Annotated in this window: 118 protein-coding genes, 5 tRNA genes, 2 pseudogenes and 1 CRISPR repeat array (2 of these 126 running past the window's edge); of the genes and pseudogenes, 72 read left to right on the top strand and 53 right to left on the bottom strand. The window is 45.4% G+C overall.

Features of this window, described 5'->3' with window-relative positions; all coding sequences use genetic code 11:
* The 5 genes in view from ACLGLO_RS07745 to ACLGLO_RS07725 are tightly spaced (at most 10 nt apart) and all read left to right on the top strand, a layout consistent with a single transcriptional unit that may run on beyond the window.
* Positions 1–196 carry the 3' portion of an ABC transporter permease gene (locus ACLGLO_RS07745; protein WP_492128313.1) on the top strand. 914 nt of this gene lie to the left of the window's left edge, so only the last 196 of its 1,110 coding nucleotides appear in the window; the start codon falls outside the window, past its left edge; it ends in the stop codon at positions 194–196.
* Between the two features lie 10 nt (positions 197–206).
* Entirely contained in the window at positions 207–1,535 is a 1,329-nt protein-coding gene (locus ACLGLO_RS07740; protein WP_492128312.1) for an ABC transporter permease, read from the top strand.
* Positions 1,528–1,677 carry a hypothetical protein gene (locus tag ACLGLO_RS07735; protein ID WP_492128311.1) on the top strand — a complete coding sequence of 50 codons (150 nt, stop codon included), beginning with the start codon at positions 1,528–1,530 and terminating at the stop codon, positions 1,675–1,677. Before ACLGLO_RS07740 ends, ACLGLO_RS07735 begins: the two co-directional genes overlap by 8 nt.
* A gap of 2 nt (positions 1,678–1,679) precedes the next feature.
* Positions 1,680–2,669: an ABC transporter ATP-binding protein gene (locus ACLGLO_RS07730; RefSeq protein ID WP_492129175.1), complete on the top strand. Its 990-nt coding sequence runs from the start codon at positions 1,680–1,682 to the stop codon at positions 2,667–2,669.
* Positions 2,669–3,826, top strand: a complete 1,158-nt coding sequence (locus tag ACLGLO_RS07725) for an ABC transporter ATP-binding protein (RefSeq protein ID WP_492128310.1) — start codon at positions 2,669–2,671, stop codon at positions 3,824–3,826. Before ACLGLO_RS07730 ends, ACLGLO_RS07725 begins: the two co-directional genes overlap by 1 nt.
* Before the next feature lie 200 nt (positions 3,827–4,026).
* Here the strand turns inward: ACLGLO_RS07725 and ACLGLO_RS07720 are convergent, their stop codons facing one another.
* Positions 4,027–4,365 carry a hypothetical protein gene (locus ACLGLO_RS07720; RefSeq protein ID WP_492128309.1) on the bottom strand — a complete coding sequence of 113 codons (339 nt, stop codon included), beginning with the start codon at positions 4,363–4,365 and terminating at the stop codon, positions 4,027–4,029.
* Between the two features lie 573 nt (positions 4,366–4,938).
* On the opposite strand from ACLGLO_RS07720, the gene ACLGLO_RS07715 reads away from it, so the two are divergent.
* The 4 genes from ACLGLO_RS07715 to ACLGLO_RS07700 all read left to right on the top strand — a co-directional run bounded on the left by ACLGLO_RS07715 (position 4,939) and on the right by ACLGLO_RS07700 (position 8,506).
* Positions 4,939–6,012 carry a hydroxymethylglutaryl-CoA synthase gene (locus tag ACLGLO_RS07715; RefSeq protein ID WP_492128308.1) on the top strand — a complete coding sequence of 358 codons (1,074 nt, stop codon included), beginning with the start codon at positions 4,939–4,941 and terminating at the stop codon, positions 6,010–6,012.
* A 2-nt stretch (positions 6,013–6,014) separates the two neighbouring features.
* Positions 6,015–7,169, top strand: coding sequence for a thiolase family protein (locus ACLGLO_RS07710; protein WP_492129174.1), 1,155 nt, complete (start codon positions 6,015–6,017; stop codon positions 7,167–7,169).
* A gap of 14 nt (positions 7,170–7,183) precedes the next feature.
* Positions 7,184–7,582: a Zn-ribbon domain-containing OB-fold protein gene (locus ACLGLO_RS07705; protein WP_492128307.1), complete on the top strand. Its 399-nt coding sequence runs from the start codon at positions 7,184–7,186 to the stop codon at positions 7,580–7,582.
* Positions 7,583–7,810: 228 nt separating this feature from the next.
* On the top strand, positions 7,811–8,506 hold the full coding sequence (locus ACLGLO_RS07700; protein WP_492128306.1) for a DedA family protein: 696 nt from the start codon (positions 7,811–7,813) through the stop codon (positions 8,504–8,506).
* A gap of 1 nt (position 8,507) precedes the next feature.
* On the opposite strand, the gene ACLGLO_RS07695 is transcribed toward ACLGLO_RS07700, so the two are convergent.
* Entirely contained in the window at positions 8,508–8,825 is a 318-nt protein-coding gene (locus ACLGLO_RS07695) for a hypothetical protein (protein ID WP_492128305.1), read from the bottom strand.
* A 178-nt stretch (positions 8,826–9,003) separates the two neighbouring features.
* On the opposite strand from ACLGLO_RS07695, the gene hisS reads away from it, so the two are divergent.
* The 7 genes from hisS to ACLGLO_RS07660 all read left to right on the top strand — a co-directional run bounded on the left by hisS (position 9,004) and on the right by ACLGLO_RS07660 (position 14,656).
* Positions 9,004–10,293, top strand: coding sequence for a histidine--tRNA ligase (hisS, locus tag ACLGLO_RS07690; protein WP_492128304.1), 1,290 nt, complete (start codon positions 9,004–9,006; stop codon positions 10,291–10,293).
* Complete coding sequence (locus ACLGLO_RS07685) at positions 10,290–10,568, top strand: FeoA family protein (RefSeq protein WP_492128303.1); 279 nt, start codon at positions 10,290–10,292, stop codon at positions 10,566–10,568. Before hisS ends, ACLGLO_RS07685 begins: the two co-directional genes overlap by 4 nt.
* A 198-nt stretch (positions 10,569–10,766) precedes the next feature.
* Positions 10,767–11,543, top strand: coding sequence for an alanyl-tRNA editing protein (locus tag ACLGLO_RS07680; protein WP_492128302.1), 777 nt, complete (start codon positions 10,767–10,769; stop codon positions 11,541–11,543).
* A gap of 139 nt (positions 11,544–11,682) precedes the next feature.
* Positions 11,683–12,273, top strand: coding sequence for a 2-oxoacid:acceptor oxidoreductase family protein (locus tag ACLGLO_RS07675; protein WP_492128301.1), 591 nt, complete (start codon positions 11,683–11,685; stop codon positions 12,271–12,273).
* The gene (locus ACLGLO_RS07670) at positions 12,263–12,559 is read left to right on the top strand and encodes a 4Fe-4S binding protein (protein WP_492128300.1); all 297 of its coding nucleotides are present in this window, start codon (positions 12,263–12,265) and stop codon (positions 12,557–12,559) included. Before ACLGLO_RS07675 ends, ACLGLO_RS07670 begins: the two co-directional genes overlap by 11 nt.
* Complete coding sequence (locus ACLGLO_RS07665; protein ID WP_492128299.1) at positions 12,556–13,761, top strand: transketolase C-terminal domain-containing protein; 1,206 nt, start codon at positions 12,556–12,558, stop codon at positions 13,759–13,761. The genes ACLGLO_RS07670 and ACLGLO_RS07665 overlap by 4 nt, the downstream gene beginning before the upstream one ends.
* Before the next feature lie 19 nt (positions 13,762–13,780).
* Positions 13,781–14,656: a 3-methyl-2-oxobutanoate dehydrogenase subunit beta gene (locus ACLGLO_RS07660; protein WP_492128298.1), complete on the top strand. Its 876-nt coding sequence runs from the start codon at positions 13,781–13,783 to the stop codon at positions 14,654–14,656.
* A 112-nt stretch (positions 14,657–14,768) separates the two neighbouring features.
* On the opposite strand, the gene pheT is transcribed toward ACLGLO_RS07660, so the two are convergent.
* Together pheT and pheS are read right to left on the bottom strand one after the other, a co-directional pair.
* Positions 14,769–16,433 carry a phenylalanine--tRNA ligase subunit beta gene (pheT, locus tag ACLGLO_RS07655; protein ID WP_492128297.1) on the bottom strand — a complete coding sequence of 555 codons (1,665 nt, stop codon included), beginning with the start codon at positions 16,431–16,433 and terminating at the stop codon, positions 14,769–14,771.
* Positions 16,434–16,446: 13 nt separating this feature from the next.
* Positions 16,447–17,943 (bottom strand): phenylalanine--tRNA ligase subunit alpha, encoded by a 1,497-nt coding sequence (pheS, locus tag ACLGLO_RS07650; protein WP_492128296.1) that lies wholly within the window; start codon positions 17,941–17,943, stop codon positions 16,447–16,449.
* 98 nt (positions 17,944–18,041) lie between these two features.
* Between pheS and ACLGLO_RS07645 the strand changes: the two genes are divergently transcribed.
* Positions 18,042–18,989 carry a Gfo/Idh/MocA family oxidoreductase gene (locus ACLGLO_RS07645; RefSeq protein WP_492128295.1) on the top strand — a complete coding sequence of 316 codons (948 nt, stop codon included), beginning with the start codon at positions 18,042–18,044 and terminating at the stop codon, positions 18,987–18,989.
* 255 nt (positions 18,990–19,244) lie between these two features.
* On the opposite strand, the gene ACLGLO_RS07640 is transcribed toward ACLGLO_RS07645, so the two are convergent.
* On the bottom strand, positions 19,245–19,916 hold the full coding sequence (locus tag ACLGLO_RS07640) for a hypothetical protein (protein WP_492128294.1): 672 nt from the start codon (positions 19,914–19,916) through the stop codon (positions 19,245–19,247).
* Positions 19,917–20,372: 456 nt separating this feature from the next.
* Entirely contained in the window at positions 20,373–21,326 is a 954-nt protein-coding gene (locus tag ACLGLO_RS07635) for an aldo/keto reductase (RefSeq protein ID WP_492128293.1), read from the bottom strand.
* 134 nt (positions 21,327–21,460) lie between these two features.
* Between ACLGLO_RS07635 and ACLGLO_RS07630 the strand changes: the two genes are divergently transcribed.
* On the top strand, positions 21,461–22,846 hold the full coding sequence (locus tag ACLGLO_RS07630) for a bifunctional hydroxymethylpyrimidine kinase/phosphomethylpyrimidine kinase (protein ID WP_492128292.1): 1,386 nt from the start codon (positions 21,461–21,463) through the stop codon (positions 22,844–22,846).
* A 92-nt stretch (positions 22,847–22,938) separates the two neighbouring features.
* The gene (locus tag ACLGLO_RS07625; RefSeq protein WP_492129173.1) at positions 22,939–23,604 is read left to right on the top strand and encodes an MBL fold metallo-hydrolase; all 666 of its coding nucleotides are present in this window, start codon (positions 22,939–22,941) and stop codon (positions 23,602–23,604) included.
* A 15-nt stretch (positions 23,605–23,619) separates the two neighbouring features.
* Here ACLGLO_RS07625 and ccr1 read toward each other — a convergent pair whose 3' ends face one another.
* Positions 23,620–23,808, bottom strand: a complete 189-nt coding sequence (gene ccr1 / locus ACLGLO_RS07620; RefSeq protein ID WP_492128291.1) for an aCcr1 family cell cycle regulator — start codon at positions 23,806–23,808, stop codon at positions 23,620–23,622.
* Positions 23,809–23,958: 150 nt separating this feature from the next.
* Between ccr1 and ACLGLO_RS07615 the strand changes: the two genes are divergently transcribed.
* From ACLGLO_RS07615 to ACLGLO_RS07600, 4 genes are all read left to right on the top strand, one after another.
* Positions 23,959–24,354 (top strand): hypothetical protein, encoded by a 396-nt coding sequence (locus tag ACLGLO_RS07615; RefSeq protein ID WP_492128290.1) that lies wholly within the window; start codon positions 23,959–23,961, stop codon positions 24,352–24,354.
* A 210-nt stretch (positions 24,355–24,564) separates the two neighbouring features.
* A tRNA-Tyr gene (locus ACLGLO_RS07610) sits at positions 24,565–24,664 on the top strand.
* 229 nt (positions 24,665–24,893) lie between these two features.
* Positions 24,894–25,826: an ABC transporter ATP-binding protein gene (locus ACLGLO_RS07605; protein ID WP_492128289.1), complete on the top strand. Its 933-nt coding sequence runs from the start codon at positions 24,894–24,896 to the stop codon at positions 25,824–25,826.
* Positions 25,799–26,560: a hypothetical protein gene (locus ACLGLO_RS07600; RefSeq protein ID WP_492128288.1), complete on the top strand. Its 762-nt coding sequence runs from the start codon at positions 25,799–25,801 to the stop codon at positions 26,558–26,560. Before ACLGLO_RS07605 ends, ACLGLO_RS07600 begins: the two co-directional genes overlap by 28 nt.
* Positions 26,561–26,588: 28 nt before the next feature.
* Here ACLGLO_RS07600 and ACLGLO_RS07595 read toward each other — a convergent pair whose 3' ends face one another.
* From ACLGLO_RS07595 to ACLGLO_RS07580, 4 genes are all read right to left on the bottom strand, one after another.
* Positions 26,589–27,518, bottom strand: a complete 930-nt coding sequence (locus ACLGLO_RS07595; RefSeq protein WP_492128287.1) for a carbohydrate kinase family protein — start codon at positions 27,516–27,518, stop codon at positions 26,589–26,591.
* Positions 27,515–28,342, bottom strand: coding sequence for a BtpA/SgcQ family protein (locus ACLGLO_RS07590; RefSeq protein WP_492128286.1), 828 nt, complete (start codon positions 28,340–28,342; stop codon positions 27,515–27,517). Before ACLGLO_RS07590 ends, ACLGLO_RS07595 begins: the two co-directional genes overlap by 4 nt.
* A 76-nt stretch (positions 28,343–28,418) precedes the next feature.
* Positions 28,419–28,493, bottom strand: a tRNA-Asp gene (locus ACLGLO_RS07585).
* 96 nt (positions 28,494–28,589) lie between these two features.
* Positions 28,590–29,927 carry an APC family permease gene (locus ACLGLO_RS07580; protein ID WP_492128285.1) on the bottom strand — a complete coding sequence of 446 codons (1,338 nt, stop codon included), beginning with the start codon at positions 29,925–29,927 and terminating at the stop codon, positions 28,590–28,592.
* A gap of 153 nt (positions 29,928–30,080) precedes the next feature.
* Here ACLGLO_RS07580 and ACLGLO_RS07575 point away from each other — a divergent pair, with 153 nt between their 5' ends.
* The 5 genes from ACLGLO_RS07575 to ACLGLO_RS07555 all read left to right on the top strand — a co-directional run bounded on the left by ACLGLO_RS07575 (position 30,081) and on the right by ACLGLO_RS07555 (position 34,892).
* The gene (locus ACLGLO_RS07575; RefSeq protein ID WP_492128284.1) at positions 30,081–30,620 is read left to right on the top strand and encodes a cob(I)yrinic acid a,c-diamide adenosyltransferase; all 540 of its coding nucleotides are present in this window, start codon (positions 30,081–30,083) and stop codon (positions 30,618–30,620) included.
* A complete protein-coding gene (locus tag ACLGLO_RS07570; RefSeq protein WP_492128283.1) occupies positions 30,586–31,089 on the top strand; it encodes a GIY-YIG nuclease family protein in 504 nt (167 codons plus the stop codon). Before ACLGLO_RS07575 ends, ACLGLO_RS07570 begins: the two co-directional genes overlap by 35 nt.
* A 91-nt stretch (positions 31,090–31,180) precedes the next feature.
* Positions 31,181–31,963, top strand: coding sequence for a KaiC domain-containing protein (locus ACLGLO_RS07565; protein ID WP_492128282.1), 783 nt, complete (start codon positions 31,181–31,183; stop codon positions 31,961–31,963).
* A gap of 78 nt (positions 31,964–32,041) precedes the next feature.
* The gene (locus tag ACLGLO_RS07560; protein WP_492128281.1) at positions 32,042–34,003 is read left to right on the top strand and encodes an arginine--tRNA ligase; all 1,962 of its coding nucleotides are present in this window, start codon (positions 32,042–32,044) and stop codon (positions 34,001–34,003) included.
* A gap of 61 nt (positions 34,004–34,064) precedes the next feature.
* Positions 34,065–34,892 carry a CBS domain-containing protein gene (locus ACLGLO_RS07555; protein WP_492128280.1) on the top strand — a complete coding sequence of 276 codons (828 nt, stop codon included), beginning with the start codon at positions 34,065–34,067 and terminating at the stop codon, positions 34,890–34,892.
* A 329-nt stretch (positions 34,893–35,221) separates the two neighbouring features.
* Here ACLGLO_RS07555 and ACLGLO_RS07550 read toward each other — a convergent pair whose 3' ends face one another.
* From ACLGLO_RS07550 to ACLGLO_RS07530, 5 genes are all read right to left on the bottom strand, one after another.
* On the bottom strand, positions 35,222–36,412 hold the full coding sequence (locus ACLGLO_RS07550) for an ABC transporter permease (RefSeq protein WP_492128279.1): 1,191 nt from the start codon (positions 36,410–36,412) through the stop codon (positions 35,222–35,224).
* 44 nt (positions 36,413–36,456) lie between these two features.
* Positions 36,457–39,342 (bottom strand): COG1361 S-layer family protein, encoded by a 2,886-nt coding sequence (locus ACLGLO_RS07545; RefSeq protein WP_492128278.1) that lies wholly within the window; start codon positions 39,340–39,342, stop codon positions 36,457–36,459.
* Positions 39,343–39,372: 30 nt separating this feature from the next.
* Positions 39,373–40,143 (bottom strand): ABC transporter ATP-binding protein, encoded by a 771-nt coding sequence (locus ACLGLO_RS07540; protein ID WP_492128277.1) that lies wholly within the window; start codon positions 40,141–40,143, stop codon positions 39,373–39,375.
* Between the two features lie 36 nt (positions 40,144–40,179).
* Positions 40,180–40,518 (bottom strand): methionine--tRNA ligase subunit beta, encoded by a 339-nt coding sequence (gene metG, locus ACLGLO_RS07535; protein WP_492128276.1) that lies wholly within the window; start codon positions 40,516–40,518, stop codon positions 40,180–40,182.
* A gap of 192 nt (positions 40,519–40,710) precedes the next feature.
* Positions 40,711–41,196 (bottom strand): hypothetical protein, encoded by a 486-nt coding sequence (locus ACLGLO_RS07530; protein WP_492128275.1) that lies wholly within the window; start codon positions 41,194–41,196, stop codon positions 40,711–40,713.
* Positions 41,197–41,412: 216 nt separating this feature from the next.
* Between ACLGLO_RS07530 and ACLGLO_RS07525 the strand changes: the two genes are divergently transcribed.
* Positions 41,413–41,775, top strand: coding sequence for a ribbon-helix-helix domain-containing protein (locus ACLGLO_RS07525; protein WP_492128274.1), 363 nt, complete (start codon positions 41,413–41,415; stop codon positions 41,773–41,775).
* Here ACLGLO_RS07525 and hsp20 read toward each other — a convergent pair whose 3' ends face one another.
* The 3 genes from hsp20 to ACLGLO_RS07510 all read right to left on the bottom strand — a co-directional run bounded on the left by hsp20 (position 41,776) and on the right by ACLGLO_RS07510 (position 44,344).
* Positions 41,776–42,300, bottom strand: coding sequence for an archaeal heat shock protein Hsp20 (gene hsp20, locus ACLGLO_RS07520; protein WP_492128273.1), 525 nt, complete (start codon positions 42,298–42,300; stop codon positions 41,776–41,778).
* Positions 42,301–42,491: 191 nt separating this feature from the next.
* Positions 42,492–42,881 carry an Lrs14 family HTH-type transcriptional regulator gene (gene lrs14 / locus ACLGLO_RS07515; protein ID WP_492128272.1) on the bottom strand — a complete coding sequence of 130 codons (390 nt, stop codon included), beginning with the start codon at positions 42,879–42,881 and terminating at the stop codon, positions 42,492–42,494.
* Positions 42,882–42,997: 116 nt separating this feature from the next.
* Complete coding sequence (locus ACLGLO_RS07510; RefSeq protein WP_492128271.1) at positions 42,998–44,344, bottom strand: FAD-dependent oxidoreductase; 1,347 nt, start codon at positions 44,342–44,344, stop codon at positions 42,998–43,000.
* Between the two features lie 197 nt (positions 44,345–44,541).
* Here ACLGLO_RS07510 and ACLGLO_RS07505 point away from each other — a divergent pair, with 197 nt between their 5' ends.
* Positions 44,542–44,721, top strand: coding sequence for a DUF5679 domain-containing protein (locus tag ACLGLO_RS07505; RefSeq protein WP_492128270.1), 180 nt, complete (start codon positions 44,542–44,544; stop codon positions 44,719–44,721).
* An 8-nt stretch (positions 44,722–44,729) separates the two neighbouring features.
* Here ACLGLO_RS07505 and ACLGLO_RS07500 read toward each other — a convergent pair whose 3' ends face one another.
* Positions 44,730–46,082, bottom strand: a complete 1,353-nt coding sequence (locus ACLGLO_RS07500; protein WP_492128269.1) for an MATE family efflux transporter — start codon at positions 46,080–46,082, stop codon at positions 44,730–44,732.
* 95 nt (positions 46,083–46,177) lie between these two features.
* On the opposite strand from ACLGLO_RS07500, the gene ACLGLO_RS07495 reads away from it, so the two are divergent.
* The 5 genes from ACLGLO_RS07495 to ppdK all read left to right on the top strand — a co-directional run bounded on the left by ACLGLO_RS07495 (position 46,178) and on the right by ppdK (position 51,761).
* A complete protein-coding gene (locus ACLGLO_RS07495; RefSeq protein WP_492128268.1) occupies positions 46,178–46,696 on the top strand; it encodes a hypothetical protein in 519 nt (172 codons plus the stop codon).
* 116 nt (positions 46,697–46,812) lie between these two features.
* Positions 46,813–47,427: a DedA family protein gene (locus ACLGLO_RS07490; RefSeq protein WP_492128267.1), complete on the top strand. Its 615-nt coding sequence runs from the start codon at positions 46,813–46,815 to the stop codon at positions 47,425–47,427.
* Positions 47,424–48,428, top strand: a complete 1,005-nt coding sequence (gene twy1, locus ACLGLO_RS07485; RefSeq protein WP_492128266.1) for a 4-demethylwyosine synthase TYW1 — start codon at positions 47,424–47,426, stop codon at positions 48,426–48,428. Before ACLGLO_RS07490 ends, twy1 begins: the two co-directional genes overlap by 4 nt.
* Positions 48,429–48,441: 13 nt before the next feature.
* A complete protein-coding gene (locus ACLGLO_RS07480; RefSeq protein WP_492128265.1) occupies positions 48,442–48,720 on the top strand; it encodes a FeoC-like transcriptional regulator in 279 nt (92 codons plus the stop codon).
* A gap of 284 nt (positions 48,721–49,004) precedes the next feature.
* Positions 49,005–51,761 carry a pyruvate, phosphate dikinase gene (gene ppdK / locus ACLGLO_RS07475; RefSeq protein WP_492128264.1) on the top strand — a complete coding sequence of 919 codons (2,757 nt, stop codon included), beginning with the start codon at positions 49,005–49,007 and terminating at the stop codon, positions 51,759–51,761.
* On the opposite strand, the gene pyk is transcribed toward ppdK, so the two are convergent.
* Together pyk and ACLGLO_RS07465 are read right to left on the bottom strand one after the other, a co-directional pair.
* Positions 51,758–53,122, bottom strand: coding sequence for a pyruvate kinase (gene pyk, locus ACLGLO_RS07470; protein WP_492129172.1), 1,365 nt, complete (start codon positions 53,120–53,122; stop codon positions 51,758–51,760). The genes ppdK and pyk overlap by 4 nt on opposite strands.
* 113 nt (positions 53,123–53,235) lie before the next feature.
* Positions 53,236–54,393, bottom strand: coding sequence for an MFS transporter (locus ACLGLO_RS07465; RefSeq protein WP_492128263.1), 1,158 nt, complete (start codon positions 54,391–54,393; stop codon positions 53,236–53,238).
* Positions 54,394–54,539: 146 nt separating this feature from the next.
* Between ACLGLO_RS07465 and ACLGLO_RS07460 the strand changes: the two genes are divergently transcribed.
* Positions 54,540–55,091 (top strand): HD domain-containing protein, encoded by a 552-nt coding sequence (locus ACLGLO_RS07460; protein ID WP_492128262.1) that lies wholly within the window; start codon positions 54,540–54,542, stop codon positions 55,089–55,091.
* Between the two features lie 98 nt (positions 55,092–55,189).
* On the opposite strand, the gene ACLGLO_RS07455 is transcribed toward ACLGLO_RS07460, so the two are convergent.
* Positions 55,190–55,774, bottom strand: a complete 585-nt coding sequence (locus tag ACLGLO_RS07455) for a LysO family transporter (protein ID WP_492128261.1) — start codon at positions 55,772–55,774, stop codon at positions 55,190–55,192.
* Positions 55,771–56,061, bottom strand: coding sequence for a hypothetical protein (locus ACLGLO_RS07450; protein WP_492128260.1), 291 nt, complete (start codon positions 56,059–56,061; stop codon positions 55,771–55,773). The genes ACLGLO_RS07455 and ACLGLO_RS07450 overlap by 4 nt, the downstream gene beginning before the upstream one ends.
* A gap of 284 nt (positions 56,062–56,345) precedes the next feature.
* Here ACLGLO_RS07450 and ACLGLO_RS07445 point away from each other — a divergent pair, with 284 nt between their 5' ends.
* The 3 genes from ACLGLO_RS07445 to ACLGLO_RS07435 all read left to right on the top strand — a co-directional run bounded on the left by ACLGLO_RS07445 (position 56,346) and on the right by ACLGLO_RS07435 (position 57,736).
* Complete coding sequence (locus ACLGLO_RS07445; RefSeq protein WP_492128259.1) at positions 56,346–56,696, top strand: single- stranded DNA-binding family protein; 351 nt, start codon at positions 56,346–56,348, stop codon at positions 56,694–56,696.
* Positions 56,697–56,840: 144 nt separating this feature from the next.
* Positions 56,841–57,365, top strand: coding sequence for a hypothetical protein (locus tag ACLGLO_RS07440; protein ID WP_492128258.1), 525 nt, complete (start codon positions 56,841–56,843; stop codon positions 57,363–57,365).
* 8 nt (positions 57,366–57,373) lie between these two features.
* Complete coding sequence (locus tag ACLGLO_RS07435; RefSeq protein WP_492128257.1) at positions 57,374–57,736, top strand: C2H2-type zinc finger protein; 363 nt, start codon at positions 57,374–57,376, stop codon at positions 57,734–57,736.
* A 241-nt stretch (positions 57,737–57,977) separates the two neighbouring features.
* Here ACLGLO_RS07435 and ACLGLO_RS07430 read toward each other — a convergent pair whose 3' ends face one another.
* From ACLGLO_RS07430 to ACLGLO_RS07420, 3 genes and pseudogenes are all read right to left on the bottom strand, one after another.
* Positions 57,978–59,276: an RNA-guided endonuclease InsQ/TnpB family protein gene (locus tag ACLGLO_RS07430; protein ID WP_492128256.1), complete on the bottom strand. Its 1,299-nt coding sequence runs from the start codon at positions 59,274–59,276 to the stop codon at positions 57,978–57,980.
* Positions 59,269–59,913, bottom strand: a complete 645-nt coding sequence (locus ACLGLO_RS07425; RefSeq protein WP_492128255.1) for an IS607 family transposase — start codon at positions 59,911–59,913, stop codon at positions 59,269–59,271. Before ACLGLO_RS07425 ends, ACLGLO_RS07430 begins: the two co-directional genes overlap by 8 nt.
* Positions 59,914–59,984: 71 nt before the next feature.
* Positions 59,985–60,068 (bottom strand): annotated as a pseudogene (locus ACLGLO_RS07420) (ATP cone domain-containing protein); the annotation flags it as partial.
* Between the two features lie 164 nt (positions 60,069–60,232).
* Here ACLGLO_RS07420 and cdd point away from each other — a divergent pair.
* Genes cdd through ACLGLO_RS07405 form a run of 3 tightly spaced genes read left to right on the top strand, consistent with a single transcriptional unit; the run spans position 60,233 to position 63,677 of the window.
* Positions 60,233–60,655, top strand: a complete 423-nt coding sequence (gene cdd / locus ACLGLO_RS07415; RefSeq protein ID WP_492128254.1) for a cytidine deaminase — start codon at positions 60,233–60,235, stop codon at positions 60,653–60,655.
* Positions 60,652–61,647, top strand: a complete 996-nt coding sequence (locus ACLGLO_RS07410; RefSeq protein ID WP_492128253.1) for a hypothetical protein — start codon at positions 60,652–60,654, stop codon at positions 61,645–61,647. Before cdd ends, ACLGLO_RS07410 begins: the two co-directional genes overlap by 4 nt.
* Positions 61,644–63,677 (top strand): S16 family serine protease, encoded by a 2,034-nt coding sequence (locus tag ACLGLO_RS07405; protein WP_492128252.1) that lies wholly within the window; start codon positions 61,644–61,646, stop codon positions 63,675–63,677. The genes ACLGLO_RS07410 and ACLGLO_RS07405 overlap by 4 nt, the downstream gene beginning before the upstream one ends.
* Here ACLGLO_RS07405 and ACLGLO_RS07400 read toward each other — a convergent pair.
* On the bottom strand, positions 63,664–64,641 hold the full coding sequence (locus ACLGLO_RS07400; RefSeq protein WP_492128251.1) for a lysylphosphatidylglycerol synthase transmembrane domain-containing protein: 978 nt from the start codon (positions 64,639–64,641) through the stop codon (positions 63,664–63,666). The genes ACLGLO_RS07405 and ACLGLO_RS07400 overlap by 14 nt on opposite strands.
* A 79-nt stretch (positions 64,642–64,720) precedes the next feature.
* Here ACLGLO_RS07400 and map point away from each other — a divergent pair, with 79 nt between their 5' ends.
* The 3 genes from map (at position 64,721) to ACLGLO_RS07385 (ending at position 66,778) form a co-directional block, all read left to right on the top strand.
* Complete coding sequence (map, locus tag ACLGLO_RS07395; RefSeq protein WP_492128250.1) at positions 64,721–65,647, top strand: type II methionyl aminopeptidase; 927 nt, start codon at positions 64,721–64,723, stop codon at positions 65,645–65,647.
* A gap of 191 nt (positions 65,648–65,838) precedes the next feature.
* Complete coding sequence (locus ACLGLO_RS07390; RefSeq protein WP_492128249.1) at positions 65,839–66,111, top strand: hypothetical protein; 273 nt, start codon at positions 65,839–65,841, stop codon at positions 66,109–66,111.
* Positions 66,112–66,124: 13 nt separating this feature from the next.
* Positions 66,125–66,778 carry an HAD family hydrolase gene (locus ACLGLO_RS07385; protein ID WP_492128248.1) on the top strand — a complete coding sequence of 218 codons (654 nt, stop codon included), beginning with the start codon at positions 66,125–66,127 and terminating at the stop codon, positions 66,776–66,778.
* On the opposite strand, the gene ACLGLO_RS07380 is transcribed toward ACLGLO_RS07385, so the two are convergent.
* Positions 66,738–67,034, bottom strand: coding sequence for a hypothetical protein (locus ACLGLO_RS07380; RefSeq protein ID WP_492128247.1), 297 nt, complete (start codon positions 67,032–67,034; stop codon positions 66,738–66,740). The genes ACLGLO_RS07385 and ACLGLO_RS07380 overlap by 41 nt on opposite strands.
* A 74-nt stretch (positions 67,035–67,108) precedes the next feature.
* Here ACLGLO_RS07380 and argF point away from each other — a divergent pair, with 74 nt between their 5' ends.
* From argF to ACLGLO_RS07335, 9 genes are all read left to right on the top strand, one after another.
* Positions 67,109–68,050: an ornithine carbamoyltransferase gene (gene argF / locus ACLGLO_RS07375; protein WP_492128246.1), complete on the top strand. Its 942-nt coding sequence runs from the start codon at positions 67,109–67,111 to the stop codon at positions 68,048–68,050.
* 90 nt (positions 68,051–68,140) lie between these two features.
* Positions 68,141–68,785: a biotin transporter BioY gene (locus ACLGLO_RS07370; protein ID WP_492128245.1), complete on the top strand. Its 645-nt coding sequence runs from the start codon at positions 68,141–68,143 to the stop codon at positions 68,783–68,785.
* A complete protein-coding gene (locus ACLGLO_RS07365; protein ID WP_492128244.1) occupies positions 68,778–70,025 on the top strand; it encodes an ATP-binding cassette domain-containing protein in 1,248 nt (415 codons plus the stop codon). Before ACLGLO_RS07370 ends, ACLGLO_RS07365 begins: the two co-directional genes overlap by 8 nt.
* The gene (locus tag ACLGLO_RS07360; RefSeq protein ID WP_492128243.1) at positions 70,022–70,675 is read left to right on the top strand and encodes a hypothetical protein; all 654 of its coding nucleotides are present in this window, start codon (positions 70,022–70,024) and stop codon (positions 70,673–70,675) included. The genes ACLGLO_RS07365 and ACLGLO_RS07360 overlap by 4 nt, the downstream gene beginning before the upstream one ends.
* Positions 70,665–71,630, top strand: a complete 966-nt coding sequence (locus ACLGLO_RS07355; protein WP_492128242.1) for a biotin--[acetyl-CoA-carboxylase] ligase — start codon at positions 70,665–70,667, stop codon at positions 71,628–71,630. Before ACLGLO_RS07360 ends, ACLGLO_RS07355 begins: the two co-directional genes overlap by 11 nt.
* A gap of 187 nt (positions 71,631–71,817) precedes the next feature.
* Positions 71,818–72,210 carry an adenosylmethionine decarboxylase gene (gene speD, locus ACLGLO_RS07350; protein ID WP_492128241.1) on the top strand — a complete coding sequence of 131 codons (393 nt, stop codon included), beginning with the start codon at positions 71,818–71,820 and terminating at the stop codon, positions 72,208–72,210.
* A 137-nt stretch (positions 72,211–72,347) separates the two neighbouring features.
* Positions 72,348–73,025, top strand: coding sequence for a CDP-alcohol phosphatidyltransferase family protein (locus ACLGLO_RS07345; RefSeq protein ID WP_492128240.1), 678 nt, complete (start codon positions 72,348–72,350; stop codon positions 73,023–73,025).
* Between the two features lie 373 nt (positions 73,026–73,398).
* Positions 73,399–74,346: an eIF2B alpha/beta/delta subunit family protein gene (locus ACLGLO_RS07340; RefSeq protein ID WP_492128239.1), complete on the top strand. Its 948-nt coding sequence runs from the start codon at positions 73,399–73,401 to the stop codon at positions 74,344–74,346.
* 18 nt (positions 74,347–74,364) lie between these two features.
* The gene (locus ACLGLO_RS07335) at positions 74,365–75,318 is read left to right on the top strand and encodes a ribose 1,5-bisphosphate isomerase (RefSeq protein WP_492128238.1); all 954 of its coding nucleotides are present in this window, start codon (positions 74,365–74,367) and stop codon (positions 75,316–75,318) included.
* Positions 75,319–75,626: 308 nt separating this feature from the next.
* Here ACLGLO_RS07335 and ACLGLO_RS07330 read toward each other — a convergent pair whose 3' ends face one another.
* The gene (locus ACLGLO_RS07330; protein WP_492128237.1) at positions 75,627–76,853 is read right to left on the bottom strand and encodes a hypothetical protein; all 1,227 of its coding nucleotides are present in this window, start codon (positions 76,851–76,853) and stop codon (positions 75,627–75,629) included.
* A 713-nt stretch (positions 76,854–77,566) separates the two neighbouring features.
* Between ACLGLO_RS07330 and ACLGLO_RS07325 the strand changes: the two genes are divergently transcribed.
* From ACLGLO_RS07325 to ACLGLO_RS07295, 7 genes are all read left to right on the top strand, one after another.
* Entirely contained in the window at positions 77,567–77,902 is a 336-nt protein-coding gene (locus tag ACLGLO_RS07325; protein WP_492128236.1) for an ATP-binding cassette domain-containing protein, read from the top strand.
* A complete protein-coding gene (locus ACLGLO_RS07320; RefSeq protein WP_492129171.1) occupies positions 77,845–78,354 on the top strand; it encodes an ATP-binding cassette domain-containing protein in 510 nt (169 codons plus the stop codon). Before ACLGLO_RS07325 ends, ACLGLO_RS07320 begins: the two co-directional genes overlap by 58 nt.
* A 2-nt stretch (positions 78,355–78,356) precedes the next feature.
* Entirely contained in the window at positions 78,357–78,746 is a 390-nt protein-coding gene (locus tag ACLGLO_RS07315; protein WP_492128235.1) for a hypothetical protein, read from the top strand.
* Between the two features lie 1,005 nt (positions 78,747–79,751).
* On the top strand, positions 79,752–81,419 hold the full coding sequence (locus tag ACLGLO_RS07310) for a transglutaminase-like domain-containing protein (protein WP_492128234.1): 1,668 nt from the start codon (positions 79,752–79,754) through the stop codon (positions 81,417–81,419).
* A 3-nt stretch (positions 81,420–81,422) separates the two neighbouring features.
* The gene (locus ACLGLO_RS07305) at positions 81,423–82,175 is read left to right on the top strand and encodes a hypothetical protein (protein ID WP_492128233.1); all 753 of its coding nucleotides are present in this window, start codon (positions 81,423–81,425) and stop codon (positions 82,173–82,175) included.
* Between the two features lie 409 nt (positions 82,176–82,584).
* Positions 82,585–84,915 carry an AAA family ATPase gene (locus ACLGLO_RS07300; RefSeq protein WP_492128232.1) on the top strand — a complete coding sequence of 777 codons (2,331 nt, stop codon included), beginning with the start codon at positions 82,585–82,587 and terminating at the stop codon, positions 84,913–84,915.
* 226 nt (positions 84,916–85,141) lie between these two features.
* Positions 85,142–86,395 (top strand): serpin family protein, encoded by a 1,254-nt coding sequence (locus ACLGLO_RS07295; protein WP_492128231.1) that lies wholly within the window; start codon positions 85,142–85,144, stop codon positions 86,393–86,395.
* A 447-nt stretch (positions 86,396–86,842) separates the two neighbouring features.
* Here ACLGLO_RS07295 and ACLGLO_RS07290 read toward each other — a convergent pair.
* Both ACLGLO_RS07290 and ACLGLO_RS07285 read right to left on the bottom strand, forming a co-directional pair.
* Positions 86,843–86,917, bottom strand: a tRNA-Arg gene (locus ACLGLO_RS07290).
* A 122-nt stretch (positions 86,918–87,039) separates the two neighbouring features.
* Positions 87,040–87,348, bottom strand: coding sequence for a hypothetical protein (locus ACLGLO_RS07285; protein ID WP_492128230.1), 309 nt, complete (start codon positions 87,346–87,348; stop codon positions 87,040–87,042).
* A 120-nt stretch (positions 87,349–87,468) separates the two neighbouring features.
* Here ACLGLO_RS07285 and ACLGLO_RS07280 point away from each other — a divergent pair, with 120 nt between their 5' ends.
* Positions 87,469–87,786, top strand: a complete 318-nt coding sequence (locus ACLGLO_RS07280) for an MGMT family protein (RefSeq protein WP_492128229.1) — start codon at positions 87,469–87,471, stop codon at positions 87,784–87,786.
* On the opposite strand, the gene ACLGLO_RS07275 is transcribed toward ACLGLO_RS07280, so the two are convergent.
* Positions 87,783–88,673, bottom strand: coding sequence for a P-loop NTPase (locus tag ACLGLO_RS07275; protein WP_492129170.1), 891 nt, complete (start codon positions 88,671–88,673; stop codon positions 87,783–87,785). The genes ACLGLO_RS07280 and ACLGLO_RS07275 overlap by 4 nt on opposite strands.
* A gap of 95 nt (positions 88,674–88,768) precedes the next feature.
* On the opposite strand from ACLGLO_RS07275, the gene ACLGLO_RS07270 reads away from it, so the two are divergent.
* Positions 88,769–89,569 (top strand): class I SAM-dependent methyltransferase, encoded by an 801-nt coding sequence (locus tag ACLGLO_RS07270; protein WP_492128228.1) that lies wholly within the window; start codon positions 88,769–88,771, stop codon positions 89,567–89,569.
* A 50-nt stretch (positions 89,570–89,619) separates the two neighbouring features.
* Here the strand turns inward: ACLGLO_RS07270 and ACLGLO_RS07265 are convergent, their stop codons facing one another.
* Positions 89,620–90,060 (bottom strand): DUF371 domain-containing protein, encoded by a 441-nt coding sequence (locus ACLGLO_RS07265; protein ID WP_492128227.1) that lies wholly within the window; start codon positions 90,058–90,060, stop codon positions 89,620–89,622.
* Positions 90,061–90,288: 228 nt separating this feature from the next.
* Between ACLGLO_RS07265 and ACLGLO_RS07260 the strand changes: the two genes are divergently transcribed.
* Positions 90,289–90,978: a protein-L-isoaspartate(D-aspartate) O-methyltransferase gene (locus ACLGLO_RS07260; RefSeq protein ID WP_492128226.1), complete on the top strand. Its 690-nt coding sequence runs from the start codon at positions 90,289–90,291 to the stop codon at positions 90,976–90,978.
* Here ACLGLO_RS07260 and fen read toward each other — a convergent pair.
* The 7 genes from fen to ACLGLO_RS07225 form a co-directional block, all read right to left on the bottom strand.
* A complete protein-coding gene (gene fen / locus ACLGLO_RS07255; protein ID WP_492128225.1) occupies positions 90,971–92,014 on the bottom strand; it encodes a flap endonuclease-1 in 1,044 nt (347 codons plus the stop codon). The genes ACLGLO_RS07260 and fen overlap by 8 nt on opposite strands.
* The gene (locus ACLGLO_RS07250) at positions 92,005–92,253 is read right to left on the bottom strand and encodes a hypothetical protein (protein WP_492128224.1); all 249 of its coding nucleotides are present in this window, start codon (positions 92,251–92,253) and stop codon (positions 92,005–92,007) included. Before ACLGLO_RS07250 ends, fen begins: the two co-directional genes overlap by 10 nt.
* A gap of 22 nt (positions 92,254–92,275) precedes the next feature.
* A complete protein-coding gene (locus tag ACLGLO_RS07245) occupies positions 92,276–94,486 on the bottom strand; it encodes a CDC48 family AAA ATPase (RefSeq protein ID WP_492128223.1) in 2,211 nt (736 codons plus the stop codon).
* Positions 94,487–94,591: 105 nt separating this feature from the next.
* A complete protein-coding gene (locus ACLGLO_RS07240) occupies positions 94,592–94,795 on the bottom strand; it encodes a hypothetical protein (RefSeq protein ID WP_492128222.1) in 204 nt (67 codons plus the stop codon).
* A gap of 1 nt (position 94,796) precedes the next feature.
* The gene (locus ACLGLO_RS07235; RefSeq protein ID WP_492128221.1) at positions 94,797–95,999 is read right to left on the bottom strand and encodes a Tm-1-like ATP-binding domain-containing protein; all 1,203 of its coding nucleotides are present in this window, start codon (positions 95,997–95,999) and stop codon (positions 94,797–94,799) included.
* Positions 96,000–96,001: 2 nt separating this feature from the next.
* Positions 96,002–96,868, bottom strand: coding sequence for a phosphoenolpyruvate hydrolase family protein (locus ACLGLO_RS07230; protein WP_492128220.1), 867 nt, complete (start codon positions 96,866–96,868; stop codon positions 96,002–96,004).
* 216 nt (positions 96,869–97,084) lie between these two features.
* Positions 97,085–97,987 (bottom strand): thiamine-phosphate synthase family protein, encoded by a 903-nt coding sequence (locus ACLGLO_RS07225; protein ID WP_492128219.1) that lies wholly within the window; start codon positions 97,985–97,987, stop codon positions 97,085–97,087.
* 133 nt (positions 97,988–98,120) lie between these two features.
* On the opposite strand from ACLGLO_RS07225, the gene ACLGLO_RS07220 reads away from it, so the two are divergent.
* The 3 genes from ACLGLO_RS07220 (at position 98,121) to eno (ending at position 100,314) form a co-directional block, all read left to right on the top strand.
* Positions 98,121–98,196, top strand: a tRNA-Gly gene (locus ACLGLO_RS07220).
* A gap of 219 nt (positions 98,197–98,415) precedes the next feature.
* Positions 98,416–98,961, top strand: a complete 546-nt coding sequence (locus tag ACLGLO_RS07215) for a nitroreductase family protein (protein WP_492128218.1) — start codon at positions 98,416–98,418, stop codon at positions 98,959–98,961.
* 69 nt (positions 98,962–99,030) lie between these two features.
* Positions 99,031–100,314 carry a phosphopyruvate hydratase gene (gene eno / locus ACLGLO_RS07210; RefSeq protein WP_492128217.1) on the top strand — a complete coding sequence of 428 codons (1,284 nt, stop codon included), beginning with the start codon at positions 99,031–99,033 and terminating at the stop codon, positions 100,312–100,314.
* A gap of 74 nt (positions 100,315–100,388) precedes the next feature.
* Here the strand turns inward: eno and ACLGLO_RS07205 are convergent, their stop codons facing one another.
* The 5 genes and pseudogenes from ACLGLO_RS07205 to ACLGLO_RS07185 all read right to left on the bottom strand — a co-directional run bounded on the left by ACLGLO_RS07205 (position 100,389) and on the right by ACLGLO_RS07185 (position 105,254).
* Positions 100,389–101,363, bottom strand: a complete 975-nt coding sequence (locus ACLGLO_RS07205; protein WP_492128216.1) for a hypothetical protein — start codon at positions 101,361–101,363, stop codon at positions 100,389–100,391.
* 89 nt (positions 101,364–101,452) lie between these two features.
* Entirely contained in the window at positions 101,453–102,118 is a 666-nt protein-coding gene (locus tag ACLGLO_RS07200) for a Snf7 family protein (RefSeq protein ID WP_492128215.1), read from the bottom strand.
* 206 nt (positions 102,119–102,324) lie between these two features.
* A pseudogene (locus ACLGLO_RS07195) lies at positions 102,325–103,176 on the bottom strand (2-hydroxyacid dehydrogenase); the annotation flags it as partial.
* 259 nt (positions 103,177–103,435) lie between these two features.
* Positions 103,436–103,558 (bottom strand): hypothetical protein, encoded by a 123-nt coding sequence (locus tag ACLGLO_RS07190; RefSeq protein WP_492128214.1) that lies wholly within the window; start codon positions 103,556–103,558, stop codon positions 103,436–103,438.
* Positions 103,559–103,562: 4 nt separating this feature from the next.
* Positions 103,563–105,254 (bottom strand): cation:proton antiporter, encoded by a 1,692-nt coding sequence (locus ACLGLO_RS07185; RefSeq protein ID WP_492128213.1) that lies wholly within the window; start codon positions 105,252–105,254, stop codon positions 103,563–103,565.
* Between the two features lie 126 nt (positions 105,255–105,380).
* On the opposite strand from ACLGLO_RS07185, the gene ACLGLO_RS07180 reads away from it, so the two are divergent.
* Positions 105,381–105,701 carry a chromatin protein Cren7 gene (locus ACLGLO_RS07180; protein ID WP_492128212.1) on the top strand — a complete coding sequence of 107 codons (321 nt, stop codon included), beginning with the start codon at positions 105,381–105,383 and terminating at the stop codon, positions 105,699–105,701.
* Positions 105,702–105,831: 130 nt separating this feature from the next.
* Positions 105,832–105,918: transfer RNA gene (locus ACLGLO_RS07175), tRNA-Thr, on the top strand.
* A 20-nt stretch (positions 105,919–105,938) separates the two neighbouring features.
* Here the strand turns inward: ACLGLO_RS07175 and ACLGLO_RS07170 are convergent.
* Positions 105,939–106,235 carry a hypothetical protein gene (locus ACLGLO_RS07170; protein ID WP_492128211.1) on the bottom strand — a complete coding sequence of 99 codons (297 nt, stop codon included), beginning with the start codon at positions 106,233–106,235 and terminating at the stop codon, positions 105,939–105,941.
* Between the two features lie 106 nt (positions 106,236–106,341).
* A CRISPR array of direct repeats spans positions 106,342–107,536; the repeat unit is 25 nt; unit sequence CTTTCAATTCATTCTTCATTGATAC.
* A 173-nt stretch (positions 107,537–107,709) separates the two neighbouring features.
* Here ACLGLO_RS07170 and cas2 point away from each other — a divergent pair.
* Positions 107,710–108,003, top strand: a complete 294-nt coding sequence (gene cas2, locus ACLGLO_RS07165) for a CRISPR-associated endonuclease Cas2 (RefSeq protein WP_492128210.1) — start codon at positions 107,710–107,712, stop codon at positions 108,001–108,003.
* Here the strand turns inward: cas2 and cas4 are convergent.
* Positions 107,996–108,598 (bottom strand): CRISPR-associated protein Cas4, encoded by a 603-nt coding sequence (gene cas4 / locus ACLGLO_RS07160; RefSeq protein WP_492128209.1) that lies wholly within the window; start codon positions 108,596–108,598, stop codon positions 107,996–107,998. The two genes, cas2 and cas4, sit on opposite strands and share 8 nt — an antisense overlap.
* Positions 108,599–108,718: 120 nt before the next feature.
* Between cas4 and cas4a the strand changes: the two genes are divergently transcribed.
* Entirely contained in the window at positions 108,719–109,645 is a 927-nt protein-coding gene (gene cas4a, locus ACLGLO_RS07155; RefSeq protein WP_492128208.1) for a type I-A CRISPR-associated protein Cas4/Csa1, read from the top strand.
* 3 nt (positions 109,646–109,648) lie between these two features.
* Positions 109,649–110,674 carry a CRISPR-associated endonuclease Cas1 gene (gene cas1, locus ACLGLO_RS07150; RefSeq protein ID WP_492128207.1) on the top strand — a complete coding sequence of 342 codons (1,026 nt, stop codon included), beginning with the start codon at positions 109,649–109,651 and terminating at the stop codon, positions 110,672–110,674.
* Here cas1 and ACLGLO_RS07145 read toward each other — a convergent pair.
* The 5 genes in view from ACLGLO_RS07145 to cas7a are tightly spaced (at most 14 nt apart) and all read right to left on the bottom strand, a layout consistent with a single transcriptional unit that may run on beyond the window.
* On the bottom strand, positions 110,647–111,441 hold the full coding sequence (locus ACLGLO_RS07145) for a CRISPR-associated endonuclease Cas3'' (protein WP_492128206.1): 795 nt from the start codon (positions 111,439–111,441) through the stop codon (positions 110,647–110,649). The genes cas1 and ACLGLO_RS07145 overlap by 28 nt on opposite strands.
* Positions 111,438–113,078: a CRISPR-associated helicase Cas3' gene (gene cas3 / locus ACLGLO_RS07140; protein WP_492128205.1), complete on the bottom strand. Its 1,641-nt coding sequence runs from the start codon at positions 113,076–113,078 to the stop codon at positions 111,438–111,440. Before cas3 ends, ACLGLO_RS07145 begins: the two co-directional genes overlap by 4 nt.
* Entirely contained in the window at positions 113,018–114,175 is a 1,158-nt protein-coding gene (locus ACLGLO_RS07135; RefSeq protein WP_492128204.1) for a hypothetical protein, read from the bottom strand. Before ACLGLO_RS07135 ends, cas3 begins: the two co-directional genes overlap by 61 nt.
* Positions 114,165–114,980 carry a CRISPR-associated protein Cas5 gene (gene cas5 / locus ACLGLO_RS07130; RefSeq protein ID WP_492128203.1) on the bottom strand — a complete coding sequence of 272 codons (816 nt, stop codon included), beginning with the start codon at positions 114,978–114,980 and terminating at the stop codon, positions 114,165–114,167. The genes ACLGLO_RS07135 and cas5 overlap by 11 nt, the downstream gene beginning before the upstream one ends.
* A 14-nt stretch (positions 114,981–114,994) precedes the next feature.
* Positions 114,995–115,343 carry the final stretch of a type I-A CRISPR-associated protein Cas7/Csa2 gene (gene cas7a, locus ACLGLO_RS07125; RefSeq protein WP_492128202.1) on the bottom strand. Its footprint extends 725 nt past the window's final position, so 349 of the gene's 1,074 nt are visible here — the last part of the coding sequence; its start codon lies off the right edge, out of view; the stop codon is at positions 114,995–114,997.

Below are 115,343 nucleotides of genomic sequence, written 5' to 3'. Positions count from 1 at the left end.
AACCGAAACGGTGTTCGGATGGCCTGGAATGGGGTTGCTGTTCTGGATAGCCATAACCAATAGTGAACCCATGCTGATAGCGGGAAACGTGTACATCACAGTTCTACTCTTCATTTTGGCTGTGATAGTGCTGAACATACTCTATGTATTCCTCGATCCAAGGATAAAGACTTCAGGAGGGCAGCAGGTATTCTGAGGTGGAATGAATGGCAGGCAGGTCTACGCAAAGCGGGATAAGAAGATTCTTCGGGGACTTGAGGAGGACGAAAGTCGGCATAGTAGGCTTCACTCTCTTGTTAATTTTTTTGGGCTTGACTATTCTCTTTCCATATATAGGAAACATGAAGGACATAAACAATTGGAACAATCTTCAGTACTGGCAGGACAATCCGAAGGCTGTCCCCCCCTGCTGGGCTGCTGGAAACGTCTTCAAAACTCAAGAAATCAAAGGAGGAGAATCGACACAAAACTTCCACTTTGCGAGAGGAACAGCGGACAACTTCACATATGAGAGCTTTTCATTCATCTATGAAGTTCAGAGTGCTCCTCCTAAAGAGATCATCCTGCGCTTCATTGGGAACTACTCATCTCCCACATACGTCTACATGGTTTTGAACAGGCCTGACAATACCTCACTTGTGCTGACAGGCCCTCTCTTCAGCGAGGAGACCTCGGTGATGGACATATTCGGGGTTCCCCCGAGCAAATATTCAGGTGAGCTCAGGATCCCGCTGTCAACCTATACGAACAACATGATGACAGTGAACAACTACATAGGGCCATGGCTTCAGGAAAACAACGTTACAGTGCAGCTTCAAGATCTCTACAGACTCCCCAGCGTTGCCTTCAATGTCATGCATGAAGTGCTAACTCCAGATCTCTTGAAGACAACCAATGCTACATATCTCCCAGGCAGATACAACCTAACTGTTACTTTTTACAGCGAGGACAGCAATATGAGCTTTGAGCTAGAAGAATTCATAGCCCTCGGAGGTTGCTATGGAGTCTTCGGAACCGATGCTGCTGGAAGAGATTTGTGGATGGGTCTTCTATATGGAATAAGGTGGGCTCTCATAATAGGGTTCAGCGTCAGCGTCATTTCTGTCCTATTCGGCGGAATCTACGGGGTCATTGGCGGCTACTTTGGAGGAAAAACGGATGAGATATTGCTCAGGACAGCTCAGGTGTTCTACTCGATACCAGTCCTTCCAATACTGATACTATTGGCCATAATATTCCAACCATCCATATGGAATGTGATAAGCATGCTGATAATCTTCGGCTGGCCATCCACAGCTATAGTTACTAGGAGCATGGCTCTTCAAATTAAAGAGGAGACATATGTCGAGGCTGCCAAGGCCTTGGGTGCCGGCTCATCGAGAATTCTCTTCCGATACATCCTGCCGCAGGTTCTTCCATATCTATTCGCAAGCATGGCCCTCAGCGTCCCCGGAGCAATACTAACGGAGGCGAGCCTCAGCTTTTTGGGGGCTGGGAGACCCCAGCATAGTGACATGGGGAAGGATATTGAATGATGCCGAGAAGGGCAGCGCGACAATCAATGGGTATTGGTGGTGGGTATTGCCCCCAGGTCTAATGATCACATTGGTTGGGATGACTTTCATATTCATCGGGCAGGCGCTCGATCTAATACTCAACCCCAAGCTCAGGAGGTGAAGCTGATGACAACAGTCCTCGAAGTATCCAATTTGAGCACTAGCTATATGACATTCCGGGGAGTAGTTAAAGCCGTGGAAAAGGTCAATCTGAAGCTGGAGAAGGAAGAGGTACTGGGTATAGCAGGAGAGAGCGGCTGCGGAAAATCCACACTCGCATGGAGCCTGATGGGGCTCGTCCCCCCACCAGGGAAGATCGTTGAAGGCTCAGTGATTATAGATGGCATCGATATACTGAAGCTTCCAGAAGAGGAGAGGAGGAAAAAGATCCTCTGGGAAAAAATAAGTATGGTTTTTCAGGGGGCAATAAATTCGCTCAACCCAGTCTACACAATCGGCTATCAGCTGGCTGAGCCGCTGATATACCATAGAAACTACACCAAGAAAGAGGCTCTCGAGAGGGTAAGAGAGCTGCTGAAGATGGTAGGCCTGAACCCAGAGCTAGAGAAGAGATATCCTCACGAGCTCAGCGGAGGAATGAAGCAGAGGGCAGTCATCGCCATGGCCCTTGCGTTGGAGCCTACAGTCGTTATAGCAGATGAGCCCACCACTGCGCTCGATGTGGTCATCCAGTCTCAAATTCTCAATCTGATGAAAAAGCTCAAGCAGGAGAAGAAGCTGAGCTTTATACTGATCACGCACGATATGAGCGTAATTGCGGAAATGGCCGACAAGGTTGCCATAATGTATGCCGGAAGAATAGTCGAATATGGCCCCTCAGACATCATATTCAACAGGCCTTATCACCCCTACACAAGGTTGCTTATAAAGAGCATACCCAGACTAAGAGGACCGATAGAGAAGCTCCACTACATTCCAGGAGAGCCGCCAAACCTGATATCTGCGCCTCCAGGGTGCAGGTTCAACCCAAGGTGCCCCGAAGCAGAAGATATCTGCAGAGAAAAGGAGCCAGACCTGATCGAAGTGGAGAAGGGGCACTTCGTGAGGTGTTGGTTGTATGCTAAAAATCATAAATCGAGCGGTGGTGCCTAATGTCTCGCCACGACCCTGAGCTGGATGAAATATTCCAGGCCAACAGAGATCTCCTTCTCATGGTCAACAGCTTGAAGGTCTGGTTTCCGCTGAAGAGGGGAATAGGAGAGATACTGAGGAGGAAGCCTCAAAGATACGTAAAAGCAGTAGACTCTGTGTCATTCTTTGTGCGCGAAGGGGAGACCTTCTGCTTGGCAGGAGAGAGCGGCTGCGGAAAGACTACAACAGGTAAAGCACTGCTCAGGCTGGTTCCAATTACGAGCGGAAACGCTCTATTCAGGTCGAGACCGGAAACGATCGAAGATTTGAAGAAAAATGGCATCGATGTCGATGGTAAGGACTATGTAGATATATTTGCAATCCCTCCTAAAAAAGTGAAGCCTGTCAGGAAAGATATACAAATAATCTACCAAGATCCCTATGGAAGCTTGAATCCGAGATACAGAATAGGAGACATTCTCAAGGAACCCATGATTATTCACAAGGTTGAGCTGAGCGAAGAGGAAAAAATGGAGAGGGTTTATAAAGTTCTGGAGACGGTGAAGCTCAAGCCTCCAGAGGACTTCGTAGACAGATTTCCGCACCAGCTTTCAGGAGGCCAGAGGCAGAGAATAGCAATAGCCAAAGCGCTCATAATGAATCCTAAACTCATAGTCGCTGACGAGCCTGTTTCGATGCTTGATGTCTCGATAAGAGCAGAGATGCTTGAGCTGTTCCTGAATATAAAGAAAGAGAGGAATCTGAGCTACATATTCATAACTCACGATCTTGCTGTGTCCAGATACATCTGCGACAGAATAGCCATAATGTATTTGGGAAGAATTGTCGAGATGGGTGATACGAGGAGAATAATAGAAGATCCTCTGCATCCCTATACAAAGGCACTCGTAGCAGCGATACCTGAACCTGATCCTTCGAACAGATTAAGGTTGAGAAACGTCCCTATAAAGGGAGAAGTGCCGAGCGCGGCAAACATCCCTCCAGGCTGCCGCTTCCATCCAAGGTGTGTTGCCTTCGATGAGAACCTCGATAAGCTTAAAGATAAATGCCCTGTAATGGATCCTCCCTATTTCATCTCTGAAGATGGCAGATATGTGAACTGCTGGTTGTACGAAAAGTGGAAGAAAATAGAAAGAACAAAGGACTTTTTCACCTGAACTTCTTCTTAAAATAAGCCTGCTGGGGTTCATTCTAAAGCTTTTTCAAAACGTCCTTCCCCTTCTTCATTACTCGATTAAACTACTGAAAGCCGTAAAAATTGAAAGAACTGCTTTTGGCTTCTTACTGACCAGATAAAAAATGATATAGCAGTTAATCCGTTGTCTATGTGCTTTCGAACCAAGCTGGAAAAGCGAAACTACGGCAGAAAAAGCTCCTTTTTGCTTATCAGCAGGTTCATCATGTCTTCGAGTTTCTTGAGGGAGGGTTCATGAATTCTGATTTTCCCATCTTTATTAGTCCTTGACGCTGGTACGGCATACAGGCCTTCTATCTCCAAAAAACCTTCCTTCGGTAGCAGTTCCCTGTATAAATAGCTGAGGAACGAAGACTTTTTATTAGAAATGTCATGCTGGAAGCCTGTGCCAACTAAACCTCCGAAAAGCAATCTGTTCATTTCTGAGCGGAGAAACTTCCACGTGAAGCCTTTTTCAGAGGGTTCAATCAAGGCTTCGGCGGCCGTTTCTCCTTCTCTCAAAAAAGCTTCAAGAAATCTTTCGTCGAAACATTTTTTCATTTTGACTTTCATCGGCTCGAAGCTTGGTTTCCAGCTTTCCTCTACAGCCTGAACCAGGAAAATCCTCTCTTCTGGCGGAAGCTGGCATATCAAGCTGTTTTCGATTACATACTTCTTTCTCCTGCCCTTGTCAGAGACGAGAAAAGCTACTATGTTTAGACCAAAGATTTCTTCCATAAGTCATCAAGCCTTATCTTATGGACTACTAAGCACAATACCCTTCTATAAAAACTTCTTCTTACAGTGGAGCATTGTTTTTGTTACTTGAGACAATCGTTTTTAAACATTGCTATAAAAGTTCGGAGTGATATGGCGTAATCGCTCCGGTATAGATAAAAGAACAATCTAAAAAACAGGAAGGAAAGCTTTCTCAAAATCAGAACAGAACTAGAAATGAAATTGATTAATAAAAATTAAACAGTCCTAATTAAGAGGTAAGGTATGGGCTCAGCTCGCATTTCCGATGCAAAAAGTTAAAGTTAAATACGACTTATATCTAAAGCATTTAAGTCAAAAGTTAAAAGAGGAGAAGCCATGTCTGTACGTTTCCCAGAAGAGAAAGCAGGAATAGTTGGATGGGGGAGCTACTTTCCAATTTACAGGCTATCTGTTTCTGAAATTGAGAGGCAGTGGGGCTTTCCTCCAGGCACAGGAAGCGGGCTGGGAATGATTGAAAAAGCCGTTGCATCTTCCGATGAAGATGCTGTAACCATGGGATATGAGGCTTCAAGGAACGCCATCTTGAGGGCGGAAATCGATCCAAAAAAGATAGGCGCCGTCTTTTTCGGTACAGAATCGAAGCCTTATGCTGTGAAGCCAAGCGCAACAATAATTGCCGAAGCTTTTGGAATAACTCCAGCTACTATGGCAAGCGACTTGGAGTTCGCATGCAGAGCTGCCAGTGAAGGAATTATGGCCTCAATTGGTCTTGTTTCTTCCGGAATGCTGGAATATGCTCTCGTTGTTGGGAGCGACACTGCGCAGGCCAATCCGGGGGACGTACTCGAATTCACGGCAAGTAGCGGAGCAACGGCGTTCGTTATAGGGCCGAAGCAAGAGTCTGCTGCCTACTTCGAAGCCTCCTTCTCGTACATTACTGATACACCAGATTTCTGGCGGAGGGGCCTCAGCCCATACCCCTTGCATGGAGAAGCCTTCACAGGAGATCCTGCATATTTCGATCACATAATCAATGCGGTAAAAGGGCTCATGGAAAAAACAGGACTTAGGCCCAGCGACTTCGATTATGCAGTTTTTCACCAGCCGAATGGAAAGTTTCCGCTGAAAGTTGGGGAGAAGCTCGGGATTCCGAAGGAGAAGATTATACCCGGACTGCTAACTCCGTATATAGGAAACACTTACAATGGCTCAGCTATCTCAGGCCTCAGCCACCTGCTTGATACGGTGAAAGTTGGAAGCAGGATTCTGTTGGCTCCATTCGGGAGTGGGGCAGGAAGCGATGCATACAGCATTGTTGTGACCGATAAGGTCGAAAGCAGGAGGAAGCTAGCTCCCACAGCCGCACACTACATTAACAGAAAAGTGAACATCACATATTCGGAATATGCTAAGTTCAGAAGCTTGATCAGAAGAATAGGGGGTAGTTGAAGATGAGAGTCTTCGTTACAGGTTACGGGATGGTGAAGATCTCCAGATGGTTCACTGACTCTCTGGAAGATCTGGCTTTCAGATCTTTCGAAAATATGATTGCCAGACTTGATGAACAGCTTCAGTTTGATGCACTTATAGTTTCCAATTCCTTTGGATGTATGATGCAGACCCAGAACATTCTCTCTGGCGCTATAGCAGAAGATTTGGGAATTTTGGGAAAGCCAGTGCTTTCAGTTGAGAATGGTGGAGCAGGAGGAGCTTCGGCAGTGCTTCTTGCGACGTCTCTAATTAAAGCTGGCATTGCTAATGATGTACTGGTAATAGGCGTCGAGAAGATGACTGATTACACGAGCGCCTTCGTAAATCATGCTCTCTCGACACTGGTAAATTCGGAACATGAAGCGTTTCATGGAGCAACACCTGCCTCCATTTTTGCTCTCATGACTAGAAGCTATCTCAGAAAGTTCGGCTTCAGTGAAGACGCTCTAGATGAGTGGCCTGTGCTCATGCATGAAAATGCTCTCGACGTCCCCCACGCTCAGCTGCGCTTCAGAATTGCGAAAGAGCAAGTAAGAGCTTCCGAGATTGTTTCAGAGCCGCTGAGAGTGTTGCATTCTCCCCCGATCGGAGACGGAGCCGCTGCTCTACTGATTTCCGGAGAAAATTCTAAAATAGAGAAAGATAAGAGGCTGGCTGAAATAAAGGGGGTCTATTTATCCTCGCACCTGATGGAGCTCTCTCTCAGAGAAAATATCGAAGAATTTCCAGCTCTGAGACCAGTCAGAGATATGTTGGAGAAAAGCGCGTCAACTTCAGCAAAGGAGTTGGACATCATCGATGTATCAGACGATTACGTGGTGCCTGCCCCGATTATACTTGAGGAGCTAGGGATTTCAGAGAGGGGCAGAGGATTGAAAGACATACAAGAGGGAAGATTCAGGCCTGGAGATAAACCATCAGTCAATCTTACCGGGGGAACGAAGGCGAGAGGTCATCCGTATGGTGCTACTGGTGTCTATCAAATCGCGGAGCTCGTCTCTCTCCTTTCAGATGGAAAGGTGAAAAATTCACCAATCAGCGGAGAGAGGGGTCTCGCAGTCTCCATGGGGGGAGCAGGAGCGGTTTTTGGAGCTGTTCTGTTGGAAAAGGCATGAGGTGGTGGTGAAAAATGGAGAAGCTATCAATATCAAGATTTTGGAGAATAAGGAAACTGCACTATACATTTTCATACACAAAATGCAAAAAATGCGGGTATGCTTTCTATCCTCCAAAGCATTCTTGTCCGAAATGCGGTTCGAAGCATCTTGAACTCAAGATTCCGCCGAGGGAAGGAGAACTCATAACATGGACAAAGGTCTATGAGGTTCCCTTCTATTTTGACGATGAGAAGCCGATTTATCTTGGTCTTGTGAAGCTGGGCGAAGTGAAAATAATGGCACCAATTGCCGATGTGACAGATGAGAAGCAACTCAAGGAAGGGGCGAGAGTTGAGACAGTGCTCCGCAGAATCAAAGAAGATGGAGAGAGCGGATTGATTTACTACGGTCTCAAGTTCAGATTGCTGTGATTTTCTCTCAAACACAGGGGAATTCTTTTTTGAGGAAGTAGGGATTCGAAAAAATACTTCGCCCTTTTTCCCGGAAGCATTTATGAACAAATGCGAAGTAATCTAAAGAATTGAAACCTCCTTTTTAGGTCAGTCCAAAAGTGTTAGTCAATTCTTTTAAGAGGTCAATTAAATAAGCATATTAAATATGCTCTACCCCCTAATTCGTTAACTGGAGAGGAAGCAGGGTTGTTTGAAAGCATAGCAGCGCTCGTAAATCAGTATGGATTGTGGGGAGTATTCCTAGCCAGCTTCATAGGAAATGCTATACCATATTCTGCTGTTCCCTATGTAGCTTTCATATTGGCTTATTCTGCAACCTCCAGCTTAGAAAGCTACCTAGCAGTCTCCTTAGCAGGCGGCCTCGGCGCTACTTTGGGGAAAATTCTAATATTTTTGGCCTCCCGCATTGGACGAAAGACTCTTTCAGAAGAGACCAAAGAAAACGCTGAATATTTCGTATCTCTCATGAAAAGGAAGTATATGGGATTTCTCATAATCGCTCTTTTTGCTATTACGCCTCTGCCTGATGATGTGATTTATGTACCTCTAGGCATAGCGGGTTACGAGTTTCTGAGCTTCGTTCTGGGCGTCTTCATAGGAAAGTTCTTCCTTGTGCTCCTGGTTTTCATGCTGGGTAAAAGTGCTTATTCTATACTTGAGATCTCGTTCAACTCTCACTACGTATGGCTTGGATTATTTCTGCTTGTTCTTGCGACTTTTTATCTGATTTTAATGGTCTTTTACCTGGATTGGAAAAAGGTCATACTTACCTTGACTGAGAAGGGGCTGAAAGAAGCTCTGCTTCAATTCCTCAAAGAAACATATCTTATATTGACCTTCAGGCATCAGAATTTGAGAAAGAAGCTGTTCAAAAGGAATTAGCTCAAAATTCTCCCTTTTCTATCTTCTCAATTGCTAGTTTTTTAGCTGCTTGGAAGTCAAGTTCGAACTTCGAATCCAGCGGGATCTCATGAAGCAAGGGCTTTATGCTCCCGTCTTCTAGTTCAACTAGAAGCTGAGGGAGTCCTGCCATTCCAAATTCATCTGTAACTCCGTGCTCTATGGCGAAAACGTAGTCCTCGATTTTTACTTCAAGCTCTACCTCCAGCTGGTCTGCAAGCTCCTTAGACATGCTCAACCACTGCTTGTGGTATGGGTGATGCTCGGCTGTTACAAGTATGAGCTTTTTAGGCTTAACCATATTTCATTCACCTGAAACTTTTCAAGCTCTCTATAAAAAACAAGCTATATTAACATATCGATTTGAGCATAAAATAGAGCTAATAGAGCTGCTATTCGGTGCATGCTCATTTACCGCACAGAAGAAATTAAATTAGCAAGTTTGGATCAACCAAAAGTAAAAGCAAAGGGAAAACTCGATGAATAAACTAGAAGTACCGAGGGGTTTCAGGGACTTTCCACCAGAAGTCATGCGGGTCAGACTTGAGGTTATTGATAAGGTGAGAAAGGTCTTCGAGAGAGCAGGTTTTCCACCAATGGATACTCCTTCTTTGGAATATTGGGAAACTCTGGCGGGAAAATACGGTGAAGAGGCCGAAGAGAAGCTGATATGGAGATTCAAGGATCCATTCAGTGAAAAAGAATACGCGCTTCGATATGACTTGACCGTCCCTCTCGCGCGGTACATTTCTCAGCACCCTGAGATTCAGCTGCCCTTCAAAAGGCATCAAATCTCACTGGTTTGGAGGCATGAAGAACCTCAGAGAGGGAGGTATAGAGAATTTCTCCAAGCCGACATAGATACAGTAGGCTCACCGTATATTGAGGCTGACGCCGAAATAATAAATACCATTTCCATGTGCCTTGAAGAGTTAGGTTTGAGCGACTTTATCGTGAGAATCAACCACAGAGGGGTCCTCGGAGATTTCATAGAAAGGATGTATGGTGAAAAAGCTCCATACATTCTCAGGACGATCGATAAGTTGGATAAAATTGGAGAAGATGGCGTGAAGAGAGAGCTCAGGAACTTGGGGTTAACAGAAGAGCAAACAGAAAGGATATCATCCATGTTCGTGAAGTCTAAACTCGAAGATGTTGGAAATCTGCTTGCTGCCTTTGGTAATGAAAGTGCCGACAAGTACGGGGCCATCTTCGAAGAGCTGGGGAAACTACTCTACTACAAAGATAAGGCGATTTTCGATTTCAGCCTGGTCAGGGGGCTGGACTACTATACTGGTATAATCTTTGAAATCGTACTGAAAGAAGGTAGCCCGGGTTCAGTCGCTGGCGGAGGAAGATATGATAATTTGATTGGGAAGTTCAGAGGAGAAACTCTACCATCCACCGGGGGAAGCCTTGGAATAGAGAGAGTCATCGATGTCATGGTGGAGAGAGGGTTAGTCAAGCTTGAATCGTTCATACCTGGCGTTTATGTGATTGTCCTCGAGGAGGAGGCCTTCTCGAAGGGTTGGCAGTTTTTAATGGAGCTAAGAAAGAGAGGGATAACTGCGGAGATGGATTTGATGAGGCGTTCCCCCTCCAAGCAGAAGAAAAGGTTGAACCTCCTCAATTATATGTACGCGGTATATATAGGGAAGAAGGAACTTGAAACAAACAAGATAACGGTTTTTGACAGAGTTAAAGGCATCAGAACGGAGATAGAAGTAGAAAGTTCGATAGAATTCATAAAAGAGGGGCTCAGGAAGTGAAGAAGCTGTCTGAAGCAAGAAGTGGAGAGAGCGTGATAGTCGTAGGCATTGAAGGAGGAGAGGGATTGAAGATAAAGCTGTCCCGCTTAGGTATAATACCAGGCACAGAAGTCCAAGTAAAAAAGAATTCAATTGGTCCGATAATTGTAGAAGTGAGAGGAGTCAATATTGCTATAGGAAGGGGAATGGCTCAGAAAATAATCGTTGAAGATAAAGGTTTATCACATTTGACAGAAAAAGCATCACCATACAGCGATGCATCAGAGCAGGCTTGACTTTGACCTCCTCCCTGCCCTGAAGGGAGAAAGATCCCCTCGAGCTGTTTACTGGTTTGGAGGTGCATATCTTTCCATTTATCTCCGGGCCAGGTCTCCAGCTCATTACCTAGGCTTTTGTCGTTGTAAAAATGAATGCGTTCCAATACTCTTATTTTTCAAAATTTCAGATAGTTTTTCAGTGGTAAGGTTGAAAGGGTGAACAAACAGTTGGTAGACCTCAAGACGCTCTCTGCAAATCTTCCAAAGACGAAAAAGGTCTATTTAACAGACTCCTATGCTAAAGAAATTGATAGCGAAGTGTTATTTGTGAGTTGCGAGAGGAATAGGCGGTGCTATATCGTTCTGAAAGAGACTATTTTTCATCCTCAGGGCGGGGGACAGCCAAGCGATACTGGAACTGTGACAGGAGGATCATTTGATTTTCAAGTGAAGAAGGTTTTGGAGGAAAGCGGCGTAGTCTTTCACTACGGTTCTTTGACCTCAGGGAGCATCGCGGGAATTTCCGGTAAGGTGCACTTAAAGCTGGACTGGGAAAGGAGATATAGGATAATGAAATCGCATACTGCGGGACATATATTGGACTACGCTGTAAATAGATTCATGAAAGCAAATGTGGAAACTGTTTCTGCTAATCATTCGCACGAGACTTCCTATGTCAAGTACAAACTTCCGCCCTCCATCAGCCTCGATTTGGCAGAAATAGAGAAAATATCTAACGAAGTAGTGAAGTCCTGTATACCAGTGAAGGTGCTGAACATAAAGAGAGATGAAATTCAAGGCGTGCTCAGAGGAGCCCCGAACTTTGAGAGGCTCCCGTTACTCGAGGAGTACAGAGTTGTTGAGATTGTGGGAATTAACTCGATCCCCTGCTCAGGGACACATGTTTCAAATACATGTGAGATAGGTTCCATAAAGATTGCTGGCACGAGCTCAGATGAAAGCGGAATTGCTGTCTACTATGATGTTGCTTGAGAATATTTATTTTATAATATTTGCAAAAATATTAAGAAAATTCTTGAACTTTGTATCTCATTAAAAAAAGATCAACAATAAAAATAAATATTTTAATTTTATAACAATGCATAAAAGAAAATAACAAGGTTGAAGAGGGATGCTGGAGCTAATTTTTCATGGCAGAGGCGGCCAGGGAGCAGTAACTTCTTCGGAAATTTTAGCATCTGCGGCGAATAAAGAGGGCTACGAAGCTCAAGCATTCTCATTCTTTGGTGCAGAAAGGAGAGGAGCTCCAGTTTTCGCTTTCTTCAGAATGGACACTAAGAAAATACTGAAGCATGGCATGTTTTTCAAAGCAGACGGCTTAGTAGTCCTGGACAGCAGCCTTTTCTATTTCCCAGATATAAAGAAGGTTGAGCTTAGGGATAACGGCATTATTCTGGTGAACTCGGAGCCTGGAAAGGGAAAGGAGCTCTCTAAAGCTGTTAAAATGGAGGGGAAAGCTAGGCTCTTCACCGTCAACGCTACAAAGATAGCCATAGAGCACAACCTTGTACTTGCAGGCTGGCCCCTGGTGAATACTCCAATATTGGGAGCCCTGATAAAGATAATGGGAAGGCCGTCGCTTGAGTCTCTTGAAAGTGCCGTGAGAGAGAAGTTTTCCGGTCCATTAGCGAACTTGAATGTCCAAGCAGTCAAGGAGGCATTCGACAGCGTTCATGATGAAGGTGAGGTTCATGCCTCTTAGACTTGAAATCATAAGAACGCAGGATATGCTACCTCTCTCCCACCCAGATAAGGGATCTGCCGGAAAAACCGGAAGCTGGAGGATAAAGCGACCGGTTGTGGATAACAGCAAATGCACCAGGTGCTTCCTCTGCGAAATCTACTGTCCAGGAAATGTGATTGAAGTGAGAAAAGATGGAGTGCAGATCGACCTCGACTACTGCAAGGGATGCGGAGTCTGCATGAGGGTCTGCCCGCAGAAAGCGATAGAAATGGTCCCCGAGAATGTGGAGGTGGTCAAAAGATGATTGAAGTTCAGAAAAAAGCAGAAAGGAAAGTCATGACTGGCAACCATGCTGTTGCCTATGCAGCAAAACTCTCCAGGGTAAAGGTCGTATCAGCATATCCTATCACTCCCCAAACTTCAATAGTAGAAAAGCTTTCAGAGTTCATTGAGAGAGGAGAACTAGATGCTCGAATAATCAAGGTGGAATCTGAGCACAGTGCTCTGGCTGCAGTTTATGGTGCCGCGGTTGCAGGGGCCAGAACCTTCACAGCAACATCCAGCCACGGCCTCCTCTACATGCACGAGTGGATCCACTGGTTCAGCAGGTCTAGAATTCCAGCAGTGATGGCTGTTGTTACCAGAACTATTGGGCCTCCATGGAATATATGGCCAGATCACTCCGATTTTATGGACCAGAGAGACACTGGCTGGATCATGTCGTTTGGAATGGATAATCAGGAAGTGCTGGACCTCGTAATTCAAGCATTCAAAATAAGCGAGGATCCCCGAGTTTATCTCCCCGTCATGGTAGGACTCGAGGGCTTCATCCTGGGAGGCACGGCGATGCCTGTAGAGCTGCCTCCAGAAGAAGAAGTTTCATCTTTCCTGGGGGACAGAAGGCAGCCGTACTCAGTAACGGAAGACCGAATTTCCATCGGTAATCTGACCTCGCCTGAGGATACTGAAAGGATGCAGATGGATATGCAGAGGGCCATGTCTAGAGCCAAAGATGTAATAAAAGAAGTAGATGCTGAATATGGCAGGATCTTCGGGAGGAGCTATGGAGGGCTTGTGAGCTGCTACAAATGCGAGAACTCCGATTTCGCTGTTGTAACAATGGGAGCGTGGAGCGGAGATGCTATGGAAGCTGTGGACCTCCTGAGAGATGAGGGCATAAATGCTGGTCTGCTCAGAATAAGATATGTCAGGCCTTTCCCGAAAGAAGAAGTCCGCGAAATGCTCCTGAAAAACAAGCTTGTATTGGTGTTCGACCGGAGCATTAGCTTCGGCAACTTCGGGCCGTTATTCGAAGATGTGGCGGCTTCTTCAATAAATATCAAGAAAAAAGCGGAGCTGGCGAACGTAATAGCAGGCTTAGGAGGGGTGAATGTCACTACAGAGGATTTTGTGAGAGTCGTGAAGAGAAACATAGAGAAGCTAGAGGCTGGGGGAGAGATAGATCCGCTTCAGTGGTACCACATTGGTGAGGTGATGAGCTATTAGTCTTGTGAAGCCGAAAATATTGGGAAACTATAAGGATCATATCTATCCTGGAGATGCTTCATGCCCCGGTTGCCCAATACCGATAGGACTTAAATTGGTGGCGAGCGCTACAGAGGGAAAGGCGATACTGGTTGTTCCTGCATGCTGTACTTCCGTAGTTATGGGCACAGCGCCTAAAACAGCTGTTAATATGCCCGTTGTTCACGTTCCATTTGCTAGTGCTGCAGCTGTCGCAAGCGGCATCAGGGAGTCTCTGCTCATCGAAGGGAAGGATGACATACATGTAATAGCGTGGGCTGGAGACGGAGGGACTGCCGACATAGGGATGGCTTCGCTGAGCGGGGCAGCAGAGAGGAACTCAGATATAATCTACATAATGTACGATAATGAGGCTTACATGAACACAGGTATTCAGAGGAGCAGTTCTACTCCAAGGGGTGCCTGGACAACAACAACTCCGATCAAGGGCAAACTGGAGGAAAAGAAAGATGTTGCGAAGATTATGATCGCACATGAAGTTCCCTATGTGGCTACAGCCAGCATTGCATACCCACATGACTTCCACAACAAGCTTCTGAAAGCCCTGAAGATCAGAGGATTCAGATTTATTCATCTGCACTCACCCTGTCCAGTCGGGTGGAGATTCGATGATTCCCTGACAGTAGATATTGCCAAGGCAGCGGTTGAGACCGGGATGTGGATCCTCTATGAATATAGAAACGGAAAAATCGAAATATCCAATCCCAGCAAATATCTCATCGCGAACAACGCATTCAAGCCCATAGAAGAATACTTGAAGATGCAGGGCAGATTTTCCAACATAACCGATGAAGTGCTGAAAGACCTCTACGATCAGAGAAGCAAAAATATCGAATGGTTGAAAAGGTACATTTGATTTTTTTAAATGAATCAGCTTAGATTTTCACATTGGAAAACTCGCATGTTTATGATTTGTTGCTGCAGAACTCCAAAAGCTCCCAAAAAGCTCTTGAAAAAACAAGAGATCTTCATCTCTGGATGTTCTTGAAGACATTTCTGAGCAGGCCCAGATCAATTTCAGCTACTCCAACCGGATACTTTATCTGCATTTCCGTCAAAATGTGCGGATGAACCTCCCCCACCACTCCTACCGGTATGTCTTCAGCAATTATAGTAGCGGCCCTGCCTTCGATCAGGTAACCAACATTGCTCTTTCTGAACCTAACGTTGATTCCAAAGTGAGAGAGCAGCGAAAAAGCAGGTGCTTGTATTTCTTCAAAGCTCAGCTCATCTTTCATTACAGCCATAGCCAAAGATTTTCCCTGGATTAGCTTGCCATCTCTGAGGTGAGCAAAGTCCCCAATTTCAAAAATCTTGAGAGGTAGCTCAACATGCTGATTCTCTTTCAATATATACAGGAGCGAGGATGATAGGTTTGGCCTTATCCACTGCATTTCTTCCGAAACTGGGTTTCTGATTTTCAAAAGCTCGGCATTTCCTTTGAAGAGCTCCGCATGAGTGCCGAGAGCAATGAAGGAGTGGACTTCCTGAAATCCCAAACCTATCAGTGTCATCCTGAGAACTCTGCTTAGGGAAGTTATTTCGTCTACGGAACCCTCTGTCTTGTAGTTTGGGGGGACTGCCGGGAGGTTTTCATAGCCATATGACATTGCTATATCCTCTACAAGATCAATTGGATGCAATATATCGAGTCTATACTCCGGGACAACGACTTTCAAAGAACCTTCAGGCTGCAATTCCTCAACGCCGAACCGCATTTTCAGAAGATGCTTTATTACCACATCTCTGCTCAGCTCAAATCCCAGCGTTTTTGTAACCAAATCTCTGCTCATGGAGAGGGAGAATCTAGACAGAAGCGGATCGATTCTTAGCAAACTGCCGGGCTGAGAGTATATTTTAACTCTTTCAATCGAACTTCCCTTGTGCTCGTTCATCAAGCTACTTATCAGATCAAGCGTTTTAACAACTGAATTCAGGTCGGTTCCCGTTACATCGATCAATAGATCTTTCGTTGAGGGCTCGAGTCTGGTTATATCCGAATTTATGACAGGCGGAAGGCTTATGATCTCTCCACCTTCAGATAAAATGGCTGGGTGCGCGCCTCCTAAAAGTGAGAGATCACCGTAGCTTTTCCCCTGAGGCGTCTCTCTGAGCACATCTTTTATTTTCATTCTCTTCGGATTGTCTAGAGGGATCATTTCAGTGTCGAGGGGAACCATGCTGTAGATGAGGGAATGCCCCTCTATTTTTTTCAAATCATGGATGCCTATCGCGACTTTCTTTCTTCTTCTCCCAATTGTGATGTGGAGCTTCTCTTGAAACTGGATGAGCTCCTTCAACCCCTCTTCTCCAAGGGAAACATTTCTCACCACACCAACTGCTATAAAGGGTCTGCTTGGAACCTCGGAAACTTTGACGGAGAAAGCGGAGTCCCCAACTTTTGGTTGGAAGAGGCCAATTTCCACTTCGAGAAGTCCCTTTATTGCCCTTGCCAGCCCTTCAGAAGTGAACAGGTCAGGCCTGTCGCTGTTGACCTCAACCTCTATATGGGAATCATCGACAACTTTTGATTCCGATTTTAAATTAAACAATATCGCTTCCAGTCTGCTGGGCTGGATTTTTTCCCCCGTAAGCTCGCCCAACCTTTCAATGTTTATATAGACTACCGGCACGGCTTATCACCCCTCACATCAGCTTCAAGGCTTTTCTTGCGAGAGCTTCTCTGAGAAAGGTCACATCCCTTGAGTAAAGCTTCCTTATGTCATCTACATCCAGCAGGGCCATCGCCAATCTATCCAGCCCCATCCCCCAAGCACCGACAGGAACCTTTGTTCCAGTGATCTCGAGAACTTCGGGTCTGAACAATCCAGCACCGAAAACTTCAACCCATCCTAGATTCCCTATTTTGACGTATCCCTCTACGCTTGGTTCGGTGAAGGGAAAGTACGCCGGCTTGAACTTCACCTCTCTCAAACCCATCATCTCGAAAAACTCCACAATAGCCCCGAGGAGAGACGAGAAGCTCATCTCTTCCCCGCCGATGATGGCATCGAGCTGATAAAACTCCGGCAGGTGTCTTGAATCGATGAGATCCGGTCTGAAGACTTTCCCTATGGAGAAGTACTTGAAAGGTGGCTTGGGATTTGTAGCCAGGATTCTGGCGGAAACAGCTGTCATCTGCGTCCTGAGGATAGCCCTTCTAGCGTTCTCTATTTTCCAGCTACCCCCCCACCCTCTGCTTCCTGAGCTTCCACCCTTCTCATGAACTTCTCTTACTCTTCTTATGAGCACTTCATCAGCTTCCAACGACTCGAACTCATGATGCAACCAGAACGTATCGTGGATCTCTCTTGAAGGGTGATCTTGAGCTTGGAACAATACATCAAAATTCCAAAATTCGCTTTCCACTATTGGTCCGCTTGCTTCTCTGAAGCCCAGGAATTTCAGAATGTCCTTTATCTTCTCTATGAAGAGAATGTAGAAGTGAGGAGCGCCGGGGAAGACTCTTGCGGGAAGGGCTTCAACATTATACTCCCTGAAGATCATGTTTCTCCATTTACCTGAAGTGAGATCGCGAGAGGTCAGTTTAACAATGAAATCTCCGGTTTCTTCAAGCGCTTTCTTCGCTACTGGCATCTCCGCCTTGACTTTCTTTATCTTATCTATCTCTTTCTTCACCAGGCCTCTTCGAATCAGAACTTCAATCCTCTTTTCCGCTTCTTCTGATAGCGGCTCTCCCCTGTAAATAGCATCGAGCGCTCTTTTATCTTCCGAAAGCTCGTTTAATCTTTCCTTGTTTAGAAGCACCACATTATCTCTGATATCAACTATTCCTCTCTTCTTCGCTGCCCCCAAGGCTATTTGAAGCTCCTTTTTACCAATCCTCTCCTCGATGGCTGATATTGGAAGAGGACCGTGAGTCAACAGCAGAGAGACAAGTTTTTCTTCCGGCAAACCTTCCATTAGAGATTTCTTCCCTTCTTCGGTCAGCTTGTATTCGATCTTGTAGCTAACTTCTTCTCTTACCATTCCCTTTGACTTCAGGAGCTCAATCAGAGCATTAACAGTGCTCTCAGGGATGCCCGATAATTTAGACAATTCCGCTGTTTCGATCTCTCCTGGAATATTGACCAGCACTGAAAGGAGCTTCTTCTCGCTCTCGCTGAGCACTATCCTCTCCATGGGAAACAGCCTTCTCTTTTTTTTAACCGAAACTCAATATCATACTGCTGATTAAAAATATTAACTGAAGGCGATTTAGAACGAGAGAGGTGCTTCCTTTGAAGCTCGGAATTATTGGAGCTGGCTACATGGGACAGGCGCATGCGAGAGTTCTCAGCGAAATAGGACCAAAGTACGGCCACACACTCTCCTTCGTAGTCGAACCAGACGAGCAGAGAGGAAAGGCTGTTGCTTCAAAATACGGGATCAAATGGTATAGATCCTTGGATGAACTGCTGAAGAGCGAAAATGAGAAATTCATCCCGTTTATATCTTCTCCAACTTCCACACATCTTGAAATCCTCGAGAAGCTCCTGGATGCTGGACTTGATTACATGTTTATAGAAAAGCCCCTCGGGGATGATGTTAAAAGGGCTGAAGCAATTGCATCACGCTATCCGAGGAGCCTTTTGGAAAAAATCATGATTGGCCACATAGAAAGATTCAATCCAGCTTATCTTGAGCTGAAAGAGGTTCTATCTGAAGGGATCTTGGGAAGCCTGATAACGGTGAACTCCAGGAGAGTTGGCCCGTTCACAGTCAGGATCGTCGATGTAGGAGTGGTTCTCGATCTAGCCATTCACGACATCGACCTATCTCTGGATTTGGCAGGTGGCAGAGCTCCAGAAAAGATCCTGTCGTTCGTTTACTATCGATACTCTGATAAGCATGAAGATTCATGCTATATCTTATTTGACTACGGTAGCCACATACACACAATCGAAGCCAACAGAGTCACACCATATAAGGAGAGGAAGGCAATTATAACTGGGACCAACGGGGTTGCTCAGCTGGATTTCATGCAACAGACCCTTGAGATTTATACAGGAAAGTGGAAGATGGAAAGGATGATACAGAAGAAGGAACCATTGATGGTCGAAGATGAGGAATTCCTCAAAGCAGTTAGCGCTCAGACTAAAGCGCCGGTTTCATTTCTCGAAGGACTGCGCAACCTGAGGATAGCATTTGAAATTTTAGAAAAGAAAAAGAGAAATGGTTCGAATTGAAAAATCTTTAGCATCTATAGCTTCAATCCTCACATCAAAAGCTGACCTCCTTCTCATTCTGAAGGGAACCTTTGCCCTTCAGGGTGTGGAAGAGGTCAGTTAAGGAGCTCTCCAGTAAAAAATTTTTAACTTCAATGAATAAAATGATATTGCCCCGTCGGTCTCACGTCCGCAGAGATGCCAGAGGCAGATGAAAATGAAGCAGGAACGGTAAGACGGGGTAAAGCTTCTTTCAAAGAACCATTTTGAAAATACTCATCTTTTAAAAGTTGATGATTTTAGATTGACCTCCTTGATGAAATCAGCAAAGTTGAGAAAAACGTTGCGGATAATCAATTCATGTCTATCGTAATCTATCAGCCCCTCATCACCTTTCAATTCGATGCCCCCGACTTTCATGAGGAATTTTCCCATGATATAGTAAAAACTTCTGGAGTGAGCGAACTTTGCAAGTTTAAGCTGTCTGCGCAACTCCCTCGAGACTTCTTCAGTATTTTTCCTCAGCTGAATTATTGCTTCTTGGCACTCTCTTCCCCCGATCGATGCAGCGCTCTTAGCTATGGGATAGATCCCTCCCCCCGTTAGGGGCTTTTGAAGACCAAACGAATCTCCAATGAAGGTTATTGAAGCTATCCTCTGCCTTGCTGCTGGCGGGCCAAGTCCGATCCATCCGCCATATTTTTCTTCGATCCGAACGTATCTTATTCCGTGGATTCTCATTACAGCTTCAAGAGACTTTTCTGCAAATTTTGGCTTCTCAGTCCCCACTCCCACGAGGACCTTTTCATCTGAAAGAGGGAAGAGCCAGTAAAAGAAACCGGGGGCAATATTAGGTTCAAATCCGACCGTAATGCTCCCAAGGCCGTTTTTCGCTCTTATTACCATATTCAGTCCAAAAATCTTTTTGCTTCTCTTCAGCTCGCTCAAAAGCTTCCCAGAAATGCTCATGCGGACTCCTTCAGCTACCAATATATGATCGAATGTCTTGGAGCTTTCGCCTGCTTTTATTACCCTATTGCCAGATAAAACAGCTCTTTTCCCCAGGTTTATTTTTCCTCCTTTTTCCAGAACAGCTTCTGCAATGCTTCTTTCTAGGCAAGCTCTATCTAAGTGAGCTATTCTGTATTTAGGCCTGAAAAGAATGCTTCCTTTTCCTGGGAAGACGAACTCAATTTCATTGAAAAAAGCATCAGCGCATTTTTTCCCCTCGAACCCCAGCATTTTCAGAGTGCTCTCTGAAACCAGCCCGGTGCAGTGCTTAGGATATCCTATACTGCTGTGCTCTTCAAAGACTTCAGCTTCGCATCCAGAGTTCAATAGCTTTAAAGTGGTGAAGAGGCCGGCTAAACCTCCCCCAATGGTGGCTATTTTTAACGACATTTTTCATAAGGCCTTTAAGCTTCTGTATATAACTACTCTTCGGGACAGCTCATCCAATTCCTTCCAGTCATCGAAATTCAGCCTCCACCCAGAGGCCCCCACGTTCTCTGAAACTTGCTCTGCCGATTTTGCTCCAGGGATCACTATCACATTATCGTAAGAAGAAAGCAGCCAATTCAATGACACCTGACTTGGAGTCTTCGAGTATTTTGCCCCGATCTCCTTGAGCTTCTCCAGAACTGGATAGATTTCTCTGAAGTTCTGCTGCAGGAACACAGGTTCGGCAGACCTAACATCGTTGAACTTCGGCAAGTTATCGGGAGTGTACTTTCCCGTCAGCGCTCCCTTTGCCAGCGGGCTCCACGCAATAAGCGTCATGCCGTAGGCCAGGGTGTATGGAATTATTTCCTTCTCCGCTTCTCTCTCTATCAGATTATATCTCACTTGCTCGCTGACTATCTCCTCTCTGGAAAGGCATTCGTTGGCTTCATCTAGCAGTGATGGTGGAAAATTGCTGACCCCTATGTAATCGATCAGACCCATAGAAACCAGCTTTTCCAAGGCTCTCATATATTCGCATGTAGGAATGTTGTTCCAGACTGGAGGCCAGTGAACCTGCATCAAATCGATGTGATCCCTTCTGAGCCTTCTTAAGCTACCTGTTGTAGCCTTTATGACGTCATGCTCTGCCAGCAGTTCTCCCGGTATTTTAGTTGCGATGAAGACCTCGTCTCTCAGGTTCAGTTCGGTTAGGGCTCTTCCGATGAACTCCTCACTCTTCCCCCAACCATAGGCTATTGCTGTATCAATGAAGTTGACACCATTTGTCACAGCAGCTTCAATTATTTTCTTGGCCACCTCATATTCCAGAATTCCCCATGATTCACTGAACTGCCAAGCTCCTAAACCGACCTCGCTTATTTTTTCATCTGTTATACCAAGTGTACGGTAATTCAAATCCATCATCTCTGAATATGAAAGAAGCCTTCCCTTTCTTATTTTTTTCCTTCGCGACTTTCTGTGCTACGCTTTCCCTGTGTATGCGAAACCTTTTTATCAATATGATTAAAAATTAGTAATAGGTGGAGATAATGGTCTGGAGCAATAGCAAACATCCGCCCAGGGCTCTCACAATTGCGGGTAGCGATTCAGGAGGAGGCGCAGGGATACAGGCCGACCTCAAGACTTTTCTTGCTCACGGCGTGCATGGTATGAGCGCTATAACTAGCATTACAGCCCAAAATACTGCGGAAGTCCGAGGAATTTTCGACATTCCTCCGGAGATGGTTATAAGGCAGATTGAGGCAGTTGCTGAAGATATTGGAGTAGACGCTGCTAAAACCGGCATGCTCAGCAGCAAAGAAATAATTGAGGCGGTCAGTTCGACATTGAAGAAGTACGACTTTCCTCTGGTTGTCGACCCGGTAATGGTGGCAAAGAGCGGAGCCAGACTTCTCAGGGAAGATGCTGTGGAAGCTCTCAAGAAAAGCCTGCTCCCCAGAGCTGATGTTGTCACACCGAATAGAATGGAGGCAGAAGTTCTGGCTGAAATGGAAATAAGAAGCTTTGATGATGCTGAGAAAGCTGCACGGGTTATAAAGAAGGAGTTTTCTCCGAAGGCCGTTGTAATAAAAGGAGGCCATTTGGATTTTGGCAGGGCTGTGGATCTCGCTCTCATTGGTGATGAGTTCCATCAGCTTCCAGGTGAGTGGGTGGAGCAAGGATGCACTCATGGCACTGGTTGCTCTTTCAGCGCAGCCATAGCCGCCAATTTAGCTTGGGGTTACGATATACTGACATCAATAAGGACAGCGAAGGAATTCATAACATTCTCCATACTGAACGGGCTGAGAGTAGGGAGAGGGCACTGTCCAACAAATCCAGCTTCTTGGGTAGAAATCCCCGCAGAAAAATACCGCATACTTTCGGAACTGAGCGAAGCGGCGAAATTGCTCACAGAGAATAGCAATGAAGGTCTGATAGAGCTTTACCCAGAAGTTGGCATAAACCTGGTAAAAAGCCTCCCAGCCTGGTACGCCAGGACGCCTCAAGACGTAGCAGGGTTCCCGGGAAGAATTGTGCTTGCCGGGGGAAAATTGGTGGCTCCATTTCCGCCATCATTTGGTGCCTCTAAACATATGGCAAAGGCAGTCCTCACAATCATGAAATTCGATTCAAGCAAGAGGGCAGGAATGAACATATTGTACATCGACGGTTTGGAGAAGTTGGCCGAAAAATTGGGGCTGAAGACTTCCTATTTTGACAGAAAAGAGGAGCCGCCAGAAATTAAAATGATGGAAGGCGGCACGACTCCCTGGGGAATAGAATCTGCCGTCAGAAGAGCTGGTGGCATCATTCCAGATATCATAATAGATAAGGGGGAGTTTGGCAAAGAGCCTCTGGCCTTTGTATTTGGAACATCTCCAATTGAAGTTGTAAATAAAGTGATAGAAATTTCAAAGCTGATTATCAAATGAGGTAGAACATCTTTTTTCCAAGATAGAGAGATAAGTTTTTTACAATTGTCTGAAAATTAAAAAGTAGGTGCAGAGACTTGAGTTGCCTTAAAATATTCTATCATGGTCATGCAGCCTTCGAGATTAGAACAGATAAGAACTCAATAATAATCGACCCCCATGACGGATACAGCATAGGGCTTAAGCCCATCAATGCCAAAGGCGACCTGATTCTCATTACACATGAGCACTTCGATCACAATGCCAAGGAGCAGGTTAGCAAGGAGGGATCAGTTGTTATTAGCATGTTTGAAGGGGAGAGGGAGATTCTCTTAAATGGAGAGAAAATCCTTGTTAGAGGGAAAAAGCAACCGCATGATCCCGAAGGAGGTAAGAAGAGAGGCTACGTCTCCACTTACTTGATTGAAGTAGAAGGTTATAAGCTGCTGCATGTAGGGGATCTAGGTGTCAAGCCCAAAGAAGACTATTACTCTTGGCTGGGAAGCGACAGAATCGATGTCCTTTTCATACCCGTGGGTGGATATTTCACTGTAGGTCCATCTGAAGCTTGGGAAATAGGTAGGAGAATAAACCCAAGATACTTGGTTCCCATGCATTACTGGAGGAAGGGAATGAATCTCCCCATATCTCCGTTGAGCGATTTCCTGAAGTTCGCCAAAGCCGAAATACTCAGGACAGAGGAACCGTTCAGTCTGTGTGATAAGGGAAAACCGGAGGAGCCGATGAAGGTGCTTCTATTCAAAGATGCTGAAATTTGAATAACCTATAATTTTTTATTCGTTGTCTTTGATTATCCTGATCCTCGGCTTCTTCGTCATGGCTTCCTTCTCCATTTTATTCACATAGAGAATTATAGCCTTCCTAATGATATCGCTCCTGTTTGTACCCGTCTCTTGGGCCAGCAGGTCTATTCTCTCCAAAAGCTCTTCATCGATTTTAAACGTGATTATTTTTAGCGTCATCAGTTGGTCCCTTCATTTAAATCTATTATCTGTTTTTTGATTATTAGCATCTCGGTCGTGGTATTACCATCTTATACTTACAACAAAAAGACTATAAGAGTATCTATTATATATTCATATTTCAGTATTTTTCTTGAAGGGAAAAGACTAATGCCTACAGTACATCTTTCTCTGCCAGATAAGCTCTACGACGAACTGAAAGAAGCAGCTGAGATTTACGGAATTCAGGTTACCGACTTGATTAAAATCTTGATCAAAAATGGAGTTAAAATGGCGAAATCAGGTTCGATTTCATCGGGTGCCGTGGAAACCGAAAAATTCAATGAACTCAATGAAAGGCTGTCCAAGATTGAAAAAGCTATCGAGGACATGAAAAAGCACTATGAACGTCAGGGCAGAATTCATGCCTCCATGATCAAAGCGCTGGAGGAAAGAACGGTTAACTTAGAACTGTCTCTGGAAGAATTGGAGGAAAAGATAGATAGGGAGAAACAGGTAATTAATCCGCAATTAATTGACAATTGGTCTTCTTCCAAGCGAAAGTGATACCTGCGTCTATTTCCCATACACTTTTAGCTGAGTTGTTGGGCTCAAAAGCCCTAAAATTGGTTTGAGCCATCGAAAGGATAAACACATTATTTCTCTATCTCATAGTGATTTTAAACAAATTCGCGAAAAGGTCTTTTAGCAAAGCGAAAAGCAAAAAAGGTCTTTTAATTAAGAAATAATTGTACCGCAAGCCTTGTGTTGAGGCTTCCCCCCGTAGCTCAGCGGTAGAGCGGCCGGCTGTAGTGAGACGGCCCCCCATGGCCTCGCCGATACCGGCAGGTCCCGGGTTCGATGCCCGGCGGGGGGACTTTTTACTGCTTAATCGCCACTATTGGAAAGAAGGTCATTTTTGATGTCTGCTCCGAAGGATGAGACGTTTTCCAACTTCTTGCATTTGTGAGAAAAATTCAGTATCTGAATATTCAGAAATTCCCATCTTCATCTCCTCTCGGAGCATGCTTTCGATATTAGCTAATCAATATTAAGCTTTCTTCTCGAAACAATTTTTGGCTTAGCTTCAAATGAGGTGACATTTTTTGGATAAAAAAGCGATATCTGCCGAATCTCTGTGGAAGATCTACAACAACGGCAGCCAGGTTGCAGCTCTTAAGGACTTTTCAGTGGAAATAGAAAGGAATAAAATAACCACTCTTCTAGGAAGAAATGGTGCCGGAAAAACCACGTTCTTAAGAATTGCAGCAACGCAGCTCCTTCCAACTAAGGGAAAAATAGAAGTGTTGGGGTACGATGCTGTCAGCCAACCTTATGAAGTGCGGGAGAGAATAGCAGTCATACCCCAGGATGCTAAACCGCTTCTTTTTCCTTCTCCAATCGAATATGTAACTTCCGTTCTCGCTATGCGTGGATACTCGTTCAGCGAAGCTAGAAGGCTATCCAAAGAGGTTCTCGAAGAGCTGGACTTTACCGAGGAGCAGATGAATCGGGCCTCTTGGGACCTCAGCGGCGGTTACCAAAGAAGGTTGCTTCTAGCTGTAGTATTGGCAACTGATGCTGAGCTGATTCTGCTCGATGAACCAACAATCGGCCTGGATCCCATTGCTAGGAGGGACCTCTGGGGCAAAATCTCCTTGTTGAAAAAGAAGGATAAGACCATACTTTTGACAACCCATTACATGGACGAAGCAGAAAAGCTGAGCGACAAGGTAATAATCATCCATAATGGGCAGAAAATAGTTGAGGGAGAACCAAAAAAGCTCATCGAAGATTTCAAATGGAAGAGAAAGATCGAGGTCCTAGATGAATGCTGCATGGATTTAATGACCAAATACGGAGATGTCCACGGAAGCATTCCTCCCTACATCATATATTTGAACGATGACTTTGAAAAAGCAGTGAGCGAACTAAACTCGAAGGGTTGCAGAGCAGTTGCGAGCATTACTAACCTGGAAGACGTGTTCTTGAAATCGGTTGGTGAGGAAAAATGGAAGTTAATTGGAGAAGAATATTAGCGCAGATAAGGGCCGCATATGCTCTCGGATGGCTAAACGGAGTTGTGGCAGCCAGAAGAAATCCGCTGTGGTTGATAAGCAATCTCGTTCCTCCAACTTCGTTTCTGATACTCATGAGGCTCTATGCAAGACCTGACATGCTGCTGTTTGCTTTGGTTGGAGGACTGGTAATGACCATTGCTTCAAACGCCATCGGGCTGATGGGAGACACAGTATTTTACAAAAGAGAGGTGAAATTCCAGGATATGATGGTAGCAAGCCCGATGAGACCTGTTTCCTATATGTTCGGACTTATGCTGAGCGGACTGTTCTTCTCAATACCTGGAATAGGGATCTTCATAGTTCTCATGGTATATTACAAAATACTGAATCTTGGCAATCTGCTGATATACCTCTTTGCATCACTGCTTTCCCTACTATCTCTTTCTGGCCTGTCGTTCTCACTTGCGACGTTTGTTAAGGAGCCAAGGTTTGTCTGGCCTCTGTCAGGGATCCTTTCATTTGCTATATCTGTTATACCTCCGGTCTATTATCCATCAACAATTTTGCCGCACTGGGTAGCGGGCATATCAATGTTTATTCCTACGAGCACAGCGGCAGCGCTGTTCCACTACCATTCCGGCCTGATAGATTTGCTTCCTCTCCCAGAAGCGGTTCTTTGGGCAATTCTTATCATCGAGACAATTGCGTTCTTGGAGATATCGATGTACAGAAGCAGGTGGAGAGAGCCGTAAAGAAAGACCGCTGATTTCTGCACCAAATTTAATAATAATGAACTTCTTTTCCGACTTCATTCCAAACTTTTTCGAATTCTGATATGCTTGGCATGCTGCTTCCCCCTTTTTTTCCTATTTTTATTGAAGCGTAGACGGAAGCCTTGGCCAGAGATTTTGCGATGTCTTTGCTCTCAAGATAGCTTACAAGAAATGATGCAGCGAAAGCATCTCCGGCTCCAAGCGAATCTACCAGTGGAAAGTATTTCGCAACTTCAACTTCTGAAACCTTCTTCCCTCTATGAAAAGCTGCGGCCCCCCTCTTTTTCTTGAGGATTATCACCCCTGCAGAGCTTTCACTCAATCTCTCCGCCGTATCTTCCGGGTTGCCGCCACCTCCAAGCTTCTTCGCCTCTCTCTCGCTGAGGAATGCAAGGTCAACCAATTTCAATATTTCCAGTATTTGAGCTGAATCTTCTCCTGCCGTGATCCTCCCAACGTCCCACGAATAGCTTTTTGCACATCCTTCTTCCGCTAAAGCTCTGAGAGATTTCCCAGCAGCTTTGGGAGTCAATGAAGTAATGTGAATATGCTCAGCCCGCCTCAATTTCTCCAGCCTCGCTTCATCAAGGTTCAGTGGTTCAGCGACATTCAGTCTGCTTATTAAGCTGACTTCGCCGGACTTGCTTCTGATGACGATGCAATATCCTGAATGTCCATCTACTATCTTCAATCCGTCTGTGCTCAGCCCATTTCTTCTGACAAAATTGAGAAGGAAGGATCCCCTCTTATCGCGGCCAACGTTGGCAACTAGCAGCGGTTCATGGTTCAGCCTCTTTATCCCTACTGCTGTATTGAGAGCAGAGCCGCCTGGAAAGCGGTAGCTGCTTATGATCCTCGACTCATCGTCAGCAGCCGGCAATCTCTCAACAACATATTCGTAATCAACGAGCGCATGGCCTATAACTCCTATTTTCATTTCTTTGAACCTCTGACCGCTCTCATGAACTCTTCGGCTCTCCTCATTTCGACCGGGTTTCCGGCTCTGCCGTCTCTCTTCAGATAGGAGCCAACTATTATGCCATCCGCATTCTCCAGCAGGTCATTAACGTTCTGGGGAGTAGTCCCGCTTCCAACATATACGGGGACGCTAGAGAATTTCTTAATGAGAATCAGCAAATCCTTCTCTGGAGGCTCACCAGTTCTCGGACCTGTTACAATTACAGCATCAGCTCCTCCTCTCTCTACTGTATCGAGAATCACATCCTTCACGACTTCTTCGAGATCGATTTTTCTGTCGATTCCTTGATACCTCAATGCCAGGTAATACATGCTCCCGGCATGCTTCACAAGGACGTCAGCCATGACCTTTACTGCTGGATAGTTGCTTCTCAGATCCCTGAGCCTAGCAGCTTCTGGTTCTATGATTCCACTATCAGAGATTATCGTTTCACTGAGCGCATTTACTCTTATGAAGCTTGCTCCTCCTGCTACGGCTATGGAATATGCTTCGAAGCCGGAATTTCTCAGCAAATTTACTCCGACTTTCAGGCCAGTTCCTCTCACGACCTCTCTAACTGCCACAGCAAAAGTGGAAATTGTGAGAGGATCATTGACGATTTTCAGGTAAGGCGTATCCCCATAGTTTTCCAGAATTGCACCATCGAATCCTGCTTCTTCCAGAATTTTAGCTTCGTTTAACGCGAACTCGGCTATGTCATTGGGAGAATTCGGAGCCCTGGAATGAGATGAAGGGAGCCTCGGAAGATGCACTACTCCAATGAATCTCGGAAGATCGTTCATTTTTAACTCTCCTACTTCCTGCAGAAAGAACCTTTAAGTTAAAATGATTTTCCGAGAACTCGGCGGCATTAATGAGCGCCGCGGCCGGGATTTGAACCCGGGTCACGGGCTCGACAGGCCCGCATACTAGGCCAGGCTATACTACCGCGGCATCAAGCAACTTTTAACGTATGTATGGGTTATAAGCTTTATGCCAGTTGTAGAAGAAATAAGCTGGCATCTCTTCCTTCTTTCTATGAATAGATTTTTAGCTTCGCTGTTGAGCATCCGACCTCCCGCTTGTTTTCAATGATACCGCCAGTCTGGCAAGCAAGAAAACGATAATCAAGAGTGTTATAGTTAGAAGGCTCCATTTGAGTTCGTACATTGACAAGTTGAGGGCTGAAATTCCTATCAAGAAGAAAGCAGAAATTGCGAGAGCTGTACCAAAGGGAGCCCTGAAATCAGCAAGCCTGTCGCCTTTCTTCAACTTGAAAACGATATACGATGTTATATTTATTAAGTAGGGGAGATCTGTTCCCACTACAAGGCCAATTACAAAAAGCTGGAAGAAGTACTGAGGAAATGTCGATAGGAACAAAGATGGAATAACGGAAACCAATGCCGAAAATGGATAGCTCCCTCCCAGCTTCTTATCTAGAGCTGCTATCTTGGCAGGAAGCACTCCGTATTGCGAAGACGCGGAAATTGATGCGCCCAAGCTCATTATTCCAACTAATATAGTTGTGGATATCGCAAGAAAGACCGCCAATGAGAAGATAACTTTGAGATAGATGCTTCCCCCGATTATATCGAGAGCGTATGAAAAGGGTGAAAGCTGCGCCTGAGGAGAAGCGAGAAAGTTGCTGTAAGGTATCACAGCATGAATAGATAAAACCAGTAGCGTATACACTCCGGCAGTGAAAGCTATTGAAGCAGCGACAGCTTTTGGAACGGTTTTGCCGGGGTTCTCTATTTCATTGTATAGGCTCGGTATTCCAACCCAAGCTCCGTAGGCCCCGATTATTATTCCTATCGATGATAGAAACGTCTTCATATTAATGCCAACAGATGGAAATGCATTAGAGAGGCTGCCCCTCGATAAGGCTGTCGCCGAATATACCAAAGAGAATGCTAGAAGAATCAAAGTGAGGAAGAAATTGGTTCTGCTGCTTCTCTTGAAGCCGGAAATCGATATGGCATACAAAGAGATTATCAAAATTGGAGGGAGGATCGAGGAAATGCTAGAAAGCATTGGAAAAGCATATGCGAGGTACTGCGGAGCTGTAATCGCCCCAATCACTATAGCGATAGTCCATCCAACATAGAAGCCTGCGTTAGCTATGAAGGATAGAAGGTCAGAAATCAGGGTTTTTCCTAGTACCAGCCTTATGTAGAGAACGGGACCTCCATCAACTTTGTAGGCGCTGGAAAGCTCAGAATAGATCATTCCAACAGTTAGCATGAGAAGCCCGGTCAGAGGCCAAGCAATGATATCCCAGCCATCTATCATTTTCCCTGTGGTACCCGGGAAAACAAAGATAGCTAGACCGAACATGCCTCCAATTCCTATCATCAGAGCTTCGGTGAAGGTTATCTTCTTCATTCGGGCACTCCCGATCGTGCTCTGGCTTATTTTATAATAAAAAAGTATCTACTCAAAAAATAGTAAATATCACGCAGGGAAAAACGATACGCTCTATACAGGTAAAAATCTATTTAAACATACTCCTACCTGATCGTTTTTAGGTAGGATCCGATGAAATTTTACACGAAAAAGGGGGATGCGGGAAACACATTTTGCCTGAAATACTTCGACTATATACCTAAAAACCACCCATTCATAGAGTTTGTAGGAAGTTTGGATGAAACAGAATCAGCTCTCGGCCTAGCATCAGCTCTTCTTCCAAATGAGCTTGAAAAAATTAAAAATCAGCTCGATTGGATTCAAAACCTGCTGTTCAGAGTTGGCTTTACGGTTTCAGGTAAAAACTGCGTTAATGAAGGAGATCTGCATAGGCTTGAAAGCATAGCCGATGAATATTCGCACTTTGTAGGAAACATCTTTACTCTCAATGGAGGTCACCCAGCAGCTGCCGCAGTAAGCTTAGCCAGGTCTCTTGTGAGAAGAGCCGAAAGAAGGTTAATTGATTTGAAGGAAAGGAAAGAGCCTATAGGAGAAGAGAAGCTTGTTCTTTCGATCCTCAACAGGATGAGCAGCACCCTCTATGCCATTCAATTGGCCATAAACAAGTTGATGAACTATGAGACAAGAGCTGTCAGGTGCTCGAGCGAATAGCTTAGCAGGTGAAGCTACGGAATTGGAAGGAAAAAATACAACCTGCAAAGGATACTACCTTTTTATCTTCTTACTCACCGAATTGGTCAGGATCGAAGTAGGAAAATTGGGAATTATTTCCTTTGAAGGAGGGTGCTATGCCTATCTAGGTTCTTCATTTCTCAAGAAGGGGGTAGCGCAGAGAGTATCACGGCACCTCAATAGAAGCAAGAGCAGAAAAAGATGGCACATCGATTATCTCACATCTCTTCCAACCGTCAAACCGATCAAAATAATTTGGGAGTGTTGCGACGTCAGAGGTAAAGAGCCTGTGATATCTGAGTGCCTGGTTCGCCTTGGAGTGCCGGTGATCGAAAATTTCGGTTCGACTGACGTGAGGTCTAGGGGGCATCTTTTCTATCTAGGAAAGAAATGCGTGGCAGAGGTCGAGCAGAAAATTTCCTTCTGCCTCAAGACAGGTTGCAGCTAGAGTGAAGATACTGCTATAATGCCGGAGGAAAGGAGGCAGTTTTTAAAATTTAATACTGAGCTCATTCAATATATTATTTTGGTGCATAAAAATGTCATCCGTTATAAAAAAAGTGAAGACTGGCATTCCCGGGTTCGATGAGCTGCTTTACGGCGGGATCCCTGATAAAAACGTCGTGCTGATAACAGGAGGTCCTGGAACCGGAAAAACCATATTTTCCCAGCAATACCTTTACTACGGCCTTACGATTGGAGAGCCAGGCGTTCTCGTTACATTGGAGGAGCATCCAGTTCAGGTCAGAAGAGCCATGCTGTCATTCGGCTGGGATGTGAGGAAATATGAGGATGAGGGAAAGTTCGCTCTCGTTGACGCATTCACTTCAGGGATCGGAGAAGCAGCTAAGAGGGAGAGATATGTAGTAAAATCCGTAGACGATGTTGGTGAGCTCGTTGATGTGCTGCGCACGGCCATAAAAGACGTGAACGCGAAGAGAGTGATCATTGACTCAGTATCCACACTATATCTCTCAAAACCGGCGATCGCTCGAAGCACACTGCTTCTCATAAAAAGGGTTCTCGCTGGAACAGGCACTACCAGCTTGCTCGTCTCCCAGGTCAGCGTTACAGAGAGAGGATTCGGCGGGCCCGGCGTAGAGCACGCGGTTGACGGGATCGTCAGATTGGACCTCGATGAAATAGAAGGACAGCTTTACAGATCGCTTATAATATGGAAAATGAGAGGAACTGCTCACGACATGCGCAGACATCCCATGGAGATAACGGATAAGGGAATAATAGTACACCACAATAAGCTGTTTAAGGTATCGAGGAGATCGGAGGGCCAGGAAGCATCATTCGGAGAAGACAGCTTCTAGTTTTTCTTTCAGGAAAAACAAATAAGAGCGCTCGTTTTTATAAACAAGCTACACCAAAAAGCTCGAAGGTATACAGATATGATTATAGAGGAACTGACCCCATCTTCCGAATACTTATATATAAAGGGTATTGCTTCGCTGAAAAAAGCCCTCGCTTCAGCATTTCCTGATGCTCAAATCGATAGAGAGTTCTTGATTACGGAACCTCCTGAAAGCATCGACGCTGACCTTTCATACCCACTGTTCAGAGAAAAATCCAAGGAAAAAAAGTACGAGGAATTCGCTGAAGAAGTCAAGAGCATTTTAAGTAATGAATTGAAAATTGAAACAGAAGCCTCGATAGCTTCAGGCTATCTCAACATAAAGTTCAACAGACCTATGTACATAAGAGAATTCTTGAACGAATATATGAAATTTAGTTCGTCTTACGGCAGGCACGGAAAAAAATTGAAGATTCTGGTGGAGCACACAAGCGCTAATCCAGTTCACCCTCTTCACCTCGGACACGGCAGGAACAGCTGCCTCGGGGATACTCTCGCAAGGCTCTTGAGGTTCTATGGAACTGATGTTGAGACCAGATTCTATATTGACGATGTTGGAAGGCAGGTAGCGGTTTTAATCTACGGTCTCTCGAGCTTAATTGAGGATAACATGGAGAGAATCGAAGAGCTATCAAAGGGGATAAAAATCGATCACTGGATTGGAAAAGTCTATGCGATGACCAATCTGTTGATAGAGCTGAATGCCGTGAAAAAAGAGCTCAAGGCAGCCGACGATGAAAAGTACAGAGAGCTGTTGGCAAGGCAGGACGAGATTCTCAGTGAGCTGATTAGATTGAGGGAAGAAGCGCAGGAAATCTTCGATATCCTTTCAAGCAAGATACTTTCGGACGAAGATCCCGAATCAAAGATTGCTAAAATCTCCCTCGAGTATGAAAGAGGAGACAGAGCGGTTGTGGAAAAATATCGCGCTATAGTGGAGAAGGTCCTTGAAGGGTTCAAGCAGACTCTTTCGAAGATGAACATATCATTTGACAAGTGGGATTGGGAGAGCGATTTGATATGGGACGGATCTGTAGATGAAATCCTGAAAAAAGCTAGAAATTCTAGCTTATTTTCCCTGGCAAAGGGTTCAGAGGGGCTTGACTTCTCCCCTATATTGACAGATGATATAAGAAACCTTCTCAAGATTCCAAGAGAAATGGAAATCCCACCGCTGGTCCTCAAGAGGAGCGACGGGACAACTCTCTACACGACGAGGGATATAGCGTATTCAATAAAGAAGTTCAGGGAATCAAAAGCGGACTATGTAATAAACGTTGTTGGGAAAGAACAGATGCTACCGCAGGCTCAAATAAGGCTTGCCCTTTATGCGCTCGGTTATCAAGATTATGCGAGAAGGCTCATCCACTACTCTTATGAAATGGTCAACCTTCAGGGATTCAAAATGAGCGGGAGGAGGGGGAGATATGTGACGCTGGATGAACTCCTTCAGAGGGCTGAAGAAATAGCTTCACTTGAGCTGAAGAAAAGAAACAGGGAGATGAGCGAAGAGGAGGCGAAGAAGATTTCGATGATGGTTGGAAGGGGAGCTATAAGGCACTTCATGGTAAGCATTTCTGCTGATAAGCCAATGACAATCAGGCTGGAGGATATGATAAACTTCGAGAAAAACTCCGGACCATATCTGCAGTACACATATGCCCGTGCCAGCAGCCTTTTACGCAGGGCAGGAAAATTTGAGGTGAGCAGCGGAGCAAATTGTCAGGAAATCGAACTGCTCACATGGAAATTGGTCAGGAAAGCGTCTGCCTTCCCCTACATTATTTACAAATCATCGAAAGAGCTGAAGCCAGAGCTCTTGGTATCTTACTTGGGAGAGCTGTCCCAACTATTCAACAAATGGTACGATTCTGTTCCTGTGCTCGGAGACGAAGAAAAGAGCTGTCAGGACATGAAACTGAACATTGTATCTGCTGTCAGGACGGTGCTTCTCAACTCCCTCAACATACTCGGTATAGAAGCCCCAGAGAGAATATAGCTTCATGAGAGGATAATTAATAAATCCCACCATTTCGATAAGAAAGATTCAGGTGCGATAATTGGTTCTGCATTTAGCAGATAGAAGACCTGTAATAGCCGAATATAACGAAAGCCTTCTGAGCGTTCTTAGGGAAATGCTGAGGAGAAACAGATATCACGCCATACTCACTGATGAGGCAGGCAGCTTGTGGGGCGTGCTGAGCATTAGGGATGCCGCAAAGGCCATATTCATAGAAGGGGAGGAAGGAATCGAACTCATTGAGCTTGGCTCTCTCGGAAAAGTTCTTGAAAGCCCCGCGAAAATTTACTCCAGCACTCCCCCGATTTTCATAACACCGGAGTTTTCATTGAAAGAGGCAGTGAAGATTATGATGGAGAGGAACATAGGCTTTCTGCCAATTGTCGGTGCTAACGGCGAAATTCTGGGGGCAATTGAAGAGAAGAATCTGGCAAGGGCAGTTCACAGCATGACCCCTACCAGCGTCTGCGAGCTTGCTACCTGGGATGTCATATCAATCGAATCAGATGAAGAGATTATAGCAGCAGTCGGAATAATGCTTTCCTACGGGATAAAGCACATTTTGGTTACGGAGGACAGTTCAATCTACGGAGTAGCTTCCCTTTTGAAAGCTCTTTACCACATTACATCGGAAAAATCCATCAGAGAGATCCTGAGAGGAAGCCGTGGTCCAATTGAAGATAAGGTGAAAGTCATATCCGAAAATCCGTGGATTTTGGACTGCAGCTACAACGTCGGTGAAGCTGCATCGTTGTTGGCAGCTGAGAGAATGGGAGCACTTCTCATTAAAGACCAAAATGGGAAAAATGGCCTGCTGACCGACAGAGACCTGCTCAAGTTCCTGAACAGAGAACTGGAGAATGAGTAATCTCCCCCTCCATCAAACAGCAGGGAGCTTTTTTGGCTAGCACACTCCATGCAAGATAGCCAGAAAGCTGTCAATTTCTCTCGCTCTCAACAATCTTTCACTCCGAACTCCTATTCATCATCGCTGAATTCCACAATTCTATATAGAGAACTCATTTCTATCTTCATTCTTTTTACGGAAACAAAATTTCCAATCGAGGGCCGCAACGCATCCTATCTCTTTTCAGTGACGGAATTCAATAACTGACCTCCTCTCCGCCCTGAAGGGCGAAAATCCCCTTCGAGCGGTTTATCGGTTTGGAGGTAAGCAATCGTCGCTATTAGCTTTGCTTACTCATATCTCAGAGCCACTGCTGGAGGTATCTTTACTGCCATATATGCAGGAAGAAGCCCGCCCAGTATACCAACCATAACAGTTAGGAAAATTGCATTCAGAAACAGATTAGGAGTGAACAGCGGAGATGCCGAGAGGACAACAGAAGATGTGCCAGCATTTATCACCATTCCACTTCTCCCGAGATAAAGCGCCCCAGCGACACCGAGGACGCTTCCAGAGATGGCTGCGATCAAGCTCATGAGCAGAGATTCGCTGAGGACAATGATCACAACTCTGCCGTTTGTGTAGCCTATAGCCTTCATCACACCTATTTCTCTTGTCCTCTCTATAACTGAAGTAACCATGGTTGCCGTTGTTCCTGCTATGGCCACTGCTATGGCAGAGAGGGACGCTACATAGTTGACATAGCTAACGGCAGCAGTTATGCTGGTGACTATGTCTGCTATGGCGCTGAAGGATATCACAGAAACCTTATCTCCATAAGAATTTTTTACAGCATTCACGAAGTCTTTGACATATGAGGGATCAGACATCCTCACCAAAATTCCCGACCAATCCTTCAAACCGAAAATTCTCTGTCCAGAATCGAGAGGCATGAAGATCGTCTGATCTGGGCTGAAGAAGAGAGCACCTCCATATTCAGCTATTATTCCTCTGACGATGACATTTGTCGTCTTGTACTGCGGAACGCCTTTGCTTACAGATGAAAAGTATTTGATGGGGACGATATCTCCAATGCCGTAGTGAAGATTCCCGGTGCTATCATATGCTACTTTATAACCTATCAGTGCTCCCAAAATATCGCTGCTTGACGGGGCACTCCCCTCTTGGATCTTTATTCCACCGATGGACTTTATGATGAAATCGACATCTGTGCAGTATATGTAAATCTGAACATCCTTGTCCCCTCTTTTCACTACTGCTTGAAGGAGATAATACGGCTGAGCTTCGTCAACGTTCGGGAGGGATTTTATGTAGTTGAGGTCATCATTAGTTAGTGTATAGCTTGAAGAAGGTGTTATCATTACATTATTCTGCCCAAGACTGGTTACTTGATTTACTATGTATTGAGAATATCCGCCTACCACCGCTCCTATAGTAATAATGACCGCAGGCCCTATCAGTATTCCCAGAACAGTTAGGATGCTTCTTATCTTACGCTGGCCCAGTGTCTTGAAGGCCATTTTGAAAGATATTCCCATGAATGATAAAAAAGAGCTCAAAGAGCTCATTCTTCTTTCTTCTCTTTAAGCTTCTTGGCGTGCGAAGAATACATTCTGTATATCAGGACAGCAGCAAACAGAAGGAATATCCCTACCATGGCAACAGCGATCTTCACTTCTGTCAGGTTGAGTATGCTGAGCTGCTGCTGGGGCGAGGTTGTTGAAGCTGTAGCAGGTTGGGAAGAGAACACTTGAAAAGCTTCCTCTCTTTTGTTGAGTTCGTTGTAGCTGTTGTAGTAGCTGATCTCCAACGTTACGTTCACGCTTTTCTTTTCCTGAGGTACAGAGACCTGTATGCTAAATGCGCTCTGCGATCCTGGGTCCACATCTCCGATGAAATATGAGTATGAAGTGTTATCAACAAGAGCGACTATATTCACTCTGTAGGCTGTCTGGCTTCCGTAGTTTATCAACATGCCGTTTATCTTCAAAGTACCGTTGGTGAGAGATGATGCCATTTGTGTGAGAGAGAGTTCAATGAACGGCTCAACGGCTATTGCTATTTGGTTACTGAAGCTGTGCTGCTGCCCCCCAGGATCCCTGTACTGCACAGAAACCTGCAGTGGAACTACTCCGTAGTTAATTAAGGTGCTACCCCCTCCATATGACTGAATGCCAAATGGATTATATACAAACATTACAGGAATCGAAATTGCTTCTTTGGCACCTATTGCTGGAATATATATTGTCGATGGAGAGGCTATGAGGATCGAATTTGAAGCTTGAGATGAGAGAAGGGACGAGGGGGGAGACAGAGTCAAGTATACGTTGTATGCTGGAGAAGTTCCATTGTTGGCAACTTCAACAGTTAAATTGGTATACCTGTTTCTTATATCGAGTTTGCCTAATATCTTCACGTCTATATAGCTCACCGTTCCATAAACTTGGATTGGAATCGTGAAATTCACTTTTCTCATGGTTCCCCAAGCATCTGTAAACGAAAGCGATGCATTGGCGTATAGAGTTCCGGTGGAGTTAAGCATTATATTCAAGGGAAATGCGAAGTAGATGCTGCTTCCCTTTTGATAGGATGCAGCGACGCCTCCTCCTGCTTGATAAGAACTCTGAGATATCTGCTGGATGTACTCTTGAATTGTTTGAATGGGGACAACCTGAGAACTCACCTGTTGAGAAGCAGGGGTTACCCCTCCCCTCGAAAGATTCGTCGAAGAGAAGGTTATGCCATTAGGAAGTTCAAGGTAAAGGATCGGATTGTTCACAGCATCAAACTTCAAATTCCTGATGATTATAAAGTAGTTGGCTCCGTAAGATAATATGTCAGCACTCCCTTCTTTCCAGCCCCACTCTATTGCTTCCACAGCATTAGAGGGATCATTGACAGCGAGACTGAAAGGCAGAACTTCTTCTATTCTGTATCCCGGCCCCCCGCTGTTGACTACCCCTTCAACTGTGAGGAATGCGGTGTAGTTCCCAGGAGATACACTCCCAACGTTCACTTTGAACTGCATTGAAAAGGAACCGTAGGCAGGTATTGCGCTTCCGGCAAAAATAACACGGGTGGATGAATCAACAGAAAAGCCAGGCGGAAGTATAAGCGAGAAGTTGGCACCTGAGATCGAGAAAGGCATTTTGTTGACTACTGAGACGACCAATACAGCATTCTCTGTTTCTGGAAAGACCGAATAGCCGTTGTACCAGCCCCAAGAAGCTATCCCTACAGCGCTCCCGTTGGAGGCAAGAGGGTATCTTTCAATATAGACATTGTAAGGCAGAAGATCCTTCACAATGAGATAGCTCCCACCTCCCAGATCGATTCTGTACTTTACTTGGGTGACAAAAGATATCTCCTGAAGGGAGGCACTAGAAGAGTTTATTGATACATAATAGCTGAGGGTGGTTGAAGCCCCACCTGCCAGAGAACCATAGTAAACAGAGCTCGCCTGTATCGGAATTAGATATGGAGAAGTTACATTGGCTTCGATTGAGCTAATTGCATACTCTCCATCATTTACAAAAACTAAGTTCAGTTGCGCATAGAGAGAGTTGCTGTATACCGGCCCAGGCCTTACATCCCCCCAGTAGGCAGAACTGATTTTAAGCTCGCTGTATTTAGAGGGCACTGGATCTATGCTGATGTTGAAACTCAAGCTGAAAGATGCATTGTAGGAAACGCCGTCCTTCGTCGTTGCTGCAGCATTAAAATATAACAAAGCAGTATAGCTTCCAGGATCTACGCTCTCGCTTATATCTACCTGACTGAATGTTATTGTGGTTCTGCTTCCGATTGATAGTGCTCCTATCTGCTGCTGAGGACTGTCGGTCGATATTCCGTTTGGAAGAGTGATGTTGACTGTTGCCGAAGATATAGCGCTGTCTCCATCATTTTCTATTGTAACTTGAATTGATGTCCTGTATGTCCCGGGGTATCCGGCGGGGCTCCAGCTAGTAGAGACGACGGTTATCTGCGGGGTAGGGTATTCGGAAATTTGAAGCGGGATAGTGAAATAATCTGTTATGTAGGCACCATCTGAACTGATATAGCTTACTGCAATTGTTGCGTAATAGGTTCCAGGAGCAACGCTCTTATCTACGTTCAAGTAGAACTCGAAATATACAGTCTCGCCGCTAGTTACGTTTTTTGCGCTGTCTCCATACAAATCTCTGGCCCCAGATACAGTGGTGTATCCACTGGAGGGAGAAAAGCCTGCCGGTAAATCTGTAAGCTTCGCAGAAGGATTTGTGGCATTTACGTTAAATAGAAAGTCTACTCTGAGAACTGCGTTTGAAGAGCCTGGATACACGTTATAATTTTGCTGAGACTTGAAGTTGACGGATTGAAGCGAAACATCTGCCGGAGACTGGGCATCTGCATGCAGAAAAGCTGTAAGGCTCAAAGCAGCCAGCACGGCAATGAAAATCCACTTCTTCAATCTTTAACACCTCACCCTTCACTTTAAATTTCACGCGGTATTGAGTATGCATTTGCTGTAATTAATGTTGCTTTCTTCTCCTACTATTTGGCCATTCCGGATATAAATTATCTTCTTGGTACAGTTGGCAACTTCAGGGTCGTGAGTAACAATAACTATCGTCTGTCCCTGCTCGTTGAGCTTCAAAAACTGCTCTATTACAAATCTTCCCGAGTTTCTGTCTAAATTTCCGGTTGGTTCATCTGCCAAGATAATTTTCGGTGAAGTCACAAGGGCTCTTGCTATTGCAACCCTCTGCTGCTGTCCACCCGAGAGCTGATTGGGTTTCTTCGGCAGCCATGAAAGATCTCCTCCTGCCCTGAGTAAAGCTGATTCTACAAGTTTTCTTCTAATTTCTTTTCTCAAACCCCTCACAAGCAGGGGGAGTTCTATGTTCTCATACACGGTCAATCTATTGATGAGGTTGAACGATTGAAAAACGAATCCAATTTTTTTGTTTCTAATATCTGCCAACTCTCTGTCGCTGAGCTTAGAAGCTTCAATCCCCTCTATGAAGACTTTTCCTTTAGTAGGCCTGTCCAGCAGACCAAGTATGTTAAGAAGCGTAGATTTTCCTGAGCCCGATGGACCCATTATGGCAATGAGCTCCCTCTGGCTTATTTTCAATGATACCCCATTCAAAGCAGGGAACTCTATCTCTCCCTGCTTGTATATCTTGTGGACATTTTCAATCCTAATTAGCTCACCATCACGCCTTTCGCCTTTTTCTTTCCCAGACTGACTCAGAACTTCTCCAGGCATCTCACTGACCAGAGGTCTTCACCATTGATTTCGCTTTCAGCAGATCTTTGAACCAGGAGCAACATCTCTTTCAGGGAGAAGAATAACGGGCTTTCCCCCCTCTTCGCATCCAGCTGCAAGTATCATGCCCTGACTGACCAAACCCATGATTTTTTTCGGCTTTATATTTGTCAGTATGGGTAGCTTCTTTCCAATTAATTGTTCTGGAGAGTAGACCTCACCAATACCTGCGATTATCTGCCTCTCTCCGAGTTCTCCTAAGTCAACTATAAGTCTGAGTAACTTATTACTTCCGCTGACCCTTTCAGCTGATTTTATCGAACCAATCCTTATGTCAAGCTTAGCAAAGGTTTCATAATCGATCGCTTCAACCATGTTTAATCTCACCGTGAATTCGGGGGATTATTCTGTAAATGGTACATTATACCTTATAAATCTGCGGAAATCGAAAAACGATCATCGCAAGCTTACCGTTAGAGATTAAAGACTTTTGAGTGCTTCAATGAGGCCAAACCTTCTTGATAAATATTTCTCCCACTCAAAAAATTGCAATATTATCTATTCTATCTATTCTTGTAGGTCTTTCAGAGCTATTCTATCCGAAAAAATCTCGCTTCTTCCATATTTATCAATGAGCTTAACAGTGAATTTCAAATCTCCTCTAATACCTAAATTCAGCTTCTCAATATAGTTAAGGCACCTTTCATCTTCGCAAATAGGCTCAAGCCTTTCCTTTATTTTGACCAGCAACCCCTCTACTGTAGTCACGAATCCGGGCTCATACTCGCTGGAGAGGAACTGAAAGTCGAATTCTGGTATCTCTATGTCTGTGTTCTCTCCCACATATAGAAGAGTATTGAGGTCGCTTGGATGCTCTACTTTGAACTCTATCACTCTTCCCCTCTTTACCTCATATGGAGTAGTGAACGTGAACCTGTAGCCGCAGCTCTGGCATTTGCCGCTTATTAAAACTGTTTTCCCATATGGAGGAACTTCGTAAACCAAGCTTCTCAGTACGAATGCTCCCTTTTTCCCGCATATAGGACAATCCATCTTTTCTTCGTTATAGGTGTATTTCATTATATACACCGTATTACAATCTGGCTATTGAAATTCCAATAAAAAAAGTCTTTTTTCTCAATCGGCGAAATCTCTAGATTTTTCTTCTGAAACGTTAAAAAGTTTAACTTCGCAAAAAGGAAAGCGAGTGTTTTTTATTCCTCCGGTGCTACCTTTCGATGGAGGGCGACTAGCTCAATGAAAAATAGGTTGGATGATGATGGTCATGCTGGTACGAATATCGAGATAGAAATAAAAACTAAGAAGGTCGTATCGCTGAAAATCAGCGAGGAAATGTTCGAATGGATTGAAGCCGTATGGAGAGCAGGAGGTTTCTCTTCGAGAAGCGATTATTTGAGGGCTTTGGTAACTTCTGTCCTTGATGATCCGGATAAAATAAAAAATGCTAATGGAAACCTCCTTCCAATTAAAGCCACAAAAACAGTAACATTCAAGCTTGAATTGAATATACTGAATAGGCTTGATGAACTTGCGGTGAAAAAAGGATATACAACCAGAAGCGATCTCTTGAGAGAGCTAATATTCAATCTGATGCAAAATCCGCTCCGATAATTATTCGACCTTTATTTTATGCCCTTCTTCTCCCTTCTTCTCTTCCAGCTCAAATTTTATTTCCAGCACGCCGTTTTTATACTGAGCTTTTGCTGTTTCTTTTTTCACAGGCTTTGGCAGCTCTACCTCTTTGTAGTACTTCCTTTCGCCGTTGCTGGCCCTAATTATCAGTTTATTGTCCTGAACGTTAACATCTATCTTATCTTTTTCCACTCCGGGTAGCTCAGCGATTACGGTGAGAGTGTTTCCGCTTTCAAAGATATCAACAAGAGGTTCCCGCTCTTCAGAGATTTTTGGCCTCAATCCAGTTCGCTTCACATTGCCGAATTCTTCGAAGTGAGGAACACCGTCTGGACCAATGGTAAGTCTGAACCCGTATACTAGTGGAGTCCTCTTCATATCTTTAGACATTTTCTCAATATGCTCGAAATCCTGTCTGAAAAGCTCTTCAAACTCTTCTTCTATTTCTCTGAAAAACTCGTCAAAGATATCGAAAAATCTTCTGCTCTTTCTCCTAGAAGACATAATTTTCACCCCATAATTTCTTTACATCATTCCAGACTAAAATTGTTTTGTTATGTTCCTAGTTACAACTGAAAGCCTCGCTTTTCAGGGCTGGGAGAGGTGGTCAGCGTGACTAAGAATTTGTGACTCCAAACTGCACCGGTTGAAAATCGAGATATTCGTATTGCTTACGTTTGGATATTACTATCAGTTTAAATTTGGATTGTTGCTCTTTTCTCGAGGACTTTCGTGATGAATTCTCTTATAACGTTTGCGCACTTCTCGATATCCTTCATTAATCTCGATTCGATTATTTCCTTGGTGGTGTAGTAGCTGTATCTGGGCCTTCCTATATTCTTAGAACTCACTTCTCTATTCCTAACCACGAACCCTAATCCAAGCAAATTATTCAAACCCCTGCTCACTGTTGCTTTGCTCAGCCCCAGTTCTTGACTCAAATCATCGAGAGTCATCCTTTTATTCAGAAGCTTGAATAGTATTTCAAGATCTGTCTCTGAAAAGTTATAGCAGAACTTCACCAGATCATAGAGCGTTAACTCTTTTCCACTCGGCAGCTTCAGTTCAACGCTTTCTTCGCTCATTTTTATCTCCCTTTTGATTTTTTTCCATTAATAGAGTTTTTTTAATTTATATTTAAGTTTTACTACAATATCTATAATGATCGAGTTACAAAAGAAAGGAAATATATACATAAAAATTATAGTTTTCCCCCAGACAGCACCCTGGCAGCCACTATGAGCGGGTGCCAAACCGGAGAAGTGGCAGGCATATATCCCAGATCTGAGAAGTAAAGGTCCTCTATCGTCATGCCTCTTTCGATGGCTATGCTTGCTATGTCTGTATATCCAGCCACGGCAATATCATTCCCAACAATTTGAGCCCCGATTATCTTTCTGCTCAATTCATCCGCAATGAGCTTTATGTAAACATATCCGCCTCGAGGATAGTAATGAGCTGAAGTCCTAGTTTTCACTAGCTTTGAAACCGGTTTGTATCCGTACTTTTCAGCTTCATTTGAATTAATTCCAGTTCTTCCTATATAAAGGTCGAAGAATTTAGTTACAGCCGTTCCAACGATCCCTGGAAAGCTGAGGGTTCTTCCAAGAGCAGCATTTGCCCCAGCTACTTGCCCCTCCTTGTTGGCTGAAGGAGCTAGAGGAATCCACACTCTCTCCTTCTTTATCTTGTGATACTTTTCAGCAACATCTCCAGCCGCGTAAACTCCCTCAATATTGGTTTCCATATATTCGTTGGTTTCAACGGCTCCTGTGGATCCCAATTTTATTCCAGCCCTCTTCGCTAATGAGGTATCGGGCTTTACTCCTGTAGCTAATATGACCGCTTCGGCCTCAATTTCTTCGCTCTCCGTCACCACTCTCTCAACACTGCCTTTGCCCCTCAATTCGACTACCTTGCTCCTCTTCTTCAGCTCGATCCCCCTCTTCAGCATTTCATCCTCTATGATTTTAGAGACGTCCTGGTCTATGCTTCCTGGAAGTAGTTGATCCGTCATCTCTATCAGCACAACGCTTTTTCCCAACTGCTTGACTGCTTCGGAAAGCTCCAGCCCTATATAGCCTCCCCCGACAATCGCTACCCTTTTAGCTTTGCTCACCGCTTCCTTTACCTTATCTGCTTCAGCTGGATGTCTTATTGAGACCACATTTTCCAAACCGATGCCGGCTATTTTTGGAATAGCCGGAACCGCCCCTGTGGAGATTATCAGCTTATCCCACTGGATTTTTTCTGTCACACCGTCCTTTTTTTCGATGCTTACAAATCTTCCTGAAACATCTATATCGGTAACTTCGGAATTTACCAGAACTTTTATCCCTCTCTCTTTTTCAAACTCTTCGGGAGTATATGTGATGAGATCATCTTTGCTTCCCACCAGACCTTCTATGAAGTAGGGGATCCCGCACGGGCCATGGGTTATCATGTAAGTCCTTTCTATAAGAAAAACTTCTGCTTTTGGATTGAGCTTTTTTGCCCTTGAAGCTGCTGATGCACCGGCCGCCCCGCCACCGATTACCACTATTCTCACAGCGAAATCACCTGGCAACCTTTCTTAATAGCCTCGATTAAAAAACTTTTGTTTAATATTAATTTTAATATGAAATACAAATATATAATAATTTTCTATTCATATAATTCATTTTTGTCGTACAATAGATACAGAATTAAAACGAAACAAAAAATATATATATGTATTAATAGTAGGAAGATATAGGGCGAACACAAATGAGTTACGAAGCATTTGACGTGAAGGCAAAGAAGAAAGTGAAGCTAACAAACCCTGAGATAGTCACACTGAAAAATGGCAGACTGGCTGTGAGAGGAAAGAGCCCACTAACAGGCATAACCGTCTATCGCATACTGAGCAAAGCCGAAGCAGAAAAGCTCAAGAAAACGAAGAAATGATTTTTTTACTACAATAGCCATCTTTTTTTCATGACCCATGCGGCCCCTATTATCCCGGATACAATGTTGCTAGCCGCAAGAATAATCCATATAATTTCAACTGGTATATCGTATAGAAAAATTAGCAGAGCTATTAACCCTATGCGGAAGACCCAAGTCCTCAGAACAGAAAGGATCCCAAAAAAGTAGGTCTTTCCGGAGCCGTTTGCAATTCCATATGCTGAAAAAAATAACCCAAAGAATGGAAGAGAAATTGCAGAATATAGGAGCAAAGAAGATCCCAGATCAACAACGCTAGCATCTCCCGAGAATAATCTCATGAGGTATTCCCTTGAAGCTCCGACTAACAGAGCAAGCGCTGCTAGGGTCACGAACATTAGGCTGAGAGAAACAGAAGATGCTTTTTCAACTCTCTCTCTGTTCCCCTTTCCCAAATTCATTCCAACTACTATAGCTGTAGACCTTCCAAGCCCCGAAGTGTAAGTTTGAACCAAGTCTATGATTCTCATCGCTATCCCATAAGCAGCAAGGGCATAGGAGCCGTAGATTGAGACGAAAGAAACCAAAACAGTTTGTCCAAGCGAATTTGAAGCCCTGTGGACTCCAAGGGGGAAGCCGACTTTAACTGCTGTTTTTATCCATTCAAGCGAAATTTTGAAGTGCTCAAAAGATAGGGTCATTTTTTCATATCTCCAGAACATGAGGAATAAACTGTATCCTGCGGAGGTAGCTCTGGCAAGCATTGTAGCAAAAGCCGCGCCCATCACCCCCCATTTCGGAAATCCTGCTAGCCCAAATATGAAGAGGGGGTCGAGAACGACGTTCAAAATTGAAGAGATAAGCCCTATTTTCATTGAGAGGGTAGCATCCCCCAGCGACGAAGTTATCGTTGAGAATGCGATGGAAATGTAGGCAAGAGGAGTTGCTGCGAGCATGATCCTGAAGTAAATTAGGGCATAGGGAAATACATCGGGAGGTATTCCCATTATTCTCAGAATGTTAGCGCTGAAGAGCAGCGATAGAGCTGAAATCGCAAGGGAAAATAATATGGAGAAGGAGAGGAGAGCTCCCGAATTCTTCTTCGCATCCTCTTTATCACCTCTTCCCCAAGATTTCGTTATGGTCGCATAGCCAACAGAGATGACCCCGTTCCCGAAAGAAAGGAGAACATATATTGGAGGCCAGGAGACTGTTGGAGCTGCCACTTGTGCTGGGCCCAGCCAGCTCAGCCAGAGCGTGTCCGCCAGGTTGTACAGGACTTCCGAGAGATCGGAAATCATCAGTGGAACTGCGAGTATCATTAGAACTTTCGCGATGCTCCCTTCGAGAATTTCCTTCTCTTTCCCCTTTGCGGTCTTCAATTAACGTATCACCATTATTTTCTTGAAAAATGGAAATCAGTTACATCGAATATTATTGAGATAAGTATAAAAGCTTTTGTATTACATGTATTACAATGGTGATAAAGACGACCGAAGAAAATGGAGAGAAGAATGAAGAGAAGAGTGAAGAAAAAAGCGAGAAAGTATCTGTCACAATAAGGGGGATAGATAAAAATCTCTATGAAAGCATTTCGAAAAAGGCCAAGGAGCTCAATACCACAGTGGGAAGCATATTCAATGAAGCTATGAGGGAGTTCCTAGCAGTGCTGGATGAAGGGCTGGATACATTTCAGAAGATCACTGACAAAACGGTGACATCTCTCAGAGCAACGATCCCTACGGCTTCATCCAACATTATACTGAGAGATATAGGAGAGATCAAGCTGAGCTACTCCGACCTCCAGAAGGCTGACAAGCCAATAATAATAATAAACGTGAGGAAAGTTGTATTTGCAGATGACGTGACCGATGAGATTTTCAGAGAGAAGATTAAAGCTATAAAGATAGCAGACGAAGTCTACATCCCCAAAGGTGTTTCCATGATCTCTGCTGCACAGCGTTGCCAGCTTGTAAAGAGGATAGTACAGGCATAACAGGGGAAGCGTTCTTGAAAATAGATAAAAGCGCTGCAGTTTACCTCTCTGTTCTTTTTTTGTTAGTAGCTTCCTTATTAGCGATTTATGTTCTCCAAATAAGAACGGGAAGCTCAGTGACAGAAGAAGTTGTGAACTATTCGCTTGAGCTGGTCGAGAAAATTGGATATATCGGGATATTCGTCCTCATGACGCTCGAGAGCGCCCTTATCCCGATTCCTAGCGAAATCGTCATGACGTTCTCAGGATTCCTCGCATCCAGCGGAAAAATGAGCCTTACGCTCGCGGTTGCTGCAGGAACGCTGGGTAACCTTGCCGGTTCTATCATTCTTTATAAAATAGGCAGCGGTCCCGGCTTATCCTTGCTCAGTAAATATGGAAAGTACATCCTGATCAGTAGGAATGATATTGAAAGAGCGCAGAGGCTTTTTTCGAAATATGGTGCAGCGATTGTCTTTGCTGGAAGGATGCTACCAGCAGTGAGGACAGTGATCTCTCTTCCGGCTGGGATAGCGAAGATGGATGAGCTGAAATTTGTACTTTATACACTGCTCGGCTCTATTCCCTGGAATTTCATGCTGGCATACGCCGGTTATCTGTTGGGAGAGAACTGGTCAATCGTTGAAGGATATGCTAGAATAATTGACTACATCGCTGTATTGGCTATTATTTTATTAGTTTTGATTTACATTTTTTATAAGAGAAGGTCTGAAGGTGGAAGGAAACTGTGAATGTAGAGAAGGAAAACCTACAGGCGCTCATCGATGTAATGAAGAAGCAGGGATACTACTTCGCAGACCAGCATACAGTCTTAAAAACATGCAGCTGGACTAGAAATGCTCTTACGCAGAGGAGATTCTGCTATAAGTGCAAGTTCTATGGAATTGAAAGCCACAGATGCATTCAGATGTCCCCCGCTGCATTCTGGTGCTGGAATGCCTGCATCCACTGCTGGAGGCTGAGGCCGCAGGATGCTGGTGTTAATTGGAATGAAACTCGAATGCCTGAATTTAACGATGACATACCTTCCTTAGTTGACAGGATAATTGAAGGTCAGAGAAGACTGCTGAGCGGATACAAAGTCCACCAAAATGTTGACCGGAAGATGTATGAGGAGGCGATGGATCCCAAGCACGTAGCGATCAGCCTCACAGGGGAGCCCACTCTCTACAGCAAACTCGAGGACCTCATCAAGGAGTTTCACCGCAGAGGTCTGACAACCTTTCTCGTGACTAGGGGTGTCAGGCCCGACGTCATTCTGAATATGCAGGAAAAGCCGTCCCAGCTCTACATAAGCATGGAAGCTTACAGCAGAGAAATGTACGAATGGCTCAACAAACCCCTTGTTCCAAACGCGTGGGAGCTGACTATGAAGACTCTCAAAGGATTGGCGGAGTATGGCAGACCCACAGTTCTCAGGATAACTCTCATGAAGGGCATCAACATGGACGAGAAAGCGGTCGAAGGTTTCAGCAAAATCATTGATTTGATGCAGCCTACTTACATTGAACCGAAAGCATATATGTACGTTGGAGCAAGCATGCTGAGGCTGAGCAGAGATAACATGCCTTCCCATGAAGAGGTCATGGCTTTCGCAGAAAAGCTCTCCAGAGCTGCCGGTTATCCTATAAGAAGCGAAAGCAGACCGAGCAGAATAGCTCTCCTTTCAAAACTAGAAAAACCAATCAGATTCGGAAAGGGTTGTCCAAACGGATGGTCTCAGGATGAGTGAGAAAGCCGCAAGCTTGTCCAAGAATAGCCTACCGTCGATAGAGAATGCTGTCATTGACATAATGATGAAAGGAAAGGCATTAACGCTTGACGAGCTCGCGAGCGAGCTGAAAATAAACAGAGAAGCTCTCAAGAGAGCTCTCGATATTCTGGTCATAAAAGGAGTTATTGTCGAGAGAGAGCTGAAGAGAGGATGCGATCTCAATTGCAAAAGCTGTCCTCTGAGGAAAGTCTGCGCTTATAAAAGCCCTGGGATAAAGCTCGTTTATTATGAACTTAGGAAAAAAGAATGAATTTTGCATAGCACATGAGGCACGATCAATTCGAGTTGATTTGCCTGTTTTTCTCAAAAAACTGTTGTGCTTTTTGGTTTATTTGTTAGCGGATATTTTAAGCTTAGAAAAAATCGCTGCCAAAGAGGATGGATCTTCCACGCGTGTTTTTATTCTTCAATGGCGAATTTCACAGATAGCAAACATTTAAAAGTAGAAAAAAGATAAGCATATCTTTAGAACAATAATGATAAAACTATATAAGTGATGAGAAATCATTCTCTATTAAAAAGGGAGTGATAATCTTGAGGAAGTACGTCTTCGACTTCGAAGAAGGAGATCCGAACAATAAAAAGCTCTTCGGGGGAAAGGGGGCAGGACTGTCGCTCATGGCAAAAGCGGGGCTACCGGTGCCTCCAGGATTTACCATAACGACTGAGGCCTGCCGAGACTTTTATGCCCCAAGGAAGGCGGAAATAGATGAACTGGTGAGGCAGCTGGAGAAGAATCCGCCTCCATCTGTCAGGGACGAGCTTATAAGAAAGCTCTGGGGAATAATAGATACTCTCTCACTGCCGAACGGACTAATGGATGAAGTCAGAGACAGAATGAAAGCTCTGGAGAAAAAGAGGGGAAGGATCTTCGGGGATCCAAAGAACCCGCTGCTGGTCTCAGTAAGGAGCGGAGCTCCAGTCTCCATGCCTGGAATGATGGATACAGTCCTAAACCTCGGTCTGAATGACCAGACTGTAAAAGGTCTGGCTGAACAGACAAACGACGAAAGATTTGCATATGATTCCTATAGAAGGTTCCTCTCTCTCTATGGGAAGATCGTCTTAAGCATAGATGACAAGAAGTTCGATGAAGCCCTTGCTAAGATAAAGCAGAAGTATGGGGCGGCAACAGATGTAGAGCTGGGAACGCCTGCTCTCAAAGAGCTGGTTGAGGAATACAAAAAGATCATAGAAAGGGAAGCAGGAGGGTTCCCTCAAGATCCGTGGAAGCAGCTCGAAAGCGCTATAAAGGCCGTTTTCAGGTCCTGGATGAACCCCAGGGCAATCTACTACAGGATTGCGAACAAAATAACTCCAGAGATAGCTGGATGCACCGCAGTCACTGTCCAGTCAATGGTATTCGGAAACATGGGGATGGATTCGGGCACCGGCGTCGTGTTCTCGAGAAACGTGGCGACTGGAGAGAATGAAATCTATGGAGAATTCCTGCCGAACGCGCAGGGAGAGGACGTCGTAGCTGGTATAAGAACTCCAATGCACATTTCGGAGCTGAAGGAAAGATTCCCCCAGCTGTACGAAGATCTGTATAAGAATCTGAAGATGCTTGAAAGGATAAACAAGGATGTTCAGGACGTCGAGTTCACTGTTGAAAGAGGCAAGCTTTACTTCCTACAGACCAGAGATGCGAAGATGACTCCCATTGCTAGAGTGAAGACAGCTGTGGATATGGTGAAGGAGGGCATTTTGAGCGAAGAAGAAGCTGTTCTCAAAGTGAAGCCTGAAGTTGTGATGCAGCTGCTTTACCCAAGAATAGATGAATCTAAGGCTACCAAGCCAATAGCAAAAGGATTGGCTGCATCTCCTGGAGCTGTTAGCGGAGAAGTCGTTTTCCATCCGGATGATGCGGTTGAAAAAGCAAAGGCTGGAAGAAACGTAATTTTGGTGAGGGTTGAAACGAAGCCTGACGACGTTCACGGATTCTACGCAGCCGTTGGAATACTGACAAGCAGGGGCGGTATGACGAGCCACGCTGCTGTTGTTGCGAGGGGCATCGGAAAGCCAGCGGTAGTGGGAGCTGAAGCAATAAAGGTAGATTACGAGAAGAAGATTTTCGAAGTAAACGGAGTGATTGTGAAAGAGGGGGATGTAATCACAATCGACGGGAATACAGGCAACGTTTACCTTGGAGTCGTCCCGACTCTGAGGCCGTCGCTGGGAGGAGAGCTCAAGACTCTGATGGAGTGGGCTGATAAATTCAGGAGGCTGGGCGTCAGAGCAAATGCTGACGTACCCCAAGACGCGAGGATCGCAAGGGAATATGGGGCCGAAGGAATAGGGCTTCTCAGAATAGAGAGGATGTTCAGGAGGCCAGAGCGCCTTGAAGTCCTTAGGAAAGTAATACTTGCAGAAACCACGGAAGAAAGGATAGAAGCGATGGAGAAGCTAGCCAACATGATAAAGGGAGACTTCAAGGAAATATTCGAAGTAATGGATGGATTACCCGTCATAGTGAGGCTCATCGACCCGCCGCTGCATGAGTTCCTTCCAAAGCCGGAAGAAGTATTGAAGGAGCTTTATGAAGCGAAAATTTCCGGAGCTCCAAAGGAAAAGATCGCAGAGCTAGAAAAGTTGTACAAGAGAGTTTCAGTCTTGACTGAAGCGAATCCAATGATGGGACACAGAGGTGTGAGGGTAGGTATAACTTATCCAGAAGTGTATGTTGGGCTGACAAAAGCCATCCTGTCTGCCGCAGCGGAGCTGAAGCTTGAGGGGAAGAACCCAATAGTGGAAATCATGGTGCCTCAAGTGGCGATACCAGAGGAGATCAAGTTCGTGAAGGAAAAAGCAATCATCCCCGCAGCCAACGAAGTGGAGAAATCCTATGGAGTGAAGCTAAAATACAAGGTCGGCACAATGATGGAAACGGTGAGGGCATGTCTGGTTGCGGATGAGATAGCTAAGCATGCAGAGTTCTTCAGCTTCGGCACCAACGACCTCACCCAAGCTACATTCAGCTTCAGCAGAGACGATGTGGAGAACAAGTTCCTTCCGAAATATCTTGAGCTCGACATCCTGAAGGTCAATCCATTCGAAGTGATAGATAGAGCAGGGGTCGGCGAGCTGGTTAGGATCGGTACGGAGAGAGGCAGAAAGACGAGAAAGGATCTTGAAGTTGGTATCTGCGGCGAGCACGGAGGAGATCCCGACTCAATTGAGTTCTTCCACAGCGCTGGACTTGACTACGTCAGCGCCTCGCCCTACAGGATACTTGTAGCTAGGCTAGCAGCGGCACATGCGGCCCTAAAAGAGAAGATGAAGAAAGGCTAAGAGAGGTAAGTGATCCTCAGCGAGTGAACTTCCCCTTCCTTGAACCTGTATGTTTCAATTAAAATATCTCCTTTTTTAATATCATCTGCTTCTTTGAGGAGGTTACTGAGCTTCAATAAGCCCTCATCATAGCTTTCGGCTTCCACAACCACAGGATTAGCTCCCCAGACTATTGCCAGAGATCTCCCTGCTTTGAGGCGGGGGACTCCAACGAAGAAACCCTCCCTCGGTCTGTAAAGGGAAATTATCTTTCCAGTAAGCCCGCTCTTTGTGTATAGGAGGATCTTTGCGCTCAAGCTTTCACTTAGCTCCGTAAGGCCGTGAGCAAACCTGTGGAAGAGGTCTTTTCCTAAAAGCTCTCTCTGTTCGCTGTAGGTGGTCTTCGCCTCCCTGATTGTTCTCCTGAGCCATCCTACAGCAGCTTCTGGGAAGCTTCCAACAGCAGTTTCATTAGTTAGCATGAGGGCATCAGCTCCTTCAGCAACTGCGTTATAAATATCGACTATTTCGCTCCTCGTGGGTACAGGAGAGTTGAGCATAGAAGTCAAGAGCTGCGTAGCTACAACAACTGGCTTTCCAGCTTTCCTGCTCTTTCTCACAATGTCTCTCTGAATTTTCGGAAGGAGTTCAAGGGGGAAGTGTGAGCCTAAATCTCCCCTCGCAACAACAACCCCATCGCTCGCGGGGAGAATTCTATCGAGATTGGAATATCCCCCTTCGGTTTCGATTTTCGCGTAAATTTCTGGCAGCTCTTTGTAATATTTGGAAAGAAACTGTTTGAGCTCCTCGATATTATCTGGGTCTTCGACGATGCTGGCCATTATATGAGAGAAGCCTATCGAGCTTGAAAATTTTATGCTCTCTACATCGTGTTCAGTAACGTAGGGAATGTCGAGCTCTTTTCCTTGCAATGAAAAGGACTTTTTCGAAGTGATGGCACCATCCATTTCAGCGATTGCATACACTTCGCCTTCTCCGACCTCATCTATCGTGAAGACCATTGTTCCATCTGCCATAACTATTTTGTCTCCCTTTCTGGCGATTTCGAAGAAATTCTTATACGGAATGGGGATGTCTTTTCCTTCCGATTCTTTGGAAAGAATAAACCTGAGCTTTTCTCCTCTGGCGAACTTCACAGGCTCATTCTTCAAATCCCCAATCCTCGGATTAGGGCCTTGAAGATCTCCAATCAAAGCGAGCGGTTTGTTCAATTCTTTCTCCACGGAAATCACATAATCAGCATATCTGCCCCAAATTTCCGGCTTTCCGTGGCTGAAATTTATTCTGAAGCCGTCAGCGCCTGCTTCAGCTAGCGCTTTGACCCTTTCTTTTGAATCCGTAGATGGACCAAGCGTCACTATTATCTTTACCTTTTCTCTCGAGAAAGTCAGAGTCGCTCCACCTCATCACTTCTGAGCTCAGCAGTCTTTTCCTCATCATTGATGTTTATTTGAAGGAAAACAGAATAAAAACTTCACCTTTTTCTGAAAATTGCGGTGAACCAAACAAGCGAAAGCGCCAATAGAATCGAGTCAACCGCAGATAGGAAAGCGAATGCTTTTGACTTGAGTATGTAGTATAGCATCAGATTGAGAATCCCTCCAATGGAAATGGAAGTGGAAATGACACCGGCGGCCGTTGCCTGGAGTTCAAATGGCATTATCCTGCTCAGCAGTGAATAAGCGCTTGTATCAAAGAATGGGTAGATTGGAAGTATCCAAAGCAGGATCACCAGGAGAGGTGGAGACCATATCAATGCTATCGAGATGAGCAGGTATGCTGCTATGCTGAATATCAGAGTTTTTTGAGGTGTAAATCTGTCTGTTAGAACCCCAGCATAGGGCCTAGCAATTATGGATAAAAAACCAGTTATTACGGTGAAATATATTCCATACTCAAATTGGCTACTCACGGAATTATACAGCTTCAAAGAGAAGATCCCCGATAGCATGTAGTATCCGGAAGACCACAGGATCAGTCCAACCATTATTTTTCTGGTCACCGTTATAGATTCCTTCAGACTTTTCAGAGAGAATTTCTCTTCTCCATTTGTTTTCAAATCGAATTTTGATATTGAAAGCTCTGCAGATGCCATAAGCAGGATTGCTGAGAAAATGAAGGCAAAATCAACAAGGCCAGCCATTGAAAGGAGGGATGGAAAAAAACCGCCACATGTCCACCCAATCGAGAACATCATGAGGAGAGAGCTCAACTTCTTGCCTGAACCCTCAGCTTTTCTCAAGATCGCTCCATAAACAAATGGCGTATAGATCATATACATAGTTACAAAGAGAAAGACAAAGATCGGCAGAGCTTCAAATGGAATGAAGGGAAAAGCCGCGAGTGATGCTGATGCTATGAGGCCAAAGAACAGGGGCACCTTCTTCCCGAATTTGTCTGAATAGTATCCAGCTATTATTGAAAAAATGCCCGGAATCGTTTCCATCGATGTAATTAGAATCATCAGTGAGTAATCGAATTGAGCGTTTGCTCCTATTTTTGTCCTCAGTGTAACAGTATATATGCTGTAGCTCATTCCAATCATCAGTGGTACTAGAAAGAATATTTTATTTGAGGCTTTAACTCTGTAGGAAATGCCTCTAGGCTCTTCTGTAGACGGCTCTGAATCCAATATCGCATCCTCTGGATGAAAAGTAAAAAATAAATTAATAAGTTTAGCGAAACACAAAATTATAATTAATTTTTTTAAAGGCAGAAGTTTGTCTTAAGAAAAACGTTCAGAGTATGATTCTCTCTGTGCGGGAAAAGGTGAAGCCAATGAAAAAAGTTTTAGCCTGCATCGAAGCTCTCAAATCGACTGTCAGGACTGGATGGATGCAGAGAGGAGTTCCTCCTTCGATTGCCGAAGATATCGCATCGCATTCTTTTGAAGCCGCTATGATCAGCCTGCTGATTTCGGAAAAATTAAGCGAAAGGGGAGTCAAAGTCGATGCTCTGAAGACGGCTGCTCTGGCTTTGGTTCATGATTTTCCTGAGTGTCTTGTTGGAGACCTCAACTACGTCGTAAAAAAAGCGATTGGGGGGGAGGTCAAACACAAAATTGAGCTGGAAGCTCTTCAAGAAACCCTTCCTGAAGGATTGATCGTTCAGCTCTACAGGGAATACAGCGAAAAGAAATCGATAGAATCCAAAATCGCTGAACTCTCCGATAAACTAGCAACTGTAATTCAGGCAAGAAGATATGAAAAGCAGGGATATGACTTCGAGGAAATGATATCCAATTTGGAGCAGGAAATAAAAGAGATGCTGGAGGAAATGGGAGAAAAGGAGAGGTCTGTGATTGAAGAGATGCTAAGGAATGAAATCTAGTGCTTTCGGGAAAGGGGACAACTGAAGGAGATCCCTAATATATAGACGCTGAAGAACTCAAAAAGTAGGCTGTTACCAGAGCGTTTTCGGAGAAGCGTTTAGGTTCCAGCTATTAGAAAAATTATGGCGGGTACCGCAAAAGCAGTGAGCAATCCCTGGGATATAGATGGTATAATGTACTCATCACCGCACTCTCTGTAAATGAATGGAAAAAGAGTATCGCTTGCCGGGGAACCCGCTAGAGAAATTATTGCCTCGCAAGAAAATCTCTTAGAAATCGAAGGGATCGCTAACATTCCAAAAACTTCTCTTGAAAGGTTTGTTAGGAAACCAACCAAGCCTGCTAGAGCTCCGAATTGGGCCGTCAAATAAGAGCCAGCAAACGTATACCATCCTAGTCCTAAAGAAGCTGCTACAGCTATCTTTCCCATAAAAGGGAAGAACGCTATGCCGGCAAGGAAGCTTCCCAAAATAGAAGCCGTCAGAGTCGCGAAGCTCTTTTTCAGCCCGGAAAGAACCCCTCTGAATGTCACGCTGTATCCCCCCTCAATTCCTATGAGGGTTAATAGGACTGTCAAGAGAACCTGTAGGCTCCAATCCGCAATTGAGCTTTTTAGGTGAATTATCCTGCCTAAGAGAATGCCGAGGGTGAAAATCACGAGAACTTTATACTGAAATTTCATTTTCTAACTCCTCTTGAACAGATTTCCCAAGCTAGTGAGCTCATCACTGCTGAAAATATGCCTAGAATTATCGCTAGCACCCCCATCTCAAACCCCTCGAAAGTGATTGCCTGCGAGCTTTCAACTCCTATTAGAAATACCAGCGCTAGCACGATTGCTTCCACCGCTTTGGGGATTGACTTCCTGAAGCTTCTACCCTCAATGTTTCTTTTTCTTAAGACGAAACCTAAAGTAAAGCCCACAAATATAGACAGGATCGGCAGCACGACGAGCAAGTTTTCGATCAATCACATTTCACCTATAGCATCAACTTTCAAAGTCTATAAGATTAATTAGAGCGTATAAAAATAAACACAAACCTTTCAACGCCGATAATGCTGTATGTTGCATTCTGGCTAAGAGTCATCCACGGCTTGAATTTCCGAGAGGATGGGGATATTGAGTCGTGAAACTTGTGGTCCAGTGCCTTTCGTGAGAAGCGACAAGCGACATTTGTATGTAGTAACCAGAGAGATCTAGTGATGATAAAAAATTTATTAAAAAAGTGAATAAAATTATAGTGGGTATAATTATGTTCACTGTGAAAACCGGTCCCGTGAGGACCAGCGGGTTCGCTCTCAAACTCAGAAGAGCTGTAAATGCATCGTTGAGAGAGTACTACAAAGAGGGAAAAATCAAGCCAGCAGAAGTAAATAAGGCGATGACGGAGATCAATAAGGCCCTTTATGGCCTCATCGTCTCAGAATTCGGCCTGCCCAAGGAGTCCGTAGTGAACATCAGCATAGAATTTGATATTGAAGAGGGTCTATTTAAGCTGAAAGACATAAATATAGAAAGCTTTGTGAAGGATGAAATATTGAGCAAAACGCTCACAAACAAAGCTAAAACCAGGTTGCTTCAAGCAGAAAAGGTCACTGCTTAATATTTTTTTCTCGTGGAAAACCGACCTGTTTTTCGATATGGAAGAAGCCTTTTTGTTGAACCTTTAACAATACCCTTCCTTCGATAATACACGGTTCCTGCGTTAAAAAGGCTCCCACTTTTTATCAATTGTATGGGGATGGCGTTGAGCGAGTACTCCGTCGATGAAAACGAAACGCTTTTTCAGACAGCATCTTCACTCAGTGAAATCGATAACGATAGCTTTGCAGCTTCCTTCGCCTTTGCTATATCCGTAGAATCAATGGAAACGATCCTGGGAATGGAGGCCGAAGGATATGTTCCTCTGATCTTCGATGAGTGGCTTCGCAGGATAGGGAGGATTCCTTACTCGAAAGAGCTGAACCAATTCGTGTATGAGCATCTGCCCGAATTTGATTTGAACGCGCTGGTGCAGGGAATAGGAGAGGAGGGAATTGAAAGGATATTGACAAGTTCGCTTACTGGAAAAGACGATGAATCTGAATATGTTCTCGAGAGAATCGCTGCCTTCGTTTCGAAGCTCAATGAAGGGGCTAGAGATGAGCTGTATAGAGTTGTAGCAATATTGGAGAAAAAATCTCAGAGCAGGATAAAAGCCATCGCTGCAGTATTTGCCCACCTGCTGAATAAAACGATAAATGTCACTTATCCTGCCGCATCTCTGTTTTAACAGTATGATTGGCGGCAGATGCATCTGAAATGGCTGGTCGCATTCCAAAAAATGAAGAGAGACCGCTTTGGCTGAAGAGATCTTTCAAACTCATTTTGAAAATATCGCTGGGAATTGAGAGCAGTGAAACAGACTATCTGCCCCCCTCGTTGGAATCCTTTGAAGAAACAATTACCGGCACAGTAAAAACTCTTTACTCTGAACTTGTAGAAAATGACGGAAAAAGGACGTATAAATGCCTCTTGTGCCGCAGAGCAGGATTCACCAAGCGTGGGCTCTATTATCATTTCTTGAAAGTCCATCAAGAAGAGATCGAAGAAGAAATTCTGAGAGCAGTGGAGGAGAGGTTCGAGGCTTCCAGAAAAGGATGAGAGGAATTCGCCTCGAAAATTCAAGGTTGGGACTCAATCGCTAGTCAGCTTGCTTCCGTCTCTTCACTGCAGCGTCGAAGACTATCCAGTTCTTATACCACTCTTCATTCTCTTTTCTGAGCAGATCGAGAACCATCTTCATCAAATCCTTGCTTGTTATTTCTTCGACATTTTGCTCAAGAAGCTTCCCTTCGATGATTTTCTCGATCTTTCTGGCAACATCTGGAGGCGCCGTTTCTCCCTAGACGTTCATTCCAATCACTTTATATGTTTTCATGGTTGCATCTAGAGAGTTCCACCTCGCCCACAGGGACTTATCTATCCCTATGGGCTCATGGGCGGCTGTCGAGCCCAACGGCACTGGGCTCCCATCTAGAGTTGGGCCACCTAGGCTTGGAGCACTGCTCCCATCGCCTAGGTGGGCTCTACGGAGGAGATTCCATACAGCTGCGACATCTCTGTGCCACAGTTCTCCGCCTTTTGAGCACTTCCCGATTCTAGAACTGTTTCTATAAATAATCCTTGATTTATGTACTGGACAGGTTCTCGATGTGTTTCTAGGATCCACGTAGAGCACTGGTACACCGTACTCTTTTGCCTTTTCCTCTATGGCTTCCTGAACTCCTCTGAAAGATGCTTGAAATATCCTGTGCCTGAGCTGGTCATCCTTGATTTTCTTGATCATACTCTCAGCAGGTTTATCTCCTAGGTTCTCAAGAACTATAGCATTATGCTTTCTATAGGCATTTCTAACAATTATGTTCGCTATCTTCCACCTGATGTCCTCTTTCCTGTGTTTCTCTTTGAGCTTCCTCAGGATTCTCCTCTTAGTCCTAGACTTAGTTCCATATGCTTTATCATACTTCTCCTGAACCCTCTTCCTTCGGTAGTAATACCCGAGAACGATATACTTGGTGTTTGTCTCAAGCAGATATGTAATATCATTGACCAGCATCGCTACATTGTTCTCATTAACATCTACAGAGATGAATCCTTTTGGCTCATACTTTTCAACATCTTTGAAGAATGATAGGTAGATTATTATTTGCCTACTCCTTTTATCCAGCTTTATCTTGGCTTCACTAGCTATTTTCCAACCTCTATTTGCATACTTCCAGTATTGCTTGTGAGGGTCAATTTCAACTGGCACCCTTCCTCTATGAGTAGCAATTTCTATAGATGTATAGCCATTTGGCTTCCACAGGTGGTCGTCGAGCCATATCGTTATCCTCCTAACTTTCGGAAGCTCACTCTTAGCAAGACCTTCCTCCTTCAGTTTGAGGAAGCTCTCAGCCCTAGCAGCAGCATCCTGGCATGCTGTGTAAGCATAGTGAGATGGCAAATGGGGGTAGAGCTTTCTCATTTCATAATACTTCAATGCTTTGAGCCTGATGAAGCTGCTTATATCATTTCTAGTAGCATAGACTGCTAACTGCTCAACCATGTTCCTGTACATACCTTCAAGCTCAACAAAGACCCTGAACACCTTCCTAGGAAGGCTAATACTCTTGACAACAACTGTCCTCGTTACCCTAGCCACTTTTCTCAACCTCTTCTAGAAGCTTTTTAAAGCCCTCAACAAGTTTCTTCTTCTTGTGGCTCCTCATACCGTAGAGCTTACCAGCAAAAGATGTTACTATCGCTATCAAGTCTTCTACAAGTTCTTGATAAGCATCTTTGGATTCTTCTCCGAAAGCAACTTCTACATTAACACCGTACTGCTTAAAGAAGTATTCTAAGTATTCAAAGCCGAATCTTGTGAGTCTATCCTTATATGTAACGACCACAACATCTATCTGCTTGTTGACTACATAACTGAAAAGCTTCAGCAAACCTCTCCGCTCCGCGTTCAACCCGCTGGCGATATCGCTTAGAACTTCAACTACTTTGTATCCTTTAGCCGAGCAATACTGTGCTAGGTACTGTACCTGTCTCTCCAAATCGCTTCTCTGTTCGCTAGAGCTCACACGAGCATAGATGACGGCCCTAACTTCCTTACCCGTCTCTCCACTCAACAATCTCTTCACTTCACTTTCAGGAATACGGTACTTACCACCAACTGTTTGAATAGCTCTAATCCTACCTTCCTTAATCCATCTGCGAAGAGTAGGATAGCTAACACCAAGGATTCGACAAACCTCTTTAGGCCTCAGCAGATGTTCATTTGTATTGTTCATATCAGTCTCTCTGAATATATCTGAATATCAATATTTATAAACTTTTCCTCTAAACATCAAACACATTCCAGCCCTGCCTTCAGAATGCTGACTACTATCTTTTCTGGAATGAACTCCTCCTTTTCCCCATTCCTTTTTATAACTTTGATTCCCATATTCATACACTTCTAATTTATTATTATCATTCATTGAAATAAAGTTTTACTTCGAAAAATAACCCTTTTTCAGCAGCGTTCTCAGCCGAAATTCAAAATCTTGGAAAACCGTAGATTCTTATAAGCAATGATTGCTCTAAAAGAAAATGTCAGGGAGAAGTCTCATGGTGAGCAAAGAGATCGAGCAGAAAATGCTCCAAGTGGCGAAAGAAGCCATTAAAAATTCTTACTCTCCCTACTCCAAGTTCAGAGTCTCGTCTGCCGTACTAGGAGAATCTGGGAAAATATACTCTGGTGTGAACATAGAAAATGTCAGCTATGGGCTGACGATGTGCGCGGAGAGGGTGGCTGTTTTCAAAGCCATTTCAGAAGGTGAAAGAGGAATAAAGGCAGTCCTTGTCTACACCGATGGAAAGGATCTCCCATATCCGTGCGGAGCCTGCAGGCAGGTGATAGCAGAATTCGGCAGAGATGCTGAGATAATCATAGTCAATGGAGAAGGGAGAACAGAAAGAACAAGCATGAAAGAGCTTCTTCCAAAGGCGTTTTTGTCCTTCCATTCTGAGGATGAGGTCAAAAGTAAATGAGTCCTACCTGTGAAGATCACGATTTGATAATTGAAAAGGAGATGGCGATCGCCCAAGCGATTGGATACTACCACCCAAAGCACGGTTGCTTTGCCATCGAAAAATATGTAGCTACGGAAGGGGAAACACACTGGAAAAAGGCTAGCATCAAATACACAAGAATATTCAGAGATTATTCGCCAGTTGTCATAAGGGAGACGAGAAAGAGCTACTATGAACCATCCATAAAAGCGTTTTTCCCCTTCGTGAGGGGTGAAGATATCAGAACTCTTCTTAAGCCGGAGGACGGGATTCGGAGGATTCTCAGCAGCTGCAGAGACGAGCTAGAAATGAGCGTCTTAGAGCTCTACGATGAGCTGAGGGCAATAGGCATACGACCGGGGTCAATTGGGGTAGCCGGGAGCATCCTAGCAGGGATCCATAGCTTAGAAGTAAGCGATATAGATATGACCGTTAGGGGATGCAGGGAAAGCGAGGCCTTGATTGAGAGCAAAGTGCTTTCTCCCCTCAGCGGAAAAGAATTTGAAATGTGGGTGAAGAAGAATTCAGAAAGGCTGAACATGCCGCCTGAAATAGTGAAGAAGATGTACTCTCCTGCTAAGAGAGGAAAATTCAAGGGAAGGCTTGTCTCCTTAATTCCTCTCTTGAAAGTGAACGAAGCCGGAAGCTATCAAGCTATCGAAGGAGAACCGGCAGGAGAGGCTACACTCATAATTGAGCTGGATGAGCCATCCTGCCACTCTTACATATACCCAAGCCTCCACAAGTTCAAAATAGTTAAAGTTGTAGAAGGTAGCGATCTTCTGAGAGAGGGAATGCATGGTGAAGTCCTCTCCTACGAAGGCCTTTTTTCAAACGTTCTCTCCACGTCTTCCAAGGTACTGGTTAGAGGGAAAGTATATTTAGCTCTCAATGATAAAATGACAAAAATAATAGTTGGAACTAGGGAAATCAACAGCTATGTGAAGGGAATCGAGAGGTGGAAAGGTTGAAGCCTTTTTTCATTTATGTTCTCATCGCATTTCTTGCAATTGCTCCTATGGCAGCTTCGGCATCTTCCCCAATAACCTATCGATATGATTACTTAACCAGCGTTCATCTTCCTGCTCTAGCGGTTAGCTCAGAAGGAGGCGGGGTCGTGACAAACCTGACGGTGACAATAGCATACCCAGGGAGCGGTCAGATCTATTTCTCATCAGACCCCGCTACGGAGATGGATACCCAATCATCCGCTAGGATAGCTGTCCTCGTCGCTGCGAACTTTTTGGGGATAGACTACAGGAAATATGACTACTTCTTTTCCATGAAGTCTCCCAGCCTCATAATTGGAGGGCCCAGCGCCAGTGCGGTGATGACTGTTGGAGTCGTCGCAGCAATTACCAATTCAACAGTCAGAGACGATGTGGCAATGACCGGAATGATCAATCCAGACGGCACGATAGGGCCAGTTGGGGGTATACCGGATAAGCTCCAAGCAGCAGCCCAAGCCGGCTACAAAGTCTTCTTAGTTCCGGTAGGACAGCTTGTGGTCACAGAGCAGCAGGTGGTATCTCAATCTACTCCCTTTGGAACGGTATATAGAACCGTCACAAAGACCGTGAACCTCACTCAACTCGGAGAGACTCTGGGAGTTAAAGTTATTCAGGTGACAACCCTAGGTGATGCCCTCGCCTTCTTCCTGGAGAACTTAACACTGCCGCCGCCGCCTAAATACTACGGTTCATATACGCCCCAGCAGATAGAACTGTTCTCTAGATGGAGAGAAAACCTATCCGCTATTTTCAATGAGACTCGAGATGAGCTCAACTCTCTCTTAACGCTCAGTCTCCCTTCAGCGGTCAATAGAGATACAGTGAATTCATATGTTAATCAGAGCATCAGCAACTTCAATTTGTCCTCGATGCTTTGGGGAGAGGGGAAGTACTACAGCTCTCTCTCGTCGCTTTATCAAGCGGACATACTTTTGAATGCAGCTCTCATTTACATCAGGACCTCCGCAGATCCAGGGCTCATTCAAAATTACATAAACTCTATCAATCAAACGCTTAACAGCATTCGTGAAAGTGTTTTCAATATGAGCATTAACACTTTTTCTCAATTGGAAAGCTTCCTAGTCGCTATGGATAGGTTAGACAACGCTCAAAATGCATTATCTGCGGCAGCTTCAAGTGTATACAGCGTATACGATTTGAGAACGGGCAAGTGGGTCAATGTCCTGACTGATCCCCTTGATCTAGCTCTGGCCAATATGTCCACGTTCACTATTCAGAACTGGATCTCGTATAGCGAGTTACCTTCGCCTGTTTTGAGCAAGGATTTTCTCCAGAGCGTTTCGGACTACTATCTGCAATACGCAAAGTCCGTTCTTATATACTATCAATCGCTAGCATCGGAAGTTAACGTTTCAACAGACATTCAGACGCTGAACAATCTCTATAACAATGCCTTCAACTCTTACTATTCAGGAAACTACGCCGCATCACTCTATTACTCTGTTTCGATAGTCAGCAGAGCCACTCTCGATCTGCACGTTCTCTTCTACGCAGACCTCGTAAGCATGGTGAAGGCAGAGCTTGAGAATACAAACTCAACTATTGGAAAAACTGGATATGTGAGCGCCGTTGTGTTGGGATATATGGAGCAAGCTTCAAACTACCTCGACCAGTTCTCTTCAAGCGGAAAAGCGGACTTTCTCTACAACTCGCTTCTTCTATCGCTGGAAGCAGGCATATATGAGAGCCTCTTCAGCATGGGCGAGATCTATGGAGGGACTAATCTGAATCAGCAGGTCTTCACCCCCCAGGGGAGCAGTGCGACGGGGCAGCAGACGACAACATCGAATGTTTCGACAGCTCAGAGCTCCACCTCGGGCACCAGCTCCCTGCAGCTCGGAGACGGACCCCTGCTGGCGATAGTATCAATTCTGGCGATTTTCATTGCCTTGGCTTTATATTTGACTAGAAACAGGAGCAGGATGGAGCAAGATAAATCGGAGGAGAATCCACCACCTACCCAGCTATAGATTTTTTGAAGTTCTCAACAACAACGTGCCTAATTTTTACGAAGAATGCTAAAATTATCAGAGCTGGAATTATGTTGATAAGCAAGAATGAAATCCTCCATAGAGCAGAAGCTTGAGGGTTCAGTGTTATTGTCAAAGCATACTCAAAAAACCCGCTTCCGCCTGGAGTTGGAAAGACCTGCATGGCGTAGCTGGAAGCGTAAGCGACGATTCCTGTCAGCAGCTCGAGCAGTCCTGTACCGCTAGCAGAATCGATGAACAGAAAGCTCAAAGAATAGATCAGGACCGACAGAATGGTATACAGTACAGAAACCAAGCTCAAATTGAAGCTCAGGCCCGTCTTAGTGAACTCAGTGAACTCCGCATATCGGCTGAAAACTCTCTGAGAGAAATCTTTTACTCTGCCTCCCACCCTTCTCTCCAGTCTCGCTATGATCTTCTTGAAGAGAGAATCCGTAAAAACAAAGGAGCCGAAGATGAAGATCCACAGACCCAATATAAACAGCGAAGAGAGAAAGATGAGTATGCTTGAAGGCAGCCTGGTCAATGAAAAGAAGAAGGCTATAACCGCTAGAATAATCGAATCGTAGAAGGTCTCAAGAACCCCCACAGCCATCACCGCTTGGACTGGGACGGCTTCCAGCATTGCTAGAGACATAACCCTTCCAGGTTCTGAAGCGAAGCTGGCCGGAGTTATTATCCCCAGGAAGTTTCCGGTGAATCGAGATATTATGATATTTTTGAACTTCACGCGGTAGCCGAGCTTGTATAAAACATAATCAGAGCGGAGGGCCTTAGCAATTTCGCCGAGAAAGATAAATGCTGAAGCGAGGAGAACATTTTTGAAGCTCTTCTCTATCAACTCTATTAAGTCAATTCCAGCGATTTCGATGTACCCATAGTAGATGAATGCGACGGCGATCAAGCTGATCGATATCAGCAACCACGGGCTCTTTTTATTCATCCCTTGGCAGCCCCTCATCCATATGGAAATTATTTATTTTCCTGAACGGTTTTACTAATAGCGAATGGTGCTGTCTGCTTTGACACAATTAGACCAGGGGATTATTAATTCTTATTTGAAAGCGGGAAGGATTTCTGCAGAAGCGAAGAGAAGGGCGAGAGCCCTGATAAGGGAGAATATATCTCTGCTGGAGCTCGCTGAAAGGATCGAAAATGAGATAAGGAGCATGGGGGGATCCCTGGCTTTTCCAGTCAATTTGAGCATAGGTTCCACTGCTGCCCATTTTTCTCCCCTGATCGACAGCACGGAAAAACTGGAAGCGAATGGAATTTTGAAAGTTGATATTGGGGTCCACGTTGACGGCTACATTGCAGATACGGCATTCAGCGTAGACCTCAGTGGGGAAAACGAGGACCTCGTCAAGGCGGCAGAAGAAGCAGTAGAGAGGGTCAAAGAAGCCATATTCCCAGGCATAAAGGTATCGCAAATAAGCTCGATCATAGAGAAGACGATAAAAAGCTACGGAGCTGAACCTATCAGGAACCTAACAGGACACGGCCTGGATAGGTACAGGCTTCATACAGGGTTGAGCATACCAAATACACCTTCATTCACCGTGAGAGGGGTTCTTCTGCCGAATTCTGCGGTTGCAATCGAACCATTTTCTACGAGAGGTGCAGGATACGTGATAGATGGCAAATTTGTTGGAATTTTTTCTCTGAAAAGCGTTCCCACGAAGAAGCTCAGAGATCTCAAGGATGAGACCAGATCGCTCTACGAAAGGATCTTCAGGGAGAGAGGTGAGCTTCCATTTTCGGAGAGATGGTATGCGAAAGAAGTAGGATTGATAAGATTTAGGGAAATGATCCACGAAATGGTCAAAAAAGGCGTTGCTCAGCAATATCCAGTTCTGATCGAGGCTTCGAACTCTCAAGTTGCGCAGTTTGAAGAAAGCTTTCTGTTGCTTGAAAAGGAAGCGATAGCTTACACTGCAGAAAAAGGATGATTCCAAATAAGTGCTAACTAATCCAGAGAGTAGTAAGCGGCTATTTTCTGCGGAACTGAAAACTCATCCTATCCGCAAAACTGTCCTGCTGCAAAAAACATTATATTCAATTAAAGTTAAATTATTGAAAACTGAACATAATAGACTGCAGTTCGTATCGTAGAAAACAGTACCCGGTGCGGTGAACTACTATGAGTTCGGGGCAATCGCAACAACCTCATCAGCAGAGCGAAAAAGAAAAGTGGATACAGAGAATGCTGAGGTCAGCTAGGACATATCACAAGCTTTGTCCATATTTCGATAAAAAAACCAAGCAGTGCTTCATCAGACTGGGCGAGGAGTGCGATAGAGATGGAAAGTACGATACATGTCCAGTCTTTCTGGAGTTTCTAGCCTCTAAATATGACGAATATTCGAGCAGGGGACGGCCTCTTCCAACTGACTTTCTGGACATCACTCATTAGGGAATGGTGGCCTATGAGGAATGTTGTTATACTGGACTACGACATGACCCTCGTTGACTCTCTCCCGATCTTTTACAGGGTTTACAATCAGCTGCTGAAGAAGTACTTTGGAGAAGAAGTCAGCTTTGGGAAGTTCTTCGAAATGTTCTGCGAGAACTCCATTGATGACTACAAGGAATATCCGCCAGGCTTCTGGGAGGAATTCAAGGTACTTTACAAGGCTAATGGCCCTGAGGAGATAAAGCCGATGCCTGGGCTGATGGATTTTCTTGACATCTTGAGGAAAATGAAAGTGGAAAGCTACATAGTTACTGGCAGAGGAATTGACCCGGAAGAAGTGGAGACAGAGCTGGAAATGCTGGGGATCTCCGGTTTCAGCGGAAAAATAAAAACCTTGAAGAACAGTTCCGGGCAGCATCCTTTCGATAAAACCGAAGAAGTAAGGCAGCTGCTGGCTGGGAATGGAATAGCGAAATGCGTAATGTTTGGAGACTATATCGATGATATCACGGCCGCTAAGAGCAATGGTTGCATCGCAGTTGGGGTGACATATGGCTGCAAATCTGAGGACTTTTTCAAGAAGGCGGGCGCAGACTATGTTGTTAGAGACCTGAGAGAAGGAGGGGCTATCCTGGAGAAGATCTTCTCTCAAAACTTTGAGAAATAAAATATCTTCCCTTTGAAGAATAGACGATTTTCGAATTCCTCAAAGCGTTCACGATCTTCCTTATTTTTTCTTCACTGGCTATTGTTTTCAATTCGGAATGGATCTCCTTCACAGTTACGCCGTCAGCGCTCTTCTTTATGATCGAAAGGATCATCTCTGTCAGCTTATCCTCGTGAGGAGCCAGCATAACTATTACATCGTTAGATTCATAGACTACCTCCAGCTTTTTTCTATTGGCGATCTGCCCAACCTCCACTGAGAACACCTAATTATATCTATTCGTGAGAGAAAGATAAAAAGGAGAGGGCTTGCCCTCTGGTTGTGGGTGAAATGGATCCCCGCAGATTGAAGGGAAGAGATTTCATATCGGTATTTGACTTCAGCGAGGAAGAAATGAAGTACGTCATAGATACAGCGAGAGAGCTTAAAAGGCTGTACTATCTCGGCAAGAGAAGGATCGATCTTCTCCGCGATAAGGTCCTCTTCCTCTTGTTTCAGAAGCCCAGCACAAGGACTAGGCTCAGCTTCGAAATAGCTATGCGGCAGCTTGGGGGATTCTCTATTTATGCGGGATGGACAGAGCTTCAGCTTTCCAGGGGAGAAGATATAGAAGACACAGCGAGAGTGCTCTCCAGATATGGTGACGGGATAGTTGCCAGAGTGTATGAGCAGGAAACATTGGAACTACTCGCTAAGCATGCGGAAATTCCCGTGATAAGTGGATTGAGCGATCTAGAGCATCCTGTCCAAGCTCTTTCAGATCTCATGACTATGGAAGAGATTTTCGGATCTCTCCAGAACTTGACTATCGCCTTCATAGGCGATGGAAGAGACAACGTTCTCAACAGTCTCATGATAGCGTCGCTCAGGCTCGGCGCCAACTTCAGGGTAGCAGCACCAAAGGAGCTTTATCCTCTGGAGAATTATCTTAAGGCAGCAGCCTCTATTGCCGAGTCCAAGGACTTGGAATTTATAGTTACAGAAGATCCAAGGGAAGCTGCGGAAGGTGCGGATGTTATATATACAGATACATGGGTCAGCATGGGGAAGGAGAAGGAGGCTGAAAGGAGGAGGGAAATTCTGTCGCCGTACAGGGTAGATAAAGAACTCTTTTCCTTAGCCAGCGAAAGGGCGGTGTTCATGCACTGCCTTCCTGCGCACAAAGGAGAGGAAGTCACAGCCGATGTTTTCGAATCCAGCAGAAGCGCTGTCTGGCAGCAGGCTGAAAACAGGCTCCACCTCCAAAAGGGATTGCTCGCAGTTCTGCTCTGAATTGAAATAGTTTCATCAAAAAAGGAGAATATTTTTTTTAAAGGTCTATTTAATACCATCATTTTTAGAAACTATTTCAAAGTGGTGGCGTTGAAGGATCCCTTCGAAAAGCTTCCGCTGGTAGCTATAAGTGTTGTGATGATGGGATTGACCGCTCAGCTGAAATTCAACCTTGGTCCAGTACCATACACAATGCAGAACTTGGGCGTCACTTTTGCTTCCTTAATTCTCTCGCCGTCATACGCGATGCTATCAATTTTGATTTACATTTTACTGATAGCTGCAGGGCTTCCAATGGCCTCCGGTGGGAGCGGAGGAGTAGGGGTGCTCTTAGGGTATACGGCAGGCTATCTCTACGGATTCGCCATCAGCGCCCCGCTCATGTCCTTCCTTTCCCGCATTTATTTGAAGAAGAGGGGAATAACGCTCGCAGAGCTGAGAAAAAGAGACGTGATCTCTCTCCTGCTGATCTCTCTGGTTTCCTTCCTACTTACATACGCTCTAGGTTTTGCGGTTTTTCTGAAGTACGCTATCCCTGGCTCTAAGCTTTATTCCTGGAGCACAAGCGTTTCTGGACTCCTGGGCATTTCACCGAGCAGCAAATATCTCGCGATCTTCGCAGCTTCAGTTTTGATATTCATCCCGCAGGACTTGTTTATGGACCAGCTTTTGGGGATCCTCTTGGCAAAGTCAGCCTACAGATTCTTCAGAGAAAAGGGATTGAAAATTGAGTGAGCTGAAGGCTGAGAGTCTTTCAATAAGATTGAAGAACAAGCCGATACTGGAGAGCGTATCTTTCGAAGTGCGTCAAGGAGAGGCTGCTCTGCTGGCAGGGCCAACAGGAAGCGGGAAATCTACGCTTATGAAGGCAATTTCCGGCATTCTCCAGGCAGTTTACATCGGCTTCTCCATTTCCGGGAGCATTTCTGTCTATGGGCTATCCCCTCTGGCAGCTCGCAGAAAGGGATTGATCTCATATGTTCCGCAGGATCCCCGCTCTTTTTTCTTGGGGAGAACCGTTCGAGAAGAGCTGAAATACAGAGGTCTGTCGAGCAGCGATTTCAGCGATTTCTATGAGAAAATCGACATTCCCATAAATGACCTTTCTTCCGGCGAAAGGTACAGGCTCATAACAGAAATCTCCTTCAAAATCGGGTCGAAAGTTGTCCTCTTCGATGAGCCTACCGCTTTCCTAGATGAGGAGAGCTTCAGGAGGTTGATGAACAATATAAAGCAGAAAATCACCGAGAACGGTGGCATAGCTGTTGTGGCAGACCACAGAGCGAGAAGATTCGAGGGGAGAATAGACAAAACCATCATTTTATCAGGCGAAAGCTCTGCAAGCAGCAGTCCTGCTCCCTTCTCATGGATGAGGCAGCGAAGGGGAGAGCTCGAGATAGATGGGCTGCGAGTTGCGAAAGGAAGCAAGATTCTGCTGGACGGTGTCTCTCTGAAGGTAGATAGCGGAGAGATCATCTCGATCACAGGTCCAAACGGCTCAGGGAAGAGCTCACTGCTGAAAGAGGTTGCCCTGCTGACCTACAAAAAAATCAGGAAAGATGGAGGGAGCATCCGCGTTTTCTACATTCCCGAGCACCCTCTGTACCCCTTCTTCAACGATACTGTAGAAAAGGAGCTTGAGAGCTGGAAGGCTGTAAAATTCGAAAGCGCTACTTCTTGGCAGGAACTGCTGAAAGCTTTTGGGCTGTTTGAAAAGCTGGATAAGAATCCCTTTTCCTTGAGCGTTGGGGAGTCCAGAATGCTTTCCCTGCTCTCCTCGCTCTTGGCTGAGCCTGATGTGCTGATAATTGATGAACCATCCCTCGGCTTGGATGCATGCAGGAAGAAAGTTGCACTGGAAGCCCTGAAATCCTTCAAAAGCTCGGGAGGAAGCGTGCTGATGGCGACTCACGACGAGGAATTCGCTTCAATTTCTGATAAAACGGTGGAAATCTTCAGGTGGGCAGTAGCATGAGCATTCTTGAGAAGCTTGCCGGAGTCTTCATCCCTAGCAGGAGGAGGATAAATAACGCTGTATTGCTGCTGGCTTTAAGCGCTATATTTTCAGCCTCTCTCTTCCTTCTCCCCATCTATGCCATTGCGGTGGAAGTCATAACTTCGATGGCGTTCTGCATTGCTTTCGGAATCGACCTCAGCTCTTTATTTTTATTCTCGCTGATGCCTTCAGCCGTATTCCTGCTTCTCGGCTTCACAGCGCAGATCTTCCTCAATGAGATAGACATGTGGTACCTCGTCCTCAACTTTCTGAGAATAGCCGGCTTAACATCCTTCTCCCTTCTCTATATCAAGATAGCCGATATACCCTCGCTAGTAACTTTTGTGTCGAGATTTTCAAAAACGGCATCCCTGATAATGGCAGTCTCCATCAAGGAGTTCTACGAATCGGCCTGGCTGATGAGCAGTCTTTCTTTAATCCAAAAAATCAATCTTGGGGAACCGAAAAATTCGAGGAATTCGCTGAAATTATTGACCTTTCTGCTGAGGGGAGCAATGCTCAACATAGCTAACGAACTGGTGTATTCAGCAGAAGCTCTCTTTTCAACCGAAAGCTCTATCTACAAGCGACAAGATGAGGAAAGGGGAGGATCCGGAAATGCCGAGTGAAGCTGAGAGAGAACAGCTGTTCGCGCTTCTGTTAGAAAAGGGCAAGGCGAAAGGGGAGGAGATCTCAAGTGCTCTCGGCATCTCTCGCCCAACAATAAGCCGGAGGGTTAAGGAGCTCAACTCCCTCGGCTTCTTCATAGATGCCGAGGAGGAGGGCTACAGCATACCCTCAAATGAAAGGATCAGCGAAATCTCAGCTTACTTGAAGAGGCTCAGAAGCTCGTTGTCCTATAACAGCATATATCTCGAGACTTGCGAAAGCTCCCAGGATATCGCTGAAGAAATGGCGAAGAGAGGTGCTGTAGAAGGGAGCCTCGTTATATGTGGAGAAATAAGGAGCGCCAGGGGAAGGCTGGGCAGAAAGTGGCATGCTGGGAGAGGAGGGCTGTGGTTCTCCCTGGTTCTCAGGCCGCCTATTTTCAGCACAATGAATCTCATACCTCTGGCCATGGGGTATTCGGTCGCTACGGGTATAGAAGACATTTTGGGAATAACTGCTGAAGTCAAGTGGCCGAACGATGTTCTGGTGAATGAGAGGAAAGTCTGCGGGATTTTGAGCGAAGCAAAAATCGAATATGATAGACCTTCCTACGTTATCCTGGGAGTCGGGGTCAACGCTAACAATGAGCTTCCCGAAGATCTGAGGCAGATCGCCACGACTTTAAAGGAATTATATGGAAAAGAGGTTCCAATTATCCCGCTTCTCGGCAGGATCCTTCACCGCTTTTCAGCTGAGTACGAGGCCCTCAAAGAAAACAATTACAAGAAAAACGTGCTGAAGTGGAAATCTAAAATGGGCACAATTGGGAAGAGAGTCAGAGTTGTTTTCAGAGACGAGATCATAGAAGGAAAAGCCGTAGACCTCTCCTCTGACGGCTCTCTAGCAGTCCAGCTGGATACGGGGGAAAAGGTCAAGGTCTATGCCGGTGATGTCATGCATTTGAGGTCTGAATAAAAATTGCCGGAATTTCATATGTCATTAAATTTTGCCATTTATTGAACGAATTATCGAATGGAAAATTCCGATTTATTCTCGTATTACCATGCTTCAATATAGAAAATTCTAAACCATCGAGTTATAGCGGTTTGAGGGCGGTTACATTTAAATTTTCTTTTTTTATATTTATAAGCGGTGTTCAGCTATGGAGGGAGTTCAGCTACTGGGCAGAAGGAGATTTGCTGACGACGGGCACCTGGTATATGGAAGGCACATCTACGGCAATCTGAAGGATTGCAATAGGCAGCTGCTCATGGATGAGGAAAAGCTTGCCTCCATCGTTGAGGAAGCAGCTAGGATCGGAAACATGACGCTGCTAGACATGAAAACTTGGAAGATTGGTTTGGGAGTTACCGTTGCAGCAATTATACTGGAGAGCCACATAACAATACACACATGGCCAGAATATGGTTTTGCCACGGTCGATGTTTACAGTTGCGGCTCTCACACAAGGCCGAAGGAAGCATTCGACTACATAGTTGAAAAGCTGGAAGCGAAAGAGGTTGAATACGGGGAAGCAGACAGGAGTCTCGCATAGTTCATCTTTTTTTGTACTTCTTCAGTATTTGTTGAGCTTCGTGAAGCACTATGCTGGCATCATTCTGTTCAAAAAAATAATAATTCGGCACAGCACATAACTGAGAAGGTCCCTACAAGACAGCGGGGAAGAAATTGATGGCAGATAGAAAGAGCATCCCCAACGCAGTAACGGTTTTCAATACTTTCGTTTCTTCGCTGGCTCTGCTAGCCGCATTCAAAGGATCTTACGAGCTCTCTATAAGGCTGATATTCATTTGCATGTCTCTGGATGTCCTGGATGGACTGCTTGCCCGCAAGCTGAATGCCATGAGCGATGAAGGGGAGCTTCTGGACAGAGTAACCGACAGGATCTACCAGGTCTTGGCCCCCTCCCTGATATATGTTAACGCTTCTTCATGGTCGCTCGCCTCTCAAGCATATGCCGCTCTGATAATAACGATTTCATTCTGGAGGCTGGTGAGAAAAGTCCCTTCTAAAGATAAATTCGCAGGGCTCCCTCTTTTTGCGCATACACTGGTTATAATCTTCGGCTATCTTGGAGGATGCCTGCTGCCGGGCTATGCAATGATAATAATGGCCGTCCTCAGCGCTGTACCTGTTCCGTATTTCAGAAGGCTGAGGACGGGAGGTCCAAGCGAAACGAGAGGGACGCTCTGGCAGCTCAGAATTTCCGCTCCAATTTTGCTCGCGTTCATCCCCTACGCCTCGCTATCCCCCCTCTTCAGAGCCCTCCTGATTATTGTAGCTTTTTACGTTGCTTTTGGATGGGTACCGCCGCTTCTTCTCGGAAAAAGATCCGTGAAAGCCTTCTGAAACAGTTTTGCTTTTTATAGGTGTTGATAGGTGTCAAAATTTATATATTATCACTTAGGATATAAGCTTACTAGATTTCGACACCGATGAAGACGGCGAGGTGGATGAGCACTAGATGAATCCATGTTCGATGAGGGGAGTCACGAAGGAATGAATGGCTCCCGCAGTCGGGCATGGAGGATTCCATGGGTGATGAACACCTGTGTGGGTTAATCAAAGCCTACGTAGGTGCAAACCCTGAACCTCATCAGAGCGCAAATGAGAATTGCAAATCATCCCTTTCTCTGCGTTCTCAGTACTCACAAAATTTAATATCTAAATTAGGGATAATAGACAATATTTATAATTAAAAAAGTGCTCAAAGGTGGAAAAAATGGAGCAGAAATCGAGGTATGGTGCGACCGAAAGCGCTCTGACAATACTGGAAAAAATAGAGGAGAACTTGAGGGCAACCAGCTCGTGGAAGGAGCTCTCCGAGAAGCTGATACAGCTGAGCACCGATTCACTTGAAAAGAGGCCGACTTCAGCTCTCCTTGTCAATACGCTCAGGAACTTGCTCGTCTTCACCAAGGAGAAGCATGAAGAGAAAACTCCGTTTGAGGATTTCAAGAATGAATTTTTCAGTAGGATCGCGGAAGTGAGGAGGAAGACTCTTGAATCGGTAGAAAAGCTCAGCGATATCGGAGCCAGATGGCTCCCCGAGAACTCAGTTGTGCTGACTCACAGCTACAGCAACAGCGTAATAAAAACCTTGGAAAAGGCAAACAGGCTCGGCAAAATAAAGGAAGTCTACATCACGGAATCGAGGCCTGGAGGGGAGGGGATCTACGCCGCTAAGCTCATCTCTTCGCTGGGGATAAAGACGAACCTCATCGTTGACTCTGCAGTGAACTACTTCATGAGCAACATAGACTTTGTGCTTCTTGGGGCCGAGGCGATTACCGCTCACGGTGCTCTAGTGAACAAGGTCGGTTCGAGCCAGATTTCGCTTTCAGCCTACAAAAAGAGGACGAGAGTCATTGTGATGGCCGGCACATACAAGTTCAGCTTTGAGACGATGCTTGGAGACAGGATAAGAGTTCCCTATCTCGACGCCTCAGTCCTCGGAGTTCCAGATGAGATGCTCGCTTTGGGAAACATTAGGGTTAGCGTTCCTCAGATGGACGTAACTCCTCCGGAGTACATAGATGCTATAGTGACTGAGCTCGGGATAACATCTCCGCAGGGAGTGCCGATACTTCTTTGGGAGGTATATGGGGAGTGGCTAGGCAAGCAGCCTGAAATAACCGAGCTCCTCAATGACCTCAAGAACATAAAGTAGTGGAGGGAGAGAATCGTTTTGATTCCAGACGAAGTTCTGAAGATTGCCGATGACATAAGGGAAATGCGGATAAGGGGAGCAGGTGCTATTGCTGTAGCCGCGGCAGAAGCTATGAAAATTGCATCAATGAAATATCAAGGAAGAGGAGAAGAGTTCGAAGGATATATGAGAGAAGTAGCCAAGCTCCTCCTCAGGACCAGACCCACTGCTGTATCCCTTCCCAACGCTGTATTCTACATACTGAAGAGGGTGGATCTCAGCTCCTCTGGAGCCAGAGAGGAAGTAATTCGCGTTTCAGACGAGTTCATTTCAAACATGAAGAGCGCCCAGGCAAAGCTGGCGAGGTACGGCTCCAAGCTGATAAAGGATGATTACGTTGTGATGACGCACTGCCACAGCACCGCTGTAGTGAGCATGCTGGTCTATGCCTGGAGGGAAGGAAAGCGGTTCAGAGTCATAAACACCGAAACCAGGCCGAAGTTCCAGGGAAGAATAACGGCGACAGCCCTCGCTAAGGAGGGAATACCTGTGACTCATGTTCCAGACTCAAGCATGAGGGTGCACATGCAGAGCGTTGATATGGTCATCGTTGGGGCGGATACCGTAACCAGCGACGGCCACCTGATCAACAAAGTAGGAACTAGCCTCCTAGCCCTCGCTGCCAAGGAAGCGGACGTAGAGTTCTACAGTGCAAGCGAGTCGATAAAGTTCAGCCCTGCATCGTTTGCCGGAGGGCAGGTTGTGATCGAGGAGAGGGGAGGAGAAGAAGTTGTTGGAGAGGGGAGCGATATTCTGAAGCTGGAGAACCTTAGAATAAGGAACCCGGCTTTCGACTTCACGCCGCCGGAGCTCATTACAGGATTCATAACCGAATACGGCATCCTCCCCCCGAGAGCAACATCTCTCATAATAAAGCATGTATTCGGCCTCTCCAGCGGAGCAATGCAGATCAAGCTTCTAGAAGAGGAATGAAAGAGGGGATCACCCCTCTGCCGCCGCGATTTTTTCAATTCGGTTCTGACATCGATCAAAGGCTAAGCAATTCTCTGAAATACAGCTATTACAAGCTTCGCGAGCATCTCCCTATTCATTCCACTTATGGGGAGCATCTGAAGAGCTGTTGTGCAGCTGCAGAATTCATTGCGGTGAGGGAGGGGTAACAACTTAAAGAGAAAATCTGAAGAGCAGTAAAAATCATTGAAAGATTCTGCTGGGAGCTTTTTGGGATGGGAGAGCTCGGAAGAAGTGCCTTTTGTTCAAGCGGGATTTCAAAAAGGTATTCAGCCGCCTATGGAATAGAGGAAGCTGATGAAGCTCGTGAAGTCCATATTATTCAAAATGTAGACTCTGTGTGCTCCTATCATTCCAACTACGCTGCTCCAACTGCCAAAAGAGCTTATTCTTGAAAGGTAGGAGGTCACGGCGCTGTAAATACCTGTTGGTTCAGCTTGAACCAGCTCCTGGTAGTCCTGTCCGAGGAGCTGAGCTGCAGCTGGATCAATCAAGGAAGCCTTCCCGCTACCGTATAGAACGAGGAGGAAACCGTGATACCTGCTCCCATGAGGACCCGTTCCATTGATGATTACAGCATATATCTGGGGAGCAGAGCCCCAGTAGTTCACGTAAAAAGCTTCATACATCGCTGCAGCCAAGATGGCTTCATCCTTCCCGTCTCCCATCCCAAGGGAGAGGACTTCGCTGGCTGAGCGGAGATAGAAAGAGTCTTCCGAATATCTGATGGAGCTGTCGGTGCTGTTGTATTCGATTCTGAGGTACGGAGTGTCGAAGTTAAGCGTTATGTTAGATTTAATGAAGTTGTAGATTTTGTACAGGGCCACATAAGGGTTCTCCCTGCTGCTCCCGAAAAGCCCTTTCACCGCATTCACTACAACGGGAGAATTGTAGTCAACAAATGCGTAGGAATAGGGAGTGAGAGAGCCCCTCATTTCTGAATAGCTGGATATCGAAGATAAGTTGGATGAGATAGCTGAAAGAGTGCTGTTCAGCTGAGCAACAATGCTAGAAAAGTTCCCAGCCTGACAGCTGTTCAGAAGTTGCGAATAGCTCATGTTCAGCGCTTCGTAGTCAGAAATCAGCTTCGATAAACTTGACTGGAGGAGAAGTATCTGCTGCTGCGCATCGGTCAAATTCTTCTGCAGAGAAGAGCAGTAGCTCAGATTTTCCTTCAAATTGGAATTCTCTGCCTGCAGGGAGGAAATAACCTGAGTTAAGTTTGCTATAGTCTGGTTGCACTGTTCTCTGCTCGATAAATATGTGGAGTTCATTGCCAAAAGCTGGGATGTGAGCCTCTTTATCTGTTCCAGGCTGTTCGCGAATGACTGGTTCAAGGAAGTGTAGTTCTGGAAAAGCGACTGGTAGTTCTGAAGCAGCTGAGAGATTTCGTTCGCCCTGCTGCTGTTGTACTGTATAAACATGATGGCGACATCGATCAAGACAATCGTTATGATGAAGAATGCCAGGATGGACAGCATTCTCGTATTCATCATTTCCACTCTCAGTTCAATTAGAGATGGAGCTTTCACTAATTATTTTTGGTGCTTTCTCAGATATATTGCATTCTCTTTTCCAATCCATTTGGTCTAAGAGAGTTGGCTCACAAGGATTTGAGCATCGACCGTTAGTTTAGGAAGAAGTGGGACCTATATCACTTTTTATGCATGTACTGACTATTCAGCCACGTACCATGAACAGCAGAATGATTATTTATCGTGCGTTGGCAGGCTTATCCTATTGCTAAACGGTTCTACTTTCTATGGCGTCACTTGCCCTGGGAGCCCTGGTTATAATCCTTAATCCATGTTAGTAACGTTTCTCCGGCTTAATTTATCAATGAGAATTCCTTTAGCCTATATTAGGTAACTTTAAGCGGTATCCTCTAGCGGTGACACATTCTGCATAATTAGCTTTAGCTCACTCTCGATGGGGGCCTCTAGGCTACCCTTGTGTTCTATCCGCGGTTTTCTCCTACTAGTTACAGCAATATTACAGAGTTCAACAACAATGACACCTTTATCTACTTTATATCTTGGTATAGCTACTATTGAAGGAAGCCTTGTATTGATGGTGAGAAATAACAGATCAAGCCCGTACTGTGTCCCAGGTCTTCTAGACTTGAAATCTATGAAAGTCAGAGTTATTAGAATCAGAAGCGCCAATGTTAGGGTATGTTAATAGGTATATCAGGCGAGCAGGTGAAAATGTGATTAAGATTAGGGATTTAGAAGTTGCTTTTAATGGTAGAATTGTTTTATCAATACCTAACGCTGTTTTCAATGGTAACTCGGTGATTCTCGGCCCCAATGGTGCTGGTAAGACAACATTGTTGAAGACTATTGTTGGTCTTTACAAGCCATTACATGGATATATTGAAGTTGACGGTGCTGATACTCATAAAGATTCTCCTTATAGATTATTGTCTACGAATATTGAGACAGCTTATATATTGCCTGGTGCTTGCTTAAATGACCTCCTAGAGATATACGCAGCGCATTCAACTGCAGCATTCAGAACGTTAAGCAACCCCTCTCATATATAAAGCCTAAGGCTAGAGAGTTTTGGAAGCTATCCGCAGGGGAGAAGAAGTGGGTCTCCACCATCCTAGCATTACACGCTGATACAAGGATTACTTTGCTCGATGAGCCATTCGAAGACCTAGACCCATGGCTTGTTAAAAAATTTAGCGAGGAAATCCTAAAGGCCTCAAAGTATAAGCAGATCGTACTGACACTGCACAGCATCTATCTGCTCAGAGAATTCGAAAACTGGAGCCTATTCTTCATGTTTGACGGTATGCTATATGGTTCTGTAATATCGCGGGAAGTATTCGATACGGAGATCGTGCCGGGCCGAGACCCGGAAGTCTTGTTGACATTCAAGATCCATGGCGAAGAATATTCATTGGTGAAGAGCGGAGCTAGTAAAGGTATACCACTGCGCGAGATAAATGATCTGACACAACTATATAGCAGGAGTAAGCTGGGGGTGTAGATTTGAAGAGCACGTTAGCCATATACTTCAAATCAATCCTAAAATCAAATCTTACATCTACAGCAATGTATGCTGGATTGTTATTCTTCGGGGTGCTCTTCAGCATTGTAGGTGCATATGGAAGTAAAATCCCTCTACAATCATGGTTCTCGATATCATATCTAATGTACCTCTTTGCAATAATGGGCGGTTTGGCGAGAATGGTTGTAATAGGCTCTGGAGCTTACAACCACTTAATAAGACACGCTGGCGTGAACCCTGTTAAATTAACTCTAACATTAATCGCAACATACGTGATCACAGCAATCACACTCACGCCTTTATACTCAATCATATTCATAACCACATACCATACAGCTACCATACAGCTGGTGAACCAATACCGTCACTAGACCTCCCATTATTATCCACCGCGATAATATTGTCAACACTGTTCATTACAGCGTTCGGGATCATCTTCGGCTTGATTATGATCGGTAAAACGATTACAACCAAGATTGCGAACTTCATACCATCAATAACGATGATCATCTACTTCATATCACTACTTACTCCAAGAGACATGAGCATATACAACCCCATCACAGCTATAATAGTATTGTTGACAGCCTCTTGGAAAACCCCGGAAACAACATACATATTCCCAATCCCCTCAAACTATGATATAACAATCCCTATTACGACACTAGCAGCATCATCAATAGTACTAATACTAATCTCTGCGCTGCTAATGAAACATATACGAGAAGTAAATATCTACGATATAGCTATGAACCTTTAATATATAATATAAAAACCCGTCAATCAATGGGTTGAATAGAAAAACTGGAGGTTTATTTGAATTCGAAACAAACTCCCCTGTAATCTTCTTTGCGATAATCTCTACTGCTCCAGGCTATGCTCTTTTGAATGACCTTATCTGTTATTTTGACCTCACGTGTCGGCTCTAACCCATTCTTCCGCAGGGATGATAATTCTGTGGGAACCTCTATTTAGATTAGCTAGACCATATAATGTAATAGTGAACAATCGATCTTTCCTTCAAAAAATAGCGCATGCTTTCTATCGCTATTCTCAAAAAGGACATGGATCGTTCGAAGTAGCCAACACCATAATATCAACTCTTCCGAGCAACTAAGGTTACATCTTCCCCTAACTATCCACGCCAAAAGCATACTTGTTTTAAAAGTAATATTATACAGAAGAGCCACAAAAAGCTCCTAGAAAGTAATTTTTCAAAAATAACAATATCATTATATCATAATAACACTATATTAATACTAAAATTAATGCAACCGGGTTTGACGTTAATTGTCAAACCCAATTTTTAATTACATTATTTCTTAAGTAAATTATCTGTCAACCGATGCATTCTAATGTATCTAGGTGAAGGAGTTTTGCCTAGAGAAAAAAGTATTAATATGTTTACTGTCGTAGGAGCAGTAATTCTCGTATTAGGAATAGTATTGGCAGCATTGCCAACCATAGCCACAGGAGGGGGAGGAGAAGGACGGTTAGAGGCTAAAGTATATAGCATAGAAGATTTCATGACTGCCGTTTACAAAGTTTATGGGAATCCGAGGCTAGGGTACTGGGTAGCTAAGACGGTTATTAAGAACAACGGAACAGGTCCATTATATGATGTTAAGATAACTTATAAAATAGAGGGCCTAACAAGCTGGAGTGAACCAAAAGAATACAGGCAAATTCCTCCAGGAGGAGCAATAGTAGACCTGTACTATCCAATACTCCTGCAGACTCCAAACCTTCAGGCCAATACACCGGGAAATCTATATGTTAAAATAGAATACAGGACGAAATCAAACGGCGAGACGGTTACTGAAACGATAACGAAGCCACTAAACATACTTGGAAGCCATGACTTTGTTTTTTCGGGTATACCGCCTGAAGAGAATACTGGGAGCTTCCAAGATCTATTCAGCAATTATCAATTGCTAGCTGCGTGGGTCACACCGAAAGATCCGGTGGTGGAAAGATATGCTGCCATGGCGAATAAACTAACAGGCCAAGGTGCGGGTGCGGCACTGGACGATCAGCAGGCTCTTGCATTCCTCGAAGCGGTGTGGGACTTCAGCGTATATAATGGGATTACATATCAAACAGAACCCACTGCATATTGGACAGGTAAAAGTTCCCAATGGATTAAATACCCTAGAGACGTTATCCGGGATAAAAGCGGTACATGTGTAGACACTTCAATATTTTTAGCTGCCTTGGCGATGAGTCAAAACCTAAAAGCTTACATTGTTCTTATGCCGGGACACGCGATACCCATAATAGTGCTCCCAAGCGGGCAGCTCCTACCGATTGAGAGCACCACACTAGGAAGCAAGGCTACCTTCCAGGAGGCTATTCAAACAGGTGTCAGAGTAGTTAAAGAAGCCCTTCAAGGACCACACCTCATATTAGATGTTATTGAAGCGCAAGCATCCGGAATAGTACCGACGGAACTACCGGAACTGCCACCTAATGTCTTAGAACAGTGGGGATACGCTATGCCTGGTGCAGGAGGCGGGGGTGGAGGTGGTGGAGGAGGGGCTATTCCGCAACCCCAGCCTCAACCACAGCCCCAACCCCAGCCGCAACCTCAGCCACAGCCGCCAACCAATACGAAAAAAATTGTGAATCCCTATGGCGATCTTCCTTGGTCCATCAGCGTGCCCGCTAATTGGATGGCTGAAAACTACGCTTATACCGATTCCTCTGAAGTAGACATATACAGCCCAGACAATACGGTCCTAATAGCAATAATATGGAGTCAAAGCCTGACTGCGGACGTTCTAAAGTCTTACATAGAGTCAGTTTTCAATGAATACTTCAATGGATATCAGGTTACAACAGACAATCCCAACGGTGCTTTAGGAAATATTCCGGCAGAGACCGCTGTATATACACTTGGTACGGGAGACATAGCAATCGCACGCTACACCAACGTGCGGGGCTACGGTTTAGCAGTATTCTATGTTATTAAACAAGCAGCAGTCAGTCAGGACACAATAGTTGCTGTAGACAAGATCGTTCAAACATTTCAGATAGGGAGTTGAGGGGTGAACAACATGTTCAAATGTAAAAAGGCTTTAGGAATAACACTACCTATAGTGTTGTTATTCATTGTTTTTATTGGTACCGTCGTCAGTGCGCAAATACAGCCTTTCACAGTTTTCCAAATAGATGGTGTGAGCACCATAAACGTGTCAGACTCTGGTATAGCAAATGTGAGAGAGGAGATAAAGTTCAGCGCTCAAGCGTTTATAGCGTTCAGGCAAACCTATAATCCAATATCGACCTTCGTGAGAGAGCTAAAGCCGAGAGCCAGTCCTACACAAATAGAAAACCTCAACATAAACCTTGATGAAGCTAACAACAAGCTAACATTAACGTACTCTTTGCTGGGAGCAGCAGTATACAAAGGCAACGGTTTATGGGAGCTTAATATAGCAGAGCCGGGTGAGAAGCTGACTTTCACTACTAAGAACGGGAATACACTCGTCTTTACACATGTTTACGGTGCGGGAGAAGATTATAGAATCATGGAAACTCTGACCGTAAACCTGCCAGCTAAAGCGGAGAACATTAGATATGATGAGGAAGAAGGGAAAATATACTATACTCTTAATGTAAACTCTGGAACGTCTAATGTTAACATGCTGTATCCGGGCATAGCCCTAATAGTTATTGGAGGAGCAATAATAGCTATGCCCAATATGAAAAAGAGAAAAGAACACAGTAATTCAGAAGAATTGTTCAAACCAGCAACGCACTCTCCCCTGGTAACTAGCGGGATCGAACAAAGTGGATAATTGAGACCATTAACATGCACATAGTGATGCACTGGAGCGCTAACCTTTTTCATATCTATACCTGTATAAGATACTTTTTTTGTGGGCCAAATTTCAGGATATAAGGTACCTAAGAACTGGCATCTCTCTTAAACATTCTATATTCTATGATATTGTGAGAGTTTCAACTACTTGCTTCTCTTTCTCATTGCGTTATACTATTGACCAAGAATTCTGTACTGACATGCCATTGGAGTATAATAGAACTAGCAATGGTAATAGCTTATGTTATGATTAAGAGAGTTTAGAAGAACCGTTGTTATTGTCTTCATGTTTTTTGTTTTTATCTTGTATGTATACTTAAAAAAACTTAATAGATGTCTGGAGCAAATATTGGTTGGGGTCTCAGGCCTTCCCGGAGTCTGAGCTGTTGACACAGTCATCAAGACCGGAGAAGCTTGGCATCTTAATTAATTCTATAAAAAATAAGATAAATATTCAAATTCTATTATTATTGAGCATAAAACCTTCCTATACTAGAGAAATCGCCGATGTTCTCAGAGTTGACGAATCCTCTATTTCAAGGCGTCTCAAGCTCCTCGAGAGAATGGGAGTAGTGAGGGGTTACTGGAAGAGGGTCGGAGACAAAAATGTTAGAATCTATGAGTTGAGTGTAAAAGAATTTAGCATCAGGTTTGATAAAGGGGCGCTGGAAATATCATTCTCGAGGGGAGAAAAACAGAGGGATATTATCAGGCTGAGGAAGTCGGTGATACCGGAATATAAAGAGCCGTTCGGCAGAGAGGAAGAGCTGCACGCCATAAGCTCATCGAGTGTCCCAATAATACATTTATGGGGTCTGCCTGGGATTGGAAAATCAAGCCTCGTTGCCTGGTACATCAAGCGCTATAGGGAGAGAGACCCAGTTTTCTGGTACACCCCAGCTACGTCTGACACGGAGGAGTTGATCAAGCTAAAACTGGCACTCTTCGTTACAAGCATAACAGACCTCGATACCAGGACCATTATTAACAGCGATACCCAAACCATTGCTAACCTCTTAAACAAGCATTCGGCGGTTCTAGTATTCGACGACTTTCACAATATCAACGAACAAGTAAGAGAATACGTATTATCCCTAATTGAGAAAATTGGATACCCTGCAAGAGTTTTCATAATATCAAGGATAAAAGAGAGAAAACTTCCCTACTGGAAAGGAAAAGCGCTGGATATAGAGGTCAAACCACTTCCTCCAAAAGAAGCTACGGAGCTAACGAGGAAGCTCTCAGAGGACATGAGCACTGATCTATCAGAAAAAGACATCTCGCTAGTAGCAAATCTGAGCGCCGGGATACCGTTGCTCATATATGGCATAATAAATTTGTATAAGTCAGCAGGGCTTCCTCTGAATGAATGCATAAACAGGGTTGTGACATACTACTATGAATCTGAAATTGGGGGAATAATAGATGAGAGAGACAAGCTAATACTCGAGCTGTTAGTCGCTGGCTACGGAACGCTTCCCGTCGAAACAATCTGCAACATAATCTCCTTAAAAAATGCCGCTTGTTTAAGTCGCTTAAACTTCCTAGAAAGATTAGGGTTCATAGAGATACTAGATGAAGATGTTAAGGCTAGAGAAATTGTAGCTGGGCTCCCCAAAGTCGCAAGCACACCGAGGCTAAAGCATTTGGCAAGACAGGTAGCTTTAGCACTTAGCCAGCATCCCGATGTCAAGCAGAAAATGCAGGCTTTTTTATTATTGGCTGAATACTGTCATATAAAAGACGCCATCCCAATTATAGAAAAACGTCTTCTTCAAGGTTCCAGCTGGATGACTAGCAGCTTTGGCCTCTACCACAGCGCACTTGAAAAACTCCAAGAATGTAAAGATATAACTGCGCAGCAAAAATCTCTGCTAGCAGTAGAAAAAGCACTAGTAGAAATCACAACTAATCAAATAGACCTCCGTGATGGCGTTGATGTAATTTTAAAACATTTAGATAGGCTGAGAGCCGACAAACCCATATATGCTAGGGTCGCAGCTTTACTAGCAGGCATGCTCATGAAGATAGGAAGAATAGATGAAGGAAGAAGCCTATTAGACGAATCAAAATCTTTATTCCATAAGCTTCCGCTTGAAATGAAGAAGGAAATAGAACCAACTATACTTGGAAGCGACACGATACTAGCATTCTACGAAAATGATATGGAGAGAGCGCTGGATAATTCAATAAGAGAGGCTCGTCTTGAATTAGAGAAAGGCGATTTCGGCAACTATGCAGTTGCATTAGTACACATAGGTGTTATCCAGGCCTACATGGGTAAAATAGGCGATTTAAAGAGAACACTCAAGGAAATAGAGGAAGTTTCAGACTTGCTACCTGGGGATCTGCGTGATACAATCAAGGTCCAGGCCTCTCCCCTCTCCATACTTACATCCTTAATAGAAGGAGATCTCAAAGCAGCTAAGGTCGAGCTGGAAGAAGCAAAAAGAAACAGATTCTCGGACAAAATAAAGAACGACCTGTTATGGGAAGAGATCGTCTTAGACTATCTCATGGGTGATGTAGAATCAGCCAGGGAGAAGGCAAAACAGGTTATCGAAGGAAACTGCAAAGGAATTACCAATGAGGAGCTAGTTCTAATAAAAGCAATCCTTGGGAGTAAACCGAGCGCAGATGAAATCGAAAAGCTCCCAAAGCTCACAAGGTTGCTTTACCAGTCAATAGAAGAAAAAGGACCTTCCAGTAGGAATTAACTGGGTGTGGCTTCTGAGTGGCAACTGTTACGACTAAAGATGACCTGCTAGTTAACCATTACTCTAGTCGAAAAGAAATCACAGCTCGCTAAATGCTGAACTTGCCTTGATTCATAAAGATGTCAGCCCAATGAACGAAGCTTTTATGATTAATCGTAACAGTGAGTTTTTATACTAGATTTTCTTAAATTTTGAAAAATAATAAAATTATGAATTGTGGATAGATATGAATATAAGAATACTTGCGGTACTTAGCATAGTTTTTGCTGTTGGAGCCGGGTTCTTATCCTGCATAATAACAAATGATAGAGTAACTCAAGATCAGTTGCTGTCATCGAATACCGCAGCAGAGAGTGCTAAGCCCTGTTCGATGAGACTTGATGATGGTGCTGAGAATTTTGCCTTCAGCATATATAGGTTAGCTCGAGAGAGATATAATTTAAGCAATTTCGTTATATCGCCTTACAACATTTATGAGGCACTACTAATGCTTTATGAAGCTTCTAACGGGACTACGAGGGCTCAGATAGGAAAAGCACTGGGTATCGACCCAGTGTGCAGCGTTTGGGATGCTTACAGCAAGCTACGTGGCTCTGTAATTAATAGCTCTGGTCGAGCTACACTAGACTTAAGCTCGGGCATTTGGATAAAGAATGCGTTCTACGAATACATGAGGGAAGATTACATAAATAACTTAAGAAGGTACTTTTATTCTGCGGTCAAGGGCTTCTCAACACCTAATGAGCTCGTAGATGACGTAAATCACTATGTTGAGAATAAAACTAGAGGGTTGATAAGGAAGCCTATGGAGTTAGAGTACGTAAATGAACAAACCGTCGCAGTAATCTTGACAACACTTTACTTTAATGCCTCATGGGAAAAACCATTCAGACCGAAAAACATTACATTTACCTCAATTGACGGTTACGAGAAATTAGTAAAGGGTATGGAACGGAGCGGTGAATTCTACATATATGAGGACAAGGAAGTCATAGCTGCTCTCCTGCCATACAATGGTAGCAGTTTTGGACTGCTGGTGATCATGCCTCAGAACATCAATGAATTTGCGGATTATGCCAAAAACTTGAATATGAGCGTCGTTAGAGGGATAGTTAGCGGCATGCAAGAAGTAAAGACAAATCTCGTCATACCTGAGTTTGAGGTAGAGTCTAAGATAGAAAACGCTAAAGAAATACTTATGCGTCTAGGCATTAATGAGGTGTTTGATCCAGGCCTAGCTGATCTAACTAAGATGGCGCACGTAGGGAAGGGAGATCTCTACGTCGATCGCGTAATTCATGCGGCAAAAATTGACGTATCCGAGACAGGAACGGAAGCCGGTGCGGCAACCATAATAATCATTGATAAAACATCAATAGATACCGAGCGAACAGTAATTATCGATAAGCCCTTTATTTTCATGATAATAGACATGAACAACTTAATACCACTATTCATGGGGCAAATAACCACACTTTGATCTTCTCGTTTTTTTCAGCCCGTCTAGTATAAACCTACTATTTCACCCATAGGATCGCCTAATGAATACAGGTTCGAGGCTCTACAAAAAGCAGGTACTTCATTTTCTTCATTGATATGCTCATCACTTTATATAGATCTATAGAGCTTGAGACTGAATTAACTGCGTAGATGATGTTGTTAATTAATTACTAATATAGACTTTAACCATAGTTCCTTATGTTTTTCTGCGAGTAGGAAAGCCAAGAAGTAGCGGAGGAAGCTTGTTTTTCTCTCTCCATACGCGAAGTAATGCCAGAACCACTGGAGCATGTCCAGTCTTTATCACTCCTGAAGGTGATACTATGTCCTTCACAATAGCAGAATAAGTCTGCCATAGCATATAGACCTTGTATAGAGACGATTTAGATCATATATCACTAAGTTTAAATAGAAGGTATATGAAACGCGGGCCCGCGGGGATTTGAACCCCGGACCACCAGCTTAGGAGGCTGGCGCCCTATCCTGGCTGGGCTACGGGCCCCCTAATAAAATATACGATAAAAAGACCTTTATAAAAATGCTTCGCGGCTTCTCACCACTGCTAACGGCACATCAAAGCGATCTCCAGCTCTGATGGCAGAAATTGCTCGATGCATGAGCAGCTCAGAGGACCTCTATCGTTGCTTCGTGCGGTGACGGCAGTTTTTGAGACATCCTCTGGAAAAAGGAGAAGAGGTCATCCGAATCTTCGCATATAAGCTTTAGGCGGAAGCCGCTCTCAGCATCTTTCATTGCTATCTGCGCTCTGAAAACAGGCTGAGAAACGACGAAGCACTTTTCACTGCTCAGCCCAACCACGGATCCCCCAATGCTGATTTTTCTCTCGAGAGTGCTTCCCACTGCTTCTGAAACAGCGGTCATCTTCTGAGGATCGTACACCTTTATCATAATGCTGAGCTCTATCAAGAGCATAACCCTCCATAAGAGCATCAAGAACAGTTAAGGCTTTTTTGCTCAATTGCTATATACCTTTTGTTTGAGATGCGCGTTTTTCATTCGATAGACGATAAAGGTATGGGTGGCGGATGCTGTTTGAAGAGCAGGAAAACGGAGCTCCTGAAGATCCTGCTTCAGCTGATACCTCAGGGAAAGGTCACAACCTACGGCTCTCTTGCGAGAGCTCTGAGAACTTCTCCCAGAGCTGTTGGCGTAATGCTCTCCAGAAACAGAGACCTCATAGCTGTTCCGTGCCACAGAGTTGTAATGAGCAGTGGAAGAATAGGCGGTTACTCGCTCGGCACAGATTTCAAGAGGAGGCTGCTTCTTATGGAAGGAGTCAGATTTGAGAATGACAAGGTCAGCAGAGATTCGATCGTGTACATAGAAGAACTGCTCGGGGAAGAAAGCTAGAGCTTCGGGAGTCCCGTCCTTTCGATTATTTCACGAACCAGCTTCTTCAGCTCTTCATCTATTTCAGTTCCCTTCACAGCTTCATATACTGGAATTCCCTCATCGTGCGCCCTCCTTATGTGCTCGCTGAGGGGAATCCTCGCAAGCACATCGACATTGAACTCTTCGGCCAGGAGCTCAGCCAAGCTCTCCCCCAAGATCTGCACTTTTGAGCCGTCGCTGCATGTGAAATAGCTCATGTTCTCGACGACCCCCAGGACAGGTATCTCGAGCCTCCTCGAGAAGTTGATGGCCTTCTTAACTATTCCGTAAACGAGCCTCCCTGGAGTAGAAACGATCAGGGAGTACCTCTGCGGGGGGACATACTGAGCTACGGTCAGCACCTCATCCCCAGTACCCGGAGGGAGGTCGATCACCATTATATGAGGGTCGTCCCACCTGGTCATTGCGAATGTCTGCAGTATGAACTTGGTTCTCAGAGAGCCCTGCCAAATGAGCGGAGTTGATTTGTCTGTCAGCAGAGGCTCAACGCTCATTACCTGTATGCCGTCGTAGGAAAGAAGCGGAATCAGCTCTCCTGTTTCCTCATCCATGTAAATTTCTCCCTTCCTCTCGCCGAGGAAGAAGGGAACGGATGCTCCGGTCTCATCGGCATCATACAGAGCAACGCGGTACCCCATTGCTCGGAGATACTGCGCAACTGCCACGGAAACGAAGGTCTTCCCTACTCCTCCCTTCCCGCTCATAACCATTAGCTTAACTGGGATCTTCGACAGCTTATCCCTCGCCATCTCAATATATTCATCGATCTCGCTTCTCCTCTGCACTTCTTCTCTCTTTTTGGGAAGGTTATCTCTCAGCCTCAGATCCTTCTTCTGCGCTTCCATATCCAACAACACCCAGCGCTCAGGATATATAAAATCCAGCGCAATTAATAATCTTAGCCTATATAAAAAGCGCTGGAAGCGGGTGCCTCCCTCCTATGGAAAAAGCCGAAGCCGACTGCGGGAATGCTGGAAGATCTTCCTTCCTGATCGTGGGGGATATTGGGATTGTTAACATAAAGAGCGAGGAGGAAGCAGAAGAGGCGAGGAAATTTGCGGAGTGCATTGTTGCGAAGAACAGGAACTTGAAGAGCGTCTTCGCCAAGCTTTCCACTGAAGGAGAATTCAGAATTCCCAGGCTAATCCACCTGCTCGGGGAAAAGAGGACCTTAACAATAGCGAAAGAATACGGCCTCTCCTTCTTCGTCGACTTGGAGAAGGCCTACTACAACCCCCGCCTCTCAGAAGAGCACAGAAAAATAGCTGAGAAGTGCAGAGATGGAGAGCTAGTTCTAGACCTATTCTCAGGGATCGGGGGCTTTTCCATCCACATCGCCCACATGCACAGAAGCACTGTGATTGCAAACGACTGGAACAGAGAAGCGATATCCCTCCTCCTCAAGTCTCTGCTTCTGAACAGAAAGAAGCTCCTTGGAAGCATTTACGCTACGACGCTCGAAGCAGGGGAGCTCATCGATGCCTTCAAAGGCAAAATCCATTTCGACAGGATCATCATGAACAGCCCGACGAATTCCATAAACTACATTGAAAAGATCGCAGAAGTAGCGAGAAGAGGAAGCACTGTGCACCTCTACGTCCTGCAGAACAAGCAAAGCAGAGAGGCGGAAGCCGCGATCTCCTCGAAAGTTGGGCACCTCTTCAAGATCGAGGAGGCTACAGAAGTTCTGGAGCACTCTCCATCGAAGAGCATATTCAGGTACGATTTGGTGAGAATTTAGAAAGCTTTCAGCGATGAAGCATCTCGCGGAACCAGACTGAGCCCTCCCTTTTATTGATCGGATCCCGAAAGCCCCAAAATTACCATCAACAGCTCCTTCTTCTCAGCCAACTCCTCGATGAGATCCCTGTTCAGGTCAGCTGCCGATTTATCTGATCTTATGCAGAGGGTTGCGTCGTCTGTGTAGCTGCTCTTCCTCACTATGATTTTTCTGTCGCTCTTCAATCCGAGGCTGCTGTCTCCGTAGCAGTGAACAATGTCCGCAGCATTTCCTGAAACAAGAAGGATGGTAAGCCTTCCTCCGCTCCTGATGAACTCCTTGGCCCTGCTGCTCAGTCCGTCCAGAGCTTTGTCGGAAGATATCCCTATTATGCAGTCCCCCCTCTCGGTGAGGTAGTCATCTCTGGTTATCTCAAATGTTGTCCTGTGGAGAGCTCTGACCTTCTCGTGGCCTTTGGCTCTGACAATGTCGAGGAGAACGACGTCCCCCAAGGAGAAAATCACCTTTTCTTCGAGCTCCTCAATTCATGGAGGCAGAATTCCTATTAAGCTTTCTACTGCTCCAGCCTTCCTTTCAGCAGCGTTTTTCAACGAAATTTCGTTTTTCCTAGGTGTTGCCACTGGGAAGCTTAGAAAAAGGAAAAGCACCGCCTTTTATCGCAGAGAACAAAGCAATTCTTTATTCGCCTCTTTTCCCATAAAAGATTCTGGGAAACCGATTTGTCTTCATACAGCAGCAAAAAGGAGCAGCTCATCGAGAACCTCAAGAAAGAAGGCATAATAAGGAGCGAAAAGGTCGAGAAGGCGTTCAGGAAAGTCCCCAGAGAGCTGTTCGTTCCAGAGGAGTACAGGGAATATGCCTACTTTGATGAGCCTCTTCCCATAGGGTACGGCCAAACTATAAGCGCCCCACACATGGTTGCTATAATGACCGAAGAGCTCAGCCCTGAGATCGGGTGGAGGATCCTCGAAGTAGGCACGGGAAGCGGGTATCAATCAGCCATCATAGCAGAGATCGTCGCCCCGAGCGAAGAACCGAGAGAGAGGTGGGGCCACGTCTTCACAGTTGAGAGGATAAAGCCTTTGGCTGAAAAAGCGATGGAGAACCTGAAGAGGGCAGGGTATGGGGAGAGGGTCACAGTCTTGGTAGGAGATGGAAGCTTGGGATACCCTGAAGCATCGCCCTATGATGGAATAATAGTGACAGCAGCTGCTCCAAGGATACCGGAAGCGCTCATAGAGCAGCTGAAGCCCGGAGGGAGGCTCGTCATCCCCGTCGGAGACAGGTACTTCCAGAGGCTCCACGTCGTGAGCAAGAAGGCTGATAAGCTTGAAGTGAAAATAAAGGATCCCTGCGTGTTTGTCCCTCTGATAGGAAGGGAAGGGTTTGAAGACGACTATGCTACTTGAACCAGGCATCCAGCCCCTTCTGCTTAGCCTTTGAGCTCCTCACAGCTTTGAGCAGCCTCTCCAAAGCGGAGCTCACCCTCTCTTCGCTGAAGTCGTGCTCCTCCACAAGGATCCTCTTTATTTCTTCCTCGCTCGGCTCTCCCCACTCAATTCTGTAGTTTTCTGTGACTTCGGGATTTAGGAAGTACTCGAATATCTTCGCGTAGTCAACCCCCTCTGTGCTCGGCAGGCTTTTCAATGCTTCCTCGGCAGTCTGGTAGCTCTTCACTATCTTCAGCGCAGTCTTGTGCCCTATCCCTTTAATCCCTTCAGGATTGTAGTCAGTGCCGAGCATTATTCCTATCACTATCAGCTTCTTCCTATCTATTCCGAGCTCTCTGTAGAGCACCGAAGCCTCTATAACTTCTGGCTTTATTTCAACGTAGACATCCTTCTTAGGAAGCTTCCTCTTCCCCGTTATTCCCAGGTTCCTTACAAGCCTCGGAGCTCCGAAGAGTATGCTGTCGTAGTCTTGACTTCCTGCAGCCCAAGCATCTCCCCTGCTTGCTATGTAAGCCGCCTGGGCCTCCCCCTCAGCGGGGGCCTGGATCACAGGCATCCCCATGGCCTTCAGCAGCTTCTTGCTGTCCTCCACCATATCATCGCTGAGCCTGACTGCCATCTGAGCATAAATCCTCGCTTCCTCCACCCTCTCCTCCTTCACCGCCTCTCTATACTTCGCTTCAGCCTCCTCCTTCCTCCTCTTCCTCTCCATCAGCTCCTTCTCCTTCAGGCTGGGGGGCTTTCCGTCGAAGACGAATGCTGGGCGCATCCCAGCTTCCAAGAAGTTGATCGTCCTGTAGAAGAGCCCGCTCAGGTGGCTTGTGACCCTCCCCCTCCTGTCCATGAGGGGCGTCCCGTCTGGCTGCCTTATGGCGGTGAGGAACTGGTAGAGCATGTTGTATGCATCGATCGCTATAACTCTTCCCTTCAGCTCCTCCAGCTCGACTTCCTTTACAGCGCTGCTCGGGATAAGCTCTCTGAGCTCTACCCCCAACTCCCATCAGCCTTTTCCTTCACTAGCTCTACGAGAAGCGTGTCTTCCTTTATTGAAGAGACCCTGACCAGGCCGTTCAGCTCGAGCTTCATGAGGTTTTTCAGAAATTCAGGATAGCTCATGTCAGTTGCCGTGCTCACAACATCGTAGAGGTCTTTATCGACAACGGATCCCCCCTTGAGCTGAAGGAACCTGATGATCAGCTCATGAGCCGGAATGTTCCTCCAAGAAACCCTCATGCTTTCTCTTCCCTCTCTCCGCTCAGGTGTATGGGGCTGTCTCGACAGTCCTCCTCCTGAGGCTCTGGCGGGACTGCTCGAACCACTTGATGTAGAACTCCACCATCTGCTTGTTTATAGAAGGCTTCACCACCTGAAGAGCATCTTCGAAGTGCCTCATCATTATCTCCTTTGCGTTTATGTCCTCCCTCAGGGCCCTGAGCCCTGCTTCCCTCACTAATGCTTCTATATCAGCTCCAGTATATCCCTCAGTTAGTTCTGCCAGCTTGTACAGATCTACATCTTTAGCGAGCGGCATGTTCTTGGTGTGTATCTTGAAGATTTCAACTCTCTCCTCCCTAGAAGGAGGCGGTATGAATATCAGCTTCTCAAGCCTTCCAGGCCTTATGAGCGCAGGATCCACTATGTCCGGCCTGTTCGTAGCTGCAATTATTATTACATTGTCGAGGCTGACTATTCCGTCCATCTCCGTGAGCAGCTGGCTCACCACTCTCTCTGTGACGTATGTGTCGGAGGACATCCCCCTCACAGGTGTTAGGGCATCTATCTCATCGAAGAACACTATGACAGGAGAGTACTGCCTTGCCCTCCTGAATATCTCCCTTATCGCCTTCTCGCTCTCCCCGACCCACTTGCTCAGTATTTCTGGACCCCTCACAGCTATGAAGTTGGCCTCGCTCTCTGTTGCTACAGCTTTAGCTAGCATGGTCTTCCCAGTCCCCGGAGGACCGAATAGGAGGATCCCCTTCGGAGGCCTTATGCCCAGCCTCTTGAACGACTCGGGGTACTTCAGAGGCCACTCCACCGCTTCCCTTAGCTGCTGCTTCGCCTCCTCAAGCCCTCCAATATCGCTCCACCTGACGTTCGGTACTTCCACATAGATCTCCCTGAAGCCGCTTGGAACGATTTCCTTGTAGGCTTCCATGAAGTCGCTCATTTTCACAACCATGCTGTTGAGGACCTCTTCCGGTATCTTCTCGTTGCTCAGGTCTATCATCGGCATGTACCTCCTCAGGGCGTGCATGGCAGCCTCTCTAGCGAGCGCCGCCAGATCCGCTCCCGTATATCCGTGGGTTATGTCCGCGAGCTTCTCTAGGTCGACCTTCTCCTTGGGATCATTTGTCTCGAGAGGCATGTTCCGTGTGTGTATCTGAAGGATCTCCAGCCTCCCCTGCCTGTCTGGAAGCGGGATCTCGATCTCCCTGTCGAACCTTCCAGGCCTCCTCAGAGCAGGATCCACTGCATTGGGCCTGTTCGTAGCTGCGATCACTATGACGTCTCCTCTCGCCTCCAGCCCGTCCATCAGCGCCAGCAGCTGAGCTACGACTCTCCTCTCAACTTCCCCAATGACTTCGTCTCTCTTCGGGGCTATTGCATCGATCTCGTCGATGAATATTATAGTGGGGGCGTGCTTCTTGGCCTCCTCAAATATTTCCCTGAGCCTCTGCTCGCTCTCCCCGTAGAACTTGCTCATTATCTCAGGGCCATTGATCGAAATGAAGTAGGACTGAGTCTCGTTGGCTACGGCCTTGGCCAAGAGAGTTTTCCCAGTTCCCGGAGGACCGTAGAGCAGGACTCCCTTCGGAGGATCTATTCCCAGCCTCTTGAAAACCTCAGGATACTTCAGGGGAAGCTCTATGAGCTCCCTCACGCGCTGTATCACATTCTTAAGACCGCCTATGTCTTCGTAAGTGACTCTGGGCATCCTTCCGGGCTCCACAGGCTTGTCGAGGACCTTCACGTCAGTCTCAGGGGTCACGATCACCACCCCCTGGGGCTTAGTCTGAATTACAGTAAAGGGGATGGCCTGGCCGAGGACTGGTATCAAGATGGTGTCTCCCTCTACCAGAGGATAGTCAACAAGCCTTCTCTTCACATAGCTTACGAAGCTCTCCTCAATCTGTATGTTGAAGCTGCTGGGAGCCAGCTTCACGCTCTGGGCCGGCTTTGGATTAGCTTTTCTCACGATGACCTTATCTCCTATCCCTACGCCAGCGTTCTTCCTGACGAGCCCATCCATTCTTATTATGTCTGTCCCCTGATCCTCTGTGTAGTTGGGCCATGCTACAGCAGCGGTCTTCCTCTTTCCCTCTATCTCGACGATGTCTCCGGGCTCAACTCCAATTGACTTCAGCAGGTTCAGGTCTATTCTGACTTTCCCTCTCCCCACATCCTTCTGCTTAGCTTCAGCAACCTTCAGAACTAGCTCCTTCCTTTCGCTGCCTTCTGTCATAAGCGATTTTCACCTTTCCAGAACTTCTTCTGATCTGCTCAAAGATTCTATTTATTCTTTTTCGAGTGAGAAGTTAATAATGTTGCTTTTAATACGGAAAAACCTTCAGAACATCCCAACATCCAGAACCTTCAGGCCATCAACCGCAGGAATGCTTCCCTTCTTCCACAGGCCCTTTATCATGGAATCGAGCAGCTTCGCTCCAAGCTCTGCTACTTCTGGATCGTTTATGTTGTGGTCAACAATGATGAGGTCTATATTTGGCTTGGAGAGATCTAGCTTCTGGAGGAGGCCTTCGAGCAGCTTCATGTCAGCCTCCGGATCGCGCCACGGCCTCTTTGTTGGTTCGAAGGAAATCCCTCTCTCCAACAACCATCCTCTGGCAGTAAGCCCCAGGAGGATAATTCTTCGGCTTTGCCTCGGGGTCGTTGTCTACAATGCTGAAGCCTCCAGTCGGAAATACTACTGCCGTCGGTCCTCTGCTCAGATTGAGCCTCTCAGCCATCAGGATTCCAACTCTGTACAGCTCCTCTCCCGTAGCCCTGATCAGAGTCACTAGCCCCCTGCTGTGCTCATATGCGCACCTCTCCCTCATCTTTTTGGGAACCGTCTCCGGCCCCCAGAAGTTGATCATGTCAACGGCTCCCGGAAACACGACCTGCGGAATCCCTGCAGTTCCTGCAGCTGTGAGCCTCTCCTTCCCTTCAGCGCTCGCGACGAGAACGCCTCCTGCCACTTCATCGACAAGCTCATGCGTAGTCGCATCCAAGACTCCAACGGGAACCCTTGCTTCGACAAGCCTCTCCATTGTGTACCCTCCCGTCTTTCCCAAGGCGTGAAATGCAACCACATCATATCCCAGCTTCGAGAGGAGGTCCTTTGCCGCGATTATGTGCGGAGTGGTGTTCCCGAACTGAGTAGCAAACACCGTCGGCAGCCTTTGAAAAGTGTATGGTGAAGGTGAAGAAGCGGCTACGGCGGCGGCAGCAACCCTGTTGAGCACCTCTGCCTCTATAGCGTTGACCCTCTCCCCGCCGCCCAGATCTGAGATAGACCATACAGGTATGATATCGGATCCAGCTATGATCGAGCCAGCTTCTGTGATAACAGTGGTGACGGCAAATTTCGGCATGAACATGGGGAGCTCCCTCATTATCGAAACGACGAGAGAGAGCCCTGTAGAGCCTCCCAATCCAATTGCTCCATCTATCTCGCCGCGGGACAGATACTCTCTCAAGATCTTCCTGGCTCCTCTTATCATCGCTTCCTGAGCTTTTGACCTGTCCATTGAGCTGACATCATCAATGCTCACTCCCGATGCCCGGGCAACCTCCTCGTTGCTCACATCGGGCCTTCCAAGCTTAGGAGAATAGCGGCGCATGGACAGGTCTATTAGGATGGGTCTCCCGCCGTTAGCTTCGACCCTCTCCTTCAGATAGTAGCCCTCGCACTCTTTGGTATCTAGAGTTGCGAGGATTGCTATGTTTGGGATCCTTTTCGCCAACTCTTCCACTCTCAGAGCTTTGTCTTCACAGATTTGAAGGCCCTTATCTGCTCAGCAACAGCCCTCTCGGTAGGAAGCCTCTCGAACGTGGTTGCCCCGAAGAAGCCGTTCACGCCCCTCACATGCTCTGCTATGTATTTCCAGTCCTCCAGGTCGGCAACTGGGCCTCCATGAACTAGTATAATGGCTTCAGACCTGAGGCTCCTAGCCAGCTCTATCCATTTCCTCGTCTTCTCTGCTGCTTCAGCAAGGGTTATCGTCGTCTTCGCTCCTATTGTTCCTTTGGCCGTCAGCCCGAAGTGGAAGACGAGGATGTCGGCTCCCGCCTTCAGCATTGCTACGATGTCCTCCTCATCGAAAACATATGGAGCAGTGAGCATGTCCAGCTGATTTGCCAGCCTTATGGCCTCCACCTCCTTCTCGAAGCCCATTCCAGTTTCCTCCAGGTTCCTCCTGAAGAGCGAGTCCTTATCGATGAGGCCGACCGTCGGGAAGTTTTGCACTCCGGAGAACCCCATCTCCTTCAGCTGCTGGAGGAACATCTTCATTCTGCTCCCCTGATAGAGCGGGTGAGTCCCAGTCACCCCTGCGAGGACTGGAGTGGACTTCACGACGCTCAGAACTTCCGGGGCAAGTTCGAGGAGAACTTCATGGGCATCTCCATACGGCATGAGCCCCGCCAGCGAGCCGAAGCCGGCCATCCTGTATCTTCCAGAGTTGTATATTATGATCAGGTCCGCCCCTGCGATTTCCGCGACTTTCGCTATTATGCCGACCCCAGCCCCAACTCCAAGAATCGGCTCCCCGTTTGATATCTTCTGATGCATTCTTTCCAGAATATCTTTCCTTGGAATGAAGTCGACCATAGAACATCCCAAAATATTTTTATTTCTTCATTAATATAAAAAAATTATTATTATAAATTTTTATGAATAAAATTGTAATTATTAAGGCCTTCTTCTCTCTGAGCTCTTTTCAAAAGCAGCAGAGAATCATTCCGCTCTCGATCCCAAATGATCCATCTCACCCATCGGAGCTGTTAACCGGAAATGCGGGCTGAAAAAGCTTTCCTGCCCTTTCGATGAGAAGATTTTTCAGAGGCAATCGAACGCCTTCTTCACAGCTTCGCTGGCATTCTCTGCGAAGATGTAGATGACTGGCTCAATTCCGGGGCCTCCTGCATCGGCTATAGCATCGGGCTCTTCCTGAGAGCTCGCTGCAGCTTCTGCTATGCTTGAATAAAGCTCTTCGAGGCTCCTGTGGGGGCCTGTGAAGAGGATCCTGTATCCTTTCTTTCTGAAAGCTTCAATGCACCGCTCGCTGTATCTTGATACGAAGGCAGACCTCAGCTTAGGAAACCTCTTCTTAACAGCAAGGAGGACGAGGGAAGTGTGCCTGCTACCCCCTCTAACAGGCTCACCAATAACAGCGATCTTGTTTTCAGCTGCAACGATCTTTCCGGAGATCCCGAAGATCTCCTCCGGAGAAGATGCATCGGGGTCAGCAACTACTATATTTGAACCTACCTCTGGAATCAGCCTGTAGGAGCTCGTGTTGGACTGGAGAAGCTCCAGAGCCAGCCTGATCTCTTCCGCACGGGGGTCTGTTGCAGCTTGGAAAATCCTCATGCATATGTCGCAGCTTACCGGGATTTCAGGAAAGAGCTCTCTGTGGAGAAAGCACAGCCTCCCAGTCATCAGGAGGGAATTGAGGTAGGAGCTCATGAAGCTCAGGTATTCGAGCTTTTTCCCTGCGCTCAGCATCGCTGCAGAAAGCTCCGCTATCCTCTCAGCTTCTCCCCTCTTTATACCGATCTTCTCAAGCTCGCTGTAGTAGTGCTCTTTCGGCTTCGAAAGTAGCTTGTTTACCATGGGCTGGGAAATCCCCATGACCTTCGCGATCTTGTACTGGCCAAGACCCCTATCGCTCAGAAAATGAGCAGTAAGCCCCCGAAGCTCAGGAGCTACGTATTTGCTGACCAGCTCGTGCGGGAGCAATTATCATCAGCTCTGAAATATTTTCCAAACGATTATTAAAGTATTTTCCATATTATAACCTTGTTCTCGAAAGGATCATTCACACAATCAAGAAAAAGTTATAAAAGGTTCACAAGCATAGTTTTTGAGGAGAGCGGCGGTCGTCTAGCCTGGACTAGGACGTCGGCCTTCCAAGCCGGTGATCCCGGGTTCAAATCCCGGCCGCCGCACCTTTTCTTCAGCTGTTGAAGATGCTTCTTTTCTGAAAGCGTTTCATTGTCGCAAATGTCTTCACTAATGCTGTAGAATCACATTTCTTCTTATTACATGAGCCGCTTCCATAGGAAGCTTTTAAAGAAAACTGGCTGAAAGCTGAGGGCCTAAAAGGAAAATCCCTGCATGCTTATTTAACGAAGGATTTCAGAAACTGAAGGTATAAGGTGAAATTCTTGGTCAAAGGATGCGCTGAGGACGAGATAGACTTCTTGACCTCCAGGAGGAGCATAAGGAAGTTCAAGCAGGAAAAGATAGATTTCGAAGAAATCCTCAAGATACTCGATACTGCGAGGTTCGCTCCAAGCTCGAGGAACAGCCAGCCCTGGCGCTTCATTGTCATAACTGATGAGTCGCTGAAGGAGAAGCTCTCCGAAATCCACCCATATGCGCGGCCCCTCAAGAACGCTCCCCTAGGAATAGCGGTTGCATGCGATAAGTCGGCATCTCCAACTTCCTATATGCTGGACTGCGCCAATGCCGCCATATACTTGATGTTAGCTGCCCACTCCTGCGGAATAGGATCGGTCTGGATCCAGACGCTGAGAAACAGAGAAGAGATCTCTTCTCTGCTCTCGCTGCCGGAAAATCTCGTGCCCATAGCCATTCTCGCCCTCGGATACCCGGAGGATCCCCCGCCTCCGCCTAAACCGAGGCTGGAAATCGAGAAAATAACCTTCCTGAACAAGTACGGAAATGAGCTGAAAGCGGGAAAACCCTAAAGTGAGCCGAGGTTAAAGTATATTTTTCGGTCCAGGATAATCAGTGCATGGAAAAGCGAGGGAAGAACCTTGAGCATATGCACAATCGAAGAAGCAGCAGCATACGAAATTCTCGATTCGAGAGGAAATCCTACTGTTAGGGTCTGCCTCAAGGCATGCGGAAAGAAAGCTTGTGCAAGCGTCCCCTCTGGAGCCAGCACGGGAAAGCATGAGGCCTTCGAGCTGAGGGACGGAGGGAGGAGGCTCGGAGGAAAGGGTGTTACTAAGGCAGCATCGAACGTCAAGGAGATAGCTGCGCAGGTCCTGGCTGGAGAGCCCCTCACAAGCCTCAGGAGGATCGATTCTCTCCTCATCGCAGCAGACGGGACCGAGAACAAATCCAAGCTTGGAGCAAATGCTATACTTGGGGTCAGCATGGCGGCCGCGAGGCTCATCTCCGAAATAAACGGGATCCCCCTCTATGCTGTCCTAGGAGGGATAATGAGGAGGAGGCTCCCAACACCTCTTCTGAACATCATAAATGGGGGGAAGCATGCTGGGAACTCGATGAGCTTTCAGGAGTTCCTCCTTATCCCCCACGGATTTGGAAGGTTCTCCGAGGCTCTCTGGGCTTCCTCCGAAGTTTACCACTCGCTCAAGGGCCTCATAAAGGACAGGTACGGTTCAATATACACATCCGTGGGGGATGAGGGGGGCTTTGCTCCTCCAATCACAGACCCACGAGAAGCCCTGAGCCTCCTTCGCGATGCAGTTGAAGCCTCAGGCTACAGAGCTGGGGAAGACTTCGCTTTTGGTATAGATGTTGCAGCTTCAAGCTTCTACGACCAGAGGAAGAACGTTTATGCTGTCAGCGGAAAAGAGCTGACCCCCGAAGAACTGCTGGAGCTCTACCTGAACCTCATGGACTCTTTCCCCCTGAAGCTCATAGAAGACCCATTCCAGGAAGAGGACTTCGACTGGTTCAGAACCATAACTTCTGAAGCTAGGAAGAAGGGAGCCATAATCGTTGGAGACGACCTCCTCACTACCAACATAAAGAGGCTCGAGGTAGCCATAGCAAAGGGGAGCGTCTCTGCAGTGCTGATAAAGCCCAACCAGATAGGAACGGTCAGCGAGACCGTAGACTTTTCGAGGCTTGCTCAGGACAGGGGGCTCAAGAGGATAGTGAGCCACAGGAGCGGGGATACTGAGGATCCCTTCATTGCAGACCTCTCCGTAGCAGTTGAGTCCGAAGGAATAAAGACTGGAGCTCCAGCGAGGGCCGAGAGGACGAGCAAGTACAACAGGCTGCTGGAAATAGAGCTGGATCTCGGCATCGAAGCTAAATATGCAGGTAGAGATCTATTCCTGTGAACCATATGGCAGGATGATGAAGGTTAAAAGCGATGAGCCCGCAGGCAATGATATGAAATGCCAGCTGATTTTTTTCAAATCTCCTTCTCTATTAGAATTTCCCTTTCAGGGAAGAATTCCTCCAGGATGTCGAGGATCCTCTGGAGCAGGCTGTTGAATCCCGCCTTTCCTCCCATTACAGCTACACTGTGTCCCGCCATCATCATGTTCCCTATCATTGAGGCATAGATTTCCGAGAGGAGCTCCTCCTCCTTTTCGCTGCTGTAGATGTCTTCGACAAGGGTGAAGCCGTAGCCCTCCTCTGCCATCTCGAGGATCTTCTCAAGCTTGGCCTTGAGGAGGCTTCTGGGAACAACTGCTGTCTTCCTCGATCTCAGATCCTCCTTCAGGCCTCGTATGCGGGAGAGCTCCTCGCTGCTGAACTCTATTTCCAGACCGAGGAACCTCTCGATCTCCTTCAAAGCATCTTCGGGAGTCTGCGGATACCCCTCAGCGGCAGGCATCCTGCTCTCGTAGTCCGGGTAGATGAGGCTCGGGGAGACATCGAGGACCTCTAGAACTATTCCCGAGCCATCGAAAGCCTCGAGCATCTCCTCTATTAGCACGCCGCTGCCCTTCTTTATTAGGGAAACAGGTTCAATGCTCTTAGGCCTCCCTCCCCAGCTGGGATCGCTCTGCGTGTACCTGTAGCCGCAGGTTGGGCTGAGCCCCAGGCCCAGGAGCTTCACTCTGCTCACTCCCTTCCTTGTGAAGTACTCAGCATACATCCCGGCAACCGCTCGAGATGCAGACCTCATTGTGAACGTATCGTACTGCTCCTTGACGTGCCACCACCTCCTCATCCCCACGATCGCTGCCTCCAGGCAGGGGTACTGGTGGATCTCTCCCCTGTAGCTCTGCAGGGACCTGAGCAGTGGGATTATCGCTCCTTTCCAGGCCGAAATTCCTGGAGCCCTGGTGTTCATGTTGAGGATGCAGTGCCCCAGAATCAGTGCTTCACCTGCACTCCCTTCATCTTCGCTCAAGGCAGACTGAGCAGACTCGATCATGAAGAATCATCTAGATAAAAAGCGGAAAAATTAAGATATAAATTTTTCCTTAAAAAATTTTAAAAATAATTTTCCAGCTCGGATCCCGTTCACTTGTTGGTGTTTGCTGCGGGGGGAGCAGGGAGGTTCAGGGAGCCTCCTGAAGGCAGCTCTGGGAACTGCTCCTTCATCCTCTGCTCTGCGATGGCGGAAGCCTCCTCCATGACCTTCTTTGCCTCATCAGAGACATATATGTTGCTCATCTGTATTCCCGTGAACTCTCCGAGCTCAGTTACAGTGCCCTGCAGTATTTCGTCGACTTCTCCCAGCTCAAAGGCCACTTCGGGCATTATGCCCATGAGGTTTTGCTTGACTTCCTTAACAACGCCGACAACAGGACCCATAGCTGTTACCAGATCTCCAACATCCCTCACGGTCTCAAGCCTTAGGCCAATCCTCTCGAGAGCGAATATTGAGCTCAGTATGGTCTTCGCGACCTTCCTCACTTCAGCTACTTCTGAAGCATACATCGCTGCCCTGTCCATGTCCTTCTTGACCTGAGCGTCTACCACCTTTTCGAACAGCGAATTAGCCCTCTCCTGCAGCTTGTTGAGAGTGTATTCGAGCCTGTTCTTCTGTATCTTGATCTTGAACAGCGCCATAGTGATCCTGTATCTCACGGGTGGAGGTGGAGCGATCTTGTCTCTGAACTTGCTGAGTATCCCTTCGCTTTCCTGAGGACTCCACTTCTTGCCGAACTTATCAATTGCGGACATTTTTCGTTCCCTGTTATTCAGTATTAAGCTGTTAGGTTTAAAAGAGGGGGAGCAGGGTCTGAACCCTCTCTGTCTTTTCCTCTCAGCTGTTTCTCAGCGATGCTGAAGAGTCAAAAACTTCTCACACTGCTTCACAGATAAAAAAAGATGATTGCTGGAGAGCTTCTGCATGCACTCGCACATTCAGCGATCTCCTGTTCTCTTCTTCACCTTCGCTGGAGGCATGAATCCGCATTGACTGCGGTGTAGGGGATCCTCCCACTTCTTATGAACTCCACGGCCATTTCCGCAGCAGTAATGCTTGTTTCTCTGAGGGCTTCCTCCGTGAATCCTGCGAGGTGAGGAGTGAGGACAACATTTTCCATCTTGCTCAGCGGGTGCTCTTTCCCTATCGGCTCTGCTTCGAAAACGTCGAGGGCCGCCCTTATCTCTCCTGTCTCCAGCCTCTCGATCAGGCCAGCTTCATCCACCACTGCCCCCCTAGATACGTTGACGAGAACGGCCCCTTTCTTCAGCATGGAGATCTCTCTTTTCCCTATGAGCTTCCTCGTGCTCTCGGTGAGGGCTATCGAAACGATAACGACATCGGAGGTCTTCAGGAGGTCATCCAGCTCCATGTAGCTTATCTTCAGGGCATGCTCCACTTCTGGCTTCCTCCTCCGATCCCAGTAAGAAACTGAGCTCCCCAGCGATGAGAATATCCTCGCAGCTTCGCTCCCTATCCTCCCCATGCCGACAATTCCGACCTTTATCCCCTTCAAGCTCCTCCCCGTGAGATCCCTTTGAACGCCACGCACCCACTTCCCCTCCCTCACTATCCTGTCCCCCCTTACGATGCTCCTGAGGGAAGCCATGGTCAGCGCCAATGCGTGCTCAGCTACAGCTTCAGCTATGTGGTCTGGGGCATTTGCCACGCAGACGCCTCGGCGCGACGCCTCCTCCACATCCACGCTGTCGAGACCTGAACCGTGAACTATGAGAAGCTTCAGCCTCCCAGCCATCTCCAGCTCTTTCATCCCGAACTTCTGCCCTGGGAATATCACTGCTGCTTGGGCTGAAGGGAGCTCTCGAGAGAGTCACTCCTCGAGAGGAGAATCTCCCCTGAAAATTGAGTATGAAACACCGCTCCTTTCGAGAACCTCTCTGGCTCTTTCATCTATGCTGAAGGAAATGACCACATCCGCCATTTCAAGCCACCGGTGGAGAAAGGTTTGCCTCCCTCATTAAAAAATCTGCTCGTGCCGATAGAAAGGAGAAGGGGGTTGAGGAGGAAGTCCAGAGCCCCGCATCCTTGGCCGCTAGACTACCCGGCTTCGCCTACTTCTTTTTCAGAAAAAATGGACATTTAAGCTTTTCCCATTCCCCAAGGCCTCTGATTGAAAAAACACCCTCTCTGCTTCCCTCCGCATCATGGCAAAAAGCTGGGCCTTTAAGCTCCATTGCATCATCCTTCTGAGGATTTCGCTAAAGCTGAGCGCTTCGCTCCAGCTGCAGCTGTTACAAGAACTCCCGCAACCCCAAGCATAATAAGCAGCAGCTCTTCTGGCTTGAATATTTCGCCTCCTATGCCAGCAATGAAGTCCTTCAATATGTTCAGCTGGATCAAAACGGCAGCTACTGAGAAAACAACTGCTGCACCGGTCCTGTACCTCCTCAAAGCTTCACTGTCCTTTGCATGCAGTGCTTCGTCCTCGAACTCGATATTCCGCAGCCTCCTCAGCGTCAGCAGGAAAAGCACAGCAGTTCCGATGATCCCGAGCAGCCTCAAAGATGTCAGAGCATAGAAGTACAGCTCCGGAGCTGCACTGATGCCACGGAGGATAAGCTGGGCAGCATCCAGCGAGTACGTTATAAGCAGGAGGGCTGCAAAGAACAGCGAAGTCGTCGAGAAGGCCTTGAGGGCGAGGTCAACGCTCAGGTAGTAGAACTTGGAAAGCGCCTCCAGCCTCTCCCTCAGCCGCTTTGGAACAACGGCTATAGCTTTATAAGTAAGCTCATCCGAACTCTGGACTATCCTGTACTGGAAAAGCAGCGAGACCATCACTGCTACCACTGCAACTCCAATCAATCTGCTTGCAACAAATCCTCCTGCTGTGCCGAGCATTCCAATGAAAATTATTCCGTTCTCGCTCAGAGAGGACAGCACGAATGAGTTCTTCACGGCAGCTTCAAGCGGCATCCCTCCCAATATTCCTCCAAGCGAAAGCGAAATCGATCTTATAGGTATCGAGAGAGCCCCGATGAGCGCTCCAGCCAAAAACTCAAACAACCAGGAACTCGAGGAAAAGTAGCCGAGCACATCGCTTCCCACGTTCGAGAAGTAGAGGAGTATGCCGAGCTCCCAAAGGCCAGCCGTCATTCCCTCGATGTCCTCAGTTCCGAGGCTCGACCTGAAAGCCAGACCAGCTATGAAGGCTCCAAAAAACTCGGGGAGGCCTAACGCTCCGGTTGCTAAAGATGACGACATAGTTATGAGGAGGGCGAAGAGGAACTTGTTCAGGGGATCCCTCAGGAACTTCCCACCTCTTATGCTCCGGAGGACTCTCGAGAGAGCGAAGTAGACTATCACAGCCGAAGCTGAAACCTTTACCGCAGCCATCAGGACCGCAGCTGCTCCGAACTCCCCCTTCAGGGTGACGAGCAGAGAGAATATGGTGAACTGAATTATGTCTTCGATCGAGGCCTGCAGTGCAACTGCCTTGACGAGGCCCTCATCGCGGCTGCTCCTCGAGGAAAGAAGCACGGCTATCGATGCGGAGGAGCAGTTCGCCAGGAGGAGGAAGAGGATGAGCTTTTCCAGCTCCGATGAGAAAAGAAGGAAGGAGAGGAAGCTCGCGCTCACCCAGTACAGCGTGAGGGCAACAAGCTCAGTTGAAACTATCCTGCTGAAGCTCTTCCTTGCTTCAGAAACGTCAAGCAGCGTGCCGATCTCGAAGAAGAATAATATGAGCCCCACCTCCTTGAGGGGCTCAGAGTACGTTAGGTTGAGTGAAAGCCCTAGCTTCACTGTAAGAGCATAGAGAACCATCCCTCCAAATACGTAGCCTACTATTCTGCTCATCCTCACCCTCTGGAATAGGGATGCGAACGATGACGCGAAGGTCAGCAGCAGCACCATGGAGAGGAGAGGATCCATTTCAGCCCTCCAGCATCTTGCCTCTTTTCATTCTGGGCTGAGAGGCTTTTATATTGAACTGGACTGATGTAGTTATAACTTTTAATATGCCGCAATGCGAAAAACATGGATGTGGTGCTCTGGAAAATGCCCAGGCAGCAGAAGAAGGCAAACGTGTGCCCGGTCTGCGGAACTGAAGTGAGCAGCCCCGACAAAACGTGGAACCTCGTCTCCCCCATACCAGACGAAAGGGGGAGGATAACGATAACCGTCATGGGCTCGTTCACATGCCCCAACTGCGGCCACAAGTGGAAGGCAGTTATCTCCAAGCTGAAGGTGGGAGGGGGAGGGGTTGAGATAGAGTCCGGAGGGAAGAAGAAGAGCCTCGCTGCTGAAGAGGAGGAGGAAAAGAGGAAGGCCGAAATAATAGTCGACATCGACAGCGAAGACAGCTCCGAAGAAGAATAGCCTCTCTCTTCACAAGGGAAAGAAGCTTTTCGCACAGGAAGCTTTTAAGCACACCCCCTTCCTTAAAATTTAATAACAGAAATGCATGGAAGAGATCTTCGATAGGCTGTTCGATGGATCATGAAGAGGTGCCGCCGTAGCTCAGCGGGTAGGCCTAGAGGCCCAGAGCGCCAGCCTTGTAAGCTGGTGGTCGCGGGTTCGAGTCCCGCCGGCGGCTCCTTCATGCTTTCTTTCAATTCATTCTTTACCGGCACCTTTCATCGCCAACTCTATATACGGCTTCAATACGTAAAATGCCAGAGCGAGGAAGAGGATCCCGAAGGCAAATGAGAACACAGTCTCCTCAATGACCGTATTAAGCGGGGGCATCAAGGAATTATAGTTACCGTCAAAGTATTCTTTGATAAACGGCAGCGACAGGAAGAAGTATGATAACAGCATAACAGCAGTAATGAAGAATATAGCTCCTAAGACAAACCTTAGCATAAGCTTGTATGGCGGATCGTTCGGCATATTTCTATTCATCTGTTCCATCTTTCCTTTTCACCTATATAAGATTACTATGTAGTGTTTTATCATAAATTCTTAACTTCTAATTTATTATTTGATCTATACATGCTGAAGATGCTGAAGTTGTCTGCTTTCAATTCATTCTCAATTGATACATTGCTTCCAAAGTAGCTCCCAACTGCAAAATGATTCTTTCAATTCATTCTTCATTGATACACCTTCTAGGGCAGCCTTCAAAATGCTCTTTAAGTAATTATACTTTCAATTCATTCTTCATTGATACTATAGGTGCTTCATTCAGAATAACATATACCATTATCTTTCAATTCATTCTTCATTGATACGAGCTGATTAAAAAGCAACTGGAGGAGGGTTGAACATGGACTTTCAATTCATTCTTCATTGATACTAACGGAATTGCGATTTATCCTTACGAGAGCATTATTTTCTTTCAATTCATTCTTCATTGATACCTATGAGGATTATGCTAAATCAGTAGTTAGGTACTCAAGCTCTTTCAATTCATTCTTCATTGATACTTCGGCTAATTCCTTGACTTTAACCGGAATATCCGCGTCTTTCAATTCATTCTTCATTGATACTTTGTAAAAAGTGCAAAGAAGAAGAGTGATAAAGATGACCCTTTCAATTCATTCTTCATTGATACAACATATACATTGATATAGCCATTCTTATGTCTTCAAATACCCTTTCAATTCATTCTTCATTGATACTACATTTGCGTATTATGGTTCAATAACTAATACTAGCTTTCAATTCATTCTTCATTGATACATAGAAGGACTGAGCGGGGGGGCAAGCGATAACGTTATAACTTATACAGTTCCTTCTCTTTCAATTCATTCTTCATTGATACAAAATTCGCAGATTCGGTTTATGACTTCCTTACCAACTTTCAATTCATTCTTCATTGATACATGACGACTCCCAATATAAACACTGCTTTTTTGTGCGTCTCTTTCAATTCATTCTTCATTGATACTTTTATAACTGCGTATTAAGAAGGATGCACGGACTGGAATGCTTTCAATTCATTCTTCATTGATACATCGTAGTCTTTTAGCTTGTGTTTTTTTATTCGCTGGAGCCTTTCAATTCATTCTTCATTGATACTAGAAAAGAGTAATATCCTATCCGATGAGTGGTTTACTTTCAATTCATTCTTCATTGATACCTCGTAAGTAAAGAGTTTTACCGAAATTTACCTTATCTTTCAATTCATTCTTCATTGATACATGAGTAGGTGAAAAATCGCTTTCCTGAAGCCCAGAATAGGCTGCTTTCAATTCATTCTTCATTGATACCGAGGTCCTTCGGGACTTCTGTGCGGACCTTTCTCTCCTTTTATAATTCCCCACGCTTCCTTTAATACTTTTCATCTGGAGGAATGCAGACAGCCATGGTAATAACATGCGCGGCACTCCTCCGAAGAAACAATCAAATAAAACAAAAAATAATAAATTCATGGTGTGTTTGTTTGGATGCTGTTATCTTAGTCGTTTACGATATTAGGGATGATAAGTTGAGGTTGTCAGTCTCTAGCTTTCTAAAAAAGTTGGGTTTTACTAGGATTCAAAAAAGTGTTTTTGTTCGCGAATTCGATAAAGGACTGCTTTCTAGTGCTGAAGGGGGTCTGAGAAAAATTGTTAAGGGCTCGGTGAATTTTGATATTCAAATATTCGTTATTTCCCGTTCATCATTTAATGATAGAGTTGTCATAAGTTTGGGCTATAAGGTAGATGATTTTGAAGGGAAAGAATTTCTCATATAGAGGTACCACCCCTATAAGGGCAGTACTGTTTATAATTACAAGAACCACACTTCATTCTAGGTTTAGGCTCCCTTTTCCCTTTTATTATGTCTTCTATTTTTCCAAGCATCCCGTATACTTCCTCTTTTAAATTGTAGTCTATCGCAACTTCTACATAAGCTCCTTTGGGCTTCAAATAATAGATGATACCTCGCTTCACTGATGATCTCGGGCATGCCCATACTTTTTCCAAAAGGAGTGCATATGCGGCAACTTGAATCAAGTGATCCTTTTTCGGTCTTCCGCTGACTAATGGCTCTGACCATTTCACTTCTACTGGAATCAATTCATCATATTTGGTCACGAGGACATAGTCTGCTACACCCGTAAGTTTCAGCTCCTTTGAAGTCAAAGCGACACTTTTGAAAGCCTGCTTGACTTTATATTTTGGGTACAGCTGTTGGATAAACCTTTCCTTCTCAACTTCTCTGCCATATTCCATGTATTCAGTTTCAGATTCCTTAATTCCCAGAAAGTGAGTTAAATACACTATAACTTCACAGTAAGAAAAATGCTTCAGATCAGTTACTGTGATAAACCACTCGCCTTCGCTCATGAAAACACTCCCGGAGAAACAATTACGATAGGAATAATGATAATATATTCACGAGATATTCAAAAACTTTCGCCAGCTATTTTTATATCTTTTTAAAGCAATTCACTTTTCAGTGGGAAAATGTTCTTTACAATAGAAGACTTGATAGCTTTATCGAGGGAAATAAGGAGGCTTCCAAAACCCGAAATAGATGAAGAGCTCCGCGGCTGGTCGTATAGCGAGGGAGTTGTATCTTCGCAAACGAAGTTGCTTATGGGAGTTTCGGATATAACCAACAATTTCTGCCCAAATGGAAGGGATATTTATCTCAGATATGTGAAAAAGGTTCCTCCTGAGGACAACCAAATCCTGCAGAAAGGAAGACTGGTTCATGAATTGTGGACAAAATCCCTCGAGCTTGTTAAAAAGACTCTTTACGCGATCGGGGGAGATTCTGATGGCGAGAAGTTATATAGAGAAATAATGGAAGAAGAGGAGAAAATTAAAGAAAATGCTTACAGAAAATATAATCTGCTGGACAGGAGCTACATTGCCTGGTTAGCGCACAAGTTCTTGGAATCAGCCGCGAGGACCTATTCTTCTGCCTTCGATAAGCATAAAGCTCGTTCACCATATGTAACCCTAGACGGCCTCGTCTACCTCACCTCACCTCTCATAACCGAGTTTCCGATAAACGGAGAACTCGTAGGCCTGAGCAAAACTCTACGAGTAGACGCACTCGCTCCGCCGTCTATCCTAATAGAAGTAAAAACAAGGTCGCCTAGCGAAATTTTTGAGGCATCCCTTGCCGGCTATGCTCTAGCCTTTGAGAGCGAGTATGAAGTGCCTGTAGACTTTGGCGTTCTGCTCTACATAAACGTTATGGATAAAGAGAAAAAGATCTTCTCCAGAGCTAAGCTTGTACCGATTTCAGCACAACTGAGGACAAACTTTATCGAGCTCAGGGACAGAAGAGCTGAAATAATAGCATATGAGGAGGATCCAGGCATACCGAATAGCTGCCCTCCTGAGTGCCCTTACCTGAAGTACTGCTCGAGGGATGATTGAAGAATGAGCGGCAATGGAAGAATTCTCTACATAGACAGATATGGGGCAGTTCTGGGGGCTAAAGAGGGAGTTTTTGAAGTAAGAGCTAAAGAAAAGGGTGAGTGGAAGACCTTGGCCAAGGTTCCTTTCTCCGTGGTCGATGCAATCGTGATAGCTGTGGAGGGCGTCTCGATAACAGCGGCAGCCATAAAGCTTGCTGGAAGGTATGGAATAGATTTAACCTTCATCTTTTCCAACAAACCGGTAGCTAGATTGATACCTGCGACTTATGGCGGATCTATGGAGCTTTGGGCTAAGCAGATAAAGCAGTCGATCAACAAGGCTAGGAGAGCTGAGATAGCCAAGAGCATTGTTGAGGGGAAGATAAACAACCAGAAAGCTATATTGAAGACGTTCATGAAGACTTCTGCTGCTTCTGGTAAAGAGATCCCAGAAGTAAGGGAAGCTGTAAAACAGCTCGAACAGAAAATAGAAGAAGTCAAGCGCACCAACGACTGGAGGGAAGCAGGGAAAGTCGAAGCGAATGCGGCGTACATATACTGGAAGGCGGTTAAGAAGTTAGTTCCTAAGAAGCTGGGATTTGAGAGAAGGCTCAAGAAGTGGGATCTGAAGCCCCGAGAAAAGCCTGACCCCCTAAACGCCGCTCTAAATGTCGGCTACGCAGCACTAGCTAGAGAGGTGTGGAAAGCTGCTTTTGCAGCTGGGCTAAATCCATACATAGGGTTCCTCCATGCAAGGAGGCCTGGCAGGATGAGTTTAGTTTACGACCTTATGGAAGAGTTCAGGCCTGTAGTTGTTGACAGGATTGCTATAAAAAAGGCCAGGAATGAGCCTCAGGAGCTTTTTAAGCTCAACTCGGATCGGGAAGATGAGCGGAGAGAAGCGGTAAAGGCTTTGTGGAGAGACATAAATGAATGGCTTAAAACGTCGAAACCACCGCTATCGAATTTAATAATGCAGCAGTCGAGAAAATTTGCGAAGGCCATCAGGGATAAAACTATCTACATCCCATTCAAGGCTAAGTGGTAGGTAGAGGAATACAGCTTCACGAAGTGGAGAGCGGCCTTCCCAAACTCTGATTCAGCCTCCCCCCTGTTGATTGAGGCCGAATAATAGTCTGCAGCCACGAGAGCCTGCTCGTTGAGCAAGAACAGCTGCCTTATCTTTGGCTCCGCATTAAACCACACTCTACGCCACAAATTGTTGTAGAGGCCGTAATCTCCACACACATATTCCGCTATCGTCTTCAGGCTATGCCCTCTTATCTTCTCCAGAAAACTATCATTTTTGAAGAATTCTAATATTTCACGCATTTCTTCATCTTTCGAGATTTCATCTATTTCCATCTCTTTAATAAAAAGCTCAATGGTCTCTTCATTTATTATATATCGGGAAAAAGTTTCTTCATAGAGAGCTCTGCATCTGTCGAAAATCCGCATTGGATGGTGGTGGTTGATTATAGAAAATGCTATTACATCCCATTCACTCCTCGACGGCTTACTGATGCTTTTTTCAGCGACTTCACCAAGATTATAAGCGAACCATGCAGAAATGAATTCATGTCCTCGGAAACTTAATTCCCTATTTGGATTGAAAAAGTATTGGTTGAAAACAACTTTTCCTGAATCGTGTAGAACTATACTCAGCTTGAGAATCAGTGGAAAATTTTTGCTTAACTTAGAACCGTAGTTAGAAACTCTTTCCATTTTTTCAGCCACTTTCAAAGCTTCACGAATGTGATCTCTCAGGGTTTCGTATTGAGTGTCATTCGAGTAGTACGCATAAACAGGTTTCACAGAAGGCCCACCTCTTTATTGTAAACTCCATTAACTCTGAATTTCAATCCTTTCAGAGATTTGATTACCGCGTCTTGGATATCATTGGGGCATTTGGCAAATCCCTTTTCATTGCTGTTCACGCATCTACGTTTGAGGAAGCTATAATCAACAGATAGTTCGATACTGTCCTCTGCTACTACGCTGAAAAGAGCACCATCCCTTATCAAAGAGCCCTCATTTTTCAAGAGCACTTCGATGGCGGATTCCGATGCCTTGCTCTGATTGAACCAGATGCTAACGATCTCACTCAGCATTCTGTTGTCAAACTTAGGAGCTTGGCTGTAAATGCGGTTTAAAAAATCCTCATATCCTATGTGCAAGTTCAGATCTCTGTAATCGCTAAGGTATTTTACAGTTTCCTTTACCAAGCCGGCATCATATACCTTATAGCGTTCTTTACTGTCCAATTCATTTTCTTCATACCAGATGTAGGCGCACCGATGGCGATCCGGGCACTTCTCCCCCCATCTCCTGAGAAATCTGCCGAACCTCTGCGCCAAAGAGTTGGGTGGAGCTACTTCTGTAATGAGGAGATCAGCTGATATATCCAGACCCGCTTCAACGACCTGCGTAGTTATTACTACTCTGTAAGGGCTATCATCAGACCTGACTTCATTAACTCTTTTTCTTTTGTCGTCTTCGGTCAGCCTGGAGTGAATAACTATTTTCTCATTGCTCGGAAGCATTTGGTAAAACTTAACCGCATCCTCAACAGTGTTGAACACTACTAAAGCTTTGCGGTAGCTGGAGCCATTTAGGAAAGATTCGATCTTTTCAAATTTTTCTTCGGTTCTCAAGGGCTCTAAATTTATGAGGTAGTTCTTGCTAGACCGTTCGTTGTAAAATTCAGGGTCATCATCTTCTTTCATGGAGATGTGTTTCACTTTAATGCCCGGGTTGAATGGTTTGGTTGCTTCTTTAATGGATTGTATGAAGCTATCAGGCATGGTAGCAGACATAAAGATCATTTGATTTCCGACTTTGCTGCTTATCCACAGCATAGCAACCAAAAAGCTCAAGGATTTGGATGCATCGTAGAGCAGATGCACCTCATCCAGGACTATAGTCGAAAGCCAAACTGAGGCCCAGGAGAAGAGGTAGTGTCCGGAAGTCTTGTGGATAGAGTCTTGAAGGCTTCCAAAGACTTTTGACAAGTCTTCCGGAGAGATCCCGATAGCTGTTAATGACAGCGTGTCGATGGTTGACAAAGTAACGGGGTGAATTAGATACGGAGATTCTCTAATGCCCATCATTCTGATACCAACAATGTCGTTTGATTTCCCAGGAAAATACCATTCAAGGAGTTCCCTAAATTTTTCAGCTTGATCTTCGATTAAAGCCTTGAGAGGATACGATACTATCGCTTTATAACCATTTGTTAAGGAGTCTAGTGATACGGCCATCGAAAGAGCTGTTTTGCCGTAGCCAGTCGGAGCAGTAATGAATACTCTCTCATCTGGTTCTGAGCGTCCAAGCTCATCTATAGCTTTTTCTAAAAAAGGTCTATGCTTGTATTTAGAAATGTATTTCTCTCTTAGATATCTGTCGACGGTTTCGTATTCGTAAAGAATCTGGAGGCTATGGCCAAATACCACTCATTTTCACCACTTGCTTTTTTATCTGCTCCCTTGTATGCTTCCCAAAGTTCTCTGTAGTATCTAGCTAAGAAAGAGTAATCGCCAGTAGTAACGAATGCATATAGATGCTTCAATGCTAAGTAAGAATGAAGACCTTCTCCTGTATCATCATTCCTTCGCAAGAACTTCGATGCTGAAGGCGTTAAATCTTTAACACTTTTATGTAAAGATCTAATTATGTTTAAGTTCTCATAGATTTTCTGCTTGGCATATATGCTGAAAGGTATATCATTGTACACTTTATAGGCGTTTCCTTCATGCTTTATCCTTAACAATCTAAAGCTGGCTACTGAACCTAGTTCTTTACTTTTCATTTCTTCGATTATTTTTGGATTGAGCAATATAAATAGAGTTAATATTTCTTCGGACCATCCTTTCAGACTACTTATCGTTTCGGATACTTCGTCTTCTACAATCTTCTTAAAGGAAATAAAATCAGTTGGTCTTTCTAATGCTTGAGGTATCACTGATGGATCGAAAAGCAAAAAGTAGTATTCCTCTTTATTAACATCGGCTACTAAAGACGATACCAATCCTAAAAAGAAAAGATAAGTAGACGGCAGATCCGAATAGACTGTTATCTGCTCATTTATCAGTCCTAATTCTAAACTGACTATGCCCTGATACCTATCAGTCTTCATTATTTGGAATGAGTACCCGTTTTGTTTAGCCTTAGAAGGATTTTTTAGAAACTCTTCGTTGCCAATCAACTGCATTTTTGAAAATATTTTTTGAGAAATTGAAATTTCTTTAAGTCCTAACTTTTTAATACATTCTACGAAAATAAGAAAAGATCCTTTTCCCTCGTTTCCAAGGTTAGAAGCTTGTAGGTCTTTACATAGGTCTAATATTTTATTAACACTTTTCATATCATTTCCTACAAAACGAAAGGCGATTTTTCTTTTTTCTAACTTTTTTTCTAATTCTGACCAAATGCTTTTTAAGCATTCAGGTTCTGCGTCGCTTGAACAAATTGACCTTACCTTGAGCAAGCCTTCGTATAAGAACGAGGCAACTACCGATGGGCTCGATGGTATTCTTACTTCAATCTTCAAGGCCAATGACCACCTCATCACGCATTTTATAACCAGCTAACCCATTACCTAGCTTGACTTTAGCTTGGAATTTCTCAATGCCTAATGGTATTCCCAAGATATATTGAATTATATCCTTGCTTTCAGAACCCATAGTACTTGTTATGTAAAGTTTAGAAGGAGATTCGATAAGAGGTTTTCTATAGATGTTAACGAAATACTCCGCTATGTAGTTTCCTCTAACTTCTTGAACTTCTGTTCCGTTAAGTAAAGGTATAGAGTTATTTACCCCGGTTACAACTCTAAATTCATTTGCTGTTGTATTGCTTATTTTCTGAGGAGTGACTTCAACTACATCTACCACAGACACTAAACTTTCCTTTGATCCTATTCTCTTTATCTTCCACAAGTCTTCAGGCTGGATATCTATTATATCATCAGTTATCAAGGCAAATCTAAGTCTCGGCGGTGAATCATCTGTAGATACCAGAACCGTTTTGCCACGCGCTGGAGCATCAAAAGAACCATAAGGTTTCTTAATTGATGGATAGGGTACTCCACCTCTCTGGCCGATTGCTAGAATTCTATTAATATCTTGATAAGTTATTGGAATAGCGTTTAGCGACCTGTAAGTAAGGGCAATCAAGTGATTGGTAAATTCCTCCAAAATTTTCAAAAAATCTCCTTCTCCTCTCCCTTTTCTTATCGAATAGGCTTCTATTATTGCCCCCAATATAGTGGAAGGTGGAGGATACGGGAATGATGAAGATGCTTTACTCATCCCGGCTATTCTTGCTTGAAATCCCCAAACAAATTCTACATCCACTAAAAACCCGCGCATTAAATTCTCCCTTTTGCATCTTTGATAGCTTCAGTTATAGCTTCTTCAGGAGTGCTACCGCATCTTACATCACCATCTGTAAAAGCACACCCCTCATCTGAGTACCCGTATATTTTGGTCTCAAAACTGACCTTCGCTTTTTTCTGAATCCCGCGGGCCATGTAATCCTTTGTGAAGCTGCTTGGCAACGTGAAGACATCACCTGATACTGCTATTGCTACCGACTCCCAGCTGAGATCGGCAGGGTTGAATCGCGTTCTTTTAGCCCCTATTGGGAACTCTATCAGGAGCCTCTGCAATGCGTTTAAAGCTGCGATTGCTCTGTTTTTTACATTTTCATTTTTCAGT

The sequence above is a fragment of the Fervidicoccus sp. SLHALR4 genome, assembly GCF_058692745.1.
This window is presented reverse-complemented; position numbering and strand designations above follow the sequence as displayed.

Bases quoted from the DNA above. Each gene is read 5' to 3' on its own strand.
- ACLGLO_RS07740 (WP_492128312.1), top strand. From the start codon at position 207: ATGGCAGGCAGGTCTACGCAAAGCGGGATAAGAAGATTCTTCGGGGAC.
- ACLGLO_RS07725 (WP_492128310.1), top strand. From the start codon at position 2,669: ATGTCTCGCCACGACCCTGAGCTGGATGAAATATTCCAGGCCAACAGA.
- ACLGLO_RS07715 (WP_492128308.1), top strand. From the start codon at position 4,939: ATGTCTGTACGTTTCCCAGAAGAGAAAGCAGGAATAGTTGGATGGGGG.
- ACLGLO_RS07710 (WP_492129174.1), top strand. From the start codon at position 6,015: ATGAGAGTCTTCGTTACAGGTTACGGGATGGTGAAGATCTCCAGATGG.
- ACLGLO_RS07705 (WP_492128307.1), top strand. From the start codon at position 7,184: ATGGAGAAGCTATCAATATCAAGATTTTGGAGAATAAGGAAACTGCAC.
- ACLGLO_RS07695 (WP_492128305.1), bottom strand. From the start codon at position 8,825: ATGGTTAAGCCTAAAAAGCTCATACTTGTAACAGCCGAGCATCACCCA.
- hisS (WP_492128304.1), top strand. From the start codon at position 9,004: ATGAATAAACTAGAAGTACCGAGGGGTTTCAGGGACTTTCCACCAGAA.
- ACLGLO_RS07675 (WP_492128301.1), top strand. From the start codon at position 11,683: ATGCTGGAGCTAATTTTTCATGGCAGAGGCGGCCAGGGAGCAGTAACT.
- ACLGLO_RS07670 (WP_492128300.1), top strand. From the start codon at position 12,263: ATGCCTCTTAGACTTGAAATCATAAGAACGCAGGATATGCTACCTCTC.
- ACLGLO_RS07665 (WP_492128299.1), top strand. From the start codon at position 12,556: ATGATTGAAGTTCAGAAAAAAGCAGAAAGGAAAGTCATGACTGGCAAC.
- pheS (WP_492128296.1), bottom strand. From the start codon at position 17,943: ATGGAGAGGATAGTGCTCAGCGAGAGCGAGAAGAAGCTCCTTTCAGTG.
- ACLGLO_RS07630 (WP_492128292.1), top strand. From the start codon at position 21,461: ATGGTCTGGAGCAATAGCAAACATCCGCCCAGGGCTCTCACAATTGCG.
- ccr1 (WP_492128291.1), bottom strand. From the start codon at position 23,808: ATGACGCTAAAAATAATCACGTTTAAAATCGATGAAGAGCTTTTGGAG.
- ACLGLO_RS07615 (WP_492128290.1), top strand. From the start codon at position 23,959: ATGCCTACAGTACATCTTTCTCTGCCAGATAAGCTCTACGACGAACTG.
- ACLGLO_RS07600 (WP_492128288.1), top strand. From the start codon at position 25,799: ATGGAAGTTAATTGGAGAAGAATATTAGCGCAGATAAGGGCCGCATAT.
- ACLGLO_RS07595 (WP_492128287.1), bottom strand. From the start codon at position 27,518: ATGAAAATAGGAGTTATAGGCCATGCGCTCGTTGATTACGAATATGTT.
- ACLGLO_RS07590 (WP_492128286.1), bottom strand. From the start codon at position 28,342: ATGAACGATCTTCCGAGATTCATTGGAGTAGTGCATCTTCCGAGGCTC.
- ACLGLO_RS07580 (WP_492128285.1), bottom strand. From the start codon at position 29,927: ATGAAGAAGATAACCTTCACCGAAGCTCTGATGATAGGAATTGGAGGC.
- ACLGLO_RS07575 (WP_492128284.1), top strand. From the start codon at position 30,081: ATGAAATTTTACACGAAAAAGGGGGATGCGGGAAACACATTTTGCCTG.
- ACLGLO_RS07570 (WP_492128283.1), top strand. From the start codon at position 30,586: ATGAGACAAGAGCTGTCAGGTGCTCGAGCGAATAGCTTAGCAGGTGAA.
- ACLGLO_RS07565 (WP_492128282.1), top strand. From the start codon at position 31,181: ATGTCATCCGTTATAAAAAAAGTGAAGACTGGCATTCCCGGGTTCGAT.
- ACLGLO_RS07560 (WP_492128281.1), top strand. From the start codon at position 32,042: ATGATTATAGAGGAACTGACCCCATCTTCCGAATACTTATATATAAAG.
- ACLGLO_RS07550 (WP_492128279.1), bottom strand. From the start codon at position 36,412: ATGGCCTTCAAGACACTGGGCCAGCGTAAGATAAGAAGCATCCTAACT.
- ACLGLO_RS07540 (WP_492128277.1), bottom strand. From the start codon at position 40,143: ATGCCTGGAGAAGTTCTGAGTCAGTCTGGGAAAGAAAAAGGCGAAAGG.
- metG (WP_492128276.1), bottom strand. From the start codon at position 40,518: ATGGTTGAAGCGATCGATTATGAAACCTTTGCTAAGCTTGACATAAGG.
- ACLGLO_RS07530 (WP_492128275.1), bottom strand. From the start codon at position 41,196: ATGGATTGTCCTATATGCGGGAAAAAGGGAGCATTCGTACTGAGAAGC.
- hsp20 (WP_492128273.1), bottom strand. From the start codon at position 42,300: ATGTCTTCTAGGAGAAAGAGCAGAAGATTTTTCGATATCTTTGACGAG.
- lrs14 (WP_492128272.1), bottom strand. From the start codon at position 42,881: ATGAGCGAAGAAAGCGTTGAACTGAAGCTGCCGAGTGGAAAAGAGTTA.
- ACLGLO_RS07505 (WP_492128270.1), top strand. From the start codon at position 44,542: ATGAGTTACGAAGCATTTGACGTGAAGGCAAAGAAGAAAGTGAAGCTA.
- ACLGLO_RS07495 (WP_492128268.1), top strand. From the start codon at position 46,178: ATGGTGATAAAGACGACCGAAGAAAATGGAGAGAAGAATGAAGAGAAG.
- ACLGLO_RS07460 (WP_492128262.1), top strand. From the start codon at position 54,540: ATGAAAAAAGTTTTAGCCTGCATCGAAGCTCTCAAATCGACTGTCAGG.
- ACLGLO_RS07455 (WP_492128261.1), bottom strand. From the start codon at position 55,774: ATGAAATTTCAGTATAAAGTTCTCGTGATTTTCACCCTCGGCATTCTC.
- ACLGLO_RS07445 (WP_492128259.1), top strand. From the start codon at position 56,346: ATGTTCACTGTGAAAACCGGTCCCGTGAGGACCAGCGGGTTCGCTCTC.
- ACLGLO_RS07425 (WP_492128255.1), bottom strand. From the start codon at position 59,913: ATGAACAATACAAATGAACATCTGCTGAGGCCTAAAGAGGTTTGTCGA.
- cdd (WP_492128254.1), top strand. From the start codon at position 60,233: ATGGTGAGCAAAGAGATCGAGCAGAAAATGCTCCAAGTGGCGAAAGAA.
- ACLGLO_RS07410 (WP_492128253.1), top strand. From the start codon at position 60,652: ATGAGTCCTACCTGTGAAGATCACGATTTGATAATTGAAAAGGAGATG.
- ACLGLO_RS07400 (WP_492128251.1), bottom strand. From the start codon at position 64,641: ATGAATAAAAAGAGCCCGTGGTTGCTGATATCGATCAGCTTGATCGCC.
- ACLGLO_RS07390 (WP_492128249.1), top strand. From the start codon at position 65,839: ATGAGTTCGGGGCAATCGCAACAACCTCATCAGCAGAGCGAAAAAGAA.
- ACLGLO_RS07385 (WP_492128248.1), top strand. From the start codon at position 66,125: ATGAGGAATGTTGTTATACTGGACTACGACATGACCCTCGTTGACTCT.
- argF (WP_492128246.1), top strand. From the start codon at position 67,109: ATGGATCCCCGCAGATTGAAGGGAAGAGATTTCATATCGGTATTTGAC.
- ACLGLO_RS07360 (WP_492128243.1), top strand. From the start codon at position 70,022: ATGAGCATTCTTGAGAAGCTTGCCGGAGTCTTCATCCCTAGCAGGAGG.
- ACLGLO_RS07355 (WP_492128242.1), top strand. From the start codon at position 70,665: ATGCCGAGTGAAGCTGAGAGAGAACAGCTGTTCGCGCTTCTGTTAGAA.
- speD (WP_492128241.1), top strand. From the start codon at position 71,818: ATGGAGGGAGTTCAGCTACTGGGCAGAAGGAGATTTGCTGACGACGGG.
- ACLGLO_RS07345 (WP_492128240.1), top strand. From the start codon at position 72,348: ATGGCAGATAGAAAGAGCATCCCCAACGCAGTAACGGTTTTCAATACT.
- ACLGLO_RS07340 (WP_492128239.1), top strand. From the start codon at position 73,399: ATGGAGCAGAAATCGAGGTATGGTGCGACCGAAAGCGCTCTGACAATA.
- ACLGLO_RS07330 (WP_492128237.1), bottom strand. From the start codon at position 76,853: ATGATGAATACGAGAATGCTGTCCATCCTGGCATTCTTCATCATAACG.
- ACLGLO_RS07295 (WP_492128231.1), top strand. From the start codon at position 85,142: ATGAATATAAGAATACTTGCGGTACTTAGCATAGTTTTTGCTGTTGGA.
- ACLGLO_RS07285 (WP_492128230.1), bottom strand. From the start codon at position 87,348: ATGCTCTTGATAGAGCTCAGCATTATGATAAAGGTGTACGATCCTCAG.
- ACLGLO_RS07275 (WP_492129170.1), bottom strand. From the start codon at position 88,673: ATGGAAGCGCAGAAGAAGGATCTGAGGCTGAGAGATAACCTTCCCAAA.
- ACLGLO_RS07270 (WP_492128228.1), top strand. From the start codon at position 88,769: ATGGAAAAAGCCGAAGCCGACTGCGGGAATGCTGGAAGATCTTCCTTC.
- ACLGLO_RS07250 (WP_492128224.1), bottom strand. From the start codon at position 92,253: ATGAGGGTTTCTTGGAGGAACATTCCGGCTCATGAGCTGATCATCAGG.
- ACLGLO_RS07245 (WP_492128223.1), bottom strand. From the start codon at position 94,486: ATGACAGAAGGCAGCGAAAGGAAGGAGCTAGTTCTGAAGGTTGCTGAA.
- ACLGLO_RS07240 (WP_492128222.1), bottom strand. From the start codon at position 94,795: ATGAAGCTGCTCGAAGGCCTCCTCCAGAAGCTAGATCTCTCCAAGCCA.
- ACLGLO_RS07205 (WP_492128216.1), bottom strand. From the start codon at position 101,363: ATGATCGAGTCTGCTCAGTCTGCCTTGAGCGAAGATGAAGGGAGTGCA.
- ACLGLO_RS07200 (WP_492128215.1), bottom strand. From the start codon at position 102,118: ATGTCCGCAATTGATAAGTTCGGCAAGAAGTGGAGTCCTCAGGAAAGC.
- ACLGLO_RS07190 (WP_492128214.1), bottom strand. From the start codon at position 103,558: ATGGAGCTTAAAGGCCCAGCTTTTTGCCATGATGCGGAGGGAAGCAGA.
- ACLGLO_RS07185 (WP_492128213.1), bottom strand. From the start codon at position 105,254: ATGGATCCTCTCCTCTCCATGGTGCTGCTGCTGACCTTCGCGTCATCG.
- ACLGLO_RS07180 (WP_492128212.1), top strand. From the start codon at position 105,381: ATGCCCAGGCAGCAGAAGAAGGCAAACGTGTGCCCGGTCTGCGGAACT.
- ACLGLO_RS07170 (WP_492128211.1), bottom strand. From the start codon at position 106,235: ATGGAACAGATGAATAGAAATATGCCGAACGATCCGCCATACAAGCTT.
- cas4 (WP_492128209.1), bottom strand. From the start codon at position 108,598: ATGAGCGAAGGCGAGTGGTTTATCACAGTAACTGATCTGAAGCATTTT.
- cas4a (WP_492128208.1), top strand. From the start codon at position 108,719: ATGTTCTTTACAATAGAAGACTTGATAGCTTTATCGAGGGAAATAAGG.
- cas1 (WP_492128207.1), top strand. From the start codon at position 109,649: ATGAGCGGCAATGGAAGAATTCTCTACATAGACAGATATGGGGCAGTT.